Annotated in this window: 101 protein-coding genes (2 of these 101 only partly in view); 56 read left to right on the forward strand and 45 right to left on the reverse strand. The window is 61.8% G+C overall.

The genetic code is table 11. From position 1 onward, the window contains the following. The 3 genes in view from TK06_RS19355 to TK06_RS19365 are tightly spaced (at most 13 nt apart) and all read right to left on the reverse strand, a layout consistent with a single transcriptional unit that may run on beyond the window. Nucleotides 1-524, reverse strand: partial view of an AzlC family ABC transporter permease gene (locus TK06_RS19355; protein WP_003196767.1) — the 5' portion only. 190 nt of this gene lie to the left of the window's left edge; only the first 524 of its 714 coding nucleotides appear in the window; it begins with the start codon at nucleotides 522-524; the stop codon falls past the left edge of the window. Beyond that, nucleotides 521-958 (reverse strand): GNAT family N-acetyltransferase, encoded by a 438-nt coding sequence (locus tag TK06_RS19360; RefSeq protein WP_170845933.1) that lies wholly within the window; start codon nucleotides 956-958, stop codon nucleotides 521-523. Before TK06_RS19360 ends, TK06_RS19355 begins: the two co-directional genes overlap by 4 nt. Nucleotides 959-971: 13 nt before the next feature. Beyond that, nucleotides 972-1,718, reverse strand: a complete 747-nt coding sequence (locus TK06_RS19365) for a 2OG-Fe dioxygenase family protein (RefSeq protein WP_003196764.1) — start codon at nucleotides 1,716-1,718, stop codon at nucleotides 972-974. Between the two features lie 59 nt (nucleotides 1,719-1,777). Here TK06_RS19365 and TK06_RS33230 point away from each other — a divergent pair, with 59 nt between their 5' ends. Continuing rightward, nucleotides 1,778-1,912 (forward strand): hypothetical protein, encoded by a 135-nt coding sequence (locus TK06_RS33230; RefSeq protein WP_256575074.1) that lies wholly within the window; start codon nucleotides 1,778-1,780, stop codon nucleotides 1,910-1,912. A gap of 159 nt (nucleotides 1,913-2,071) precedes the next feature. Here TK06_RS33230 and TK06_RS19370 read toward each other — a convergent pair whose 3' ends face one another. The 5 genes from TK06_RS19370 to TK06_RS19390 form a co-directional block, all read right to left on the reverse strand. After that, nucleotides 2,072-3,358 (reverse strand): OprD family porin, encoded by a 1,287-nt coding sequence (locus TK06_RS19370; RefSeq protein WP_063323391.1) that lies wholly within the window; start codon nucleotides 3,356-3,358, stop codon nucleotides 2,072-2,074. 251 nt (nucleotides 3,359-3,609) lie between these two features. Beyond that, the gene (locus TK06_RS19375; RefSeq protein WP_063323392.1) at nucleotides 3,610-4,281 is read right to left on the reverse strand and encodes a DsbA family protein; all 672 of its coding nucleotides are present in this window, start codon (nucleotides 4,279-4,281) and stop codon (nucleotides 3,610-3,612) included. A gap of 242 nt (nucleotides 4,282-4,523) precedes the next feature. After that, nucleotides 4,524-4,724, reverse strand: coding sequence for a hypothetical protein (locus TK06_RS19380; protein ID WP_053177657.1), 201 nt, complete (start codon nucleotides 4,722-4,724; stop codon nucleotides 4,524-4,526). 242 nt (nucleotides 4,725-4,966) lie between these two features. Then, nucleotides 4,967-6,073 (reverse strand): agmatine deiminase, encoded by a 1,107-nt coding sequence (gene aguA / locus TK06_RS19385; RefSeq protein WP_063323393.1) that lies wholly within the window; start codon nucleotides 6,071-6,073, stop codon nucleotides 4,967-4,969. Nucleotides 6,074-6,326: 253 nt separating this feature from the next. Beyond that, complete coding sequence (locus TK06_RS19390) at nucleotides 6,327-9,239, reverse strand: aminotransferase (protein WP_063323394.1); 2,913 nt, start codon at nucleotides 9,237-9,239, stop codon at nucleotides 6,327-6,329. Nucleotides 9,240-9,449: 210 nt separating this feature from the next. On the opposite strand from TK06_RS19390, the gene rfbB reads away from it, so the two are divergent. The 7 genes from rfbB to TK06_RS19425 all read left to right on the forward strand — a co-directional run bounded on the left by rfbB (nucleotide 9,450) and on the right by TK06_RS19425 (nucleotide 16,585). Further along, entirely contained in the window at nucleotides 9,450-10,532 is a 1,083-nt protein-coding gene (rfbB, locus tag TK06_RS19395) for a dTDP-glucose 4,6-dehydratase (protein ID WP_063323395.1), read from the forward strand. Next, nucleotides 10,529-11,404 (forward strand): glucose-1-phosphate thymidylyltransferase RfbA, encoded by an 876-nt coding sequence (rfbA, locus tag TK06_RS19400; RefSeq protein WP_063323396.1) that lies wholly within the window; start codon nucleotides 10,529-10,531, stop codon nucleotides 11,402-11,404. The genes rfbB and rfbA overlap by 4 nt, the downstream gene beginning before the upstream one ends. Beyond that, on the forward strand, nucleotides 11,401-11,946 hold the full coding sequence (gene rfbC, locus TK06_RS19405) for a dTDP-4-dehydrorhamnose 3,5-epimerase (protein ID WP_063323397.1): 546 nt from the start codon (nucleotides 11,401-11,403) through the stop codon (nucleotides 11,944-11,946). Before rfbA ends, rfbC begins: the two co-directional genes overlap by 4 nt. Further along, on the forward strand, nucleotides 11,943-12,824 hold the full coding sequence (gene rfbD, locus TK06_RS19410; protein WP_063323398.1) for a dTDP-4-dehydrorhamnose reductase: 882 nt from the start codon (nucleotides 11,943-11,945) through the stop codon (nucleotides 12,822-12,824). The genes rfbC and rfbD overlap by 4 nt, the downstream gene beginning before the upstream one ends. A 71-nt stretch (nucleotides 12,825-12,895) precedes the next feature. Continuing rightward, on the forward strand, nucleotides 12,896-14,704 hold the full coding sequence (locus TK06_RS19415) for a sensor histidine kinase (protein ID WP_063323399.1): 1,809 nt from the start codon (nucleotides 12,896-12,898) through the stop codon (nucleotides 14,702-14,704). Then, nucleotides 14,701-16,092, forward strand: coding sequence for a sigma-54-dependent transcriptional regulator (locus TK06_RS19420; RefSeq protein WP_063323400.1), 1,392 nt, complete (start codon nucleotides 14,701-14,703; stop codon nucleotides 16,090-16,092). The genes TK06_RS19415 and TK06_RS19420 overlap by 4 nt, the downstream gene beginning before the upstream one ends. Before the next feature lie 37 nt (nucleotides 16,093-16,129). Then, entirely contained in the window at nucleotides 16,130-16,585 is a 456-nt protein-coding gene (locus tag TK06_RS19425) for a YiiD C-terminal domain-containing protein (RefSeq protein WP_063323401.1), read from the forward strand. Nucleotides 16,586-16,711: 126 nt separating this feature from the next. Here the strand turns inward: TK06_RS19425 and cysQ are convergent, their stop codons facing one another. Together cysQ and nudE are read right to left on the reverse strand one after the other, a co-directional pair. Continuing rightward, entirely contained in the window at nucleotides 16,712-17,539 is an 828-nt protein-coding gene (gene cysQ, locus TK06_RS19430; RefSeq protein WP_063323402.1) for a 3'(2'),5'-bisphosphate nucleotidase CysQ, read from the reverse strand. Continuing rightward, nucleotides 17,536-18,102 (reverse strand): ADP compounds hydrolase NudE, encoded by a 567-nt coding sequence (gene nudE, locus TK06_RS19435; protein WP_063323403.1) that lies wholly within the window; start codon nucleotides 18,100-18,102, stop codon nucleotides 17,536-17,538. Before nudE ends, cysQ begins: the two co-directional genes overlap by 4 nt. Nucleotides 18,103-18,190: 88 nt before the next feature. Here nudE and yrfG point away from each other — a divergent pair, with 88 nt between their 5' ends. Beyond that, nucleotides 18,191-18,853 (forward strand): GMP/IMP nucleotidase, encoded by a 663-nt coding sequence (gene yrfG / locus TK06_RS19440; RefSeq protein ID WP_063323404.1) that lies wholly within the window; start codon nucleotides 18,191-18,193, stop codon nucleotides 18,851-18,853. A 116-nt stretch (nucleotides 18,854-18,969) separates the two neighbouring features. On the opposite strand, the gene lysM is transcribed toward yrfG, so the two are convergent. Then, a complete protein-coding gene (lysM, locus tag TK06_RS19445; RefSeq protein WP_063323405.1) occupies nucleotides 18,970-19,410 on the reverse strand; it encodes a peptidoglycan-binding protein LysM in 441 nt (146 codons plus the stop codon). A 133-nt stretch (nucleotides 19,411-19,543) separates the two neighbouring features. On the opposite strand from lysM, the gene TK06_RS19450 reads away from it, so the two are divergent. The 4 genes from TK06_RS19450 to TK06_RS19465 all read left to right on the forward strand — a co-directional run bounded on the left by TK06_RS19450 (nucleotide 19,544) and on the right by TK06_RS19465 (nucleotide 24,486). Continuing rightward, nucleotides 19,544-20,431: a LysR family transcriptional regulator gene (locus tag TK06_RS19450; RefSeq protein ID WP_063323406.1), complete on the forward strand. Its 888-nt coding sequence runs from the start codon at nucleotides 19,544-19,546 to the stop codon at nucleotides 20,429-20,431. A gap of 93 nt (nucleotides 20,432-20,524) precedes the next feature. Continuing rightward, on the forward strand, nucleotides 20,525-21,364 hold the full coding sequence (gene fdhD / locus TK06_RS19455; protein ID WP_063323407.1) for a formate dehydrogenase accessory sulfurtransferase FdhD: 840 nt from the start codon (nucleotides 20,525-20,527) through the stop codon (nucleotides 21,362-21,364). Next, nucleotides 21,361-23,709, forward strand: coding sequence for an FdhF/YdeP family oxidoreductase (locus tag TK06_RS19460; protein WP_063323408.1), 2,349 nt, complete (start codon nucleotides 21,361-21,363; stop codon nucleotides 23,707-23,709). The genes fdhD and TK06_RS19460 overlap by 4 nt, the downstream gene beginning before the upstream one ends. Nucleotides 23,710-24,006: 297 nt before the next feature. Continuing rightward, on the forward strand, nucleotides 24,007-24,486 hold the full coding sequence (locus TK06_RS19465; protein ID WP_063323409.1) for a glycine zipper domain-containing protein: 480 nt from the start codon (nucleotides 24,007-24,009) through the stop codon (nucleotides 24,484-24,486). Nucleotides 24,487-24,564: 78 nt separating this feature from the next. On the opposite strand, the gene TK06_RS19470 is transcribed toward TK06_RS19465, so the two are convergent. From TK06_RS19470 to TK06_RS19480, 3 genes are all read right to left on the reverse strand, one after another. Continuing rightward, nucleotides 24,565-24,984 carry an acyl-CoA thioesterase gene (locus TK06_RS19470; protein ID WP_063323410.1) on the reverse strand — a complete coding sequence of 140 codons (420 nt, stop codon included), beginning with the start codon at nucleotides 24,982-24,984 and terminating at the stop codon, nucleotides 24,565-24,567. A gap of 45 nt (nucleotides 24,985-25,029) precedes the next feature. Then, nucleotides 25,030-26,256 carry a 3-hydroxyacyl-CoA dehydrogenase gene (locus tag TK06_RS19475; RefSeq protein WP_063323411.1) on the reverse strand — a complete coding sequence of 409 codons (1,227 nt, stop codon included), beginning with the start codon at nucleotides 26,254-26,256 and terminating at the stop codon, nucleotides 25,030-25,032. Nucleotides 26,257-26,363: 107 nt separating this feature from the next. Further along, nucleotides 26,364-28,292, reverse strand: coding sequence for a RecQ family ATP-dependent DNA helicase (locus tag TK06_RS19480; protein WP_063323412.1), 1,929 nt, complete (start codon nucleotides 28,290-28,292; stop codon nucleotides 26,364-26,366). 250 nt (nucleotides 28,293-28,542) lie between these two features. On the opposite strand from TK06_RS19480, the gene TK06_RS19485 reads away from it, so the two are divergent. The 3 genes from TK06_RS19485 to TK06_RS19495 all read left to right on the forward strand — a co-directional run bounded on the left by TK06_RS19485 (nucleotide 28,543) and on the right by TK06_RS19495 (nucleotide 30,931). Then, a complete protein-coding gene (locus TK06_RS19485) occupies nucleotides 28,543-29,607 on the forward strand; it encodes a S8 family peptidase (protein ID WP_063323413.1) in 1,065 nt (354 codons plus the stop codon). A 312-nt stretch (nucleotides 29,608-29,919) separates the two neighbouring features. Continuing rightward, nucleotides 29,920-30,186 (forward strand): hypothetical protein, encoded by a 267-nt coding sequence (locus tag TK06_RS19490; protein WP_063323414.1) that lies wholly within the window; start codon nucleotides 29,920-29,922, stop codon nucleotides 30,184-30,186. Nucleotides 30,187-30,577: 391 nt separating this feature from the next. Next, nucleotides 30,578-30,931, forward strand: coding sequence for a DUF1493 family protein (locus tag TK06_RS19495; RefSeq protein ID WP_063323415.1), 354 nt, complete (start codon nucleotides 30,578-30,580; stop codon nucleotides 30,929-30,931). Between the two features lie 67 nt (nucleotides 30,932-30,998). On the opposite strand, the gene TK06_RS19500 is transcribed toward TK06_RS19495, so the two are convergent. The 3 genes from TK06_RS19500 to TK06_RS19510 all read right to left on the reverse strand — a co-directional run bounded on the left by TK06_RS19500 (nucleotide 30,999) and on the right by TK06_RS19510 (nucleotide 34,265). Then, entirely contained in the window at nucleotides 30,999-32,543 is a 1,545-nt protein-coding gene (locus tag TK06_RS19500) for a phosphoenolpyruvate carboxykinase (RefSeq protein ID WP_060739668.1), read from the reverse strand. A 178-nt stretch (nucleotides 32,544-32,721) separates the two neighbouring features. Continuing rightward, nucleotides 32,722-33,624, reverse strand: a complete 903-nt coding sequence (hslO, locus tag TK06_RS19505) for an Hsp33 family molecular chaperone HslO (protein WP_063323416.1) — start codon at nucleotides 33,622-33,624, stop codon at nucleotides 32,722-32,724. A 236-nt stretch (nucleotides 33,625-33,860) separates the two neighbouring features. After that, nucleotides 33,861-34,265 carry an RNA-binding S4 domain-containing protein gene (locus tag TK06_RS19510; protein WP_063325185.1) on the reverse strand — a complete coding sequence of 135 codons (405 nt, stop codon included), beginning with the start codon at nucleotides 34,263-34,265 and terminating at the stop codon, nucleotides 33,861-33,863. 254 nt (nucleotides 34,266-34,519) lie between these two features. Here TK06_RS19510 and TK06_RS19515 point away from each other — a divergent pair, with 254 nt between their 5' ends. Both TK06_RS19515 and rimK read left to right on the forward strand, forming a co-directional pair. After that, nucleotides 34,520-34,984, forward strand: a complete 465-nt coding sequence (locus TK06_RS19515) for an ATP-dependent zinc protease family protein (protein ID WP_170845936.1) — start codon at nucleotides 34,520-34,522, stop codon at nucleotides 34,982-34,984. Next, nucleotides 34,981-35,886, forward strand: coding sequence for a 30S ribosomal protein S6--L-glutamate ligase (gene rimK / locus TK06_RS19520; protein WP_003196697.1), 906 nt, complete (start codon nucleotides 34,981-34,983; stop codon nucleotides 35,884-35,886). Before TK06_RS19515 ends, rimK begins: the two co-directional genes overlap by 4 nt. A gap of 77 nt (nucleotides 35,887-35,963) precedes the next feature. On the opposite strand, the gene TK06_RS19525 is transcribed toward rimK, so the two are convergent. Together TK06_RS19525 and ompR are read right to left on the reverse strand one after the other, a co-directional pair. After that, on the reverse strand, nucleotides 35,964-37,277 hold the full coding sequence (locus tag TK06_RS19525; protein ID WP_063323417.1) for an ATP-binding protein: 1,314 nt from the start codon (nucleotides 37,275-37,277) through the stop codon (nucleotides 35,964-35,966). Between the two features lie 114 nt (nucleotides 37,278-37,391). Beyond that, nucleotides 37,392-38,132, reverse strand: coding sequence for a two-component system response regulator OmpR (ompR, locus tag TK06_RS19530; protein ID WP_003196691.1), 741 nt, complete (start codon nucleotides 38,130-38,132; stop codon nucleotides 37,392-37,394). Between the two features lie 355 nt (nucleotides 38,133-38,487). On the opposite strand from ompR, the gene TK06_RS19535 reads away from it, so the two are divergent. The 7 genes from TK06_RS19535 (at nucleotide 38,488) to tauD (ending at nucleotide 46,821) form a co-directional block, all read left to right on the forward strand. Beyond that, entirely contained in the window at nucleotides 38,488-40,812 is a 2,325-nt protein-coding gene (locus TK06_RS19535) for a Tex family protein (protein WP_063323418.1), read from the forward strand. Continuing rightward, nucleotides 40,812-41,195 carry a PaaI family thioesterase gene (locus tag TK06_RS19540; protein ID WP_014336033.1) on the forward strand — a complete coding sequence of 128 codons (384 nt, stop codon included), beginning with the start codon at nucleotides 40,812-40,814 and terminating at the stop codon, nucleotides 41,193-41,195. The genes TK06_RS19535 and TK06_RS19540 overlap by 1 nt, the downstream gene beginning before the upstream one ends. A gap of 270 nt (nucleotides 41,196-41,465) precedes the next feature. Beyond that, complete coding sequence (gene gshA, locus TK06_RS19545) at nucleotides 41,466-43,049, forward strand: glutamate--cysteine ligase (protein ID WP_063323419.1); 1,584 nt, start codon at nucleotides 41,466-41,468, stop codon at nucleotides 43,047-43,049. 250 nt (nucleotides 43,050-43,299) lie between these two features. Beyond that, nucleotides 43,300-44,277: a taurine ABC transporter substrate-binding protein gene (tauA, locus tag TK06_RS19550; protein ID WP_063323420.1), complete on the forward strand. Its 978-nt coding sequence runs from the start codon at nucleotides 43,300-43,302 to the stop codon at nucleotides 44,275-44,277. Between the two features lie 21 nt (nucleotides 44,278-44,298). After that, the gene (gene tauB, locus TK06_RS19555; protein ID WP_063323421.1) at nucleotides 44,299-45,093 is read left to right on the forward strand and encodes a taurine ABC transporter ATP-binding subunit; all 795 of its coding nucleotides are present in this window, start codon (nucleotides 44,299-44,301) and stop codon (nucleotides 45,091-45,093) included. After that, on the forward strand, nucleotides 45,090-45,929 hold the full coding sequence (gene tauC, locus TK06_RS19560) for a taurine ABC transporter permease TauC (protein ID WP_063323422.1): 840 nt from the start codon (nucleotides 45,090-45,092) through the stop codon (nucleotides 45,927-45,929). Before tauB ends, tauC begins: the two co-directional genes overlap by 4 nt. Nucleotides 45,930-45,978: 49 nt before the next feature. Next, a complete protein-coding gene (tauD, locus tag TK06_RS19565) occupies nucleotides 45,979-46,821 on the forward strand; it encodes a taurine dioxygenase (protein ID WP_063323423.1) in 843 nt (280 codons plus the stop codon). 158 nt (nucleotides 46,822-46,979) lie between these two features. Here tauD and mgrA read toward each other — a convergent pair whose 3' ends face one another. The 4 genes from mgrA to TK06_RS19585 all read right to left on the reverse strand — a co-directional run bounded on the left by mgrA (nucleotide 46,980) and on the right by TK06_RS19585 (nucleotide 49,773). After that, nucleotides 46,980-48,017, reverse strand: coding sequence for an L-glyceraldehyde 3-phosphate reductase (gene mgrA, locus TK06_RS19570; RefSeq protein ID WP_063323424.1), 1,038 nt, complete (start codon nucleotides 48,015-48,017; stop codon nucleotides 46,980-46,982). A gap of 60 nt (nucleotides 48,018-48,077) precedes the next feature. Beyond that, entirely contained in the window at nucleotides 48,078-48,479 is a 402-nt protein-coding gene (locus TK06_RS19575) for a type II toxin-antitoxin system HicB family antitoxin (RefSeq protein ID WP_063325186.1), read from the reverse strand. 92 nt (nucleotides 48,480-48,571) lie between these two features. Continuing rightward, nucleotides 48,572-48,754 carry a type II toxin-antitoxin system HicA family toxin gene (locus tag TK06_RS19580; RefSeq protein WP_063323425.1) on the reverse strand — a complete coding sequence of 61 codons (183 nt, stop codon included), beginning with the start codon at nucleotides 48,752-48,754 and terminating at the stop codon, nucleotides 48,572-48,574. Nucleotides 48,755-48,882: 128 nt separating this feature from the next. Continuing rightward, nucleotides 48,883-49,773 carry a LysR family transcriptional regulator gene (locus tag TK06_RS19585; protein WP_063323426.1) on the reverse strand — a complete coding sequence of 297 codons (891 nt, stop codon included), beginning with the start codon at nucleotides 49,771-49,773 and terminating at the stop codon, nucleotides 48,883-48,885. A gap of 132 nt (nucleotides 49,774-49,905) precedes the next feature. Between TK06_RS19585 and TK06_RS19590 the strand changes: the two genes are divergently transcribed. Further along, nucleotides 49,906-50,646 carry an SDR family oxidoreductase gene (locus TK06_RS19590; protein WP_063323427.1) on the forward strand — a complete coding sequence of 247 codons (741 nt, stop codon included), beginning with the start codon at nucleotides 49,906-49,908 and terminating at the stop codon, nucleotides 50,644-50,646. 12 nt (nucleotides 50,647-50,658) lie between these two features. Here the strand turns inward: TK06_RS19590 and betT are convergent, their stop codons facing one another. Then, entirely contained in the window at nucleotides 50,659-52,623 is a 1,965-nt protein-coding gene (gene betT / locus TK06_RS19595; protein ID WP_203417443.1) for a choline BCCT transporter BetT, read from the reverse strand. Between the two features lie 443 nt (nucleotides 52,624-53,066). Here betT and TK06_RS19600 point away from each other — a divergent pair, with 443 nt between their 5' ends. The 12 genes from TK06_RS19600 (at nucleotide 53,067) to TK06_RS19655 (ending at nucleotide 65,470) form a co-directional block, all read left to right on the forward strand. Continuing rightward, nucleotides 53,067-54,059, forward strand: coding sequence for a D-cysteine desulfhydrase (locus tag TK06_RS19600; protein ID WP_063323429.1), 993 nt, complete (start codon nucleotides 53,067-53,069; stop codon nucleotides 54,057-54,059). A 307-nt stretch (nucleotides 54,060-54,366) separates the two neighbouring features. Then, the gene (tcyJ, locus tag TK06_RS19605; RefSeq protein WP_003196665.1) at nucleotides 54,367-55,167 is read left to right on the forward strand and encodes a cystine ABC transporter substrate-binding protein; all 801 of its coding nucleotides are present in this window, start codon (nucleotides 54,367-54,369) and stop codon (nucleotides 55,165-55,167) included. Further along, entirely contained in the window at nucleotides 55,167-55,832 is a 666-nt protein-coding gene (tcyL, locus tag TK06_RS19610; protein WP_063323430.1) for a cystine ABC transporter permease, read from the forward strand. Before tcyJ ends, tcyL begins: the two co-directional genes overlap by 1 nt. 3 nt (nucleotides 55,833-55,835) lie before the next feature. After that, on the forward strand, nucleotides 55,836-56,597 hold the full coding sequence (tcyN, locus tag TK06_RS19615; protein ID WP_063323431.1) for an L-cystine ABC transporter ATP-binding protein TcyN: 762 nt from the start codon (nucleotides 55,836-55,838) through the stop codon (nucleotides 56,595-56,597). Between the two features lie 515 nt (nucleotides 56,598-57,112). Continuing rightward, nucleotides 57,113-57,883: a hypothetical protein gene (locus tag TK06_RS19620; RefSeq protein ID WP_063323432.1), complete on the forward strand. Its 771-nt coding sequence runs from the start codon at nucleotides 57,113-57,115 to the stop codon at nucleotides 57,881-57,883. Nucleotides 57,884-58,220: 337 nt separating this feature from the next. Beyond that, nucleotides 58,221-59,462 (forward strand): SfnB family sulfur acquisition oxidoreductase, encoded by a 1,242-nt coding sequence (locus TK06_RS19625; RefSeq protein WP_063323433.1) that lies wholly within the window; start codon nucleotides 58,221-58,223, stop codon nucleotides 59,460-59,462. Between the two features lie 23 nt (nucleotides 59,463-59,485). Then, nucleotides 59,486-60,679, forward strand: a complete 1,194-nt coding sequence (locus TK06_RS19630) for an SfnB family sulfur acquisition oxidoreductase (protein WP_063323434.1) — start codon at nucleotides 59,486-59,488, stop codon at nucleotides 60,677-60,679. Further along, nucleotides 60,679-62,037 carry an LLM class flavin-dependent oxidoreductase gene (locus tag TK06_RS19635; RefSeq protein ID WP_063323435.1) on the forward strand — a complete coding sequence of 453 codons (1,359 nt, stop codon included), beginning with the start codon at nucleotides 60,679-60,681 and terminating at the stop codon, nucleotides 62,035-62,037. The genes TK06_RS19630 and TK06_RS19635 overlap by 1 nt, the downstream gene beginning before the upstream one ends. Before the next feature lie 173 nt (nucleotides 62,038-62,210). Next, entirely contained in the window at nucleotides 62,211-63,020 is an 810-nt protein-coding gene (locus TK06_RS19640; protein ID WP_063323436.1) for a MetQ/NlpA family ABC transporter substrate-binding protein, read from the forward strand. A gap of 1 nt (nucleotide 63,021) precedes the next feature. Beyond that, nucleotides 63,022-64,146, forward strand: a complete 1,125-nt coding sequence (locus TK06_RS19645) for a methionine ABC transporter ATP-binding protein (protein ID WP_063323437.1) — start codon at nucleotides 63,022-63,024, stop codon at nucleotides 64,144-64,146. Then, nucleotides 64,136-64,780: a methionine ABC transporter permease gene (locus TK06_RS19650; RefSeq protein ID WP_025211262.1), complete on the forward strand. Its 645-nt coding sequence runs from the start codon at nucleotides 64,136-64,138 to the stop codon at nucleotides 64,778-64,780. Before TK06_RS19645 ends, TK06_RS19650 begins: the two co-directional genes overlap by 11 nt. A gap of 63 nt (nucleotides 64,781-64,843) precedes the next feature. Then, a complete protein-coding gene (locus tag TK06_RS19655) occupies nucleotides 64,844-65,470 on the forward strand; it encodes a class I SAM-dependent methyltransferase (protein ID WP_063323438.1) in 627 nt (208 codons plus the stop codon). A 215-nt stretch (nucleotides 65,471-65,685) separates the two neighbouring features. Here TK06_RS19655 and TK06_RS19660 read toward each other — a convergent pair whose 3' ends face one another. Further along, a complete protein-coding gene (locus TK06_RS19660; protein WP_063323439.1) occupies nucleotides 65,686-66,264 on the reverse strand; it encodes a transporter substrate-binding domain-containing protein in 579 nt (192 codons plus the stop codon). A 133-nt stretch (nucleotides 66,265-66,397) separates the two neighbouring features. On the opposite strand from TK06_RS19660, the gene TK06_RS19665 reads away from it, so the two are divergent. Beyond that, on the forward strand, nucleotides 66,398-66,823 hold the full coding sequence (locus TK06_RS19665) for a DUF4399 domain-containing protein (RefSeq protein WP_063325187.1): 426 nt from the start codon (nucleotides 66,398-66,400) through the stop codon (nucleotides 66,821-66,823). Between the two features lie 80 nt (nucleotides 66,824-66,903). On the opposite strand, the gene serA is transcribed toward TK06_RS19665, so the two are convergent. Continuing rightward, nucleotides 66,904-68,133 carry a phosphoglycerate dehydrogenase gene (gene serA, locus TK06_RS19670; RefSeq protein WP_003186856.1) on the reverse strand — a complete coding sequence of 410 codons (1,230 nt, stop codon included), beginning with the start codon at nucleotides 68,131-68,133 and terminating at the stop codon, nucleotides 66,904-66,906. A gap of 206 nt (nucleotides 68,134-68,339) precedes the next feature. Here serA and TK06_RS19675 point away from each other — a divergent pair, with 206 nt between their 5' ends. The 4 genes from TK06_RS19675 to TK06_RS19690 all read left to right on the forward strand — a co-directional run bounded on the left by TK06_RS19675 (nucleotide 68,340) and on the right by TK06_RS19690 (nucleotide 72,645). After that, nucleotides 68,340-69,734, forward strand: coding sequence for an FAD-binding oxidoreductase (locus tag TK06_RS19675; RefSeq protein ID WP_063323440.1), 1,395 nt, complete (start codon nucleotides 68,340-68,342; stop codon nucleotides 69,732-69,734). Between the two features lie 42 nt (nucleotides 69,735-69,776). Further along, nucleotides 69,777-70,442 (forward strand): fumarylacetoacetate hydrolase family protein, encoded by a 666-nt coding sequence (locus TK06_RS19680; RefSeq protein WP_063323441.1) that lies wholly within the window; start codon nucleotides 69,777-69,779, stop codon nucleotides 70,440-70,442. Between the two features lie 231 nt (nucleotides 70,443-70,673). Further along, a complete protein-coding gene (locus tag TK06_RS19685) occupies nucleotides 70,674-71,606 on the forward strand; it encodes an SdiA-regulated domain-containing protein (RefSeq protein WP_063323442.1) in 933 nt (310 codons plus the stop codon). A 121-nt stretch (nucleotides 71,607-71,727) separates the two neighbouring features. Beyond that, nucleotides 71,728-72,645: an SdiA-regulated domain-containing protein gene (locus TK06_RS19690; protein WP_063323443.1), complete on the forward strand. Its 918-nt coding sequence runs from the start codon at nucleotides 71,728-71,730 to the stop codon at nucleotides 72,643-72,645. Nucleotides 72,646-72,810: 165 nt separating this feature from the next. Here the strand turns inward: TK06_RS19690 and rpiA are convergent, their stop codons facing one another. Continuing rightward, nucleotides 72,811-73,482: a ribose-5-phosphate isomerase RpiA gene (rpiA, locus tag TK06_RS19695; protein ID WP_063323444.1), complete on the reverse strand. Its 672-nt coding sequence runs from the start codon at nucleotides 73,480-73,482 to the stop codon at nucleotides 72,811-72,813. 137 nt (nucleotides 73,483-73,619) lie between these two features. On the opposite strand from rpiA, the gene ilvA reads away from it, so the two are divergent. After that, entirely contained in the window at nucleotides 73,620-75,134 is a 1,515-nt protein-coding gene (gene ilvA, locus TK06_RS19700; protein ID WP_063323445.1) for a threonine ammonia-lyase, biosynthetic, read from the forward strand. A gap of 144 nt (nucleotides 75,135-75,278) precedes the next feature. Continuing rightward, nucleotides 75,279-75,704 (forward strand): DUF2269 family protein, encoded by a 426-nt coding sequence (locus TK06_RS19705; RefSeq protein WP_063323446.1) that lies wholly within the window; start codon nucleotides 75,279-75,281, stop codon nucleotides 75,702-75,704. Between the two features lie 37 nt (nucleotides 75,705-75,741). Here the strand turns inward: TK06_RS19705 and TK06_RS19710 are convergent, their stop codons facing one another. After that, nucleotides 75,742-76,398 carry an HAD family hydrolase gene (locus TK06_RS19710; RefSeq protein WP_063323447.1) on the reverse strand — a complete coding sequence of 219 codons (657 nt, stop codon included), beginning with the start codon at nucleotides 76,396-76,398 and terminating at the stop codon, nucleotides 75,742-75,744. A gap of 143 nt (nucleotides 76,399-76,541) precedes the next feature. On the opposite strand from TK06_RS19710, the gene TK06_RS19715 reads away from it, so the two are divergent. Together TK06_RS19715 and ptsP are read left to right on the forward strand one after the other, a co-directional pair. After that, nucleotides 76,542-77,021: an RNA pyrophosphohydrolase gene (locus TK06_RS19715; protein ID WP_003186867.1), complete on the forward strand. Its 480-nt coding sequence runs from the start codon at nucleotides 76,542-76,544 to the stop codon at nucleotides 77,019-77,021. Between the two features lie 22 nt (nucleotides 77,022-77,043). Next, complete coding sequence (gene ptsP / locus TK06_RS19720) at nucleotides 77,044-79,323, forward strand: phosphoenolpyruvate--protein phosphotransferase (RefSeq protein ID WP_063323448.1); 2,280 nt, start codon at nucleotides 77,044-77,046, stop codon at nucleotides 79,321-79,323. A gap of 144 nt (nucleotides 79,324-79,467) precedes the next feature. Here the strand turns inward: ptsP and TK06_RS19725 are convergent, their stop codons facing one another. Next, nucleotides 79,468-80,223 (reverse strand): NRDE family protein, encoded by a 756-nt coding sequence (locus tag TK06_RS19725; RefSeq protein WP_063323449.1) that lies wholly within the window; start codon nucleotides 80,221-80,223, stop codon nucleotides 79,468-79,470. Nucleotides 80,224-80,554: 331 nt separating this feature from the next. On the opposite strand from TK06_RS19725, the gene TK06_RS19730 reads away from it, so the two are divergent. The 3 genes from TK06_RS19730 (at nucleotide 80,555) to TK06_RS19740 (ending at nucleotide 83,236) form a co-directional block, all read left to right on the forward strand. Beyond that, nucleotides 80,555-81,337 carry a sulfite exporter TauE/SafE family protein gene (locus TK06_RS19730; RefSeq protein ID WP_057450605.1) on the forward strand — a complete coding sequence of 261 codons (783 nt, stop codon included), beginning with the start codon at nucleotides 80,555-80,557 and terminating at the stop codon, nucleotides 81,335-81,337. A gap of 68 nt (nucleotides 81,338-81,405) precedes the next feature. Then, a complete protein-coding gene (gene lgt / locus TK06_RS19735) occupies nucleotides 81,406-82,215 on the forward strand; it encodes a prolipoprotein diacylglyceryl transferase (RefSeq protein ID WP_053117240.1) in 810 nt (269 codons plus the stop codon). 49 nt (nucleotides 82,216-82,264) lie between these two features. Beyond that, nucleotides 82,265-83,236, forward strand: a complete 972-nt coding sequence (locus TK06_RS19740) for a thymidylate synthase (protein WP_063323450.1) — start codon at nucleotides 82,265-82,267, stop codon at nucleotides 83,234-83,236. 115 nt (nucleotides 83,237-83,351) lie between these two features. Here the strand turns inward: TK06_RS19740 and cadR are convergent, their stop codons facing one another. Further along, entirely contained in the window at nucleotides 83,352-83,798 is a 447-nt protein-coding gene (gene cadR / locus TK06_RS19745; protein ID WP_003196623.1) for a Cd(II)/Pb(II)-responsive transcriptional regulator, read from the reverse strand. A gap of 86 nt (nucleotides 83,799-83,884) precedes the next feature. Between cadR and TK06_RS19750 the strand changes: the two genes are divergently transcribed. Further along, complete coding sequence (locus TK06_RS19750) at nucleotides 83,885-86,104, forward strand: heavy metal translocating P-type ATPase (protein WP_063323451.1); 2,220 nt, start codon at nucleotides 83,885-83,887, stop codon at nucleotides 86,102-86,104. 204 nt (nucleotides 86,105-86,308) lie between these two features. On the opposite strand, the gene TK06_RS19755 is transcribed toward TK06_RS19750, so the two are convergent. Genes TK06_RS19755 through TK06_RS19765 form a run of 3 tightly spaced genes read right to left on the reverse strand, consistent with a single transcriptional unit; the run spans nucleotide 86,309 to nucleotide 91,517 of the window. Next, nucleotides 86,309-89,356, reverse strand: a complete 3,048-nt coding sequence (locus TK06_RS19755) for an efflux RND transporter permease subunit (RefSeq protein WP_063323452.1) — start codon at nucleotides 89,354-89,356, stop codon at nucleotides 86,309-86,311. Next, a complete protein-coding gene (locus TK06_RS19760) occupies nucleotides 89,353-90,417 on the reverse strand; it encodes an efflux RND transporter periplasmic adaptor subunit (protein WP_063323453.1) in 1,065 nt (354 codons plus the stop codon). The genes TK06_RS19755 and TK06_RS19760 overlap by 4 nt, the downstream gene beginning before the upstream one ends. Beyond that, on the reverse strand, nucleotides 90,414-91,517 hold the full coding sequence (locus tag TK06_RS19765; protein WP_063323454.1) for an efflux RND transporter periplasmic adaptor subunit: 1,104 nt from the start codon (nucleotides 91,515-91,517) through the stop codon (nucleotides 90,414-90,416). Before TK06_RS19765 ends, TK06_RS19760 begins: the two co-directional genes overlap by 4 nt. Before the next feature lie 140 nt (nucleotides 91,518-91,657). On the opposite strand from TK06_RS19765, the gene TK06_RS19770 reads away from it, so the two are divergent. Beyond that, nucleotides 91,658-92,818: an AAA family ATPase gene (locus TK06_RS19770; protein WP_063323455.1), complete on the forward strand. Its 1,161-nt coding sequence runs from the start codon at nucleotides 91,658-91,660 to the stop codon at nucleotides 92,816-92,818. A 122-nt stretch (nucleotides 92,819-92,940) separates the two neighbouring features. Here the strand turns inward: TK06_RS19770 and TK06_RS19775 are convergent, their stop codons facing one another. From TK06_RS19775 to TK06_RS19790, 4 genes are all read right to left on the reverse strand, one after another. Next, nucleotides 92,941-93,723 carry a MetQ/NlpA family ABC transporter substrate-binding protein gene (locus tag TK06_RS19775; RefSeq protein ID WP_003196610.1) on the reverse strand — a complete coding sequence of 261 codons (783 nt, stop codon included), beginning with the start codon at nucleotides 93,721-93,723 and terminating at the stop codon, nucleotides 92,941-92,943. A gap of 280 nt (nucleotides 93,724-94,003) precedes the next feature. After that, nucleotides 94,004-94,939: a sigma 54-interacting transcriptional regulator gene (locus TK06_RS19780; protein ID WP_063323456.1), complete on the reverse strand. Its 936-nt coding sequence runs from the start codon at nucleotides 94,937-94,939 to the stop codon at nucleotides 94,004-94,006. A 46-nt stretch (nucleotides 94,940-94,985) separates the two neighbouring features. Beyond that, the gene (locus tag TK06_RS19785; protein ID WP_063323457.1) at nucleotides 94,986-95,567 is read right to left on the reverse strand and encodes an alpha/beta hydrolase; all 582 of its coding nucleotides are present in this window, start codon (nucleotides 95,565-95,567) and stop codon (nucleotides 94,986-94,988) included. A gap of 209 nt (nucleotides 95,568-95,776) precedes the next feature. After that, a complete protein-coding gene (locus tag TK06_RS19790; RefSeq protein ID WP_063323458.1) occupies nucleotides 95,777-96,022 on the reverse strand; it encodes a DUF2789 domain-containing protein in 246 nt (81 codons plus the stop codon). Nucleotides 96,023-96,170: 148 nt separating this feature from the next. On the opposite strand from TK06_RS19790, the gene TK06_RS19795 reads away from it, so the two are divergent. Both TK06_RS19795 and TK06_RS19800 read left to right on the forward strand, forming a co-directional pair. Next, a complete protein-coding gene (locus TK06_RS19795; protein ID WP_063323459.1) occupies nucleotides 96,171-96,695 on the forward strand; it encodes an NfeD family protein in 525 nt (174 codons plus the stop codon). Between the two features lies 1 nt (nucleotide 96,696). After that, on the forward strand, nucleotides 96,697-97,458 hold the full coding sequence (locus TK06_RS19800; RefSeq protein ID WP_063323460.1) for a slipin family protein: 762 nt from the start codon (nucleotides 96,697-96,699) through the stop codon (nucleotides 97,456-97,458). A gap of 136 nt (nucleotides 97,459-97,594) precedes the next feature. Here TK06_RS19800 and TK06_RS19805 read toward each other — a convergent pair whose 3' ends face one another. From TK06_RS19805 to TK06_RS19825, 5 genes are read right to left on the reverse strand one after another with little or no spacing between them, the layout of a single operon-like run. After that, a complete protein-coding gene (locus TK06_RS19805) occupies nucleotides 97,595-98,539 on the reverse strand; it encodes a sulfotransferase family protein (RefSeq protein WP_063323461.1) in 945 nt (314 codons plus the stop codon). Beyond that, on the reverse strand, nucleotides 98,527-99,312 hold the full coding sequence (locus tag TK06_RS19810) for an aspartyl/asparaginyl beta-hydroxylase domain-containing protein (RefSeq protein ID WP_063323462.1): 786 nt from the start codon (nucleotides 99,310-99,312) through the stop codon (nucleotides 98,527-98,529). The genes TK06_RS19805 and TK06_RS19810 overlap by 13 nt, the downstream gene beginning before the upstream one ends. Before the next feature lie 12 nt (nucleotides 99,313-99,324). Beyond that, a complete protein-coding gene (locus tag TK06_RS19815; RefSeq protein WP_063323463.1) occupies nucleotides 99,325-100,839 on the reverse strand; it encodes a TolC family protein in 1,515 nt (504 codons plus the stop codon). A 40-nt stretch (nucleotides 100,840-100,879) separates the two neighbouring features. Beyond that, the gene (locus TK06_RS19820) at nucleotides 100,880-108,115 is read right to left on the reverse strand and encodes an Ig-like domain-containing protein (RefSeq protein WP_063323464.1); all 7,236 of its coding nucleotides are present in this window, start codon (nucleotides 108,113-108,115) and stop codon (nucleotides 100,880-100,882) included. 50 nt (nucleotides 108,116-108,165) lie between these two features. After that, nucleotides 108,166-109,011: a sulfotransferase family protein gene (locus TK06_RS19825; protein WP_063323465.1), complete on the reverse strand. Its 846-nt coding sequence runs from the start codon at nucleotides 109,009-109,011 to the stop codon at nucleotides 108,166-108,168. 306 nt (nucleotides 109,012-109,317) lie between these two features. Between TK06_RS19825 and TK06_RS19830 the strand changes: the two genes are divergently transcribed. After that, nucleotides 109,318-109,905 (forward strand): phage tail protein, encoded by a 588-nt coding sequence (locus TK06_RS19830; protein ID WP_063323466.1) that lies wholly within the window; start codon nucleotides 109,318-109,320, stop codon nucleotides 109,903-109,905. A 46-nt stretch (nucleotides 109,906-109,951) separates the two neighbouring features. Then, nucleotides 109,952-110,263 carry a DUF6916 family protein gene (locus tag TK06_RS19835; protein ID WP_063323467.1) on the forward strand — a complete coding sequence of 104 codons (312 nt, stop codon included), beginning with the start codon at nucleotides 109,952-109,954 and terminating at the stop codon, nucleotides 110,261-110,263. 319 nt (nucleotides 110,264-110,582) lie between these two features. On the opposite strand, the gene TK06_RS19840 is transcribed toward TK06_RS19835, so the two are convergent. The 3 genes in view from TK06_RS19840 to TK06_RS19850 are tightly spaced (at most 9 nt apart) and all read right to left on the reverse strand, a layout consistent with a single transcriptional unit that may run on beyond the window. Further along, nucleotides 110,583-111,074 (reverse strand): GNAT family N-acetyltransferase, encoded by a 492-nt coding sequence (locus tag TK06_RS19840; protein WP_063323468.1) that lies wholly within the window; start codon nucleotides 111,072-111,074, stop codon nucleotides 110,583-110,585. A 9-nt stretch (nucleotides 111,075-111,083) separates the two neighbouring features. Beyond that, nucleotides 111,084-113,180, reverse strand: coding sequence for a biotin/lipoyl-binding protein (locus tag TK06_RS19845; RefSeq protein WP_063323469.1), 2,097 nt, complete (start codon nucleotides 113,178-113,180; stop codon nucleotides 111,084-111,086). A 1-nt stretch (nucleotide 113,181) separates the two neighbouring features. Continuing rightward, nucleotides 113,182-114,415 carry the 3' portion of an efflux RND transporter periplasmic adaptor subunit gene (locus TK06_RS19850; protein ID WP_063323470.1) on the reverse strand. Its footprint extends 86 nt past the window's final position, so only the last 1,234 of its 1,320 coding nucleotides appear in the window; the start codon falls outside the window, past its right edge — the gene reads right to left on this strand; it ends in the stop codon at nucleotides 113,182-113,184.

A 114,415-nucleotide genomic window follows, 5' to 3' on the forward strand; every position in this document is an offset into this window, starting at 1 on the left:
TCGAGCTGGTACTTGATGAGGTGCGCCGCGTATTGCGCACATACGGCACCCAGCAAGCCACCGAGCACCCAGGATGTGTGGCAGAACAGGTTGAAGCCGACCAGGTAGCGCACACTCACCGGCGCCCCGCTGCCGAGCTTGACGCTGTGGAACGCGAACGACTCGTCCGTCAGCCCCGCCGCGTAGCACCAGCGCTCGAAACGGCTGAGCCCCAGCGCACGCAGGGCCTTGGCCATGTAGACCGACATCAGCATGTGGCGGGCATTGATCAGGAACGTGGTAAGCACGATGGTGGTCAGCGACGCGCCGCTGGAAATCAGCGCCAGCGCCGCGAATTGCGAAGCGCCCGCGTAGACGAACAGGCACATCGCCACCGGCAACCACAGGGGCAACCCGGCGTTGACCGCCATCAGACCGAACACAAACGAAACCGTGAAATAACCCGCTACCACCGGACTGGCTTCAGCAAAGGTACGCGAGGCTTGTGGTTCGACCGCCAGCGGCTGGCTGGAAGTCTTGTTCATAAATCCCTCTCGAAGGTGATTTCGCCCCGGGGCTCACAGAAGCCCTGGGCCGCCCAGAAGCGCTTGCCGGCCAGATTAGCATCGTCGACAAAAAGGAACATGCGCAGCACGCCGACCCGTTTCATGTCAGCCGACGCGGCTTCAACCAGGCGCTGGCCCAGGCCTTTGGCGCGATGCTGCATGCTGACCGCCAGGTGATTGATCGTGCCACGGGTACCGAGCATACCGCCGATCACGGCGCCCACCACGTCACCGCTCGCATCGATAGCCAGGTACGCGGTGGTGGTTTCCTGCAACAACACACCGCGCAAGAATCGGGCGTCCTGCCATTCGCAGAACGACACTTCGTCGAAACCGCGAAAAAACCGCTCCAGTCGCTCGGCGTCCCGGACCATGGCCCGGCGCAACAGGACCTGCTGCGTCGGGTCGTCCATGGGTTCGAGCCGTTCAGCGAACAATGTCGAAAGCGGTCCCGGGCCGCGAGAAGGAAATGGCCAGGATCTGCCGGTACGCCATGTCATGGCTATGGGTGTTGCGCGCCGGGGTCACGTAATGGCGCATGTCGCGATCCAGGAAGAACGTCGTGTCGAGGATGTCCTCGTAGGTCGTCGCCGCCAGCTGTTCTTCCTGGGCGCTGTACAAACGGCTTTCCGCACCCGCCACATTCTGACGGCCCCAGAAGTGCACGCCGCTGAACGGATAGCCATCACAGTGAATCCCTTCGGGGGTGATTTCCAGTTGTTTGCCCGGCTTGATCTCGATGCGGATCTGATGGATCTGGCACTGCCAGATTTCATCGTGCAGCTCCTGCGGCAGGACGTTCTTGTAGACCTCGAAGTCCGTGTCGATCAGGCTGCGCATCACCGGCGAATTGATCACTTCGTTGGAGAAGTCCTGAAAGTGCCGTTCCAGTCCACCGACATAGCTGTTGTTGGCCTTGGACTGAATGTAGGCCCGGTGTTCGAGCTGCGTGAGCTCGCGGGTCGTAGGGTTGTATTCGAAGTCGCTGTAGCGGCGAAAACGCATGCCTGACTCGGCCTGGCCGTAGTAGCTGTCGGGCTCCATGTTTTCCCAGCTTTTGGTCAGCCGGACAAAATCGCCGAAATGACCGTAGAGGTTGAAGTCTCCACCGCGAACATTGACGTATTTGTCACGTCTTAGCGCTTCGCCCACTTCCCTGTTCAGAACGATCATTTTTCATAGGTCTCCGCTGCATTGAGCGGCCTAATCTAGTAGGTGCAGGATTTACGTCCATGAGAAAGTATTTGAGGCATTTCAAGCGGCGCTTGAAACGCTGGCAAAAATTGCATGAGTACGACTTTTGTTCGGGAAAACAGGCGGTTCCAGCGGTGTTTTTTGTGCTGAAAGCCAAAAAGACCCGAGTTTGAGGTCGCAACGCTATTTATTGCAGGCAGGCGTGATCAATTGTGGCGAGGGAGCTTGCTCCCGCTTGAGTGCGCAGCGCTCACACCAGAAGGGCTGCTGCGCAGCCCAGCGGGAGCAAGCTCCCTCGCCACGGTTTTATAGACTTACAACCTGATCAGGCATCAGAAGACGTTGATCGGGTAATCCACGAACACCCGCAGCTCATTGCCGCTGACGTTGTACTCGCTGGACTTCTGCGACACCCGCAGCACGGAACTGCGCAACCTGACGCTCAAGTCCTTGGCCGGACCGCTCTGGACCACGTACTTGAACTGGTTGAAGATCTCGCGCTCGGTGCCGCCTTCGCTGGTCGAGGTGGTGATGTTATCGCCACGCACATAAGCAACGTTATAAGTCAGGCCCGGTACGCCGAAGGTGGTGAAATCCAGGCCATAGCCCAACTGCCAGCTGCGTTCGTCTTCAGCGTTGAAGTCGGACCAGTAGGAGTTGGCCAGGTAGATCGTATTGCCGCCATCACCCACCCGATTCTGCTCGCGCTGATAGCCCCCGTAGGCATAACCCAGGTTGCTGTCGCCGGTACTGCGCTGGTGGGCGAGCGTGAAGCTGTGCGGCCCCGTGGCGAAGGTGGCTGCCAGGCTCCAGATCTTGTTGTCATCGCCGGTGACGTTGTTTTCACGAACGTAGCTGTTGTCCAGCTTGGTGCGATAACCGTTGAAATCCAGGGTCAGGGACTGATCCTTGGCCAGCGGGAACACATAGTTGGCGTTCACGTATTGCTTCTTCAATACGTCTTCGACATCCGAAGCGTAGAGCGAAGCCTTGAACTGCTCGGTGAACTGATAGCTGCCGCCCAAGACGTTGATCGACTTCAGGCCACCGCTGTCGCGGCCTTCAGCACTCTTGCGCGATTCGGCGGTGAAACGGCCGGCATTGAGTTCCAGGCCCTTGATCTCCTTGGAGGTGATCAATGTGCCGGTGTAGCTTTCCGGCAACAGGCGCGAGTTGTCATAGCTGAGCACCGGCAGGGCCGGCATCTGGTCGCCGTAGGCCAGCACGGTGTTGGAGACGCGGAACTTGACCGCTGCCCCGAACTTGGACAGGTCATCGGCCGCGTTGCCGCTGTCGCCTTGCTTGAAGAAGTCGATGCCACCCGCACCGCTGCGGCCTTTACCGCCGTCCAGACGCAGCGCGTACAGGCCGAACGCATCCACACCGACACCCACGGTGCCCTGGGTGAAACCGGACGAGAAGGTACCTATGGCCGCCTGGCCCCACTCGGCCTTGTCTTGGTTGCCATCTTTGTAGTCGCGATTGATATAAGCGTTGCGCAACAGCACTTTCAAGCTGCTGTCTTCAACGAACCCCTTGGACTCAGCCTGGTCATTGGCCATGGCGTGTGTCGTGCTCAAGATCCCCAGTGCGATCATACTAATGCGCTTGTTCAACATGTTTATTTTCCTTGTACGGGTTGATACGCACTGTGGCGGGCAACCGAAATGGCGCTTTTTGCGCTCTTTTTCGGACTCTTGCTCCTGGAAATAATGAAAAGGCCCGCCCACGAGTGATCGTGTCGGGCCTTTTTATTATTTAAGAGTCATGGCTGTTAGCCACAGGCGTAGGACGAATCCTAGTCGCGCCCTCAACGGTGTGTCAATTTCGTGAAACGTCTGTAATCAGGCAAAAAATGTCTAAGAACTGCTCACCGCGAACAAGCGTCCAGACCGCAGGCCGCTGTTGGCGTGGAGGCCTGAACCGGCGTGGCTTGCGTCAGCCATTGGGCGAATGCCTCGGGCTTGCCGAGCCAGGGGCCGATGTCGATCAGCGTGAACTGGCCGTCCTGCTCCAGGGCCAAGGTCGGGAAACCCTGGCCGCCGACCTGAGCCAGCAAGGTACGACTGGCCTTGATATGCCCCTGCACGTCAACCGCGCGCAACGCCGCCAGGAACGCTTGGGCCGGCAGGCCCATGGATTGAGCGAACTCCAGCAGGACGGTTTCGTCAGCGATGCGCCGACCCTCGACGTAGTGCGCGGTTTGCAGGCGCCCGAGCAATTCCAGACCGTGGCCGCCGAGCTGTTCGGCAGCGAGGATGGCGGCGGTCGGCGGCGCCGAATCGAAGACGGCGCTGTGGTCACGCAGCAAACCTTCAAAGTAGGCCTCGCCAAACGGCTGCCCGGAATATTCGGCGATGCGCCGGTCGTGGGGCATCACGTAATCGCGCAATTGCGGCGAAACCTGCTGGCGATTGGCACCGGTCATCATGCCGCCGCCATGAGCAATCACCGGCAATACACTTCGGGCAGCCTGCACCAGCGGCTTGGCGCCGTAACACCAGCCGCACAGCGGGTCGTAGATATAATGAAGAGTGGCCATGAGGACTCCGCTAACCATGGGAATTGGATGGCAGCAGGGTAGTCTTGAAAGCGCTGCGGAAAAACGCTGAAACGGTTTTCAGTGTGTTTCGTGGATCGGTCGAATATCCCACTGAATTTGAACACCACCCTGTATGGGAGTTGGCTAGCTCCCATAGGATTTGTGCGAATCAATGTGAAAGCCAGCGGATACAAAAAAAGCGCTGCCATCCCGGCCAGCGCTTTTTATCAATCCGTCGAACTCTATCCTTGCATCACATCCCACAACGCTTCCAGCTCCGCCTCGCTGAACAGGCCAACGGGGTAACGCTCAACGATTACCTGGCGCGGATCAGGTTCTCTGATCTGACGCGTTCCGTTGGATTTCAACCACTGCGCCAAGGCTTGAAGCGACTCACCATTAACGGCCAAGGGATGGCATGTGCGCTCGCTTATCATATTCATTCCAGCGCCCTCTCCTGGTTGATGAGCGGCCAATTTATCCAAGGTTTATGACAAAACAACTCAGTTCTCTCCCCAGAACTGCCGAAGTACAGATACAAGAGCTATGCCAATGTATCCGCCACGCCAATAAACAGGCACAAAAAAACCCGCGCGCCAATCGGGCCGCGGGCTTGCCGGCATGGATCCAAAACCGCCGACCTAGAGCCGGCGCGGTCGATATCACCCAGCTGTTACATCGCCACTCATTTTGCGCGCGGTGCAGGTTGCTGTTGAGTAAGGCAATGGATATTGCCGCCCCCCAGTAACAGTTCGCGCCCTGGCACCATGACCACTTCGTGCTGCGGGAACAGGTTCTGCAGGATGTCCCTGGCCGGTGCGTCCAGCGGATCGTCAAAACTTGGGGCGATGATGCCGCCGTTGACGATCAGGAAGTTCACATAGGAACCGGCTAGCCGCACGGTTGGGTTGCGCTCTTGGGACCCTTGCACCGCGTCGACACCGGCACACTCCTCCTCGGTGGCGTACAACGGCCCCGGAATCGGCATTTTGTGCACTGTGAACGGGCGTCCCTTGGCGTCAGTGCTGTTTTGCAGCACGTTCATCGCCGCGTGACAGCGGGTGTAGTTCGGGTCTTGCGGGTCGTCAGTCCAGGCAAGCAGGACTTCACCTGGCCGCACGTAGCAGCAGAAGTTATCCACATGACCGTCGGTTTCGTCATTGAACAGACCGTCCGGCAGCCAGATGATCTTGTCCACAGCCAACTGCGCGCTGAGCACTGCCTCGATCTCTTCACGGCTCAAGTGTGGGTTGCGATTGCGGTTGAGCAGGCACTCTTCGGTGGTGATCAGGGTGCCTTCACCATCCACATGGATCGAGCCGCCCTCGAGCACAAAACCTTCGGTGCGATAACGCGGGCTGCGCTCGATCTCAAGAATCTTGCCGGCCACTTGCGCATCACGGTTCCACGGTGCGTACAGGCCGCCGTCGAAACCGCCCCAGGCGTTGAAATCCCAATCGACACCGCGCACTTCGCCGTTGTCATTGATGACGAACGTCGGCCCTGTGTCGCGAACCCAGGCGTCGTCGCTGGACATTTCCACCAGGCGGATATTCGGCACATCGAGACGCGCCCGGGCATTTTCGTATTGGGCCGCAGACACCGCCACGGTCACCGGTTCAAAACGGGCGATGGCCTTGGCGACCGCTATGTGGGCGGCCTGGGCGGGCTTGCCGCCCAGGCGCCAATTGTCCGGGCGCTCGGGCCAGATCATCCAGACCTGGGTCTGGGTCGCCCACTCGGCAGGCATGTGGAAACCATCCGCGCGGGGAGTGCTGTGCAACGTTGTCATGGGTCATCTCCTGGGCGATGGGCAGTGGCAACCTTATAAACGATAAATATCGACTAATAAAGCCAAAAAAACCAACACCCATCAAAAAATAGCGCCAAACATCGACAAAAATCGATTTTATAAATTAATGCAACCCCTGTGGAAGCGAGCGTGCTCGCGATAACGGTTGGTCAGCCAAATCAATATAGGCTTGGACACCGTCATCGCGAGCACGCTCGCTCCTACAGGGGAACAGCTTGGCGTTCCAGATTGGTTACAACCCCTCGTCCAAGACTTTCACCAACATATCTACGAAGAAATCCACGCTCTGGCGCGTAGTGACCATCGGCGGTTTGATCTTGAGGATGTTCAGGTAATCGCCGGTCGGTTGCATGAAAATCCCCAACGCTCGCAGGCGGTTGCACAGCGCCGTGGTTTCTTCAGTGGCCGGCTCCAACGTGTCGCGGTCGCGGATCAGTTCCACGCCCAGGTAGAACCCGGAACCATGCACCGCACCGACCAATGGGTAGCGGTCGATCAAGGCCTCCAGCCGCGCCTTGAAGTGCCCACCCACCACCCGGGCGTTTTCCCAGAGATGTTCTTCTTCCATGACATCCAGTACCGCCATGCCGATCTGGCAACTGACCGGGCTGCCTCCGGCCGACGAAAAGAAATACCCCTCGGCTTCCAGCGCCTCGGCGATCTCCCGGCGGGTAATGACCGCACCCAGTGGCTGGCCGTTGCCCATGCCCTTGGCCATGGTGATGATATCCGGCACTACGCCTTGCTCTTCGAAGCCCCAGAAAAACTCGCCCATGCGCCCATAACCGACCTGGACTTCGTCGGCGATGCAGACCCCACCGCGCTCGCGCACCATCGCGTAGACCTGCTTCAGGTAACCGGGCGGCAGCGCGATCCCACCGGCGTTGCCGTATACCGGTTCGCAAATGAAACCGGCGAGCTGGCGGTTGTTTTCGGCGATTTTCGCCAGGTTGTGTTCAACGCTGCGCACGTAGTCCGGCGCAGTGTCGGGACCACGGAATTCGCCGCGATAGATGTTCGGTGCGGTCACCGGATGCACCCAGTCCGGGCGGCTGCTCAAGGCCTGGGGATTGTCGGCGATAGACGTCGAGACCGCATCGGCGGCCACCGACCAGCCGTGATAGGCCTCCAATACGCTGAGCATGTCCCGCCCGCCGCTGTAGGCCCAGGCCAGGCGGATCGCCAAGTCGTTGGCCTCGGTGCCGCTGTTGACCAGGAACACCCGGTCCATGTTGGACGGCGCCAACGCCAGCAGGCGTTCGGAAAATTCGGCGATCGCCGCATAGTGGAAACGCGAGTTGGTATTGAGCAGCGACCACTGCCGGGCAGCCACTGCCGCCATGCGTGGATGTCCATGGCCCAGCACCGCGACATTGTTGAGCATATCCAGGTACGAGCGGCCCTGCATGTCGATCAGGTGATTGCGCCAGCCGCGCTCGATGCGCGGCGGATCGACGTAATAGTGCTTCTGCGAACGGGCAAAGCTCGCATCGCGACGGGCCAGCAGCACCTGGGGATCGATCTCCGGTTCGGCATCGCAAGCCAGTCCCAGCAGCACCGCCGGCGAAGGACATAGCGCCTGCCAGGCCGCTGCCCTGGAGGGCGTGCAGAACAGCGGTGGATTCACCTGGGCGCCACGGCACAACTGGACCCGCAACGGCCCCGTCACTTCACCGAGCACCTGCCCCTTGACCAGTGCCGCGCCGGAATGCAGCGGCGACGTCACGCCCCACAGCCGCACGCTCAACTGCGCGCTGTCCAGCTGCAACAGGCCGTCGGCAGCCTTGTGCACGACCCCAGCGAACGGGGATTCGAGCGGCGTCCCCCGAGGAACGCTCAACTCCACGTGCAGTGGATAAGTATCGGGTTCGACGGCGCTGTCCGGCCGAGTGCGGGATAACCGGTATTGCCCATAGCGGCTGGCGGCCAGGCCATGAACGCCCGCGGCCTCGCTCAGCAGGCGCTGGTCGATCCCCGGCTGCTCCCAATTGCCGGCCTCGAAATGCGGGCTCAGTACACCCAGGTCAATCAGCGCGAACTCACGCCCCACCAGGGTCGGCAACAGCGGCGCAAAGCCTTCGCTGGCGATGGGCGGCAGGCTGTGGCCGACGGCGGTGAAAATCGCCGCCTCCATCAATTCGAAGGGCACCGAGTGGGCGACCCGGAAAATCTCCCACTCATGGGCCAGGTTGTCACGGCTGTATTGGTTGTCCGGGTCGATGGAAACCTGCTGTTCACCGCTGAGCACCAGCACCGCGGCGCGCGCCACGATCAATGGCCACAGCGCCAACAGTTCTTCGCGTTGCAAGGGGTTGACCGCCTGGTAGGCCTTGATCGCCGGCAAGATGAAGAATGGATCGCCGTCGGCGTGGTGCAGCAGGGCCGCACACGTTACCGACAGGTCCGTGATGCGCCAGGTGCGGATCAGGTCGCCGAAATCGATGACGCCCTGCAATTGCCATTGGCGCTGGGCATCGCGCTGCCAGACCACGTTGTCATCGGTGATGTCCATGTGGATCGCCTGCACCGGCAGGCTGGCCTTGAGCGACTGCAAGCGCCGCTCGGCCTGTTGCGCGACCTCGGCGATCAGTTGCCGCCGCTGATCGTCGTCGATGACAGGCAGCAGATGATCGACCAGGGCGGGAGCGTGGCGCGCGTCCCATTGCAGGGTGCGCTCCAGGCCTGGGTGGTCGAATGTTGCCAAGGCTAGGTCCATTTCCGCGCACAGGCGGCCCAGGCCGGTCACCAACTCAAGCGGCAGGTGTTTGAGCTGCGTGAGGGACTGGCCGTCGATGTACTCAAGCAGGCGCATATGGATCGCTTGGCCGTCGACGTCCAAAGTCAGCAGGTCCTGGCCGTTGCTGGCGGTAATCACCCGCGGCACCTTCACCGCGCCGTGCCCGGCCAACTGCTTGAGGGCCGCGTGTTGGGCCTGAAGTTCCTGGACAGCGTAGTCGCCGTGGCAAATTTTCAACACAAAGCGCCCACGTTCGCTGTCGACGCGGTAATTGAGGTCCTGGTTGCTGCCAAGGGGTCGCAGGTCGCCGCTGAGTCCGTAATTCGAGCGCAGCAGCACCAGCGCTTGCTCGGCGCTGATCTGTGGGCTTGGCAAACTGGCACGGTGAACCAACGTAGCGAGTGGCATACAACGACCCCTGAGGTGGTTTTGTTCGGATGCCTATCACGCCACTGAGCCGGAGGATAAGCAACCCCTCCTGTTCAAAAATATGCACAGCTCTCCTGAGAGGCTATATGGGAGGGCATGTCCATGGGATATTCGCTTGCACCGCCCCTCGCCATGCCTACAAGCTATGCTCCTAAAGCTCTGTCGTCTCACGGAAAAAGGCTTACCCGGATGCGCATTCTCGTCACTGGCGGTGCCGGTTTCATCGGCTCGGCTCTCATACGGCACTTGATTCTTGATACCGGACACCAGGTTCTGAACCTCGATAAGCTGACCTATGCCGGCAATCTCGAATCACTGAGCAGCATCGATCACGACAGCCGCTACGAATTCGTCCAGGCCGATATCGTCGACCAACCAACCGTCAGTGCGGTGCTGGCGCGATTCAAACCTGACGCCATCATGCATTTGGCGGCCGAGTCCCATGTAGACCGCTCCATCGATGGCCCGGCGGACTTCATCCAGACCAACATCGTGGGCACCTACAGCCTGCTGGAGGCCACTCGAGCCTACTGGCAGGCCCTGCCCGAGCCGCAGAGGCGTGCGTTTCGCTTCCACCACATTTCCACCGACGAAGTGTATGGCGACCTGCACGGTGTGGATGACCTGTTCACCGAGACCACCGCCTATGCCCCAAGCTCACCGTACTCGGCGAGCAAGGCAGCGTCCGACCACCTGGTCCGTGCCTGGCAACGCACCTACGGCTTGCCCGTGCTGTTGACCAACTGCTCCAATAACTACGGGCCGTTTCACTTCCCCGAGAAGCTCATTCCACTGGTGATTCTCAACGCGCTGGCCGGCAAGCCGTTGCCGGTCTATGGCGACGGCCAGCAAGTGCGCGACTGGCTGTTTGTCGAGGATCATGCCCGTGCACTGCTCAAGGTCGTCACCGAAGGCATGGTCGGCGAGACTTACAACATTGGCGGTCACAACGAGCAGAAAAACATCGACGTGGTGCGCAGCATCTGCGCCTTGCTCGAAGAACTGGCGCCACGCAAGCCCGAAGGGATCGAGCACTATGCCGACCTGATCAGCTTCGTCCAGGATCGCCCCGGCCACGACCTGCGCTACGCCATCGACGCCAGCAAGATCGAACGGGAACTGGGCTGGACACCACGGGAAACCTTCGAGACCGGGCTGCGCAAGACCGTGCAGTGGTACCTCGAAAACCTGCTGTGGTGCCAACGTGTCCAGGACGGCAGCTATCAAGGCGAGCGCCTGGGCTCGCTCGACAACAAGGATGCAATGGCATGATGAAAGGCATTGTCCTGGCCGGCGGTTCCGGCACACGCTTGCACCCGATCACCCTCGGGGTTTCCAAGCAACTTTTACCGATTTATGACAAGCCGATGATTTATTACCCGATCTCGGTGCTGATGCTCGCCGGCATCAAGGACATCCTGGTGATTTCCACGCCGCATGATCTGCCGCAGTACCGCAACCTGTTGGGCGATGGCCATCAGTTTGGCGTACGGTTCAGCTATGCCGAGCAGCCGTCGCCCGATGGCTTGGCCCAAGCGTTCCTGATTGGCGAACAGTTCATTGGCAGCGACTCGGTGTGCCTGATCCTGGGCGACAACATTTTCCACGGCCAGCATTTTGGTGAACAATTGCAGACCGCCGTCAACCGGCAGAGTGGCGCGACCGTGTTCGGCTACTGGGTCAAGGACCCTGAGCGTTTTGGCGTGATCGACTTCGATACAGAAGGACGGGCGATGTCCATCGAAGAAAAACCCACCGCACCCAAATCCAGCTACGCGGTCACCGGCCTGTATTTCTACGATAACGACGTGATCAAGATCGCCAAGGCCATCAAGCCGTCCAAGCGCGGCGAACTGGAAATCACCGACGTCAACAATACCTACCTGCAACGCGGCGACCTGCACGTCGAGCGCTTCGGTCGTGGTTTCGCCTGGCTGGACACCGGCACCCACGACAGCCTGCTGGAAGCCTCGCAATACGTGCAGACCATCGAACATCGCCAAGGCCTGAAAGTGGCGTGCCTGGAAGAAATTGCCTACCAGCAAGGTTGGGTCAGCCGCGAGCACGTTCTGGAGCGCGCCCAGTATTTTGGCAAGACCGGCTACGGCCAGTACTTGTTCAAGATCGCCGGAGAAACACGATGAATGTCATCGCCACCCGTTTGCCAGACGTCCTGGTCATCGAACCGAAAGTCTTTGGCGACGACCGGGGGTTTTTCTACGAAAGCTTCAATGCCCGGGCGTTTGCCGAAGCGACTGGCTGCACCCTGCAGTTCGTCCAGGACAACCATTCACGCTCCACCCGGGGCGTGCTGCGGGGCCTGCACTATCAGATCGAACAAACCCAGGGCAAACTCGTGCGCGTCACGGCGGGGGAAGTGCTGGATGTCGCGGTGGACATCCGCCGCAGCTCGCCGACCTTCGGCCAATGGGCCAGCGTACGCCTGTCGGCGCAGAACCACCGGCAGATGTGGGTCCCGCCAGGTTTTGCCCACGGTTTCGTCGTACTGAGCGAATCAGCGGACTTCCTCTACAAGACCACTGATTACTACGCCCCCTCGGCCGAACGCTGCATTCGCTGGGACGATCCGCAGTTGGCCATCGATTGGGAGTTCGAAGGCACGCCGATCCTCTCGGCCAAGGACCTGAATGGCAAAGCCCTGCACGAGGCCGACCTGTTCCCATGAGTGCCCCCTTGCGTATCCTGATCATCGGCCAGAATGGCCAGGTTTCCCGGGCGCTCCAATCGCGCCTGAGCGGCCTGGGCGAGTTGACCGTACGCGGCAGCGACCAGCTCGACCTGGCACAACCGGATTGCCTGCGTGCCCCCATCGAAGCCCTCAAGCCCGGCCTGATCATCAATGCCGCCGCCCACACGGCCGTCGATCAGGCCGAAAGTGAACCGGAGCGGGCGTTCGCCATCAATGCCACGGCACCGGGCATCCTGGCCCAGGCAGCGGTTGCGCTGGGCGTCCCGCTGATTCATTACTCCACCGACTACGTCTTCGATGGCCTCAAATCCGCCCCCTACACCGAGGACGACACGCCCAACCCGCTGAGTGTCTACGGACGCAGCAAGCTGGCCGGCGAGAATGCCATCCGCCAAGCTGGCGGCCAGCACCTGATTCTGCGCACCAGTTGGGTGTACTCCACCGAGGGCCGCAACTTCCTGTTGACCATGCAGCGCCTGTTGCAGGAAAAACCGCAGTTGCGGGTGGTCGCCGACCAGGTCGGCGCACCGACCTGGGCCGGCACCATTGCCGACAGCACCGCGCAATTGATCGAGCGCTGGCAGGCCGGCCAACCCGGCGCCTGGGGCACCTATCACCTGACAGCCCGGGGCGAGACGTCCTGGTTCGGCTTCGCCCAGGCCATCGGCGAAAACCTGCTTGAGCGACACAAGCCGTGTGCACTGCTTGAGCCGATTGAATCCAGCGCCTATCCGACTCCAGCCCCGCGGCCACTCAACTCGCGCCTGGATTGCACGCGCCTGCTCAAGGAGTGGGCAGTGAGCCAACCGGACTGGCGAGACGCGTTGCAGCAGTGCCTCGCCGGACAAGCCTAGTACTGCCTTACAAATAGTATTTGCAAGGCAACTAGGCATAATACGCCTGTCACCACAGGCGTCCGAGGCTCATGAATTCCACCCTTCCCCGCAGACCCCGTTGGCGCAGCCTGGCCTTGCTCGCGCTGTGCCTGGCGCCGTTGCTGTGGCCGTTGGAGCACTTGGCCGAACGTTACTACCGCAGCGAACTGGCCGGGCAAAATCGCCAGACCCTGGACCTCTACGTCGCCAACCTGTTGGGCACACTGCACCGTTATGAGGTACTGCCACAGATTCTCGGCGACCTGCCGGCCTTGCGCGCCGCTTTGTCGGCACCCGACGATGGCGTGACCCAAGGCAATGCCAACCGGCTGCTGAAAAACATCAGCGCCCAGACCGGCGCCGAAGTCATGTACCTGATGGACCCTTCCGGCAAAACCCTGGCCGCGTCGAACTGGGACAAACACGACAGTTTCGTCGGACGCAATTTCGCCTTCCGGCCGTACTTCATCGAAGCCATGGCCGGACGCCTGGGTCGCTTCTTCGGCTTGGGCACCACGTCGGCCAAGCGCGGTTATTTCTTCGCCGCCGCCGTGCACGACCGCGAAAAAGTCATTGGCGTGCTGGTGGTCAAAGTCGATCTCGACCACACCGAAAGCCTGTGGGGCAAGACTCCCGAACAATTACTGGTGACCGACCACAATGGCGTGGTCATCCTCACGTCGCGACAAGAGTGGCGATTTCGCGCGACCCGACCCTTGAATGACGCCGAGCGCGAGGCCATCAGTGCGGTGCAACCGTATCCGACCCGCGAGCCCAAGCCGCTGAACCTGAACGACAACGCCTGGCTGACCCAGACCCAGTCCATCGAGGAAACCGGCTGGAGCGTCAGCATCCTCGCCCCGCGCACGCTGATTGATCGTCCGGTGCGCACCGTTGTCGCCATCGGTGGCGCGGCCTTGCTGGTCTTGATGCTGTTGCTCGGGTTGATGATGCAGCGCAGGCGCCATTACCTGGATCGAATCGCCTTCGAAGCCAAGGCCCGTCAAGAATTGGAAGGCCGGGTGGCCGAGCGCACCAGCGACCTGGAAGGACTGAACCGACGGTTGAAGCAGGAAGTGCTGGAGCGCGAACAGGCTCAGCAAGAGTTGGTCCGTGCCCAGGATGACCTGGTGCAGGCCGGCAAGTTGTCTGCCCTGGGCACCATGTCGGCGAGCATCAGCCACGAACTCAACCAACCGCTGGCAGCGATTCGCAGCTACGCGGAAAACGCCGAGATTTTGCTCGATCACCAACGTACCGAAGATGCCCGGGGCAACCTCAAGCTGATCAGCGAACTGACCGGGCGCATGGCCTCGATCATCGCCCACCTGCGCGCCTTCGCCCGCCGCGACCGACATGCGCCGGAAAGCGTCGCCCTGCAACCGGCGCTGGACGACGCCCTGGCGCTGCTCGCCAAACGCCGGCGCAGCATGGAAGTGGAACTGATCCGCGACTTGCCGGCCGCCACGCTGTGGGTCGAGGCTGGCGAAACCCGCTTGCGCCAGGTACTCGGCAACCTGCTGGCCAACGCCCTTGATGCGCTCACCGAGAAAGGCCCACCGCGCAAACTCTGGCTCAGTGCCCAGGCCACCGAAACCGGCGTCAACCTGTACATCCGCGATAACGGCCCGGGGTTTTGCATGGAAGCCCTGGGCCGCGCCGGCGAGCCCTTCTACACCACCAAGACGCGCACCCAAGGCCTTGGCCTGGGACTGGCGATCTGCGACACCCTGATGCGCGCCTTCGGCGGCGAACTGTCGTTCGCCAACCACAAGGAAGGTGGCGCCCTGATTACCCTGAAACTGCGCGCCGGAGCCCCCGGGGTGAGCTTGCAACCGTCCGAGGACCGAAGTGTATGACCATCGACAACCGGATTGAGGTGGTGCTGATCGACGACGATCCCCATCTACGTCAGGCCTTGAGCCAGACCCTCGACCTGGCCGGCCTGAAAATCCTGCCCCTGGCCGAAGCCAAGGGCGTGGCCGGGCAACTGCCCCGTGACTGGCCGGGTGTCGTGGTCAGCGACATTCGCATGCCCGGCATGGACGGCCTCGAGTTGCTGAACGAACTCCACGCCCAAGACGCGGAGCTGCCCGTGCTGCTGATCACCGGCCATGGCGACGTGCCACTGGCGGTGCAGGCAATGCGCGCCGGGGCCTACGACTTCCTGGAAAAGCCTTTCGCCAGCGATCATCTGCTCGACAGCGTGCGCCGGGCCCTGGCCTTGCGCCGCCTGGTGCTGGACAACCGCAGCCTGCGCCTGGCCCTCAGCGACCGGCATGAACTCAGCGCCCGCCTGGTCGGCCAATCGACGCCGATGCTGCGCCTGCGCGAGCAGATCGGCGCACTGGCCGCCACCCGCGCCGACGTGCTGATCCTCGGTGAAACCGGTGCCGGCAAGGAAGTGGTCGCTCGGGCGCTGCACGACCTTTCGAGCCGGCGTAACGGGCCGTTCGTGGCCATCAACGCCGGCGCCCTGGCCGAGTCGGTGGTGGAAAGCGAGCTGTTCGGCCACGAACCCGGCGCTTTTACCGGCGCGCAGAAGCGCCGCATCGGCAAGTTCGAATTCGCCAACGGCGGTACGCTGTTCCTGGATGAAATCGAAAGCATGAGCCTGGATGTCCAGGTCAAGCTGCTGCGCCTGCTGCAGGAGCGCGTGGTGGAGCGGCTGGGGGGCAATCACCAGATCCCGCTGGATATCCGCGTAATCGCCGCCACCAAGGAAGACCTGCGCCAGGCCGCCGACCAAGGGCGTTTTCGCGCCGACCTGTATTACCGCCTGAACGTCGCGCCGCTGCGCATACCGCCCTTGCGTGAACGGGGTGAAGATACGCTGATGCTGTTCCAGCATTTCGCCGACGAAGCCAGTGCTCGCCACGGGCTGCCGCCCCATGAATTGCAACCGGCACAACGGGCGCTGCTGCTGCGCCACAGTTGGCCGGGCAATGTGCGGGAATTGCAGAACGCCGCCGAACGCTTTGCCCTGGGACTGGAACTGGCCCTGGATAACAGCGCGCCAGACGGCAACCCCGGCGCACCGGTGGAACTGGTCAGTGGAGGCTTGAGCGAGCAGGTGGAAAACTTCGAGAAAACCCTGATCGCCGCCGAACTGGCACGCCCCCACAGCTCGGTGCGCAGCCTGGCCGAAGCCTTGGGCATTCCACGCAAGACATTGCACGACAAGTTACGCAAACATGGGCTGCACTTCGGCGACAGCAGCCATGGTTCGGCCGATGAGTCCGATTGAGTTATCGTCATTTCCCGTTCAAGCAAAAGGCCCCGCAATGAACCGCGACAGTCGTTACCTGGAATCGATCCTGCACCACGACATCCCCTTGACCCGGGACATGGGCCTCAAGGTGCTCGATTGGCAGGCCCGGCAACTACGCCTGTCCTTGCCGCTTGCAGCCAACGTCAACCACAAGAGCACCATGTTCGGTGGCAGCCTGTATTGCGGCGCGGTGCTCGGCGGCTGGGGCTGGCTGCACCTGGCCCTGCGCGAGGAAGGCATCGAAGACGGGCATATCGTGATTCAGGAAGGGCAGATCAGTTATCCGCTGCCGGTGACCCGCGATGCGACCGTCGTCTGCGATGCGCCCGAGGAAAAGGTCTGGAAACGCTTCCTGGCCACCTATCGGCGCTATGGCCGGGCGCGACTGGCCTTGCAGACGCAAGTGTTGAATACCGGAAGTGAGGAAGTGGCAGTGCAGTTCGAGGGGCAGTACGTGTTGCACCGCTGAAGCAACGCAGCCCCCCTGTGGCGAGGGAGCTTGCTCCCGCTGGGCTGCGAAGCGGCCCCAAGATTTTGCGGTTGCTGCGCAACCGAGCGGGAGCAAGCTCCCTCGCCACAGGAAAGCAGGTACGGTTCAGGAACGGGCCAACTCCAATAGCTTGCCCCGCCATGCCGCTTTCGCCGGCAACGCCAGGAACGATGTATTCAACAGCGACTCCCGCGGTGGATAACAGAACGGTTCACCGTTCAAATCCAACACCTCGCCACCCGCACCTTCCAATACACCCTGGGCGGCAGCGGTGTCCCACTGGGAGGTCGGCGCCAGCCGTGGATAGCAATCCGCCGCGCCTTCGGCCACCAGGCAAAACTTCAACGAACTGCCAATACTGGTCAGTTGCAGCTCACCCAGGCTCCCGCTCAAACCATCCAGCAGGCGTTCCTGCTCCGGGCTGGTGTGCCGACGACTGGCGACCACGGTAAAAGCTTCACCCGGGGCCAGGACGTCACGAACCGCAATAGGCAAAGGCACGCCGCCCTTATCACCACGCCAGGCGCCCAGCCCTGCACCGCCGACGTAAAAGCGCCCATTGGTGGGCATCGACACCACACCGAACACCACACGGCCCTGCTCCACCAACGCGATGTTGACGGTGAACTCCTCGCTGCCGGAAATGAACTCCTTGGTGCCATCCAGCGGGTCTACCAGCCACCAGCGATGCCAGCCGGCGCGCACGCTTTGGGCAATATCGGCGTCTTCTTCGGAGAGGATCGGAATATCCGGGGCCAGCGCCATCAGCCCGGCCACGATCACATCATGAGCGGCCATGTCTGCAGCGGTCACCGGCGACTCGTCGGCCTTGTGGTTGACCTGCACGTTGGCGCGCCAGAACGGCAGGATCGCATCACCGGCCTGGAGCGCCAGCTCGACTACAGGGGCCATCAACGGATGAGGGAAAGTCATGACAGGAACGCTCCACGCTGGGTCAGCAGGTCACGGGCCAGGTACAGCGCTGCCAAGGCCCGGCCCTCCGTGAACAGCGGGTTCTGTGCCAGGGCCGACAGCTCACGCAGGTTGACCTTGTCCACGCGCATCGGCTCGGGCTCGTCACCCTCCAGCCGTTCTTCATACAGATCGGTCGCCAGCACCACCTGGATCTTCTGGCTCATGTAGCCGGGGGACAGCGACAGTTCGGTCAGGTGTTCCAATTGACGCGCTCCGAAACCGGCCTCTTCCTTGAGTTCCCGTTCGGCCGCCGCCAGCACATCTTCACCTGGCTCGATCAAGCCCTTGGGCAGGGACAGTTCGTAGGCGTCGGTGCCCCCGCAATACTCTTCCACCAACACAGCGTGGTCGGCATCGAGCATCGCCACGATCATCACCGCGCCATAGCCCGCCCCCTTGCTCGCCAGACGTTCATAGGTGCGCTCCACACCGTTGGAAAACCGCAATTTCAGTTCTTCCACACAAAACAGGCGGCTGGTAGCGACGATCTGGCGATCGAGTATGGTGGGTTTCTGGCGCATAAACGGCTCCCTGGGCGATAGCGGGCTACTATACCCGGCCTATTCTGATTGTTTGTGTCGGATATCCGATTACCGCTGGAGAAGTTTTATGGCTTTGCTGCCCTGGCATGAGATCGATACGGTTCTGCTGGACATGGACGGCACCCTGCTGGACCTGCATTACGACAACCATTTCTGGCTCGAACACCTGCCACAGCGCTACGCCGAACTGCATGGCGTGAGCCGGGCGATGGCCGAGATGGAGCTGCAACCGCTGTTCGAGCGCAACGCCGGCCAGTTGCAATGGTATTGCCTGGATTTCTGGAGCGCCGAGCTGAAACTGCCGGTACGCGAACTGAAGTTGGAAACCGCGCACCTGATCGCCTTGCGCCCGGACGCCGATACCTTCCTGGCGGCGATCCAGCGGGCCGGCAAGCGCGTGGTGATGATCACCAACGCCCACCGCGACTCATTGTCCCTGAAGCTGGAGCGCATCGAGCTGGCCCCTTACTTCGACCGCCTGATCAGCTCCCACGACTACGGCTTTCCCAAGGAAAACCCGCAGTTCTGGGACGCACTGCAAGCCGACTTGAATTTCGACCCGGCCCGCAGCCTGTTCATCGACGACACCCTGCCGGTGTTGCGCAGCGCCCGGGACTTCGGCGTGGCGCACTTGCTGGCCGTGAGCGAGCCGGATAGCCGCAAGGGACCGAAGGACACGGCGGAGTTTGAAGCGTTGATAGATTACCGGACGCTGATCGAAGGGCTCTGAAAAAACCCTTTGTGGCGAGGGAGCTTGCTCCCGCTGGGCCGCGAAGCGGCCCCTTTTTTTCCAGACAAGTGCTGCGCACTTGAGCGGGAGCAAGCTCCCTCGCCACAGGAAACCGGCTACTCGGGAATACGTAGCACCTGCCCCGGATAGATCTTGTCCGGGTGCGACAGCATCGGCTTGTTGGCCTCGAAGATCTTGTTGTACTTGTTCGCGTCGCCGTACTCGGCCTTGGAGATGGCGCTGAGTGTGTCGCCCTTCTTCACGGTCACGAAACGCGCCGCCTGTGCTACCGGGCCAGTCACCGTAATCTGGTCGTCGACACTGCCGACACCTTCGATATTGCCCACCGCCAACAGGATCTTTTCCTTTTCTTCCTGGCTCGCTACTTCACCGGTGACGATGACTTTGTCGCCGTCGAGGGTCGCCTGAACATTCGGATTACCCAGGCCGACCTTTTCAATATGCGCTTTCAGTTGTTCGCTGGCATTGGCATTGCCGGGGGTCAGCAGGTCGATCAGCTTCTCTCCTGCTTCCTTCACAAAGCTAAAAATACTCATGGCACACGCTCCTTGATTTAAGTGTCCAGACGCAAAGACTAGACCAGGCGAGACGAACCCGGTTCCCAACCGACCAATGACCCCGCCACGCGCAAGCGCTAGAATCCGAACCTTCCTGCGCCCTGGAGCGAAGATGGACATCAAGCAGCTGAAATTTCTCATCGCGCTCGACGAAACCCGCCACTTCGGCCAAGCCGCCGCACGTTGCCACATCACCCAGCCGACCCTGTCGATGCGCCTGCGCAGTCTTGAAGAAGAACTTGACCTGCCGCTGGTCAATCGCGGCCAGCGCTTTGAAGGTTTCACCGCGCCGGGGGAACGGGTACTGGCCTGGGCGCGTACGGTGCTGGCGGCCTATGACGGGCTGCAGGCCGAAGCGGCGGCCTGTCGTGGCAACCTGGTGGGTACGCTGCGCCTGGGCGTGGTGCCGTTGTCGGACTTCGACCCCCTGGCGATGATGCAGCGCTTGCACGCCGAGCACCCCAACCTGCGATTCGAATTGTCGTCCCTGAGCTCCGAACGCATCCTCGAACAGCTGGCGAACAACCGTATCGACCTGGGTATTTCCTACCTGGAACGCCTGGACAACGAGCGCTTCGAAGCCCTGCCCTTCAGCCACACCCGCATGGGCCTGCTCTACGACCAGCGCTATTTCTTTTTCGGCGAACAACCGCTGAGTTGGGAAGCGCTGATCGAGCTGCCCCTGGGCATGCTCACCAGCGGCATGCATTTTCGCCAATCCATCGACCACAACTTCCACAGCCGGGGCCTCACACCTCAACCGCTGTTGCAAACCGACGCAGTGCATCAATTGTTACAAGCGGTGCACGGTGGACTGTGTTGCGCGGTGATGCCCTTGGACAGCGGCCTGAATGTGCTGACCGAAGATTTGCGCATCCAGCCCATCGAAAGCGCGCAGACCTTAGTCCCGCTGGGCCTGATCATGCGGCGCGGCGCCCCACGTTCGGCCTTGGCAGAGGCCTGTTTTGCCCTTTACCAGAAATCATCGACAACATCTTGATCGACGTCATCTATTGAGAGATCAGTAATAGCGATTAGACGTGGCAGATTGCCGCATTTAGTCTTAACACTATTCCTACTTTCAGTGATGCCTATGAACGACAAGCCTCCGGTCAGTCCAGCGCCAGCGATGGAAACATCCGCGCCGGCCGCCAGCCAGAGCTATCGCTACTGCAATCTGGACCACTCCCAATCGGACAGCACCGCGCTGGCCGAGGAAGTGGCGCTGGCGATTGCCTATAACGGCATCAGCCAGGCAGTCATGCTGGTCACCCCCACCGACCTTGAAGACTTCATCGTCGGCTTCAGCCTCGGCAGCGGCATCATTGAAGACACATCGGACATCTATGACCTGCAACTGAGCGGCACGGGTGCTGCGCACCATGCCGAGGTGACCATCGCCAACCGCGCCTTCTGGAACCTCAAGCAGCAACGCCGGCAATTGACGGGCACCAGTGGCTGCGGCTTGTGCGGCGTAGAGGCAGTGGAACAGGCATTGCCAAACCTCAATGTGCTGCCCGGCGCGCCGCTGCCACCCGCCCAATGGCTCGATGGCCTGCGTGACCGCATCAGCCAGTTCCAGCCCCTGGGTCAATACTGCGGCGCAGTCCACGCCGCGTTGTTCATGAACGCCCAAGGCGAATTGCTGTTGGGTCGCGAAGACATCGGCCGGCACAACGCCCTCGACAAACTGATCGGCGCGTTGGTCCGGCAGCAGATCCCGGTAGCCGGCGGCGTAGCGATCGTCACCAGCCGTTGCAGCCTCGAACTGATCCAGAAAGTCCTGCGGGCCGGTATCCAGACCCTGGTCAGCCTGTCGTCACCCACGGGCCTTGCGGTGCAGTGGGCCCGCCAACACAACCTCAACCTCATCCACCTGCCACAAAAAAGTGCGCCACGGGTCTACAGCCCTGCGATGGAGAAACAAGCGTGAGCAATCATCAACAAGCCGACCAGAAACCCGTACCGCGCTACAAGCCCTACAAGGGCCCGGCCGGTGGCTGGGGAGCGCTGATCAGCGTCGCTCAGGCCTGGTTGACCAGCGACAACGCGCTGAAAAACATCCGCATGATGCTCAAGACCAACCAGAATGGCGGTTTTGACTGCCCAGGCTGTGCCTGGGGTGATTCACCGGAAAGCGGCATGGTCAAGTTCTGCGAGAACGGCGCCAAGGCGGTGAACTGGGAAGCGACCAAGCGCCGCGTCGATGGTGCATTTTTCGCCAAGCATAGCGTGAGCTCACTGCTGGAGCAGAGCGACTACTGGCTCGAGTACCAGGGTCGCTTGACCGAGCCAATGCGCTACGACGCCGAAACCGACCGCTACAAACCCGTCAGTTGGGAAGCGGCGTTCGACCTGATCGGCAAGCACCTGCAAGGGTTGTCCAGCCCGAACCAGGCCGAATTCTACACCTCGGGCCGAGCCAGCAACGAAGCGGCCTACTTGTATCAGCTGTTCGTGCGCGCCTACGGGACCAACAACTTCCCCGACTGCTCGAACATGTGCCACGAGGCCAGCGGCGTAGCGCTGTCCCAGAGCGTGGGCGTGGGCAAGGGCACAGTGACCTTCGACGATTTCGAACACGCCGATGCGATTTTCGTCTGGGGCCAGAACCCCGGGACCAACCATCCGCGGATGCTCGAACCACTGCGCGAGGCGGTGAAACGCGGCGCCCAAGTGGTCTGCATCAACCCGCTCAAGGAGCGTGGCCTGGAGCGCTTCCAGCATCCGCAGAACCCGATCGAAATGCTCACCAACGGCAATAAGCCGACCAACACCGCCTATTTCCGCCCGGCCCTGGGTGGCGACATGGCGATCTTGCGCGGCATGGCGAAGTTCCTGCTGCAGTGGGAGCGCGAAGCGCAGAACACTGGCGCTGCGGCGGTGTTCGACCACGCGTTCCTCAATGAGCACAGCACCAACGTGCTGGATTACCTGGCGGCGGTCGACGACACGCCGTGGGAACAGATTGTCGAGCAATCGGGCATGACCCTGGTCGACATCGAGCAAGCGGCGCGCATGTACGCCAAGAGCCAGAACGTGATCATGTGCTGGGCGATGGGTATCACCCAGCACCGTCATTCGGTGGCGACCATCCAGGAAATCGCCAACGTGATGATGCTTCGCGGCAACATCGGCCGGCCAGGCGCAGGCCTGTGCCCGGTACGTGGCCACAGCAACGTCCAGGGTGACCGGACCATGGGCATCAACGAGCGTCCGCCAACGGCGTTCCTCGATTCGCTGGAGCGGCGCTTCCAATTCAAGGTGCCGCGTGAAAACGGCCACAACGTGGTCGAGGCGATCCACGCCATGGCCAGCGGTGAGGCGAAAGTGTTCATCGCCCTGGGCGGCAACTTCGCCCAAGCCACGCCGGACAGCCATCGAACGTTCCAGGCCTTGTCCAATTGCGACCTGACGGTGCAGATCAGCACCAAGCTCAACCGCAGCCATCTGGCTCACGGCAAGGAAGCGCTGATCCTGCCGTGCCTGGGCCGCACCGACATTGATCTGCAAACCGAAGGTGCGCAAGCGGTGACCGTGGAAGACTCCTTCAGCATGGTGCATGCCTCCATGGGCCAGCTGCAGCCGCTGTCGAACCAGATGCGCTCCGAACCGTGGATCATCGCCGGCATCGCCGCCGCCACACTGGGTAGCCGTCCGGTGGACTGGAACTGGCTGGTGGCCGACTACAGTCGCATCCGCGACCTGATCGCCGACACCGTACCAGGCTTCAAGGACTTCAACGAAAAGCTGAAGAACCCTGGTGGGTTCTACCTCGGCAATAGCGCCGGTTCGCGGCGCTGGAATACCCCGTCGGGCCGCGCCAACTTCAAGCCCAACCGGTTGCCGACCGATCTTGTGCATGAACGCACCCGGGCCACCGGCCAGTTGCCCGACCTGATCATGCAGTCCATGCGTTCCCACGATCAGTACAACACCACCATCTATGGCCTCGATGACCGCTATCGCGGTGTGAAGGGCCAGCGTGACGTGTTGTTTGCCAACGAAGCGGACATCATTCGACTGGGCTTCAAGCCGGGGCAGAAAGCCGACATCGTCTCGCTCTGGGATGACGGGCGCGAACGGCGGGTCAAGGGCTTTACCCTGCTGGCATTCGACATTCCTGCCGGGCAGGCTGCTGCTTATTACCCAGAAGTGAACCCGCTGGTGCCACTGGAAAGCACGGGCGACGGAAGCCACACCCCAACGTCGAAATTCGTCGCGATCCGTCTGGAAGCGGCGAGCGAGAATGGACTGATCCTGGCCAAGTCGGCCTGACACAGTATTGTGGCGAGGGAGCTTGCTCCCGCTTGGTTGCGCAGCAACCAGAAAAGGGAGTCGCAGCCCAGCGATACCCCCTCGCTACAGAGTACTTTCCAGCGCCCACAAAAAAGGCCGTTTTCCATAGAAAACGGCCTGTCCGAAGTAGCTAAAGACCGACCAAATTGTCTAAAGTTCCCACCAAAAAACAATAACTTAGAGAATTGTGCACAAGTCGTGTTACTCGTCGGATTTCTATTGTAACCAAGCGAAGCCAGCCTCAGGATCGCGCCGTCATCCCTTTGAGGCTCCTCTATGAAGTTCTCCTCCATTCTCTTGTTGTCCCTTAGCCTGGCCAGTGGCATCGCTTCCGCCGGTGGTACTGCCGAAGCAGGTGTGGGCGGCGCATTGGGCGGGGTTTTGGGTTCGGTCGTCGGCCAGTCCCTGGGCGGCAACACCGGCTCCACTATCGGCGCGGCGCTGGGCGGCGCGGGCGGCAGTGCAGTCGGTGCAGACAAACACAGCCGCGGCGAAGCAGCGATCGGCGGCGCGCTGGGCGCAGCCGGCGGTAACGTGGTCGGTCGCAGCGTCGGCGGCACCACTGGCAGCCTGATCGGTGCGGCAGCGGGCGGCGGCGCTGGTGGTGCCCTGGGTAACTACATGGGCCAGGACGATGACGATGATCGTCACTATGACGGTCGCCGTGGTGATCGCCGCTACTACCGTGACGGCCACCCAGGTCGTGGCCATGCCTACGGGCATCGCAAAAAACATCATCGCTACTACCGCGACTAACGGCTGACTGATAACCGCCGTTGAAGATCGCAGCCTCCGGCAGCTCCCAGAGCTGACAGGAGGCTGCGATTTTTTGTTTCAGACCACCAACAGTTCCAAAGCCCCACGTAGTCGGTCCGGAATCGCCACCGGCCGATTCGACGCCCGGTCCACAAATACGTGAACAAAACGCCCCGCCGCACAGGCCTCCTCCTCGCCGACCTTGAACACCGCCAGCTCGTACTGCACCGAACTGCTGCCCAGCTTCCCGACCCGCAGGCCGATTTCAATCCGGTCTGGAAAGGCGATTGAGGCAAAGTAGTCACAGGCCGAACTCACCACGAACCCCACCACCTCTCCGTCATGGATATCCAGACCACCGACTTCGATCAGGTAGGTATTCACAGCGCTATCGAAAAAGCTGTAATAGGTGACGTTATTGACGTGACCGTACACATCGTTGTCGTGCCAGCGCGTGGTAATGGCTTGCAAGTGTCGGTATTCGTTGCGTTGGGGCATCAGGTGTCCTTTACGGTTGTTCAATGATCTTGACGTGGCCCGGTCTCAGGCCTGCGCGAAACCCTTGCCCTGCGCTGCCAGATCGCCAATCAGACGCGCGGGCTTCCACTGGTCGCCCTGCTTCGTTTCGAGCGCCAGCAGGCGTGCGTGGATATCCTCCAGCCCCTGCCCGTCGGCCCAGGCCATCGGCCCGCCCTTGTCCGCAGGGAAACCGTAGCCGTTGAGGTAGACCCGATCGATGTCCTGGGCCGACTCGGCAATGCCCTCCTCCAGGATTTTCGCGCCCTCGTTGACCAACGCCAGCAAGCACCGTTCGAGGATTTCCTGCGGGCCAATCTCGCGCCGCTGGAAACCTAGCGCTTCACTGACCCGTAGCACCAGCGCATCGACCTCGACATCATGCTCGGCCTGTCGACTGCCCGGCTCGTAGTGATAGTACCCATTGCCGCTTTTCTGGCCGAACCGTCCCAGCTCGCACAGCCGGTTGTCTACCTGGACCTCTGGCGCATCCTGGCCTGTTCCTGCCAATTCTCGTGCGCGCCACTCCAGGTCGATCCCGACGACGTCGTACATGCGAAACGGCCCCATGGCGAAACCGAAGCCTTGCAATGCCGCATCGACCTGATGGGGGAATGCCCCCTCGAGCAACATCTTGCGAGCCTCCAACACATAAGGATGAAGCATCCGGTTGCCGATGAACCCATGGCAATTGCCCGATACCACGCTGACCTTGCCCATGCGCTTGCCTAACACCAGGGCCGCGTCCAGCACCGCCTTGGAAGTCTGCGCACCACGAACGACTTCCAACAGTTTCATGATGTGCGCCGGGCTGAAGAAATGCAGGCCCAGCACCTGGGTTGGCCGGCGGGTGACCGCGGCGATCGCATCGATGTCCAGCGCCGAGGTGTTGCTCGCCAGGATCGCCGCGGGTTTGAGCAAACCGTCCAGTTCACGAAAAATCCTCCGCTTGAGCTCGAGATTCTCGTAGACCGCTTCGATCACCAGATCCACATTGCGGATCGCCGCGTAATCATCCGCCCGTGTCACCCGGGCAATCCGCGCGTCAGCCTCACCCTGATCGATACGCCCCTGACGCACGCCATGGGCATAGGTCTCGGCCACGGCGACCAGTGCCTGCTCGAGCATCTGCGGATTGTTGTCGACCCACTGCACCGCCACGCCGGCGTTGGCCAGGCACATCACGATGCCCCGCCCCATGGTGCCTGCACCGACCACCGCGGCACGCTGAATATCGAAAGGTGTCTGGCTCATGTTTGCTCTCTTGTTGGCGATCCAAAGACAGCCTTCACCTTAGTCAGCCGCCGAATGTTTTTGAAATTTATTCGTGTGATGCAAGGCATTCAGCGGATGGATGCAGTTCACAGGTGCGCTTGAGCCCAATGGCGAACCTCTGCGTACGGATACTCCTCCAGTGCGGCATATCCATGGATCTTTCGCGCCTTCAACCGGGTGAACAACGGCACGCTGATCGCGCACAGAAACCGGGTCAAGCGCTCGGCGGAAGGTGGGTTGCCGGTGTGCTCCTCATGCCTGTGGATAAAGTCACCGCACAGCGTCTCGAAGTTTTTATCCACAAGTGCCGGCAACGACGGCGGTTCCGGCAATTGAGCGACCTGTCCGTGGCACACCGAGCAATGACCGCACTGCTGCGGCGCGTTGTCATCGCCGAAATACTGCGCCAATCGATAACCGAGGCAACGTTCGGTGGCGAACAACTCGAGCATGGCATGGATCCGCGCGATTTCACCGCGTTCATGCCGGGTGAAATAAGCATGCAGTTCGGCGCCCAGGACCTGCGTATCCACATTCGTCTCCAGCACGCTGTACACCTCGGTCATCTGCTTGCTTTCCAGCTCGATCCAGCCCTTCTCCTGGAAGTAATCCAGTGCCTTGACCACGCGACTGCGTTCAGCGTGATACTGCTGGTACATCCCGTCGAAATTCACCGTGGCCCAGGTCCGGGCGCGACTGGAGGTCTGGATGATGGCCGAGACGAAATCCCTTCGCTCGCCTTCGAAGCGCTCCAGCAGTTCTTGTGGCTCAGTCAGGAGCTTGAAGCGGTACTCCGCGAAATAGGCATAACGCGGCGCGATCAGCCGACGCAGTTCCAGCTGGACCAGCAGCGTCTTGAGCGGCAACTGCCGGATGTTGCTCTGGTCCGCCAGGGGGCCCAGCAAAAACTCCCATTGCCCATCGGGCGCGGCGGCCTTCAGCTCATCGAGCACACGACGAATGCCCTCCAACTCAGGAGTATCGCCATAGACAAAGTTCTCCAGCACGTTGAGGCTGTCGCGATTGGCCAGTACCAGGCAATCGGACGGTTGCCCGTCCCGCCCGGCCCGGCCAATCTCCTGACTGTAGTTTTCGATGGATTTGGGCAAGTCGAAATGCACCACGTTGCGAATATCGCTCTTGTCGATGCCCATGCCGAACGCAATGGTCGCGACAATGCAATTGGACTGCCCGCCCATGAACCGCCGCTGGATGGCTTCGCGTTGTTCGTGGGGCAAACCGGCGTGATAGGCCTCGGCCCCGATGCCGTGCTGGGTCAGGTGTTCGGCTATCTGCTCGGCGGTTCGCTGCAAGGTGACGTAGACGATGCTCGGTTGTCCGGGACGTTCGCCCAGCCATTGCACCAGCCGTGCACGCTTGTGCGCACCGCGCACGGGTTCGACCAGCAGGTTGAGATTGGGCCGATAGAAACCAGTCGTCACCACATCCTCGGCGGCGATGGCGAACTTCGCCTGCATGTCGGCGATGACCTTGGGTGTCGCGGTGGCCGTCAACAGCAACACCTGGGGAATATTGAACTGGCGCTGATAATCGGGAAGCTTGAGGTAGTCCGGACGAAAGTTATGCCCCCACTCTGAAATACAGTGGGCCTCGTCCACCACCAGCAACGAGATCGGCACCTGCTGCAGAAAGTTGCGAAAACGCTCGTTCTTCAGCCGCTCCACGGAAATCATCAGGATCTTCAACTCCCCCGAACGGGCCCGCGCCATGGCGTCGTTGGCTTCGTCACGGCTCTGGGCCGAATCGATACTGGCCGACGCGATGCCGTGACGTTGCAGGAACGCCAACTGATCCTGCATAAGCGCCAGCAATGGCGAGACTACCAGGGTGAGATGCGGCAATAGCAGGGCTGGCAATTGATAACACAGGGACTTGCCGGAACCGGTGGGAAAAATGGCCGCTGCCGACCGACCGGCCAGGACTGCTCCGATGGCAGACTCCTGACCGGGGCGAAACTGTGGATAACCGAAAACCTGTTCCAGGGTGCTGTGCATGAGCGGTCGCTCCTCTGACTGCTGCGAGACCCAAAGACTAGCGGGACAGCGCAGCGCGTCGAGAAAAGGTCGGGGTAAAAAACGATACCGGATGATACAGCCTCAACGTCCGATTGCTTTGCCACGAGGAGATACAAATCCGGGCACTTTGATGCCTCGTTCCCCCTCCGTTTGCGGGTTAAGGTGCGCCGTCTATCCATGAGCCAGGCCAGGAAGCCTGACGCTCAAGACTCTCTTCAAGGATCGAACCATGCCACACCTGTTTCCCGTGCTACGCGCCCTGGCGATAGCATCCGCCTCACTGCTGGTCGGCTGCCTGACCATTGCTGAACCCTCCGGGGTGGAACCGGCCGTGTTCGAAACACCGGAGTATCACGCTCAGCAGGGCTTGGCCGTCGTCAAGGCCTCGGCGTTATATGCCCGTGGCGGCACTGGACAGGGTGTGCTGGTCGCACTGATCGATTCGGGGCTCGACACCCGCCTGAAGGAGTTCGAAGGGCGACTGAGCGATCCCGGATTCGATTACGTCGAAAACCGTCCAGGCACGATTGACCGCATCGGCCACGGCACGCAAATGGCCGGCATACTCGCCGCCAACAAGGACGACCAGGGTATGCATGGCATCGCGTTCAACGCTCGGTTGATCCCCTTTCGTTTTGGCGACGACAACGAGCCGTTTTTCTTTGACAGCGAAATCGCACAATCCTGGCAAAGCGGCTTCGACAAGGGCGCCCGCCTGTTCAACAACTCGTGGGCCAACTCCATCCCCGCCACCGAAATCAATGAGGCGCGTTACAACCAGGTCATGCCCGACTCTCTGGCCGTTGCTCGAGAACTGGTCGCGGACGGCGCCGTGTTCGTCTTCCCGACAGGTAACGAACTCAAGCGTGAGCCTTTGGCCGAACCAGGGTTGCCGGTGGCCTTGCCTGAACTGGAAAAAGGGTGGCTCGCGGTGGTTGCGCTGAAAAACGACGGCAGCGCGATCAATGGCAAATCCAACTATTGCGGCGTTGCAGCCGCCTGGTGCATCGCCGTACCTGGCGGCGACTCCGGGGCGCAGGCAGGCTTGCTCACGGTGGGCAAGGAGGGTCGTTACGTGCAAACCGCCGGCACGTCTCCAGCCGCAGCCTTGGTCAGTGGCGCACTGGCTGCGCTGCAAAGCCTTTACCCGCAACTCAACCCGCAACAGGTCCGCGAACATCTGCTGGCGACAGCCAACCGCACGGGCATCTATGCCAACAGTGAGGCCTATGGCAGGGGGTTGATGGATCTGGAGACGGCCTCACGACGAGTCCCCGCCCCCATAGCGGATTAAAGTACTGCACCATCGACGTGGAGCTCGCTTCCACCGCTGGTTTTTCATCAATTCTTGTAACGGCGAGATGACTAGCCTGTCGGAAATGGCCTGCCGCATCCTAAGCCGTCCCTACAGCGAGTTTGTAGGATTGGTCAGACAGTGAATGGGAAATGAAGACGGGTCAGCTAGCCCTGGAGCAAGCATTTCATCCAAGCGTCAGACGCTGGTAAACGTCCTACACAAGCTGTCCTTTCAGGTCCTATTGCGGTGCCTGGAAGGAGCCCTCTATAGTTTTCAGCGCGATTGAAAATCGTACTGAAGAGGGCTCAAATGCACACGGATAATCCGCCCATCGATCGATACCAGCGACTCAACAACACGCCGATTCTGGCCATCGACACCGAGGCCAACCTCCACGACCTCTGCGACGCCGCCGCCCAACGAATCCGCGCGTCCAGCGACCTGCTCGAAACCCTTCACTGCCTATGCTTCAAACATGCCGATGTGAAAGACATTCCCAACATCATTCATGCGCTTTATCTGCTGACTCAAGATGGCAGCGAGTTGCTGGAGGTTGTGCGGCAGCGGTTGCGTTAATTAGCCGTCCATAAAAAAACCGCCCTCGAAGGGTAATGCTGTTCACTTAAGAAAATGATGGACCTGTGGCGAGGGAGCTTGCTCCCGCTCGGCTGCGAAGCAGTCGTAAACCGGCGGGTGCGGTGTGTCTGATGCTGCGCGTTTGGCAGGTTTAGGGGCCGCTTCGCAGCCCAGCGGGAGCAAGCTCCCTCGCCACGGGTTTGTCGATGGCCTTAAGTGAACAGCATTACCCCCATTGAAGGGCGCGGCAAACCATACCGAGCGACCAAAAGAGCCCTTACCAGACGGTTCCGAGACTGTTGTGAGACTTTTCTTCTTTTTCCAATGGGCAACGATTTCGCCCTAGACTTTCACCCCGATAGACACGCCCCTTCAGCCCGGACATTTCACCATGCGCCTCAGCCCAGACTTCCCCGACGACCCAGCCATGCGCCAACTCATGGGACTGCTCCACGAAGAAATCGGCCTGCCCGAGCGCAAGACCATTCGCCTGGGCACGGCAATCAATTTCGATCTGGGCTGCGATGGCGCGGATGCTCGGCATCTGATGGAGGCATTGGAGGAGCGGTTCGCCATCGATCTCGTCGACTATGACGCTTACCGCTACTTCCAGCCGGAAGGCTTTGACGTGTTTCAAAAGCGCAGGGCCAAGGGCCGTGGCAATAAGATGCCGTTGACCATCGGCATGCTCTACAAGGCCATCAAGGCACAACGATGGGATACGCAGGAAGTGGAAAACGCCTAGCTGGTAAGACAGCGCCCACAAAAAAGCCGCCCTGAAGAGGGCGGCTTTTTCATCTGCTAACCGAGCCTTACAGCTGCGGACCAGCAGCCTTGATCGCGTCGCTGACGTCGAACTTCTTGAAGTTCTCGGTGAACAACCCGGCCAAGGCCTTGGCCGCTTCGTCGTAGGCAGCTTTGTCGGCCCAGGTGTTGCGTGGGTTCAACAGGCCAGTCTCGACGCCCGGAACAGCCAGCGGCACGTCCAGGTTGATGATGTCCAGGTGTTCGGTTTCAGCACCGATCAGCGCGCCGCTCTGGATCGCCGCGATCACCGCACGGGTGGTCGGGATGTTGAAGCGCTTGCCGACGCCATAGCCGCCACCGGTCCAGCCGGTGTTGACCAGGTAGACCTTGGAGCCGAAACCACGGATGCGCTTGATCAGCAGCTCAGCGTACTCGCCGGCCGGACGCGGGAAGAACGGGGCGCCGAAGCAGGTGGAGAAGGTCGATTTGATGCCACTGCCCGAACCCATTTCGGTCGAGCCCACCAGCGCGGTGTAGCCGGACAGGAAGTGGTAGGCGGCTTGCTCTTCGCTGAGGATCGACACAGGCGGCAGTACGCCGGTCAGGTCGCAGGTCAGGAAGATGACGGCGTTTGGCTCACCACCGAGGTTTTTCGGTGCGCGTTTTTCGATCAGCTCACGCGGGTAGGCGGCACGGCTGTTCTGGGTCAGGCTGTCGTCGGCGTAGTCGGCTTTCTTGGTGACTGGGTCCAGGACGACGTTTTCCAGCACGGCGCCGTGCTGGATGGCTTTCCAGATAACCGGCTCGTTCTTCTCGGACAGGTCGATGCACTTGGCGTAGCAACCGCCTTCGATGTTGAAGACCACGCCCACGCCCCAGCCGTGCTCGTCGTCGCCGATCAGGTAACGGCTTTCATCGGCAGACAGGGTGGTCTTGCCAGTGCCCGACAGACCGAAGAACAGGGTAACGTCGCCCTCTTCGCCCATGTTGGCAGCGCAGTGCATCGGCAGCACGTCGACCGCTGGCAGCAGGAAGTTCTGCACGGAGAACAGGGCTTTTTTCATCTCACCGGCGTAACGCATGCCGGCGATCAGCACTTTCTTGGCCGCGAAATTGATGATCACGGTACCGTCGGAGTTGGTGCCGTCGCGCTCAGGCTCGCAGACGAAGTTCGGCGCGTTGAGGATCTGCCACTCATCCTTGCCACCGGCGTTGTACTGCTCGGGGTTGATGAACAGGCAGCGACCGAACAGGTTGTGCCAGGCCGTCTCGGTGGTCATCTTGACCGGCAGGTAGTGCGCAGGATCGGAACCTACATGCACATGGGAGACAAAACGCTCGCGCTCGCCCAGGTAGGCTTCAACGCGGTTCCACAAGGCATCGAACTTGTCGGCCGGGAACTTGCGGTTGATCGGGCCCCAGGCGATGGCGTCCTGGGTGGTTGGCTCTTCCACGATGAAACGGTCGACTGGTGAGCGACCGGTACGATGACCGGTACGAACAACCAGCGCGCCAGTATCGGCAAGCTCGCCTTCACCGCGATTCAGGGCTTCTTTGACCAGATCATCGACACTCAGATCGGTGTACACGGCGTTATTGGCTTGCGTCATGAGATTCCCCGTCGGCCCATGGCCGAGTGCTCCAAACGTTTTGTAGTAGGAAGTCGCGCACTACTACCCGAAAAAAGTGGGCCGGATTATGCCAGAAAACCCCAAAAAGAGTAGGGCCCTCCCGTCAGTACGGCGTAAATCCGGCGTTTGCCAGGAGATTTACCTGCGCTGAACCGTTTTAGTGACGAGTATCTGACGGTGTGTCGACACCCGCACCGGCGAACAATTGCGCAATGTCCGCCGCGTCGAACAGGTAGCGCTCGTTGCAAAACTGGCAATCGATCTCGATGGCACCGCCATGCTCGATCACCAGTTGCTGCGCATCTTCCAGACCCAGACTGACCAGCGCATTGGCAGAACGTTCACGAGAGCAGCTGCATTGGAAGCGCAACGGTTGTCCGTCGAACAAGCGTACCTGCTCCTCGTGATAGAGGCGATGCAGCACGGTTTCGTTGTCCAGGCTCAACAGCTCATCGGCGCTCAGGGTGCTGGCCAGAGCGGTGACGTGCTGCCAACTGGCGTCGCGTTCTTCCGGGTCGCGCAGGCGATCGGCAGGCAGTTGTTGCAACAGCAAACCGCGGGCACGCCGTCCGTCTGCGTAGAGCCAGAAGCGGGTATTGGTCTGCTGGGACATGACGAAGTAGTTGGTGAAGCATTCAGCCAGGGTCACGCCATCGAGATCGACGATGCCCTGGTAGCGCTTGCCATGGGTAGGGTCCACCGTCAGGGCCAGCACGCCGTTGGGCATCATGTCGGCCAGGGTCGCGTCGGGCGCGATCTGCTCGGCGTGATAACGGGCCAGGCCGCGGATCTCGCGCTCGCTGGAGCACTCGATCATCAGCAGCGGGACCGGACCTTCGGAACGCGCCTGGAGAATCAGCAAGCCATCGAACTTCAAGGTGCCCACCAGCAACGCCGCAGCCGCCATCAGCTCGCCGAGCAGTTGTGCGACCGGCTCCGGATAGGGGTGCTTGGCGAGGACTTCGGCGTAGCTACGCTCCAACGCCACCAGCTCGCCACGGGCGTCGCTGTCATCGAAGATGAAACGTTGGGTGTAGTCGGTATCCGGTAAATCAGTCATAGGGTCTGGTATCTGAGGTGATGACAAATGATGGCGGGCATTTTATGGGCATTGCCGGTGGGTTCCAAGCAAGGCTTGGGTTTGCCTGACGGGAAGAGACCGATGACTCAATCCGAATTGTCATTGTGGCGAGGGAGCTTGCTCCCGCTCGGTTGCGCAGCGACCGTCAGATTTTGGGGCCGCTACGCAGCCCAGCGGGAGCAAGCTCCCTCGCCACGGGCCTTGCGCCAGCCTTTTTATTCGTTATTGCTGCCGTGAAACTTGAACAGGTCCCGGCGCTGCTTCTTGCTCGGCTTGCCATCGGTGCTGACCCCCAGGGCGCCGGCCTTGCGTTGCGCGGCGGCGGCTTCGCGCTTGGCGATGCTGGCTTCGGTCTCACGATACAGCGCCTGCGCTTCAGGTGCGCCGCGACGCACGATCGACAAAGCTTCGACCACCACGGTCTTTTTATCGAAGCCGGTGCGAATGACAAATTCATCGCCAACGCGTGGCTCCTTGCCCGGCTTGCAACGTTCTCCGCGGTGATGAACCTTGCCGCTCTCGATGGCGGTCTTGGCCAGGGCCCGCGTCTTGTAGAATCGCGCCGCCCACAACCATTTATCGAGACGGACCTTGTCGTCCTCTTCCTTTTTTTGTGCCACTGCCATTCCTCTTTTCTGCCAATAGTCGGAACTGTACTACCGTTTTTGTCGAGCGCACGAATCCGGGCCGACGGATAGAATGTCCGCCAAATCGCCTCCACATGCATGGCTTGGCTAGAAATCGGTTACAAGCACAAACAAGCGCGTAGATAACTGTCGCCATTTTGTGATTATTCTGCGTGAATACCGCGATTCGCGGAGTCCACGATCCGATGTACTGATCGCAGGTTTTTTTATTGAAGACTTTTGACCATTTGACCGTTGTCGGTCTGCGCGAGTGGGTGGCGCTCCCGGATCTGGGAGTCGTGGGCCTGCGGGCAAAAATCGACACCGGCGCCAGCACCTCCAGCCTGCATGCCACAGACATCGAGCCATTCGAGCGCGATGGCGAAAAGTGGGTGCGCTTCACTGCCCACCTCGGTACGGTCGTGCAATTGCGCCATCGCCGCTGCGAAGCCCCACTGGTGGCCCGCAAGACAATAAAAAGCTCCAACGGCCACGCTCAGGTCCGCTACGTGATCAGCACCACGTTGGCACTGGGTGATCGGATCTGGCGGGTCGAGTTCACCCTTGCCTGCCGCAAGTCCATGCGATACCGCCTGTTACTGGGTTCCAAAGCCTTGATCGACGGCCAATTGGTGGTCAATCCGGGTATCAAATACGTTCAAGACAAGCCGGCATTCCCGGTGTCCACTACCTCTGCCACAGGTGTTGCATGAAGATCGCTGTGCTGTCGCGTAATCCGCGTCTGTATTCCACTCGTCGTCTGGTTGAAGCCGGGACCGAACGAGGCCATGAAATGGTGGTGATCGACACCCTGCGCGCCTACATGAACATCGCCAGTCACAAGCCTCAGATCCACTACCGTGGCAAGCCGCTGGAAGGGTTCGACGCGGTGATCCCGCGCATCGGCGCATCGGTGACGTTCTATGGCTGCGCCGTGTTGCGCCAGTTCGAAATGATGGGGGTGTTTCCCCTCAACGAGTCGGTGGCCATCGCCCGCTCCCGGGACAAGCTGCGCTCGCTGCAACTGCTGTCACGGCGCGGGATCGGCCTGCCGGTCACCGGTTTTGCCCACTCCCCCGACGACATTCCCGACCTGATTGCGATGGTCAACGGCGCACCGCTGGTGATCAAGGTGCTGGAAGGCACCCAGGGCATCGGCGTGGTCTTGTGTGAAACCGCGACCGCGGCGGAGTCGGTGATCGAGGCGTTCATGGGCCTGAAGCAGAACATCATGGTCCAGGAATACATCAAGGAAGCCGGTGGCGCAGACATTCGCTGCTTCGTCGTCGGCGATAAAGTGATTGCCTCGATGAAACGCCAGGCCAAACCCGGAGAGTTCCGCTCCAACCTGCATCGCGGCGGCAGTGCCAGCCTGATCAAGATTACCCCGGAAGAACGCATGACCGCCCTGCGGGCCGCGAAAGTCATGGGCCTGGCCGTGGCCGGCGTGGATATCCTGCGCTCCAATCACGGGCCGCTGGTGATGGAGGTCAACTCCTCGCCAGGCCTGGAAGGAATCGAGACCACTACAAGCAAGAACGTGGCTGGGATCATCATCGAACACCTGGAAAAGAATGGCGGGCCGAACATGACCCGGACCAAAGGAAAGGGTTAGAAGAGCAGCTTCAAGCTTCAAGCTTTAAGCCAAGCCGGTTCAACTTGCAGCTTGAAGCTCGCGGCTTGCAGCTGCCCCTATACCGCATCCCTTGGCAGCATCAGCCCCAACGGCAACCGCACCCGCGCTTCCAGCCCACCACCGGCGCGATTGCGCAGTTCGACGTTGCCGCCGTGCATCGAGGCGATGCGCTTGACGATGGCCAAGCCCAGCCCAGTACCCTTCCCGCCCCGGGCGCGATCGCCGCGAGTGAACGGGTTGAAAATGGCTTCCAGCTCAGAGGGATCGATGCCGGCGCCTCGGTCCATGACGCTCAGCACCACGTAAGGCGCGCTGGTGTCACCGGAGACATAGGCCGCGACTTCGACGCCGGTGCCAGCGTGGTTCAGCGCATTGCCAATCAGGTTGTTCAACAAGCGCTTCATCGACACCCGGCGCAGGGGGAAGGGCTGGATCGGCTCCAGGCGCAGGTGCACTTTTTCGTCATTCTGGTTATAGGGCGCAGCCACCTCCCGCACCAATTCACTGAGGTCCACCTCTTCCACAGACTCGTCACGACCGTCGCGAATGAACGCCAGGAACTGGTCGAGAATCGCGTCCATGTCCTCGATGTCGCGGACCATCTCGTCAGTCAAGTCGGTGTGCTCGCCCATCAACTCCAGCGACAACCGCAGCCGGGTCAGCGGCGTACGCAAGTCATGGGAGACACCCGCGAGCATCAACTCACGCTCGCGCCCGGCCTGTTCGACATCCTCGGCCATCTGGTTGAAGGCACGGTAGACCTCGGTCATCTCGCTGGGCGTATCGCTGATGGGCAGCCGCACGCTACGCCCCTGGCCTAGTTGGCGGGCGGCGTAGACCAGGCGTTTCAAGGGTTGGTTGAGCTGGCTGACGAAGATCCACGCCGATGCCGTGGACAGCAGGCCGATGGCCAGGAACCAGCCGAGCACGTTCCAGATTTTCTGACCGCGCAGCGGATGCGGGTACAACGGCACTTTCAGCCAGCCATCCCCCAGGCTCGGGGCCCGCACCCATAGCGCTGGCGGCGAATGCATGCGCAAGCGCACCTCGGTATCGGCGCCCAGTTCGGCCTGCATCTGGCGTTGATAGATCTCGCTGTAGGGCCAGTGCTGCTCGCCCTCCGGCACGCCGGCACCGACGACGCGGATCAGGGTCGCGGCTTCGGCGATTTTCGCTCGATTGGTTTCGTCGGCAGCCCAATAGGCCCGCAAGGTCAAGGCAACGCCGTGGCTGTACTGCCGGTCCACGAGCACGTCTTCGTTCATCAGCAGGTACACCAGCGTCAGTGCCTTGGAGAAGAGCACGACGATCAGCACCAGCCAGAGGGTGCGGGAGAAGAAACTCTGGGGGAACCAAACGGGGGTTTTCATGAATAACCGCTACACACTTGCAGGAGCGAGCGATGCTCGCACAATGACAGACCGCGAGTCGCCTGGAAGAAGACATTTCAACCGGCCAGGCCACCCGCTCCTACAAATCGCCGATCACTTGCTGGCGGCGCCATCCGGTACGAACACGTAACCCACGCCCCAGACGGTCTGGATGTACCGCGGCTTGGAAGGATCGGGTTCGATCATCCGGCGCAGACGGGAAATCTGCACGTCAATGGAGCGCTCCAGCGCATCCCATTCACGACCACGGGCCAGGTTCATCAGCTTGTCGCGGGTCAGCGGCTGGCGGGCGTTCATCACCAGGGCCTTGAGCACGGCGAACTCGCCCGTGGTGAGCATGTGGACCTCATCGCCGCGCTTGAGCTCACGGGTGGCCAGGGACAGTTCGTAGTCGCCGAAGGTCACGCTTTCGTCTTCGCTGCCCGGCGCGCCAGGCACCGGCGCCGACTGGCGACGCAGCACCGCCTTGACGCGGGCCATCAGCTCGTCGGGGTTGAACGGCTTGGCCAGGTAATCGTCGGCGCCCAGTTCAAGGCCCTTGATACGACTAAGCTCGTCGCCCTTGGCGGTGAGCATGATGATCGGGATCTGGTTGTTGGCGCCGCGCAAGCGGCGGCAGGCGGTCAGGCCGTCTTCACCGGGCAGCATCAGGTCGAGCACCACCAGGTTGAACACTTCACGGGCCAGCAACCGATCCATTTGCTCGGTATTCGGTACGGTGCGGGCGCGGTAGCCCTTGCTGACGAAAAAGCGTTCCAGCAAGCTGCTCAGCCCCGGATCGTCGTCAACAATAAGAATTTTTTCGCCTTCAGCAGTTTGTGCAGTGCTGCTCATAGGAAGCTCCTTTGATCTCGGCGCGCATTATGGCCTAGCTGCCGTTATACGCACCGTGTGCATTGTTAGCAGATTTTTCCTCTATCACCACAAATCCGGGTATCAAGCCTACAGACCATGTCCCCCCCTCAGGACAGAACGCTGGTTATAATGCGCGGCCTTTTGTGCCAGGGAATGTCGGATCGTGACCCGGCGTGCCATTTTTTCAGCCTTGGCAAGGCAACTTTTTGAATTTCGCGGGTCAACAGGCAGCCTTTTGACCCAGGCAGCGGCGCATGCCAGGCCGCTCAACCAGTCTCGCCGAGCCCTGCTTCTGCGGTGGCGAGCCTGATTTCACAATTTGTCAGGTGGTTTTATGGACAGCATCAACAGCCGCATCGCCGAGGAACTCGGTGTACGCCCACAACAGGTCGAAGCGGCCGTCGCGCTACTCGATGAAGGCTCCACGGTGCCTTTCATCGCCCGTTACCGGAAAGAAGTGACCGGCAGCCTCGATGACACCCAATTGCGGCATCTGGAAGAACGCCTGCGCTACCTGCGAGAACTCGACGAACGGCGCATCAGTATCCTGGCCAGCATCCAGGAGCAGGGCAAGCTGACCCCGCAACTCGAGCGCGACATCAAGCTGGCCGACACCAAGACTCGTCTCGAAGACTTGTACCTGCCCTACAAGCAAAAGCGCCGCACCAAGGGCCAGATCGCCCTGGAAGCCGGCCTCGGCGAGCTGGCCGACGGCCTGTTCAACGACCCGACCCTGGCCCCGGAAACCGAAGCCGCGCGCTTCGTCGATGCCGAAAAAGGCGTGGCGGACGTGAAAGCGGCGCTGGAAGGCGCCAAGTACATTCTCATGGAGCGTTTCGCCGAAGACGCCAACCTGTTGGAAAAACTACGTAACTACCTCAAGCAGGAAGCCACCCTCAGCGCCCGGGTGATCGCCGGCAAGGAAGAGGAAGGCGCGAAGTTCCGCGACTACTTCGAACACGACGAACCGCTCAAGAGCATGCCGTCCCACCGCGCCCTGGCGATTTTCCGGGGTCGCAACGAAGGCATCCTCAGCTCCGCACTGAAGGTCGGCGATGAACTGCCAGGCACCATGCACCCGTGCGAAGGCATGATCGGCCAGCAATTCGGCATCCAGAACCAGAACCGCGCCGCCGACAAATGGCTGGCCGAAGTGGTGCGCTGGACTTGGAAGGTCAAGCTCTACACCCACCTGGAAACCGACCTGCTGGGCGAGTTGCGCGATAACGCCGAGACCGAGGCGATCAACGTGTTCGCCCACAACCTGCATGACCTGCTGCTGGCCGCACCGGCCGGCCCCCGCGCCACCCTGGGCCTGGACCCGGGCCTGCGCACCGGCTGCAAGGTCGCAGTGGTGGACTCCACCGGCAAGCTGCTGGACCACGCCACGGTCTACCCGCACGTGCCGCACAACAAATGGGACCAGACCCTCGCCGTGCTCGCCGCCCTGTGTGCCAAGCATTCGGTGGACCTGATCGCCATCGGCAACGGCACCGCCAGCCGCGAGACCGACAAGCTGGCCGCCGAGCTGATCAAGAAATACCCGGCCATGAAAATGACCAAGGTGATGGTTTCCGAAGCAGGCGCTTCGGTTTATTCGGCGTCGGAACTGGCCTCCAAGGAGTTCCCGGACCTGGACGTATCGATCCGTGGCGCGGTGTCCATCGCCCGTCGCCTGCAAGACCCATTGGCGGAGTTGGTGAAGATCGACCCGAAATCCATCGGTGTCGGCCAGTACCAACACGACGTTTCCCAACTGAAACTGGCGCGCGGCCTGGACGCCGTGGTGGAAGATTGCGTGAACGCCGTGGGCGTGGACGTGAACACCGCTTCGGTGGCGCTGCTGGCGCGGATCTCCGGCCTGAACGCCACGCTGGCGCAGAACATCGTCACCCACCGTGACGAACACGGCGCGTTCAAGACCCGCGCCGCGTTGAAGAAAGTGCCGCGCCTGGGTGAAAAGACCTTCGAACAGGCCGCCGGCTTCCTGCGGGTGATGAACGGCGATAACCCGCTGGACTCCTCCGCTGTCCACCCTGAAGCCTACCCGCTGGTACAACGCATCGCCGCCCAGACCGACCGCGACATCCGTTCGCTGATCGGCGACGCCGCGTTCCTCAAGCGCCTGGACCCGAAGAAATTCACCGACGAAACCTTCGGCCTGCCCACTGTCACCGACATCCTCCAGGAACTGGAAAAACCGGGCCGCGACCCGCGCCCCGAGTTCAAGACCGCCGAGTTCCAGGACGGCGTCGAAGACCTCAAGGACCTGCAACCGGGCATGATCCTCGAAGGCGTGGTAACCAACGTCACCAACTTCGGCGCCTTCGTCGACATCGGCGTGCACCAGGACGGCCTGGTACACATCTCGGCGTTGTCCGAGAAGTTCATCAAGGACCCGCGCGAAGCGGTCAAGGCCGGTGATGTGGTGAAAGTGAAGGTCATGGAAGTCGACATCCCGCGCAAACGCGTTGGCCTGTCGATGCGCATGAGCGACACGCCGGGCGAGAAAGTCGACGGTGCCCGTGGTGCGCGTCCTGGCTCGACACCACGCCAGACGCAAAACACCGCGCCGCGCAAGGAAAGCGCCACCGCAGCACCGACGAACAACGCCATGGCTTCGTTGTTCGCCAACGCCAAGCAGTTGAAGAAACGCTGATGGACGTGCCAGCCGGGTTGGTGGAGAGCGCTTTTTTCAAGCTGCTCGGCTGCCGTCTGCACAGCCTTGGGGACGGGGTGGCGCAAGTCGCCCTGAGCCTTGAGCCGCCGCTGCGCAATCGCGGCGGCAAGCTGCACGGCGGCGCGCTGTTCAGCCTGGTGGACATCGCCATGGGGCTGGCCTGCTCCAGTGTCCACGGCTTTGACCAGCAGAGCGCGACCATCGAATGCAAGATCAACTACATCCGCGCCGTGTCCGACGGCGACGTGTTGTGCACCGCCCGGGTCATCCACCCCGGCCGGCGCACGCTGGTGGTCGAAGCCGAGGTGATGCAAGGCGACAAACTGGTCGCAAAAGCGCAAGGCACGTTCGCTGTCCTATAGCTCCCGGTCATCGATTTGAGTTAATTTCGACGCCACGAAATGCGGTGTCGGGCTTTCCTGTGGGAGCGAGCTTGCTCGCGATAGCACAGGGTCAGTCAAGATCAACGTTGCTGATCCACCGCCATCGCGAGCAAGCTCGCTCCCACAGTGGGGTTGCGGTGGCTAGCTTTTGGCACGAAAACCAGGCGAAAACGCCAGTTTCAACTTCCCCCTTGTAGACCGTCTTGCCCACCCCCATATTGGGGCGACTGACGCGTGAAGGAATTCAACTTGAGCGACCTTTTAAACCGCCGCCTGGCCCTGCTCGGCGAGCGCGCCAACCTCTCCCTGCTCGAACAGTGCCTGCACGGAATCGAGCGCGAATGCCTGCGCGTCACTGGCGATGGGCATTTGGCGCAGACCCCGCATCCCAAGGCCCTGGGCTCGGCGTTGACCAACGAACAGATCACTACCGACTATTCCGAGTCGCTGCTGGAGTTCATCACGCCAGCCCTGACCAAACCCGCCGATACCCTGCGCAGCCTCGACAAGATCCATCGGTTTGCCTACAGCAAACTCGACGACGAGTACCTATGGAGCCCTTCGATGCCGTGCCCACTGCCGGCGGAAGAGGACATCCCGATCGCGTATTACGGCACCTCGAACATCGGTCGTCTCAAGTACGTCTATCGCAAGGGCCTGGCCCTGCGCTACGGCAAGACCATGCAATGCATTGCCGGGATCCACTACAACTTTTCTCTGCCTGAGAAGCTCTGGCCCCTGCTCCGGCAGGCCGAAGGCGTCGAGGCCAGCGACCGTGATTTCCAGTCGTCGGCCTACATCGCGCTGATCCGCAATTTCCGCCGCTACAGCTGGTTGCTGATGTACCTGTTCGGTGCCTCGCCGGCCCTGGACGCCGGTTTCCTGCGGGGTCGCCCGCACCAGTTGGAGCAACTGGACCCGGACACCCTGTACCTGCCCTACGCTACCAGCCTGCGCATGAGCGACCTGGGTTACCAGAGCAACGCCCAGGCCGGCCTCACGCCTTGCTACAACGACCTGGCCAGCTACACCGACAGCCTGCGCAAAGCGGTGGCGACGCCTTATGCGCCGTACGTCGAAGTCGGCACTCACCAGAACGGCGAGTGGGTGCAGCTCAATACCAACATCCTGCAGATCGAAAACGAGTACTACTCCAACATCCGCCCCAAACGCGTGACCTACACCGGCGAGCGGCCGATCCAGGCCTTGATGGCCCGGGGTATCCAGTACGTCGAAGTGCGTTGCCTGGACATCAACCCGTTCCTGCCGATGGGCATCGACCTCACCGAGTCGCGATTCCTCGATGCGTTCCTGCTGTATTGCGGCCTCAATGACAGCCCGCAGTTGGAAAACAACGAATGCGGCAACGCCACGAGCAACTTCCTGACCGTGGTCAAGGAAGGCCGCAAGCCTGGCCTGCAATTGCAGCGTCAGGGTCAAGCGGTGGACATGCAGGCCTGGGCCGTCGAATTGCTGGAAAAAATCGCACCGTTGGCCGCGCTGCTCGACCAGAGCCAAGGTGGCGATGCCCACCGCCAGGCGCTGGACGCACAACTGGCGAAAGTCCGCGACCCGTCCCTGACGCCCTCCGCCCAGGTGCTGGCCGCCATGGCCGAACATCAGGAAAGCTTTGCCCAGTTCTCGCTGCGCCAAAGCAAGGCCCACGCCGAGTTCTTCCGCGCCGAGCCGTTGCCCGCCCAGGAGCAGGCGGCCTTCGAAGACGCCGCGCGCGAGTCGCTGGTCCAGCAAGCTGAGCTGGAACAGAACGAGGTCGGCGATTTCGATGTGTTCGTGGGTTCGTATCAGGCGAGCATTTTGGCGATCAGTAACTGATCATCCTTCTTTGACGGGGATGCTCTTGTGGCGAGGGAGCTTGCTCCCGCTCGGCTGCGCAGCAGTCGTAAAAATGGGGCCTGCTGCGCAGCCCAGCGGGAGCAAGCTCCCTCGCCACGGGGGGCTTAGCCATCTTCAATAGATTTTTTCGAAAATAAGCTCATTCGAAAAAGTTATTTATTTTACAATTCTTAGATCATTTAGTCTCCTTCAACGCCGAACATCCGGCGGCCTGTTGAGGAGCTTTCCCATGTCTTTGCGTTTCCCCCTTCGCCTTCTCGCGGCCGCCTCCCTGGCCGTCACCAGCTTTTTTGTCCAGGCAGCCGACCTGACCGTCGCCTACCAGACCACCGTCGACCCGGCCAAGGTCGCCCAGGCCGATGGCGCCTATGAAAAAGCCACCCAAGCCAAGATCGACTGGCGCAAGTTCGATAACGGCGCCGATGTCATCACCGCCATCGCCTCGGGCGACGTGCAGATCGGCTACCTCGGTTCCAGCCCGTTGACGGCGGCCATCACCCGCAAGGTCCCGGTGGAAACCTTCCTCATCGCCACCCAGATCGGTGCCGCCGAAGCCTTGGTGGTTCGTGACGGTTCGGGCATCAATTCCCCACAAGACCTGATCGGCAAGAAAATCGCCGTGCCATTCGTGTCCACCGGGCACTACAGCCTGCTCGCCGCGTTGAAGCACTGGAACATCGACCCGTCGAAAGTCACCGTACTCAACCTGGCGCCACCGGCCATCATCGCCGCCTGGAAGCGCGGTGACATCGACGCCACCTACGTCTGGGACCCGGCCCTGGGCGTAGCCAAGGAAAACGGCAAGGTCCTGATCACCTCGGCGGAGCTGGCCAAGTTCGGCGCCCCGACCTTCGACGCCTGGATTGTGCGCAAGGACTTCGCCCAGAAGCACCCTGAAATTGTCACAGCCTTCGCCAAAGTGACCCTGGATGCCTACGCCCAATACCGCAAGGACCCACAAGCCTGGCTGGCCGATGCATCCAATGTCGACAAACTGGTGAAGCTCTCCGGCGCCAAGGCCAGCGATATCCCGCTGTTGCTGCAAGGCAACGTCTTTCCCCTGGCGGCCGATCAGGTCGTGAGCCTCGGCGCACCGACCACCCAAGCCATCACCGACACCGCAGCGTTCCTCAAGGAGCAAGGCAAGGTCGACGCCGTGCTGCCGGACTACGCGCCTTACGTCAGTGCCAAATACATTGCTCGTTGAGCGAAAAAAAGGAGACACGCAATGGCCTTGCTCCAGCTGGAGCGCATCAGCGCACAGTACCCCGGCGCGGCGGAACCTGTGCTGGCGGATATTTCACTGACCCTGGGGCCCCAGCAATTGCTGGTTGCCCTCGGTCCGTCGGGCAGTGGCAAGACATCGCTGTTGAACCTGATTGCCGGGTTCGTCGAGCCCAGCGCCGGGCAGATCACTCTCGACGGCAGGCCGGTCAAGGGCCCGGGCGCCGAACGCGGCGTGGTGTTCCAGGACGATGCGCTGCTGCCGTGGCAGGACGTGCTGGCAAACGTTGGGTTCGGCCTGGAACTGGCCGGCATCCCCAAGGAAAAACGCGAGGCTCGCGCCCGGGAAATGCTTGCCCTGGTGGACCTGGCCGGTTTCGAGCACCGCCGTATCTGGCAGCTCTCCGGCGGCCAGAAGCAACGCGTCGGCCTGGCCCGGGCATTGGCGGCCGACCCTCGCGTGCTGCTGATGGACGAACCGTTCGGCGCGCTGGACGCCTTCACCCGCGAGCAGATGCAGGAACTATTGCTGCAAGTCTGGCAGCGCACCGCCAAACCGGTATTCCTGATTACCCATGACATTGAAGAAGCGGTCTTCCTCGCCACCGACTTGATTTTGCTGGCGCCCAATCCGGGGCAGATCGTCGAGCGTCTAAGCCTGGATTTCGGCCAGCGCTACGGCGCCGGGGAATCGGCGCGGTCGATCAAGTCCGACCCGCGCTTTATCGAAACCCGCGAGCATGTGCTTGCCAAGGTGTTCTCCCAACGCAGCGCCACTCGGCCACAGGAGCGCGCATGAGCAGCTACGAAATCCCCGCCGTCGTCAGTGAAACGACGAGCAAGCGCCCGGCCGAGGGCTTAAGGCCCAGCCTGAGTACGCGCTGGATCAGCGGCTTGACCCTGATCGCACTGCTGGCGGTCTGGTGGGCCGTCACCGCCAGCGGCCTGATTGAACCGCTGTTCCTGCCCTCGCCGTCTGCCGTGCTGCAAAAAGGTTGGCTGCTGGCGACCAGCGGCTACATGGACTCGACCCTCTGGCAGCACCTGGCCGCCAGCCTTGAACGCATCGGCCTGGGCCTGTTGTTCGCCGTGCTGACGGCAGTGCCGGTGGGCATCGCCATTGGCGCCAACCGCATCGCTCGCGGCGTGCTCGACCCGTTGATCGAGTTCTACCGGCCAATTCCGCCGTTGGCGTACTTGCCGTTGATCGTGATCTGGTGCGGCATCGGCGAGTTGTCGAAGGTCCTGCTGATCTACCTGGCGATCTTCGCCCCGATTGCCATCGCCACCGCCACCGGTGTGCGCACTGTCGACCGGGCCAAGCTACGCGCTGCGCAATCGTTGGGCGCCACCCGGGCCCAGTTGATTCGCCACGTGATCGTGCCCAGTGCCTTGCCGGACATCCTCACCGGCATTCGCATTGGCCTGGGCGTGGGTTGGTCGACGCTGGTGGCCGCCGAACTGATCGCCGCCACCAGCGGCCTGGGGTTCATGGTGCAGTCAGCGGCGCAGTTCCTGGTTACCGACGTGGTGGTGCTGGGAATCCTGGTGATCGCACTGATCGCTTTCGCCATGGAAATGGGCCTGCGCGCCCTGCAACGCAAACTGGTGCCGTGGCACGGCCAGGCCCATTGATACCCAATGACCACGCCGACCCTTCGGCGCCCAGACCGAGAACATTGCGATGAACCGCCCAACCATTACGCCATTGAGCACTGCCCTCGGCGCTCAGATCAGTGGGATCGATATCAGCCAGCCGCTGAGCCAGGAACATCGCACGACCATTGAGCAGGTCCTGCTCACGCATCAGGTGTTGTTCTTTCGCGACCAACCGATCGACCCAACGCAACAAGCGCGTTTCGCCGCGTATTTTGGCGACCTGCACATTCACCCGATCTACCCCAACGTACCGGAGCAGCCCGAAGTATTGGTGCTCGACACCGCCGTCACCGATGTGCGCGACAACGCCGTGTGGCACACCGACGTGACCTTTCTCCCGACGCCGGCCATGGGCGCGGTGCTCAGCGCCAAACTGCTGCCGGCATTTGGCGGCGATACGTTGTGGGCCAGTGGCATCGCGGCTTACGAAGCCTTGTCGGCGCCATTGAAGCGCTTGCTGGAAGGCCTGACAGCGACCCACGATTTCACCCGGTCCTTTCCATTGGAACGGTTTGGCAACACCGCCGAAGACCTGGCGCGCTGGGAAGAGGCACGGCGAAAAAACCCACCGCTGTCCCATCCGGTGATCCGCACTCATCCGGTGAGCGGGCGACGGTCGCTGTTCGTCAATGAAGGCTTCACGACACGGATCAACGAGCTGTCGGAAACCGAAAGCGAGGTGATCCTGAAACTGCTCTTCGCCCACGCCACCCGCCCGGAGTTCACCCTGCGCTGGCGCTGGCAGGTCAACGACGTGGCGTTCTGGGACAACCGCGTCACCCAACACTTTGCCGTGGATGACTACCGCCCCGCCCGCCGAGTGATGCACCGGGCGACGGTGTTGGGGGATGTGCCGTTTTTTCGCTGAACGCACCACTTACCTGTGGCGAGGGAGCTTGCTCCCGCTGGGCTGCGTAGCAGCCCCAATCCATTCAACACGGCGCATCAGGAAAAAACAGTGGGCGAGGTTTTTGCGACTGCTGCGCAGTCGAGCGGGAGCAAGCTCCCTCGCCACAGGGGTTTGTGTTATTCCGCCGACGAAGGCTTTTCCCAAAGATTGATTCCGCCTTCCTGGGCAAACCGATCGATCTCGGCCAGTTCTTCAGCGCTGAAGTTCAGGTTCTGCAAGGCTCCGACGTTCTCGACGATCTGCTCCGGCCGGCTGGCGCCGATCAGGGCGGAAGTGACCCGGGGATCGCGCAGGGTCCAGGCCAGGGCCATTTGTGCCAGGCTCTGGCCGCGCCGCTGGGCGATCTCATTGAGGGCGCGTACATGGGCGATGTTTTCCTCCGACAGGTGCGAAGCCTGCAAAGAGCCGCCGCCCGGACGGTTCACCCGCGCATCGGCCGGAACGCCCTTGAGGTACTTGTCGGTCAACAGGCCCTGGGCCAGTGGCGTAAAAGCGATCACACCGGTACCCAGTTCGTCGGTGGCGTCCAGCAGGTCTCTCTCCACCCAGCGGTTGAGCAGGTTGTAGGCCGGCTGGTGGATCAGCAGCGGGACTTTCCACTCTTTGAGCAACGCCGCCATTTCCCGGGTCTTCACCCCGGAATACGAGGAAATGCCAATGTACAACGCCTTGCCCTGCTGTACGGCAGTGGCCAATGCGCTGGCGGTTTCTTCCAGTGGGGTGTCGGGGTCGAAACGGTGGGAATAGAAGATGTCCACATAGTCGAGCCCCAGGCGTTGCAGGCTCTGGTCGAGGCTGGCGAGCACGTATTTGCGCGAGCCACCGCCCTGACCGTATGGGCCCGGCCACATGTCCCAACCGGCCTTGCTGGAGATGATCAACTCATCGCGGTACTGCTTGAAATCTTCGCGCAGCAACCGGCCGAAATTGATCTCGGCGCTGCCGTAGGGCGGGCCGTAGTTGTTGGCCAGGTCGAAGTGGTTGATGCCCAGGTCGAATGCCGTGCGCAGCAAGGCGCGCTGGGTATCGATGGGCGTGCTGTCGCCAAAGTTGTGCCACAACCCCAGCGACAACGCCGGCAGCACCAGCCCGCTGCGACCGACGCGGCGGTAAGGAATGGACTCGTAGCGGTTTTGCGCAGCGGTGTAGGTCATCGAAAAGGCTCTCTGTTCGGACGGCGGGTGACAGACGCTAACATTTCACAGACGCCTCGGTCAGGCTGAAAGTTCGCGCAAGGCCGCCGCCGCCAGAAAACCCGAACGCGAGCTATAACGCTGGTCCCGTCGCACGGTTTGGTCGATGCGCTCAAGCAATTGCTCGGGCAGCGTGGCGTTGAACCGCACTGACTTTCCGAAATAGGGCGTGACATCAAACTCAACCACCCCCCATATCCCCCCGGCGTATTGCGGATCGTCGAGATGATCGTCGATTTCATGGATCTGCGGCAGCGGTTCGCCGTCGGCTATCAAGCCTTCATAGTGCAACGAGAGCGCCTCTTTCACATTTTCGAATGCCTGGCTCACAGTACTTCCTGCGGAGAAACAACCCGGTACATCCGGGACCGTCACTCCGTAGTCGGAATCGGCATCCTTGTGCAGAACGACCGGAAATTTCATGTGGACGAATCCTTCCTTCAGATCCGGCAACCGCAGCAACCGGTCTGATAACAATGCATCCCCATCGGGGATTTCGTAATCGGTCATGGGCTTCATTTCAGGCCCGCCTGCTTCAATATGCTATTGATCGTGCCTCTGGGCAGATCGGCGTCAGGGGGCTTGATCGTCACCCTCCCAGCCTTGATGGAATGCTTGTACGGATGATGGCTACCCTTGACTGCCACCCGATACCAACCGTCCTCTTCGATCTTCCTGATCATTTCCCGACTTCGCATCACCTTTGCCTTATTCGACACCTCTGCCGGAAAACTCTAGCTGCGAAAAAGACCCCATATACACACAATACACACCCCAGAAAATATTAGTTCAACTCTCCAACCCATGCACCGCCCTCACCACTCGGTCATCGCGCCTGCGCAAACACCTCCGCCACCCAATCCACGAACACGCGAACCCGTGGCGACATGTGTCGGTTGTGGGGATAGAGCACCGACACCGGCATGGAGGGCGGCGGGTTGGCGGTGAGGACTTCCTGGATCAGCCCCTGCCGGATCGGTTCTTCCATTCGGTAATGCGGACATTGGATCAAGCCCATGCCGGCGATGGCCGAGGCGGCGTAGATTTCGGCACCGGACACCGACAACGTCCCCCCGATCGCTACCTCCTTGAGTTCGCCATCGACCATGAACTCAAACGGATAGAGTTTGGCGGTGGTCCGCGAGACGTAATTCACCGCCCGGTGATGTTTCAGGTCATCGAGGCTCTTCGGCTCGCCGTACTGGCGCAGGTAACCGGGGCTGGCACAGGTGATCTGCCGGAGATTGGCGACACGTCGGCCGATCAATGACGAATCCGCCAGCGTACCGGAGCGCAGCACGCAATCGACGCCCTCGGCAATCAGGTCGACGAAACGATCCGCCTCGCTGATGAACAGTTCTATTTCAGGGTAGCGAGCCATGAACTGTGGTAACGCCGGAATCACGAAGTACCGGGCCTGGGTGCCATGCAAGTCCACCCTCAGCTTGCCTTTGGGCGCCACACCGCGAAACGCCAGTTCGGCCTCTTCAAGTTCAGCCAGCAATTGCACGCAGCGCGGGTAGTAGGCTTCGCCGTCGAGGGTCGGGCGCACCTTGCGGGTGCTGCGCTCCAACAAACGAACACCCAGCCAGGCTTCGAATTGATTGAGCGTATGGGTCAGCGTGGCCCGGGGCATATTCAAGTCTTCAGCGGCCAGGGTAAAGCTGCTGCGCTCGTATATGCGGACAAACACTCTCATCGCCTTGACCTGGTCCATCTGAATCCTGCCCGCCGATTGTTGGAAGATATTGAATAGTCAAGGCAACTCTCGTGTATTTATCGCCAAGAGTAAACATGTGAATCTGGCTCCAACGAATCACAACGCCTCAACAGCAAAGGAACCCTTCACATGACTGTTCAAAATTCGAAAGTGGCCATCGTGACCGGCGCCTCTCGCGGCATCGGAGCAGAGATTGCCAAGCAACTGGCCAGCGAAGGTTTCGCCGTCGCCATCAACTACGCCAACAGCGCCACCGAAGCCTCGAAACTGGTGGTGCAATTGCGTCAGGCTGGCCATCAGGCCATAGCGATCAAGGCGGACGTGTCGTCTGCCGCCGATGTCCGGCGGATGTTCGATGAAACCGAAGCGCAGCTGGGCAAGGTCGATGTGTTGATCAACAACGCCGGCATTCTCCAGGTGATGCCCCTGGCGCAGCACAGCGACGAGCTGTTCGAGCAGACGTTCGCCATCAACACCCGTGGCACCTTCAACACCCTGCGCGAGGCCGCGACCCGTTTGAATGACGGTGGCCGGATCGTAAATTTTTCCAGCAGCACCGTGGGCCTGAACCTGCCCGGCTACTCGGTGTACATCGCCAGCAAGGCCGCAGTGGAATCCCTGACCCAGGTGTTCGCCAAGGAACTGCGCGGTCGGCAGATCACGGTCAATGCCGTGGCCCCCGGCCCGGTCGCGACCGAACTGTTCATGCACGGCAAGAGTGAGGAACAGGTGCAGCACTACGCCAAGATGCCGCCCCTGGAACGCCTCGGCCAGCCGCACGACATCGCCCGCATCATCGCCTTCCTGGTGGGCCCGGACGCCGGGTGGGTGAACGGGCAGATCCTGCGGGCCAACGGCGGGCTGGTCTGAGGCTCAGGCCGATCAGCGCACCAGGTGCAGGAACTGCAGGTGCCGCTCGTACTGGTCGAGGATGTCGTTGATGACTTGCTCCTTGGTGTAGCCCACCAGGTCGTAATCCTGGCTGCCTTCGCTCAAGTGCACTTCGGCACGGTAGTAACGACGGTTGTTGAGTTCCTTGGAGCCCATGCCGCCGCGGGCGAAGGACGGCGTGAAGTAGCCGCGCATCTGCACCTGGTAGATGAACGGATGCTGCTCGCCGTGGCCGATCTCCAGGCTGACGTTGTCATTGGCCGGATCGGGCTGGGTCACCACCGTCAGGCCCTTTTCGACGAACACTGCGGTCACTTCTTCAATGGCCGGGCGCACCGTGGTGTCGAGGAAGCGGTACACCTCATCACGGGACGGAAAATGCACCGCCTGGCTCAAGCGTTGGCGCCAGCCGCCCGTGCCCCGGCGTGAACCGGACACCGGCGCCAGGGAGTGCAATTGCGCGATCTGCTTCTGGGACTCCAGGTAGAACGCCTTGTGCAGGCCCCACATCATCAGCAGCAGAATCAACGAGAACGGCAAGGACGTCAGCACCACCGCCGATTTCAAGGCATCGATGCTGCCGGAGAACAGCAACGCGCTGGTCACCAGGGCAGTCATTGCGCCCCAGAACACCCGCAGCCACTTCGGCCCGTCCTCGTCGGGGTTGCCGCCCTTGGCCGACAACGTCGACAGCACCACGGTGCCGGAGTCAGCGGACGTGACGAAGAACACGAAGCTGATGAACACAGTGACCGCGATGACGGTCTTGCTCCAGGGATAGGTTTCCAGCAGCAGGTAAAGGCTCATCGATGGGTTTTCCAGGGCGGACATGCCCAGGGCACTCATGCCATGGTTCAGCACCTGGTCGATGGCGCTGTTGCCGAAGATCGACATCCACGCCAGGGTAAAACCCAGGGGAATCAGCAGCACACCAAACACGAACTCACGAATGGTGCGCCCACGGGAAATCCGTGCGATGAACAGCCCCACGAACGGCGACCACGCGATCCACCAGGCCCAATAGAACACCGTCCAGCCGCCCAGCCAGTCGCTGGGTTTGTCATAGGCGTACAGGTCGAAACTTTTCATCGGCAAGGCGCCGAGGTAATCGCCGATGTTCTGGATCAGCGTGTTGAGCAAATGCTGGGTGGGCCCGGCGAACAGCACGAACAACAACAAGGCGCAGGCCAGCAGCATGTTGATGTCGGACATGACCCGCACGCCTTTGTCGACACCGGCCACGGCGACGATGATCGCTGCGCCCATCATCAGCACGATCAGGCCGACCTGGATCCACTGGGTGTGGGCGATGCCGAACAGGTAATCGAGCCCGGAGTTGAGGTGCAACACACCAAAACCCATGTCCGCGCCGAGGCCAAACACGGTCGCGATGATGCCAAAGCCGTCCACCGCATAGCCGATGGGGCCGTTGATGCGCTTGCCAATCAGCGGGTACAACGCCGAGCGCAGGGCCAGCGGCAAATTGTGCCGGTAGGCGAAATACGCCAGGGCCATGCCGACGAACGCGAAAACGCCCCAGCCGTGCAGGCCCCAGTGCAAGAACAGGATCTGCATGGCCTGGCGCGCCGCCTCGGCGGTACCACCAGCCTCGCCCTGGGGCGGCTGCACCATGTGGGTCAGCGGCTCGGACACGCAGAAGAAAAACAGTGTGATGCTGATGCCGGCGGCGAACAGCATGCCGGCCCAGGACAGATAACTGAATTCGGGCTCGTCGTGGTCGGCACCGAGCTTGATCTTGCCGTAGCCGGACAAGGCGGTGACCACCACGAAGACCAGATACAGCGTCATCGCGAGCATGTAGTACCAGCCGACCGTATTGGCCGCCCAGTTCTGCGCGGCCAGCAGCCAGGCGCCGGCCTGTGCGGGCATGGCAATCACCACCAGGCCGAACAGCAGGATGAAGGTCGCGGCGAAGTAAAAGACCGGCGGGTTCATGCGGACCAGGCCGCTGGGTGGCAGGGACGAAGCACTCATGGGCGAGGGCCCCGGGCAGAGAAACAGCGAGGGTCGAAAACGGACTCGGCAAAAGCAAGCCTCCTTATTGTGAGCGGGCAGCAAACCGACGGTTTAACTTGAATGAACGTTCAAGTTAAACATGAATAGGCAGCTAAGGACTAATCGCAGGGCTCAACGGCGCGTTTCCTACGCAGGCCAGTGGGAGGATAGACGCTGCTTGGTGTGTATTCGTTCAGTGTTCAACAGACACCACACAAACCCTGTGGGAGCGAGCAGGCTCGCTCCCACAGGGTTTGGGGTGTTCATAAATCATGTGTCACTCCCTGTCCGTCGCCGGTTTACTTCCAAACAAATGATTGCCGGTTGCCCCTGAATATCCGCGTGCCTATAGTCCAGACATCTCCTACAACCAGTACGGACCCATGATCAAAGAACAGCTGTCTCGCTTTAACCGTCTCGACCTGCTCGGCCATCCGACACCGCTGGAAAAACTCGACCGCCTCTCCACCTGGCTCGGGCGGGACATCTACATCAAGCGCGACGACCTGACGCCCCTGGCTCTGGGCGGCAACAAGCTGCGCAAGCTCGAATACCTGGCCGCCGATGCCATCGCCCAAGGCGCCGATACCCTCATCACCGCCGGGGCGATCCAGTCCAACCATGTACGCCAGACCGCCGCCCTCGCCGCGAAACTGGGTCTGGGCTGCGTGGCCTTGCTGGAAAACCCCATCGGCACCGAAGACAGCAATTACCTGGGCAACGGCAACCGGCTGCTGCTGGAATTGTTCGACGCCAAGGTCGAGCTGGTGGACAACCTGGACAACGCCGATGAGCAGCTACAGGCCCTCGCCGGGCGCCTGCGCAGCAACGGGAAAAAGCCCTATCTGGTGCCGATTGGCGGTTCGAACGCCTTGGGCGCGCTGGGTTATGTGCGCGCCGGCCTGGAACTGGCCGAGCAGATCAAAGACACCGGGATTGAATTCGCCGCCGTGGTACTGGCCTCGGGCAGTGCCGGGACCCACAGCGGCCTGGCACTGGCGTTGAGCGAAAGCCTGCCGGCACTACCGGTCATTGGCGTCACCGTTTCCCGCAGCGAGGAGGATCAGTTTCCGAAGGTCCAGGGCCTGGCCGAGCGTACGGCAGCGTTGCTCGAAGTCGACCTTCCGGAAGCGTTCAAAGTGATCCTGTGGGACGAATATTTCGCCCCCCGCTACGGCGAACCCAACGCCGGGACACTGGCGGCGGTCAAGCTGCTGGCCAGCCAGGAAGGGCTGCTGCTCGATCCGGTCTACACCGGCAAGGCCATGGCCGGCCTGCTCGACGGCATGGGTCGCGACCGTTTCGACGAAGGCCCGATCATCTTCCTCCACACTGGTGGCGCACCGGCGTTGTTTGCCTATAACGCAGTCTTCTGAAGATAGAAAAGCCTTAATGTGGGAGCGAGCTTGCTCGCGATGAGGGTGTGTCAGTTGATTGGAATTGGGCTGATCCACTGCTATCGCGAGCAAGCTCGCTCCCACAGGGAAAAATTCAAAACAGGCATATAGAGTTGATTTAATATTATTTTCCAATCTATAAAAGCCATCCTATAGTCTCGCCGCAGGCGCATTTGCCGCGAGACGCCCAAACCGCTTTAAGGCAGGATGTGGCAATCTTTTCGGATCGCGGCTACGCCTTATCTCAGCCAAATAACCTCTTCATAAGAAAACACAGGGGCTTGTCATGAATTTTTCCGCATTACGTCGCAACCTGTTGGTAGGTTCGCTGGGCCTGGCATTGAGCGCCGGGCTGCTGGGGCAAGCGGTTGCCGGTGAGCAGCTGCAGAAAATCAAGGATGCCGGCGAAATCAAGATCGGCCTGGAAGGCACTTATCCACCGTTCAGTTTCGTTGATGACAGCGGCAAACTGACCGGCTTCGAAGTGGAGTTCTCCGAAGCCCTGGCCAAGGAACTGGGTGTGAAGGTCAAGCTGCAGACGACTCCATGGGCCGGCATTCTCGCGGCCCTGGAATCCAAGCGCCTGGACGCAGTGGTCAACCAGGTGACCATCTCCGAGGAACGTAAGAAAAAGTACGATTTCTCCGAGCCGTACACCGTTTCCGGGATTCAAGCGCTGGTACTGACCAAGAAAGCCGACGAGCTGAACATCAAGAAGGCCGCCGACCTGGACGGTAAAAAAGTCGGCGTGGGCCTGGGCACCAACTACGAACAGTGGGTCAAGGCAGAAGTACCGGGCGCCCAAGTCAAAACCTACGATGACGACCCCACCAAGTTCCAGGACCTGCGCGTCGGTCGTATCGACACCATCCTGATCGACCGCCTGGCCGCACTGGAATACGCCAAGAAAGCCAAGGACACCACCGTCACCAGCGAAGCCTTTTCTCGCCAGGAGTCCGGTATTGCCCTGCGCAAAGGCGAGCCTGAGCTGTTGGCAGCCGTGAACAAGGCCATCGAAAAACTTCGCGCCGACGGTACGTTGAAAAAACTTTCGGAAAAATACTTCAGCGCTGACGTTACCCAATAATGGAAGCAGCTCTTCAACTCGCACTGGACTCCGCGCCCTTCCTGCTCAAGGGCGCGTATTACACGGTCTTCCTCAGCCTGGGCGGTATGTTTTTCGGCTTGCTGCTGGGGTTCGGCCTGGCGCTGATGCGCCTGTCGCGCTTCAAGCTGGTGAACTGGATCGCCCGCATCTACGTGTCGTTCTTTCGCGGTACGCCGTTGCTGGTGCAGTTGTTCGTGATCTATTACGGGTTGCCGCAACTGGGCATCGAGCTGGATCCGCTGCCCGCGGCCCTGATCGGTTTCTCGCTGAACATGGCTGCCTATGCGTGTGAAATCCTGCGGGCCGCCATCAGTTCCATCGAGCGCGGCCAGTGGGAAGCGGCGGCGAGTATCGGCATGACCCGCGCCCAGACCCTGCGCCGGGCCATCCTGCCGCAAGCGGCACGCACGGCGCTGCCACCGTTGGGCAACAGCTTCATTTCCCTGGTCAAGGACACTGCGCTGGCGGCGACCATCCAGGTACCGGAGCTGTTCCGCCAGGCGCAGCTGATCACCGCGCGAACCTTCGAAATCTTCACCATGTACCTTGCCGCCGCGCTGATCTATTGGGTTCTTGCTACCGTGCTCTCGCACCTGCAGAACGTCCTGGAAGCACGGGTCAATCGGCATGACCAGGAGTCCTGACCCATGATTGTCGTGGAAAAACTGACAAAGCAGTTCAAGGGTCAGGTGGTGCTCAACGGCATCGACTTGAAGATCGAAGAAGGCGAAGTGGTTGCGATCATCGGCCCCAGCGGCTCGGGCAAGACCACCTTCCTGCGCTGCCTGAACTTCCTCGAAGAACCCAGCAGTGGCCGGATCAAGGTCGGCGACATCGAAATCGATGGCAGTCGCCCGCTGAACCAGCAACAGGGCCTGGTGCGCCGTTTGCGCCAGCAGGTGGGCTTCGTGTTCCAGAACTTCAACCTGTTTCCCCATCGCACCGCATTGGAAAATGTCACTGAAGGCCCGCAGGTGGTGAAGAAAATTCCTCGCACCGAAGCCGAAGCCCTGGGGCGCAAGCTGTTGGCCAAGGTCGGGCTGGCCGGCAAGGAGGACGCCTACCCACGGCGCCTTTCCGGCGGCCAGCAACAGCGCGTGGCGATTGCCCGGGCGTTGGCGATGGAGCCGGCGGTGATCCTGTTCGATGAGCCGACCTCGGCCCTGGATCCGGAACTGGTGGGCGAGGTGCTGGCAACCATTCGCGACTTGGCCGAAGAAAAACGCACCATGGTCATCGTGACCCACGAAATGGGCTTCGCCCGGGACGTGGCCAACCGCGTGGTGTTTTTCGACAAAGGCGTGATCGTCGAACAAGGCGAAGCCAAGGCCTTGTTTGCAGCCCCCAAGGAAGAACGCACGCGACAGTTCCTCAGCAAGTTCCTCTCCGCCGGTCACGGCGCTCAGTAAGTTATCGGCAGTGTCATCACTTCCAGGGATGGAAGTGAGGCAGTTGCAACACTCTTCAAGATATTAGCGCCATAACTTTGCCATAAAGAAACAACTTGCAACTTGCGCCCTACTCAACATCCTCGATCGTTTTATGCGCGGCATGGATCTACCTCTCGTAACACTTACGCTCAGCCCAAGCACTCCTCCTTTTTAGTCTCAATACGCTCTTTCGAGCATTTTCCAGAAACCTGCGAGCCTCGGAAAAGGGCTTGTGATGCCGCGCATTATTAACATGGGGGCGTAGGATATTTCTGAAGCCTTTCACAATGAATTATTAAGCAAGTGCCTCTATTGACACTGAAACTATGGAGCCTTTATCTAGTGACCAACAAGCGATGCACATTATTTATTTTCTGCACAGTGATTAGGCGCAGCCTGGCCTATATGACTGCACACATAAAATATGTCGCGATTAGTCATCGCCGTTGATCTTCCCGAAACGGACTTAGTTTTCAAGCATCAAGGAGAACACCATGACATGTAAGTCGAAGAGTCCTGAACTGGCCGCCCCCACCCTGGCCAACGCCCACCCTACCGGCATCAATATCGCCAACGCCGCTCACCTGGAGGTTGCCATTGCGCCCTACCCTGGCATGGACGCAGGTGACCTGATCGAACTGTTCTGGGACAACTGCTACGTCGGCTCGCACGTGCTGTCGCAGGCCGATGTGCAAGACAGCGTCACCCTGCGAGTCCCGGAGAGTTTCATCGTCAATGGCACCTCGCGCATTCACTATCGGGTGATGCAGGTCGGGCGTGGGCCGGCGCTATCCGCCAGACAACGGGTACACGTGAAGCTCGATTGCCCCGGCGGGCAGCCGTCGGCCCTGAGCGGCGATGAAAACCAGGGCCTGGCGCCCGTGCGCATTCCCGATACTATCCGACGCCAAGGGGTGAACCCCAACCAGATCAAGCGCGGCGTACCGCTGACCATCGAACCCTACCTGAACATGGCCGCCGGCGATGCCGTGACCCTGCGCTGGGGCGATGTGCGCATGGACCTACCTGCCGTCACCGCCAGCGAGGTCGGCCAGCCAATCAATATCTGGGTCCCGCCGCAGATCATCCTGGAGGCAGGCGAAGACCTGCGCCTGGAAGTGACCTACTGCATCATTGATCGCGTAGGCAACAATTCCCTCTGGGCACCGCCGCGAACGCTGAAGATCGGTTGCGCCAATCCCTATCTGAAGAAGCCCTCGAAAGAGGCCCTCATGGCCGCTGAACCGCGACATCGAGCGCCTTGATACAGAGCGCTTTTGGTGGCGAGGGAGCTTGCTCCCGCTTGGGTGCGCAGCGCCCACCGGTAAAAGAAGGGTTGCTGCGCAACCCAGCGGGAGCAAGCTCCCTCGCCACAGAGGATTCCTTCCAATTGAATCCAACCTATACATATTCCTAAAAGTTAGTTCAAAAATAATTTATACACGCTTAGGGTATATATACCGGACCACCGGACATTCTTGATTTTGACTCGCCGCATTTATCGCGGCGTTTTCCGAAAAGATGTGAGGTGGGTATGGAACGGAACACAATCACCCCAGTGCAATACGCCAAGGCACTGCCTGCAGCCACGGAGTGGCTGTAATGTCGGATCTGGCGCAAGCAAAAATCCAGAGCGACCTGGACATCGCACCACTGTTGTTGCCCGCACAGGTGTTGCGCAACGATGCCGAGGCCATCAAAGCCGCCCATGAACTGGCGCAGGTCGCCCGTCAGCAGGCCGCGCGTCGTGATCAGCAACGCAAGCTGCCCTGGGCAGAAATCGAGCAATTCACCCGCAGCGGACTGGGCAGCATTGCCATTCCCCGGGCATACGGCGGTCCGCAGGTTTCGTTCGTCACCCTGGCCGACGTGTTCGCGATCATTTCCGCCGCTGACCCGGCCCTTGGGCAGATCCCGCAGAACCAGTTCGGCGTGCTCCAACTGATTCTCGGCACCGGCACCGAACGGCAGAAAAAAATCCTCTTGCAGAGCGTGCTCGAAGGTTGGCGCATCGGCAACGCCGGGCCGGAGCGCGGTACTCGCAATACCCTCGAGCTCAAGGCTCGGATCACCACTGACGGTGACGGGTTTGTCATCAATGGTCAGAAGTTCTATTCCACCGGCGCGCTGTTTGCCCATTGGGTCGCGGTCAAGGCGTTGAATGACGAGGGCCGCCAGGTGCTGGCATTCGTGCGGCGCGGCACCCCGGGCCTGCGGATCGTCGACGACTGGTCAGGATTCGGCCAGCGCACCACCGCCAGCGGCACCGTGCTGCTGAACAATGTGCGGGTGGATGCCGAGTTGGTCCTGGATAACTGGCGCATCAACGAAACACCCGGCGTGCAAGGTGCGATTTCCCAACTGATCCAGGCCGCCATCGATGCGGGTATCGCCCGTGGCGCCATCGATGATGCCATCGCTTTTGTGCGTGAACGGGCCCGGCCCTGGATCGACGCCCAGGTCGACCGAGCCAGTGACGACCTCTACGTGATCGCCGACATTGGCAAACTGAAAATCGAACTGCACGCCGCCGAAGCCTTGCTGCGCAAGGCCGGACAGGTGCTGGACCAGGTCAGTGCCGCCCCCATCACGGCGCAATCTGCCGCCCGCGCCTCGATTGCCGTGGCCGAGGCCAAAGTGCTCACCACCGAAATCGCCCTGCACGCCAGCGAAAAACTCTTCGAACTGGCCGGCAGCCGCGCCACCCTCGCCGAATTCAACCTCGATCGCCACTGGCGCAACGCACGGGTCCACACCCTGCACGACCCGGTGCGCTGGAAGTATCACGCGGTAGGCGCCTACCACCTGAACGGCACCTTGCCGGCCCGCCATTCCTGGATCTGACGACCCGACCTCTGGAGCAGCACATGACGCTTTCTCAACACGTCGCGGTGATCACCAGCGATGAACAAGCCCTGATCGTGGCCAGCGACCTGGCCGATGACTTCAAGCGCGACAGCGCCCTGCGCGACCGCGAGCGCCGTTTGCCGTACCCGGAACTGGAGGCCTTCTCCCGCTCGGGCCTGTGGGGTATCAGCGTGCCCACGGCCTATGGCGGTGCCGGTGTGTCCAACGTCACCCTGGCCAAAGTCATTGCGCTGATTTCCCAGGCCGACAGCTCGCTGGGGCAGATTCCGCAAAATCATTTCTATGCCCTGGAAGTGCTACGGGTAAACGGCACTGAAGCGCAAAAACAACGCCTCTACGCCGAAGTGCTCGCCGGCCAGCGCTTTGGTAACGCCCTGGCCGAACTTGGCACCAAGACTGCCCATGATCGCATCACCCAACTGCGCCGCGACGGCGAGGGCTATCGCATCAACGGTCGCAAGTTCTACGCCACGGGCGCGATCTACGCCCAGCGCATCCCCACATCAGTGGTGGACGAAAACGGTGTGCAACAACTGGCGTTCGTCCCTCGCAGCAGCCAAGGCCTGACGGTGATCGACGACTGGAGCGGTTTTGGCCAGCGCACCACGGGCAGCGGTTCGGTGGTGTTCGAAGACGTTTATGTCGCCGCCGCCGACATCGTGCCCTTCCAGAGCGCCTTCGAACGTCCCACACCGGTAGGGCCGCTGGCGCAGATTCTTCACGCCGCTATCGACACCGGCATCGCCCGCGCCGCCTACGAAGACGCCCTGCATTTTGTCCGCAATAAAACCCGCCCCTGGATCGACGCCACCAGCGACGTCGCCACCGAAGACCCGCACACCCTCAAGAGTTTCGGCCAACTGAGCATCCGCCTGCATGCCGCCGAAGCCCTGTTGGAACGCGCCGGTGAATTCCTCGACCGGGCCCAGGCCGACACCCGGGCCGACACGGTCGCCGCCGCCTCGATTGCCGTGGCCGAAGCCCGTGCCGTCAGCACCGAAATATCCCTGGCCGCCAGCAGCACGCTGTTCGAATTGGCCGGCAGCCAGGCGACCCTGGCCGAACATGGCCTCGACCGTCACTGGCGCAACGCGCGAGTGCACACCCTGCATGACCCGGTGCGCTGGAAATACCACGCCGTGGGCAACTTCTACCTCAACGATGAAAAACCGCCGCTGCGGGGGACTATCTGATGGCTCCCGGCAAGAAAAAAATCCTGCTCAACGCGTTCAACATGAACTGCATCGGGCACATCAATCACGGCCTCTGGACCCATCCCCAGGACACGTCGACCCAGTTCAACACGATCGAATACTGGACCGCCCTGGCGCAATTGCTCGAACGCGGGTTGTTCGACGGGCTGTTCATCGCCGACATCGTCGGGGTCTATGACGTGTATCAACAGTCGGTGGACGTCACGCTCAAGGAGTCGATCCAACTGCCGGTCAACGACCCGTTGCTGCTGGTCTCGGCAATGGCCGCCGTCACGAAGAACCTCGGCTTCGGCCTCACCGCCAACCTCACCTACGAACCGCCCTACCTGTTCGCCCGACGCATGAGTACCCTCGACCACCTGAGCCGCGGCCGGGTCGGCTGGAACATCGTCACCGGCTACCTGGACAGCGCCGCCAAGGCCATGGGCCTGACCGCGCAGGTCGAGCATGATCGCCGCTACGACCAGGCCGACGAGTACCTGCAAGTGCTCTACAAACTCTGGGAAGGCAGCTGGGAAAACGACGCGGTACTCAACGATCGCCAGCGGCGGATCTATGCGCAGCCGGAGAAAGTGCACAAGGTCCGGCATCAGGGCGAGTTCTATCAGGTCGAGGGTTATCACCTGTGCGAACCCTCGCCCCAGCGCACGCCGGTGCTGTTCCAGGCCGGCAGTTCCGAGCGCGGCCTGCTGTTCGCCGGACGGCATGCCGAGTGCGTGTTCATCAGCGGCCAGAACAAACCGGCGACCAAGGCCCAGGTGGACAAGGTCCGCGCCAGCGCCGTCGAAGCCGGGCGCAACCCTGGGGACATCAAGGTGTTCATGGGCCTGAACGTGATCGTCGGCGAGACCGAAGCGGCTGCCTGGGCCAAGCATGCCGAGTACCTGAGCTATGCCAGCGCCGAGGCCGGCGTGGCGCATTTTTCCGCGTCGACGGGCATCGATTTTTCCCAGTACGAACTGGACGAACCGATCCAGTACGTCAAGAGCAACGCCATCCAGTCCGCCACCAAGACCTTGCAGAACAACGACTGGACCCGGCGCAAATTGCTCGAGCAACACGCCTTGGGCGGTCGCTACATCACGGTGGTGGGCTCGCCTGAGCAGGTGGCCGATGAGCTGGAGTCGTGGATCGCTGAAACCGGCCTCGATGGTTTCAACCTGACCCGCATCGTCACGCCGCAAAGCTACGTGGACTTCATCGACCTGGTGATTCCCGAACTGCAGCGGCGTGGCGCGTACAAGACCGAATACGACAACGGGACCTTGCGGGAAAAGCTGTTTCGCGCGGGGGCTCATCTACCTGAACAACACACCGGCTCAACCTACCGACACTGACCCTGTGGCGAGGGAGCTTGCTCCTGCCCGACTACGAAGCAGGCGCCCAGCCGGCAAGGTTTCAACCGACAGACCGAGCGGACTGGTTTGGGGCCGCGTCGCGGCCCAGCGGGAGCAAGCTCCCTCGCCACACAAGCACATGGCTCAATTAATCAATGACTGGAATAACCGACATGACCCAGCAACTCCTGACCCTGCCAGTCAAAGCACTGGCCCTGGCCCTCGGCCTGTTCAGCTCGGCACTGTTTGCCGCCGACGCACCGTTGAAAATCGGCACCACCGCCGCGTTCGCCATTCCCCTGGAGGCCGCCGTGGAAGAGGCCAGCAAGCAAGGCCTGAAGGTCGAACTGGTGGAGTTCAGCGACTGGATAGCGCCCAACGTCAGCCTGGCCTCCGGTGATATCGACGTGAATTACTTCCAGCACATCCCGTTCCTGGAAAACGCCAAGGCCGCCGCCGGGTTCGATCTGGTGCCCTTTGCGCCGGGGATCATCAACAACGTCGGCCTCTATTCGAAAAAATACAAAAGCTTCGACGAACTCCCAGAAGGCGCCAGCGTCGCCATTGCCAACGACCCGATCAACAGCGGTCGCGGCCTGCAACTGTTGGCCAAGGCCGGGCTGATCAGCCTCAAGCCGGGCGTCGGCTACAAGGCCACCGAAGACGATATCGTCGCCAACCCGAAGAAACTCAAGATCCTGCAGGTCGAAGCCGTGCAACTGGTGCGCGCCTATGAAGACGCCGACCTGGTACAGGGCTACCCGGCCTACATCCGCCTGGCCAAGACCTTCGATGCCAGCTCTGCCTTGCTGTTCGACGGCCTCGATCACAAGGAATACGTGATTCAGTTCGTGATCCAGCCCAAGAGCAAGAACGATCCACGGCTGATCAAGTTCGTCGACATCTACCAACATTCGCCAGCCGTGCGCGCCGCCCTGGACAAGGCCCACGGCAAGCTCTACCAACCTGGCTGGGAAAGCTGACATGAACGCCGTCAATGCTCGACTTCGACAAGAAGCCCCCCCGCCCAGAAGCGCCAAACACACCGAACTGCATCCAGAGCTCAACCGCGCCCACGTGCGCTTCATCGGCCTGGGTAAGACCTACAACGGCGCCCAGGGTCCGCTGGCCGCGCTGCAAGGCATCGACCTGGCGATCCAGCGCGGCGAAGTGTTCGGCATCATCGGCCGCAGCGGCGCTGGCAAATCGTCGCTGATCCGCACCATCAACCGCCTCGAACAACCCACCAGTGGCCGGGTGTTGATCGATCAGATAGACATCGGCGAGTTCGATGAAGACCGCCTGGTGGAACTGCGCCGGCGCATCGGCATGATCTTCCAGCACTTCAACCTGATGTCGGCCAAGACCGTGTGGCAGAACGTCGAGCTGCCGCTGAAAGTCGCCGGCGTGCCCAAGGAGCAACGCCAGCGCAAAGTTCACGAGCTGCTGGAACTGGTCGGCCTGCAAGGCAAGCACAAGGCCTATCCGGCGCAACTTTCGGGCGGGCAGAAACAGCGGGTGGGGATTGCCCGGGCGCTGGTGCATGACCCGCAGATTTTGTTGTGCGATGAAGCCACCTCGGCCCTGGACCCGGAAACCACTCAATCGATCCTCGGTTTGCTGCGTGAGATCAATCAGCGACTGGGCCTGACCATCGTGTTGATCACCCATGAAATGGCGGTGATTCGCGAAGTCTGCGACCGGGTGGTGGTGCTCGAACAGGGGCGGATCGTCGAACAGGGGCCGGTATGGGAAGTGTTCGGCAATCCGCAACATGAGGTCAGTCGAACAATGCTGGCCCCCCTGCAACACGCCATACCTGAAGAACTGCAAAGCCGCTTGCAGGCCCTGCCAGCATCGGCGGATGCCGCTACCGTGCTGCGCCTGCAATTCACCGGCATCGGGCGGGACGAACCGGACCTCGCGGCCTTGTTCAACGCCCTGGATGGTCGGGTTCGGCTACTGCACGGCGGCATCGAACGGATCCAAGGCCACGGGCTGGGACAATTACTGCTGGCGGTGAGTGGCTCGTCATGGAGCGCCGAAGAGCTGCGCCAACGTGCAGGCAATTGGGCGCAACAGGTGGAGGTGCTGGGCTATGTGGTTTGATCGGTTATTGCAGGGCTTCATCGACACGTTCCTGATGGTCGGCGTGTCGTCATTGATCGCTTTGCTGGCGGGCATTCCGCTGGCGGTGATCCTGGTCACCAGTGGCAAGGGTGGGATCTATGAAGCGCCGGCCTTGAACCGGGCCCTTGGCGCGTTCGTGAACCTGTTTCGCTCGATCCCGTTCCTGATCTTGATGGTGGCGTTGATTCCGTTCACGCGGCTGATCGTCGGCACCACCTATGGCGTGTGGGCCGCGGTCGTACCGCTGACCATCGCCGCCACCCCGTTCTTCGCCCGCATCGCCGAAGTCAGTTTGCGGGAGGTCGACCACGGCCTGATCGAAGCGGCCCAGGCCATGGGTTGCCGGCGCTGGCACATTGTCTGGCATGTGTTGCTGCCCGAAGCACTGCCGGGCATCGTCGGCGGTTTTACCATCACACTGGTGACCATGATCAACTCCTCGGCGATGGCCGGGGCAATCGGCGCTGGCGGCCTGGGGGACATCGCCTACCGCTATGGTTACCAGCGTTTCGACAGCCAGATCATGCTCACGGTGATCGTGTTGCTGGTGGCATTGGTGGCGGTGATTCAACTCGGTGGGGATCGGTTGGCGCGGGGCTTGAACAAGCGCTGACCTGAGCGATCAATGATCTTGCGGTATAGTCGGCTCACGCTCCCCCACTCCAAGCCAGCGACCATGAAGCACACCCCCGACGACCTGCAAACCATCACCGCCACGACCCTGGGCCATTACAACGCGGTCGCCGACAGCTTTCGCGAAGGCACCCGTGATCACGACGTCAGCCAGAATATCGACGCGTTGCTGCGGCATATTCAGGCCCAGGCACCGTTGCACATCCTGGACTTCGGCTGCGGCCCCGGACGAGACCTGCGCACGTTCACCGCCATGGGCCATGTGGCGGTGGGCCTCGATGGCTCAGCGGAATTTGCCCGGATGGCGCGCCAGGACAGCGGGTGCGAAGTGTGGCAACAGGACTTTTTGAAACTCGACCTGCCGGCTGAACGCTTCGACGGGATCTTTGCCAACGCCGTGCTGTTTCATATCCCGGTCCAGGAGCTGCCTCGGGTGCTGAAACAACTGCATGCCACGCTCAAGCCCGGCGGCGTGCTGTTCAGCTCCAACCCACGGGGCGAAAACCAGGAGGGCTGGAACGGCCAGCGCTTCGGTGCCTACCACGACCTCGCGGCCTGGCGCACGCTGCTCGGCGACGCAGGCTTCGTGGAACTGGAGCATTACTACCGACCGGCTGGGCTGCCGCGCGAGCAACAGCCTTGGTTGGCAAGTGTCTGGCGCAAGTCTTGAGGACAGGCCTGTTGGGACAGGGTGAGCGGTAACCATGTCCCCCGGTCCAAACAAGAACCCAGTGGCGAGGGAGCTTGCTCCCGCTCGGCGGCGCAGCCGTCGTAAAACCGGATGACACGGTCTGCCTGGAGTTTTGCGTTATCCCGATTGGGGCCGCTTCGCAGCCCAGCGGGAGCAAGCTCCCTCGCCACAAAGTGTCGCGTTGAATCCAAGCCTCAATTGTTTTCCGCTGGCTGTTTTTCCAACCACTTCTGGGACAACCGCTCCAGCCTTCCATCCTCCTTGATACGTGTCAGGGCGTTGTCCAGGCTGGCCTTGAACGCCGGGTTGCCCTTCTGGAACGGAATCACCAGGCTCGGCGCCGGGTCACTCTTTTTTTCGGGCTGGAACGACTGCGCCATGACCAACGGGCGTGGCGTCTCATCCTTGCTCGCCAGCAGTTGTGCATCCGGATGGCTGTAAACGGCGCTGGTGTCGAAACGTTCCACCAGTTCCGGGGTCATTGCTATGTGGTTGATGGCGACGTCGTACTTGCCGCTCTCCACCCCGCTCATCAGGTCCCCGGCATCAGTGACCACGAAGTCGGGGCGTACATCGAGCTCACTGGCAAGCATTTCGCCCAGCTCCACTTCGAAACCAGTGAGTTTGCCGTCTTCCTTGAAGTTGAAGGGCGCGGTGTTGGCCTCAAGGGCAATGCGCAGTTCGCCACGGTCATTGATGTCATCGATCAGTTCGGCATGAGCCAGGGGACTCAAAAGGGGTAGCAGGCAAATCAGGCCAGGCAGAAAGCGCATGGTCACTCCTTTGTATTTATACAAGCGACGCTCGTTTCAGGCTCGCTTTGCTATGGTTGTTGCAGGCTTCGACAACGATTGGTCATGAAGTTGTCATGGCCAGGCGGATTTCATGGAAAAATTGGAGAAAAAAATGAAAAGCTTTATGTCTCGTGCCGCGTTGGCCGGCCTGTTGCTGAGTACTTCGATGCTGGCGGCTGCCGCGACCCCCGCTCCCAAAGGCGCAGAGGTATTCATCGTTTCCCCGGAAGACGGCGCCACCGTTGCTCAGGAATTCAAGGTCAAGTTCGGCGTCAAGGACATCGCCCTGGCTCCGGCGGGTGATGTGACCAAAAACACCGGGCATCATCATCTGCTGATCGATGTCGACAAACTGCCCGCTGAAGGCGCACCGATTCCGACCGACGCCAACCACATGCACTTCGGCAAAGCGCAGACCGAAGCCACCATCAAGCTGGCCCCGGGCAAACATACCTTGCAGCTGATATTGGGTGACAGCGGCCATATGCCGTTCCATCCGACGATCGTGTCCAAGAAGATCACCGTCACCGTGAAGTAACGCGGGCAAAAAAACGGGAGCCCCTTACGAAGCTCCCGTTCTTTATTGCAAGCCAAACCTCAACTTGCCGCCCAACCTTCTTAGAACAACACCCGGCAACGAATGGTGCCGTTGATGTGCTGCAGCTTCTCTTGCGCCAGGTCCGAGTATTCGGCGTCGACGTCGATCACGACGTAGCCGACTTTCTCGTTGGTCTGCAGGAACTGACCGGAAATGTTGATGCCGTTTTCGGCGAAGACCTTGTTGATCTCGCTCATCACACCCGGGATGTTCTCGTGGATGTGCAACAGGCGATGCTTGCCAGGGTGTGCCGGCAGAGCCACTTCCGGGAAGTTCACGGACGATACCGACGTACCGTTGTCGCTGTACTTGACCAGTTTTTCCGCCACTTCCAGACCGATGTTGGCCTGGGCTTCAGCGGTGGAACCGCCGATGTGCGGGGTCAGGATCACGTTGTCCAGGCCACGCAGCGGGCTTTCGAAGATGTCGTCGTTGGAGCGCGGCTCCACCGGGAACACGTCGATGGCGGCGCCGATCAGGTGCTTGTCCTTGATCGCGTCGGCCAGGGCGTCGAGCTTGACCACGGTGCCGCGAGCGGCGTTGATCAGGATCCCGCCCTTCTTGATGGCACGGATTTCCTTCTCGCCGATCATCCACTGGGTGGCAGCGGTTTCCGGCACGTGCAGGGTCACGATGTCGGACATGCCCAGCAACTCGTGCAGGTTGTTGACCTGGGTAGCGTTGCCCAGGGGCAGTTTGGTCACGGTGTCGTAGAAGAACACCTGCATGCCAAGGCCTTCAGCCAGTACCGACAACTGGGTGCCAATCGAGCCGTAACCGACGATACCCAGCTTCTTGCCGCGGATTTCAAAGGAGTTGGCCGCGCTCTTGATCCAGCCGCCACGGTGGCAGGAAGCGTTCTTCTCAGGGATGCCGCGCAGCAGCAGGATCGCTTCGGCCAACACCAGTTCGGCAACGGAACGGGTGTTGGAGTACGGCGCGTTGAACACCGCGATGCCGCGCTCGCGCGCCGCATTGAGGTCAACCTGGTTGGTGCCGATGCAGAAGCAGCCGACCGCCACCAGTTTCTTGGCGTGGTCGAAGATCTCTTCGGTCAATTGAGTACGGGAGCGAATGCCGATGAAGTGAGCATCGGCGATCTTTTCCTTGAGCTGGGCTTCCGGCAGAGAACTGGTGATGTACTCGATGCTGGTGTAGCCCGCCGACTTGAGGACGTCGACAGCCGATTGGTGGACGCCTTCGAGAAGAAGGAACTTGATCTTGCTCTTATCGAGAGAAGTCTTGCTCATCTGCGTAAACCTGTGTCCCGGAGAAAAATGGCAGGGAATCGGACAGCGCGACGCTAGCCCGACCGGCATGACAGCCGTCGCCGCAGAACAGCCGTTGGGCACTACGCTGCGGGGTCGGTATGCTAGCATATGCACCCCGCTAAACACTCATTCCTGCGACGTGAAGCGTTCTCAGGATGACCATGAATTGTTCGAGAGTTCTGTCGATGACCAATCCTGCCCTGATAGATGAGCTGAAGACCCTGGTTGAGCCTGGCAAGGTCCTGACCGATGCCGACTCCCTGAACGCTTACGGCAAGGATTGGACCAAGCATTTCGCCCCGGCGCCCACGGCCATCGTCTTTCCGAAGACCACCGAGCAGGTCCAGGCCATCGTGCGCTGGGCCAATGAACACAAGGTCGCGCTGGTGCCGTCGGGCGGACGTACCGGGCTTTCCGCCGCCGCCGTGGCGGCCAACGGCGAAGTGGTCGTGTCGTTCGACTACATGAACCAGGTGCTCGACGTGAACCTCACCGACCGCACCGCGGTCTGCCAGCCTGGCGTGGTCACCGAACAACTGCAGAACAAGGCTGAAGAACACGGCCTGTACTACCCGGTGGATTTCGCCTCGGCCGGTTCCAGCCAGATTGGCGGCAACATCGGCACCAATGCCGGCGGGATCAAGGTCATTCGCTACGGCATGACCCGCAACTGGGTGGCGGGCATGAAGGTCGTCACCGGCAAGGGCGACTTGCTGGAACTGAACAAGGACCTGATCAAGAACGCCACCGGCTATGACTTGCGGCAGCTGTTCATCGGCGCCGAGGGCACCCTGGGCTTCGTGGTCGAGGCCACCATGCGCCTGGACCGTGCGCCGAAAAACCTCACCGCCATGGTGCTCGGCACGCCGGACTTCGATTCGATCATGCCGGTGCTGCACGCCTTCCAGGGCAAGCTGGACCTGACCGCCTTCGAATTTTTCTCCGACAAGGCCCTGGCCAAGGTCCTCGCTCGCGGCGACGTGCCAGCACCGTTCGAAACCGAGTGCCCGTTCTACGCCCTGCTGGAATTCGAAGCCACCACTGAAGAAGTCGCCAATCACGCCCTGGAAACCTTCGAGCATTGCGTGGAGCAAGGCTGGGTGCTGGACGGCGTGATGAGCCAGAGCGAAACCCAACTGCAGAACCTGTGGAAGCTGCGCGAATACATTTCCGAAACCATCTCCCACTGGACGCCGTACAAGAACGACATCTCGGTGACCGTCTCCAAGGTTCCGGGTTTCTTGCGGGAAATCGACGCGATCGTCGGCGAACACTACCCGGACTTCGAAATCGTCTGGTTTGGCCACATCGGCGACGGCAACCTGCACCTGAACATCCTCAAGCCGGAAAACCTGAGCAAGGATGAGTTCTTCGCCAAGTGCGCGACCGTGAACAAATGGGTCTTTGAGACCGTCGAGAAGTACAACGGCTCGATTTCCGCCGAACACGGCGTGGGCATGACCAAGCGCGACTACCTGACCTATAGTCGTTCACCTGTGGAAATCGAGTACATGAAAGCGGTGAAGGCGGTATTCGACCCGAACGGCATCATGAACCCGGGCAAGATTTTCGCGATTTGACGCCTAAAAACACCTGATGAATCCCAGAAGCAGGAGCCGGTAATGAGCTATCAGCACCAGTATGTCGACGGTACACGTATTCATTTTCCGGTAGGGAAAGTGGTGTGCATTGGCCGCAACTACGCCGAACATGCAAAGGAACTGGATAACCCGGTACCCACCGAACCCTTGCTGTTCATCAAGCCGGGCAGTTGCGTGGTGCCGCTGGAAGGTGGTTTCAGCATTCCTGCCGACCGTGGCTCGGTGCACTACGAGGCGGAAATCGCCGTGCTGATCGGCAAGCCGCTGTCCACCAAGCCCAGCGCTGAAGAAGTACTGGACGCGATCTCCGGCTTCGCCCCGGCCCTGGACCTGACCCTGCGGGACAAGCAGGCCGAGCTCAAGGCCAAGGGCCTGCCATGGGAAGTGGCCAAGTCCTTCGACGGCGCGGCGGTGCTCGCACCGTTCGTGTCGAACGGCACCTTTGCCGACCTGACCGACATCCCCGTTCGCCTGACCATCAACGGTGAAGTGCGCCAGGACGGTAATAGCAGCCTGATGCTCAATCCCATTGTGCCGATGATCCAATACATGGCCGGCTGCTTCTCGTTGCAGGCCGGCGACGTGATCCTCACCGGCACCCCGGCAGGCGTCGGGCCGCTGAATGCAGGCGATGAGCTGGTACTGGAGTTGCCGGGGGCGAGCCGCTTCGAAAGCAGCGTTCGCTAGCGGCTAAACCCGTGTTCCCCTGTGGGAGCGAGCTTGCTCGCGATGAGGCCATCATCCAACATCGATGTCGGCTGACACACCGCTATCGCGAGCAAGCTCGCTCCCGCAGGGTAGACATGACGCATCTGCGATCATTTACCGTTTTTTTCACATGCCATCCGGATAATTCCGGGGAATGCGGCATCTGAGCCAGCCACTCCCCTAGCCGAATTTTCTGGAACGCATTCCCCGATGGCCAAAACCCAAGCACTGTTTGCCGCCAAACCCGCCCGCCGCTCCCGCTTCGCCCTGCCCTGGTATGCCTGGTCGCTGCTGGCAGTGGCCGCAGCCTATGGCCTGGCGTTTGCGATGCACTGGGACGACCGCGGCCTGCTTTGGCTATCGGAACACTTCCAGAGCCCAGCCGAGCGCCAGGCGAGCATCTGGCTGCCGGACTATCGCGCCGTGATCGACGCCAAGCCGCTACCCGGCTTGGAGAAGGACGAGGCGTCCGATGTGACCTACAACCCGCAGACCAAGACGCTGTTCGCCGTCATGGGCAAGAACCCGTTCCTGGTGGAGCTGACCCTGCAAGGCGATGTGCTGCGCAAGATGCCGTTGGTGGGCTGGAGCAACCCCGAGGGCGTGACTTATATGGAAGACGGCCTGCTGGCTATCACCGACGAACGAAGTCACACGTTGACCATCGTCCACGTTGGTGCCGACACCCGCGAATTGAACAACGCCGATTTCCCTCACTACGATCTCGGCCCATCCAAGAACAAGAACAAAGGGTTCGAAGCGATCGCCTGGGACCCGCGCAACCAGCAACTGGTACTCGGGGAGGAACGCCCGCCGGCGCTGTTCACCTGGAAAAGCGATGGTAGCCAATTGCTCAAGGGCGACAAGCAAATCCATGTCAGCAATGAACTGGACCTGCGCAACCTCTCGGCACTGGCGATCGATCCGCGCACCGGTCACATGCTGGTGCTTTCGGCCGACTCCCATCTGCTGCTGGAACTGGACGAAAAAGGCGAGCAGGTCAGCTTCATGACCTTGCTGGGCGGCTTCAACGGCCTGAAAGACACAATCCCTCGTGCCGAAGGCGTCACCGTCGATGAGGCCGGCAATCTGTACATGGTCAGCGAACCGAATCTGTTCTATCGTTTCGAAAAACAGCGCTGACAGCACTAACTCTGTAGGATAAATCCTCCTTTGTTGTAGGGTGTGGCACACAGCCATTAAGCTTCAGTTCAGGCAACCGTGGTATTTCCAGGCACCTGTTCTTATCCGAGCCCACCCCAACATGCGTCGACTCGCCCGCCCCAAACCTTTGATCCTGATACTGCTGACGCTGGCGCTGATCTTCCTGATCGCCGCCGGCCAGCATCTGCGCCTGTTCGAACGCGCCTGGTTCAACCTCAACACCCTCTGGCGAACCCCCAGCGAACAGGCCATCGCCCTGGACCAATACCGAGTCACGCTCGAGGCGCAGGCGATCGACGGCCTGGACGATGACGTTTCAGCGCTGACGTTCGATCCGATCCGCAAGAGCCTGTTCACCGTCACCAATAAAAATGCCGAGCTGGTCGAGTTATCGCTGGACGGCAAGATTTTGCGGCGCATCGCCCTGATCGGCTTTGGCGATCCGGAGGCGGTGGAGTTCATCAGCGAAGACATCTACGTCATCACCGACGAGCGTCAGCAGCGCCTGATCAAGATTCACCTGGAAGAGGACACCCAATTCATCGACGCCGCCGAAGCCGAACAGATAACCCTGGGCGTGCACATGAGCGGCAACAAGGGGTTCGAAGGGCTGGCCTACGATTCGGTAGGCAAACGCCTGTTCGTGGCGAAGGAACGCGACCCGATGCTGATTTATGAAGTGCATGGGTTTCCCCACCACAATCCGGAAAAATCCTATGCCGTCCATGTGATCAACAACCCCAAGCGCGATGCCGGGCTGTTCGTACGCGACCTCTCAAGCCTGCAATACGACGAACGCAGCGGCCACTTACTGGCGCTGTCCGAGGAGTCGCGGCTGATTATCGAATTGGATATTGACGGCCGGCCGTTGAGCACGCTGTCGTTGAGCAAGGGCCGCCAGGGCCTGCAAAAAACCGTGCCCCAGGCCGAAGGCCTCGCCATGGACGACGATGGCAACCTGTATCTGGTGAGCGAGCCGAATCTGTTCTACGTATTCAAGAAGCCGCAACCAGAATAGATAGGAAAAGATCCCGCGGTAAGCCCACCCGATCACTCAAGACCGACCTGAATCATTGTGGCGAGGGAGCTTGCTCCCGCTTGAGTGCGAAGCGCTCACCGCTTTTTTGGGGCCGCTTCGCGCCCCAGCGGGAGCAAGCTCCCTCGCCACAGTCACAACAGCGGATCAAGCCTTGAGGGTCTTCACCCCTTCAGGGGTCCCCAGCAGCAGCACATCAGCAGGACGCGCAGCGAACAAACCGTTGGTGACCACGCCCACGATGGCGTTGATCTGGCTTTCCAGTTCCACCGGGTTAGTGATCTGCAGGTTGTGCACGTCGAGGATGATGTTGCCGTTATCGGTCAGTACGCCTTCGCGATACACCGGGTCACCACCCAGTTTCACCAGTTCGCGGGCCACATGACTGCGGGCCATCGGGATGACTTCCACGGGCAACGGGAACGCGCCCAGCACCGGCACCAGCTTGCTGGCGTCGGCAATGCAGATGAAGGTCTTGGCCACGGCCGCGACGATCTTCTCGCGAGTCAGGGCCGCGCCGCCGCCCTTGATCAGGTTCAGGTGCGCGTCGCTTTCGTCGGCGCCGTCGATGTAGAACTCCAGGTCGCTCACGGTGTTGAGCTCGTACACCGGAATCCCGTGGCCCTTGAGGCGCGCGGCGGTGGCTTCGGAGCTGGCGACCGCGCCGTCGAACGCACCCTTGTGTTGCGCCAGCGCGTCGATGAAGCAATTGGCCGTAGAGCCGGTGCCAACCCCGACAATGCTCTTGTCATCCAGCTTCGGGAGGATGAGGTCGACGGCGGCCTGGGCCACGGCCTGTTTGAGTTGATCCTGGGTCATGCGGGCTCCGAAAGCGGGCAGGAAGTAAAGAGGGGCGCGAGTATAACCCAACAAAACCTTGGGATTCGTGTGGTCGCCCAGCTAAAAGCCGGGTTAGACTCCTTGGCCCTGCCCAACCCGCTCAGTGATGCTTTCCGATGCTTGAACAGTACGTCAAAAAGATCCTCACCTCGCGCGTTTACGACGTTGCCGTAGAAACCCCGCTGCAGTCCGCTCGCCAGCTCTCCGAGCGGCTGGGCAACAGCATCTTGCTCAAGCGCGAAGACTTGCAGCCGGTGTTCTCGTTCAAGATTCGCGGAGCCTACAACAAGCTGACCCAGCTCAGCGACGAAGAGCGCGCACGCGGCGTGGTCACCGCTTCGGCAGGCAACCATGCCCAGGGCCTGGCCCTGGCGGCCAAGGTACTGGGGGTCAAGGCCACCATCGTGATGCCCAAGACCACCCCGGAAATCAAGGTCGAAGGCGTGCGCTCACGTGGCGGCAAGGTGGTGCTGCACGGTGACTCGTTCCCCGAAGCCCTGGCCTACTCGCTGAAACTGGTCGACGAAAAAGGCTACGTCTACATCCACCCGTATGACGATCCCCACACCATTGCCGGGCAGGGCACCGTGGCGATGGAAATCCTGCGCCAGCACCCGGGGCGCCTGGATGCGATCTTCGTCCCGGTGGGCGGTGGCGGGCTGATTGCCGGGATCGCGGCCTACGTGAAATACCTGCGCCCGGACATCAAGATCATCGGCGTCGAGCCGGACGACTCCAATTGCCTGCAAGCGGCCATGGCCGCTGGCGAGCGCGTAGTCCTGCCGACCGTGGGGCTGTTCGCCGACGGCGTCGCCGTGGCACAGATCGGCCAGCACACCTTCGACATCTGCAAGCATTACGTGGACGAAGTGATCACCGTCAGCACCGACGAGATCTGCGCGGCGATCAAGGATATCTACGACGATACCCGCTCGATCACCGAACCTGCCGGCGCGTTGGGTGTGGCCGGGATCAAGAAGTACGTCGAGTCGCGCGGCATCAGCGGCCAGACCCTGGTGGCCATCGACTCCGGCGCCAACGTCAACTTCGACCGCTTGCGCCACGTTGCCGAACGCGCCGAACTGGGCGAGGGCCGCGAAGCGATCATCGCCGTGACCATCCCCGAGCAGCCGGGCAGCTTCAAGGCGTTCTGCGAAGCCGTCGGCAAGCGCCAGATCACCGAATTCAACTATCGCTACAACACCGGCAGTGAGGCGCACATCTTCGTTGGCGTGCAGACCCACCCGGAAAACGACCCGCGCAGCGCGCTGATCGCCAGCCTGACCGAACAAGGCTTCCCGGTGCTGGACCTGACCGACAATGAACTGGCCAAATTGCACATTCGCCACATGGTCGGCGGGCATGCGGCCCATGTCATCGACGAAGTGGTGCTGCGCTTCGAATTCCCGGAACGCCCGGGCGCGCTGTTCAACTTCCTCAACAAGCTGGGCGGACGCTGGAACATCTCGATGTTCCACTACCGCAACCATGGCGCGGCGGATGGCCGTGTGGTCGCCGGGCTACAGGTGCCGCACGATGAGCGCCACCTGGTGCCGGCCGCCCTGGAAGAAATCGGCTACCCGTATTGGGATGAAAGCGATAATCCGGCGTATCAGCTGTTCTTGGGGTGAACCTTGTGGCGAGGGAGCTTGCTCCCGCTTGAGTGCGAAGCGCTCACTGCTTTTTTTGGGGCCGCTTCGCGACCCAGCGGGAGCAAGCTCCCTCGCCACAGGGGGGTCTAAGCTGTGCTGGACAAGTCATAAGGAAATCGAACCATGGAAACGTTGACCCTCCTGAAAATCGCCCACGTCGTAGCCACGGTTCTGCTGTTGGCGGGCGCCCTCGGGCTGGCCCTCTGGGTCTGGCGCACGCGCCGCAACGGCGATGCCACGTCGGCGGCACGCACGCTGCAACGTCCGCGACTGTTCGTCTGGCTGGTGATGATCCTGGCATTGGCAAGCCTGCCGTTCACGGGCTGGTGGATGGTGCATCAGGTTGGCTGGTCGCTGGGGCAGACCTGGTTGCTGGCTTCCAGCGTGCTCTATACCTTGGCGGCGTTGGCGGGGTTCTGGTTGGTGGTGCGACTGAACAAATTGCGCAAGACGCCGGGAGGTAGCGGGAAGTTTACCTTTGCCTTGGCGCTGTTCAGTGTTGCCTGCTTTATCGCCATTGCGGGGTTGATGGGAGCCAAGCCGGTTTGAGGCGTTAGACCGCGCCGGCTTGCTCGCGATAGCTGTTTCAGCCACGCAGACTGATCACCGGCCAACCCCGCTTGTGGGCCTCCGCCCGAAGATTCGGATCCGGATCCACCGCCACCGGATGCGTCACCACCTCCAGCAGCGCCAGGTCGTTCATCGAATCGCTGTAGAAATAGCTGCCGTCGAGCGAATGCCCGGTCTCTTCCAGCCAACGGTTCAGCCGGGTCACCTTGCCCTCGCGAAAGCACGGGACATCCGTGCTGCGCCCGCTGTAGCGCCCGTCGATCATCTCGCACTCGGTGGCGATCAGGGTTTCGACGCCCAGGCGCTCGGCAATCGGCCCGGTGACAAAGCGGTTGGTGGCGGTGATGATCACCAGCTTGTCGCCAGCGTCACGGTGCTTTTCGAGCAATTCGATGGCCTGGGGCAACACGATCGGCTCGATGCAGTCGCGCATGTAGTCCAGGTGCCATTGGGCCAGCACGTCCATTTCGGTACGACCGAGGATTTCCAGGCAAAAATTCAGGTACTCGGCGTTGTCGAGCTTGCCGGCCAGGTAATCCTGGTAGAACGCGTCGTTGCGTGCCTTGTATGTGACAGCGTCCAGGAAACCGCGCTCGCACAGGTAATCGCCCCACGCGTGGTCGCTGTCGCCGCCCAGCAATGTGTTATCCAAGTCGAATAAAGCCAGCCGCATTGCAGTTACTCGCTGAAAAATCTGAAGAAAGGCGTCCAGAATACGGACTTTTCACAAGAGTGCACATAAGCTAGGCGGGCTCGTTGCTGCTTTCACAACCTTTGTGGAACAATGCGGCGACATGCGTTTGCGAGGTTGTTGCCGTGATCGACCCCGATGGTTTCCGCCCCAATGTGGGGATCATTCTTACGAATGATGCAGGGCAGGTGCTATGGGCTCGCCGTATCAATCAAGACGCCTGGCAGTTTCCTCAGGGCGGGATCAACCCCCAGGAGACGCCGGAAGAGGCCTTGTACCGCGAGTTGAACGAAGAAGTGGGGCTTGAGCGAGAAGATGTCGAAATACTCGCCTGCACCCGCGGCTGGTTGCGCTATCGTTTGCCGCAACGCCTGGTCAGGACGCACAGCCAACCGCTGTGCATCGGCCAGAAGCAGAAATGGTTTCTCCTGCGCCTGATCTCCAACGAGCAGCGGGTGCGGATGGATTTGACCGGTAAACCGGAGTTCGATGGCTGGCGCTGGGTCAGCTATTGGTATCCGTTGGGCCAGGTGGTGACATTCAAGCGCGAAGTGTACCGACGCGCTCTCAAAGAGCTTGCCCCGCGCCTGCTGACGCGCGACTGACGACGGAGTTCGACCCCGAGCCATGCTCAATACGCTGCGCAAGATCGTCCAGGAAGTTAACTCCGCCAAGGATCTCAAGGCGGCGTTGGGGATTATTGTATTGCGTGTCAAAGAGGCCATGGGCAGCCAGGTCTGCTCGGTCTACCTGCTGGATCCCGAGACCAATCGTTTCGTGTTGATGGCCACCGAGGGCTTGAACAAGCGCTCCATCGGCAAAGTCAGCATGGCCCCCAATGAAGGCCTGGTCGGTCTGGTCGGCACACGCGAAGAACCCCTGAACCTCGAAAACGCCGCGGATCACCCGCGCTACCGCTACTTCGCCGAAACTGGCGAAGAACGCTACGCCTCGTTCCTCGGGGCACCGATCATCCACCACCGCCGCGTTGTCGGCGTGTTGGTCATCCAGCAAAAAGAACGCCGCCAGTTCGATGAGGGTGAAGAAGCCTTCCTCGTGACCATGAGCGCGCAACTGGCCGGGGTTATCGCCCACGCCGAGGCCACCGGCTCGATCAGCGGCCTGGGGCGCCAGGGCAAGGGCATCCAGGAAGCCAAGTTCGTCGGCGTGCCGGGTTCACCGGGCGCGGCGGTGGGTACGGCGGTGGTCATGTTGCCACCCGCCGACCTGGACGTGGTGCCGGACAAGGCCATCACCGATATCGACGCCGAGCTGGGCTTGTTCAAGACCGCCATCGAAGGCGTACGCGCCGACATGCGCGCCCTGTCGGCCAAGCTGGCAACGCAGCTGCGCCCTGAAGAGCGCGCGTTGTTCGACGTTTACTTGATGATGCTCGACGATGCCTCCCTGGGCAGCGAAGTGACCACCGTCATCAAGACCGGCCAGTGGGCCCAGGGCGCACTGCGCCAGGTGGTGACCGACCACGTCAACCGTTTCGAACTGATGGACGACGCCTACCTGCGCGAGCGGGCCTCGGACGTCAAGGACCTTGGCCGCCGGTTGCTGGCCTACTTGCAGCAAGAGCGCCAGCAGACCCTGGTCTACCCCGACAACACCATCCTGGTCAGTGAAGAACTCACGCCGGCCATGCTCGGCGAAGTGCCCGAAGGCAAGCTGGCGGGGCTGGTCTCGGTATTGGGTTCGGGCAACTCCCACGTGGCGATCCTGGCCCGGGCCATGGGCATCCCGACGGTGATGGGCCTGGTGGACCTGCCATACTCCAAGGTCGACGGCATCCAGATGATCGTCGATGGCTACCACGGCGAGGTCTACACCAACCCCAGCGACGTGCTGCGCAAGCAGTTTGCCGACGTGGTGGAGGAAGAAAAGCAACTGTCCCTGGGACTGGACGCGCTGCGGGACCTGCCGTGCGTGACGCTCGACGGCCATCGCATGCCACTGTGGGTCAACACCGGCCTGCTGGCCGACGTGGCCCGGGCGCAGAAACGTGGCGCCGAGGGCGTGGGCCTGTACCGCACTGAAGTGCCGTTCATGATCAACCAGCGCTTCCCCAGCGAAAAGGAACAGCTGGCGATCTACCGCGAACAACTGGCCGCGTTCCACCCGCAACCGGTGACCATGCGCAGCCTGGACATTGGCGGCGACAAGTCCCTGTCCTACTTCCCGATCAAGGAAGACAACCCGTTCCTCGGCTGGCGCGGTATTCGCGTGACCCTCGACCACCCGGAAATCTTCCTGGTCCAGGCCCGTGCCATGCTCAAGGCCAGCGAAGGCCTGAACAACCTGCGCATCCTGTTGCCGATGATCTCCGGCACCCATGAACTGGAAGAAGCCTTGCACCTGATCCACCGGGCCTGGGGCGAAGTGCGCGACGAAGGCACCGACGTGCCGATGCCACCGATTGGCGTGATGATCGAGATCCCGGCGGCGGTGTACCAGACCAAGGAACTGGCGCGGCAGGTGGACTTCCTGTCGGTGGGCTCCAACGACCTGACCCAGTACCTGCTGGCCGTGGACCGCAACAACCCACGGGTCGCCGACCTGTACGACTACCTGCACCCGGCGGTGCTGCAAGCCTTGCAGAACGTGGTACGTGACGCCCATGCCGAAGGCAAGCCAGTGAGCATCTGCGGTGAGATGGCCGGCGACCCGGCCGCCGCAGTGCTGCTGATGGCGATGGGCTTCGACAGCTTGTCGATGAACGCCACCAACCTGCCGAAAGTGAAGTGGATGCTGCGCCAGATCAACCTCAGCAAGGCCCAGGAATTGCTCGCGGAGGTGATGACCATCGACAACCCGCAAGTGATCCACAGCTCCTTGCAACTGGCGCTGAAGAACCTTGGGTTGGCGCGGATGATCAATCCGGCTTCGAACAAGACGCTCTGACGAGCATTGGTGTGTGTGGCGAGGGAGCTTGCTCCCGCTGGAGTGCGAAGCACTCCCGATTGCGGTGATAGCGATAAGGGCAGTGTCAGCCAACTTGCGACTGCTTCGCAGCCGAGCGGGAGCAAGCTCCCTCGCCACGGGTTATCACAGGCATTCAATGTGCAGCTCCACCTCCCCCAAATGCCCCCCATGGGGCCCGAAACTGCGCTCGACCATCTGCCGCGTCCCATCGGCATGGACAATCAGCGCCGTACTCGCCCGCGTCCCGTAAGCCGGGCTGGCGATGAACACACTCGATAGCAGCATCTCGGTCGCCACTCCCACCCCGGTATCAGGCAGCTCAGCCACCGGAGCAGGCCGCGGGTCGTTCAGCAGCGTAAGCAGTGCCTCGGGCTGCGGATCGTCCAGCACCTCGCCCAGCGCCGCGCGGGCTTTGAGCAACTTGGGCCATGGCGTGTTCAACCCAGCGTTCGACAAGCCATAGAGCCCCTCGTCCAACCGCTGCGGCTGGGTATCGCGGGCGTTGTGGTGCCACAGCTCGACGCCATCGCCGAGCAGCAGGTTGAACCCACCATACTCGCTGGCGCGGGGCACGATTTCGCTCAAATACTCAGTAATCGAAAGATTTCCGGTCAGGAACCGCGCCACCAGTTCGCCGCGCGACTTGAATGCCGGCAACTGGCCCGGGTCTCGGATGTTGGTCAGCGCCGCAAAGCGCCCTTCGGCGCCAATGCCAAGCCAGGTGCCGCCAGCCTCCAGGTCGCGACCAGCATGCACATGGGGCGCATCAGGCCACTGGGCAAGGGGCAAGGTCGGCCGGGCGTAGAACTCGTCGCGGTTGGCCGCCACGATCAGCGGCTGGGCATGGCCGGGGCGCCAGGCAAATACGATCAGGCACATCAGGTCGTCCTGTTTAAAATACCCATCCATTGAAGATAGAGCCGAACACAGCCTCTGTGGCGAGGGAGCTTGCTCCCCCTGGGCTACGAAGAAGACCCAAAAACCAGAGGCCAGTTTTTCAGACCAGTAAGCGGGATTTTATTGGGAGGGCTTCGCCCTCCAGAGGGAGCAAGCCCCCTCGCCACAACAGCAGTTCGCCACCCAATATCTCCAGGGCTCTCAGCCCACTCTACCCAGACATGGCCCCCACATCCATCACCTTCAGTGGAGCCGGGGCCCCTGGATCCGTTACCATGCCGCTCTTATTTCGAGGATGGCCGGGGAGACGCTGGTGGAATTTGTGCTCTATCTGCTGCTCGGCGCCTGCGCCGGCGTGTTGGCCGGGTTGTTCGGCGTGGGGGGCGGGATCATCATCGTCCCGGTGCTGGTGTTCAGTTTCACCCTGCAGGGCTTCGACCCGCAGGTGCTGACGCACCTGGCCGTCGGCACCTCGCTGGCATCGATCATCTTCACCTCGGTCAATGCCGTACGCGAGCATCAACGCAAAGGCGCAGTGCGCTGGCCGGTGTTCGCCTGGATGACCGTCGGCATCCTGATCGGTGCCGGATTCGGCGCGATCACCGCCGAAGCGATTTCCGGCCCGCACCTGCAAAAGATCATCGGCGTGTTCGCCCTGATCGTTGCTCTGCAATTGGCCCTGGATTTCAAGCCCAACGCCAGTCGCAGCGTACCGGGCAAGGCCGGACTGACCCTGGCCGGCACGGTGATCGGCTGGGCCTCGGCGATTTTCGGCATCGGCGGCGGTTCGCTGACCGTGCCGTTCCTGACCTGGCGCAGCGTGCCGATGCAGCAAGCGGTCGCGACCTCATCGGCCTGCGGACTGCCCATCGCCGTGGTCAGTGCACTAAGTTTCATGATTCTGGGCTGGCACGATCCGCTGCTGCCGGCCCATAGTCTCGGTTTTGTGTATTTGCCGGCGTTGCTGGGCATCGCCCTGACCAGCATGGTCTTCGCCCGCTTCGGTGCGCGACTGGCCCATCGCCTGTCGCCGCGCTTGCTCAAGCGGCTGTTCGCCGCCTTGCTATTCTGCGTGGGCTTGAGTTTTCTGTTCTGACGCAATCCTGGCTTAATCCCGAGGTGGCAGCGTCGCCCGGGTATTTTTGACGTTTACGAGGAATATCAATGCTGCCTTACCCGCAGATCGATCCGGTGGCCTTGGCCATCGGCCCGCTGAAAATCCACTGGTACGGCCTGATGTACCTGATCGGCATCGGCGGCGCCTGGTGGCTGGCGTCGCGTCGGCTCAACCGTTTCGACCCGACCTGGAACAAGGAAAAGCTCTCGGACCTGGTGTTCTGGCTGTCCATGGGCGTGATCGTCGGCGGGCGCCTGGGCTACGTGCTGTTCTACGACCTGAGTGCGTACCTGGCCAACCCGACGCTGATCTTTGAAGTCTGGAAGGGTGGCATGTCGTTCCACGGCGGGTTCATCGGCGTAATGCTGGCGGCGTTGTGGTTCGGCAAGCGCAACAACAAATCGTTTTTCGAGCTGATGGACTTCGTCGCGCCGATGGTGCCGATCGGCCTGGGCGCCGGGCGCATCGGCAACTTCATCAATGCCGAATTGTGGGGCAAGCCGACCGACGTGCCGTGGGCGATGATCTTCCCGCCGTTCAGCGACCCGGCGCAGTTGCCGCGCCACCCGTCGCAGCTTTACCAGTTTGCCCTCGAAGGCGTGGCATTGTTCCTGATCCTCTGGCTGTTCTCGCGCAAGCCGCGGCCGACCATGGCGGTGTCGGGCATGTTCGCGCTGTTCTACGGGATCTTCCGTTTCATCGTTGAATTCGTCCGCGTACCGGACGCCCAGCTCGGCTATCTGGCGTGGAACTGGCTGACCATGGGCCAGGTGTTGTGCTTGCCGATGATCATCGGCGGCCTGGCGCTGATCTGGCTGGCTTATCATCGCGCGCCGGCTGCGGCGGCCAAGGTTTAAAATTCGAACCCCGGGGCGTTGGCCCCGGGTTCAAGGACACAGGTAACCCATGAAGCAATATCTCGAACTGGTGGCCCACGTCATCAAGAACGGCACCAAGCAGGCCAACCGCACCGGCGTGAACACCATCAGCTTCCCCGGCGCCATGCTGCGCTATGACTTGAAGGACGGCTTCCCGGCCATCACCACCCGCAAGATGGCTTTCAAGTCGGCCATTGGCGAAATGTGCGGTTTTCTCCGTGGCGTGAACAATGCCGCCGAATTCCGCGCCCTGGGCTGCAAGGTCTGGGACCAGAACGCCAACGAAAACGCCCAGTGGCTGGCCAACCCGTTCCGCCAGGGCGACGACGACCTGGGCGAGATCTACGGCGTGCAGTGGCGCAAATGGCCGGCCTACAAACAGATCCCCCTGAGCAACCCGGCGGCCATCGAGCAGACGCTGGCCCAGGGTTATCGGCAGATCGCCGAAGGCGAAGAAAATGGCCAGGCCTACGTGGTGCTGTACAAGGCCATCGACCAGGTTCGCCAATGCGTCGACACCATCATCAAGGACCCGGGCAGCCGGCGCATCCTGTTCCATGGCTGGAACTGTGCCCAGCTCGATGAAATGGCTCTGCCGCCGTGCCACCTGCTCTACCAGTTCCACCCGAATGTCGAGACCAAGGAAATCTCCCTGACCCTCTACATCCGCTCCAACGACCTGGGCCTGGGCACGCCATTCAACCTCACCGAAGGCGCCGCGCTGCTGAGCCTGATCGGCCGCCTGACCGGCTACACGCCGCGCTGGTTCACCTATTTCATCGGCGATGCCCATGTCTACGAAAACCACTTGGACATGCTCAACGAACAGCTCAAGCGCGAGCCGTTCCCGATGCCGAAACTGGTGATTTCCGAGCGCGTGCCGGCGTTTGCCGAAACTGGTGAGTACCAGCCTGAGTGGCTGGAGTTGGTGGAACCGGGCGACTTCTCCCTCGAAGGCTACCAGCACCATGCGCCGATGACCGCGCCGATGGCGGTCTGAGCCACACCACCTCTCTTGATCGCTCCCACGCTCTGCGTGGACGCTCTGCGTCACAGGGACGCGGAGCGTCCCGGGCTGCATTCCCGCGCAGAGCGCGGGAGCGATCAATGGGCTTTCAATGCCCGTGACTACGCCCCACATGCGAATGCTCCACCTCCGGCGCCACCGCACCACTGACCTCCAGCCGCTGCAAAATCCCGCATTGATCCAGGTCCGGCCCTTCACCACAGCGATGGCGCAGGTCGATCAGTTGCGTCTGCAAGGCCAGCAGGCCGTCGATGCGGGCCTTGACGTGTTGGATGTGCTCGTCGATCAGCGCGTTGACGCTTTCGCACTGGTCCTGGGGGCTGTCGCGCAGGGCCAGGAGGCTGCGGATTTCTTCCAGGGTCATGTCCAGGGTGCGGCAATTGCGGATGAACGTCAGCCGCTCGGCATGGGCCTGGGTGTAGACGCGGTAATTGCCGTCGCTACGGGCCGGTTCCGGCAGCAAGCCTTCGCGCTCGTAGTAGCGGATGGTTTCGACCTGGCAGTCGGTGATTTTCGCCAGTTCTCCGATCTTCATGATGCGGCCTCCCAAATAGGTGCTTGACCCTATAGTGACTACAGGGTCTTTACTGCGCAACAGGCACTTTTCACGGACGTCACCCGATGAGCGATTCCCTTCACACCCACAAACCCGACCACGGCCATGACCACGGGCATTCCTGCTGCGCCTCGAAAGCGGCGCCAGCGGTGGTCATCCTCGGCAAAACGCCGACGGACGGTGCGCGGCTGAGCAGTTTCCGCATCGAAGCCATGGACTGCCCCACCGAACAGACGCTGATCCAGAACAAGCTCGGCAAGCTTGAAGGCGTGCAGCGACTGGACTTCAACCTGATCAACCGCGTGCTGGGCGTAACCCACGATTTGCCCAGCGACGCGCCGATCATCAAGGCTATCGAATCCTTAGGGATGCAGGCCGAGCCGATGACTCCAGGCAAAGAGAAAGCCTCCCCTGACCTGCCCGCCCCGGCCAAGCCCTGGTGGCCGCTGGCGCTGTCCGGCGTGACGGCCTTGGGCGCCGAGTTGATCCACTTCACCAATGCCGCGCCAAACTGGGTGGTCGCACTGGTGGCGTTGGTGTCGATCCTCAGTGGCGGCCTGGGTACCTACAAGAAGGGCTGGATAGCCCTGAAAAACCGCAACTTGAACATCAACGCGCTGATGAGCATCGCCGTGACCGGCGCGGTGCTGATCGGCCAATGGCCGGAAGCGGCGATGGTGATGTTCCTGTTCACCGTGGCCGAGCTGATCGAAGCCAAATCCCTCGACCGTGCGCGCAACGCCATCAGCGGCTTGATGCAGATGGCCCCGCAACAGGCCACCGTGCAACAGGCCGATGGCAGCTGGCAGGTGCAGGACGTAAAAGTCATTGCCCTCGGTGCGCGGATACGGCTTCGCCCGGGCGAAAGGGTTGGTCTGGACGGCGACGTGGTCGCCGGTCGTTCGACCATTGACCAGGCACCGATCACGGGCGAGAGCCTGCCCGTGGAAAAAACCGTCGGCGACAAGGTGTTCGCCGGCACCATCAACCAGGCCGGCGAGCTGGAATACACCGTGACCGCAGCGGCCGATCACTCCACCCTGGCGCGGATCATCCACGCCGTGGAACAGGCCCAGGGCTCCCGCGCGCCGACCCAGCGCTTCGTCGACCAGTTCTCGAAAATCTACACCCCGGCGGTGTTTGTCCTGGCCCTGGCTGTCGCCATCATCCCACCGCTGTTCATGGGCGCCGCGTGGTTCGACTGGATCTACCGGGCGCTGGTGCTGCTGGTGGTCGCTTGCCCGTGCGCCCTGGTGATATCCACCCCCGTGACCATCGTCAGCGGCCTTGCCGCAGCGGCGCGCAAAGGCATCCTGGTCAAGGGCGGCGTGTACCTGGAAGGTGGCTACAAGCTCGACTACCTGGCCTTGGACAAGACCGGCACGCTCACCCACGGCAAGCCAGTGCAAACCGACTATGTGGCGCTGGACCCAAGCGTGGAAACCACCGCTCCAGCCCTGGCCGCCAGCCTCGCCGCCCGCTCCGACCACCCGGTTTCCCGGGCGATTGCCAACGCGGCTGTGGATAAGCAGCTGGCACAGCAGGTTGTGGATAACTTCGAGGCGCTTGCCGGGCGCGGCGTGCGCGGCGACATCGGCGGGCAGACTTATCACCTGGGCAATCACCGCCTCGTGGAAGACCTCGGCCTGTGTTCCCCCGAACTGGAAGAGAAACTCTTCGCCCTGGAAAAACAAGGCAAGTCCGTCGTGCTGCTGCTCGACGCTACAGGTCCCTTGGCGCTGTTTGCCGTGGCCGACACCGTGAAGGACTCCAGCCGCGAAGCCATCCGGCAACTGCATGACCTGGGCATCAAGACCTTGATGCTCACCGGCGACAACGCCCACACCGCCGACGCGATTGCCGCGCAGGTGGGCATGGATCAGGCTCGGGGCGACCTGTTGCCCGAAGACAAGCTGCAAGCCATTGAAGCGTTGTACGCCCAGGGTCACCGCGTCGGCATGGTCGGCGACGGCATTAACGACGCCCCGGCCCTGGCCCGTTCGGAAATCGGTTTCGCCATGGCAGCGGCCGGCACCGACACGGCCATCGAAACCGCCGATGTCGCCTTGATGGACGATGATCTGCGCAAGATCCCGGCTTTCATTCGTCTGTCGCGGCAGACTTCAAGCATCCTGAAACAGAACATTGCCTTGGCGTTGGTGATCAAGGCGATCTTTCTCGGGTTCACCTTCGCCGGGTTCGCCACCATGTGGATGGCGGTGTTCGCCGACATGGGGGTGAGTTTGCTGGTGGTGTTCAATGGGTTGCGGTTGTTGCGCAAGTAAAAGGCCTGGGTGACTGGGCTGGCCTCATCGCGAGCAAGCTCGCTCCCGCAGGATTTCGCTGAAGATCAAGCCCCGCAGAAACCCGTGGCGAGGGAGCTTGCTCCCGCTTGAGTGCGAAGCGCTCATCGCTTATAGGGCTGCTTCGCAGCCCAGCGGGAGCAAGCTCCCTCGCCACAGAAGCAGTGCAAAGCCAGCTCCCGTCGATCAATCGCGCTTCGGCTCGCGGATCTTGTACCAGGCCACATACAGCGCCGGCAGGAACAGCAGCGTCAGTAGGGTGGCGATGATGATCCCTCCGATCATCGCGTAGGCCATCGGCCCCCAGAACACTTCCCGGGCAATCGGGATCATCCCCAGGCTCGCCGCGGCGGCTGTGAGCAGGATCGGCCGGCGCCGGTGTTCGGTGGCCTCCACCACCGCATCCCAGGGCTCGTAGCCGTCACGTTCGTATTCATCGATCTGGGTCACCAGGATCACCGAGTTACGGATGATGATGCCGATCAACGCGAGGATCCCGAGGATCGCCACAAAGCCCATGGGCGTGCCCGTCGGCACCAGCGCCAGCACCACGCCGATCAACCCGAGGGGCGCGACGCTCGCCACGAGGAACAGCTTCTGCACGCTGTGCAACTGAATCATCAGGAAGGTCGCCATCAAGAACAGCATCAACGGCACGACACTGGCGATCGGCCCTTGGGCCTTGCTGCTCTCTTCCACCGTACCGCCCGTGGCGACCTTGTAGCCCACAGGCAGGCCGGCGGCGAACTTGTCGATGGCCGGTTGCAGTTGCTTGACCAGGTCGGTGGGCTGGATCTCGTCGCGCACGGCAGCCTTGATGGTGATGGTGGGCTTGCGGTCACGACGCCACACCAAGGGCTGTTCCAGTTCATAGCGCACCGTGGCGAACGCCAGCAACGGAATCGAGGTGCCGCCCGGGGTGACGATTTGCAGGTTCTGCAGGGTTTCCGGCGAACCACGCTCGGCATCTTCGGCACGGCCGACTACGTCGATCAGGTAAATATCGTCGTTGACCTGGGTTACGGGCGAACCGCTGACGATGCTGTTCATCAGCCTGGCCACATCATCGGAAGACAAGCCCAACTGCCGCGCCTTGTCCTGGGCGATGTCGATGCGCAGCACCTTGCCCGGTTCGTTCCAGTCGTAAATGATTTCGCCAATATGCGAGTTCTTGTCCAGCTCGGTGGCCAGCTCGATCGCATGCTTGCGCACCTGGTCGATGTCCTTGCCGCTGACCCGGTACTGAATCGGCCGGCCCACCGGCGGGCCCATTTCCAGGGCTTGCACGTAGCTGCCAATCCCGACGAAATCCTCACGCAGACGCTTTTGCAGGCGCTCGGTGAGGGCCGTGCGCGACTCCAGGCCTTTGCTGACAATCACCAGTTGCGCGTAGTACGGGTTCTGCAGTTGCTGGTCCAGCGGCAGGTAAAAGCGAATCGCGCCTTCGCCGATGTAGGTGCTCCAGCGCTCGATATCCGGGTCGCCCTTGAGGGTCGCTTCCAGGCGATCGACCGCCCGGCGGGTCTCGTCCATCGAAGCGTTTTGCGGCAGGTTGAGGTCCACCAGGATTTCCGGCCGGTCCGAGGAAGGGAAGAACTGGTTCTGCACGAAACGCATGCAAAACACCGACAGCACGAACAGCAACACGGTGATGCCGATGGCCCACCAGCGATTGCGCATCGCCCACAACAGGCCACCGTTGAACGCCCGGCCGATTCGCCCCGGCTCGGCGCTGTGGGGTTTCACGTTGGTACTGAGGATGTGCACGCCGATCACCGGGGCAAATAACACCGCGACGATCCATGACACCAGCATCGCCACCGCGATGACCGCGAACAGGGTGAAGGTGTACTCACCCGCAGAACTGGCGTTCAGGCCGATGGGCACGAAACCGGCCACGGTCACCAGGGTCCCGGTGAGCATCGGGAATGCCGTCGAGGTATAGGCGAACGTCGCGGCCTGGTCCTTGCTGTCGCCTTTTTCCAGGCGCGTGACCATCATTTCCACGGTGATCATCGCGTCGTCCACCAGCAGGCCGAGGGCGATGATCAACGCACCGAGGGAAATCCGCTGCATGGTTATGCCGCTATATTCCATGAACAGGAAGACCATCGCCAGTACCAGCGGAATCGAGCAGGCCACCACCAGTCCGGCCCTGACGCCGAGGCTGACGAAGCTGACGACCAGGACGATAATCACCGCCTCGAACAAGGCACTGGTGAAGCCGCCGACCGCCTCTTCCACCACTTCGGCCTGGTCCGACACGGTATGCACGCCAACGCCCACCGGCAGGTCAGCGGTCAGCTCGCTCATGCGCGCATGCAGCGCCTTGCCGAAATCCTGGATGTTGCCGCCCTTCTTCATTGCGATGGCGAGGCCGATGGCCGGTGTACCGTTGAAACGGAACATCGGCGTGGCAGGGTCAACGTAACCGCGGCTGATGTCGGCGATGTCGGCCAGCCGATAGAAGCGGTCATTGAGCCGCAAGTTGACGTTGGCCAGGTCTTTTTCGGATTGGAACTGCCCGGACGTGCGCACGGAAATCCGCTCGGGCCCGGCATCGATCACCCCGGCCGGGGTCACGGCGTTCTGGGTTTGCAGGCTCTGCACGACCTCGCGCTGGTCGATCCCCAGCGCGGCAAGTTTGCGCGTGGAGAAGTTCAGGTAGAGCACTTCGTCCTGCTCGCCCACCATCTCGACCTTGCCCAGGCCCGGGACGTCATGGATCTCGGCGCGCACCTGTTCCACGTAGTCGCGCAACTGGCGCATCGACAGGCCGTCGCCAGTGAAGGCGTACACCGAACCGTAGACATCGCCGAACTCGTCGTTGAACCCGGGCCCTTGCAGGCCGTCAGGAAAATCGCCGCGAATGTCGTTGATCTTCTTGCGCACCTGGTACCAGATCTCGGGAATTTCCTTGGCTGCGGTGGTGTCGAGCAGGTACACGAACACCGTCGATTCTCCCGGTCGGGTGTAGCTTTTGACATAGTCGAGGGAATCGAGCTCTTCGAGCTTCTTCTCGATGCGGTCGGTGACCTGCCTGAGGGTTTCTTCCTGGGTCGCGCCAGGCCAACGGGTCTGGATGACCATGGTCTTGATCGTGAACGATGGGTCTTCTTCGCGCCCCAGGTTCATGTACGAAAACACGCCCATCAACAACGCCACGAACATCAGGTACCAGACGAACGACTGATGCCGCAGGGCCCATTCGGACAGATTGAAAGGCCCTTTCATCGTACATCCTCGTCGAGTTTCACTTTCTGCCCCGGCTGGAGACTGTTCACCCCGGCGCTCACCACGCGATCGCCGGCCTTGATGCCGTTGGCCACCAGCACCGAGCTGGCCGAACGTTCGAGAATCCGCACGTCACGGGGTGAGACGGTCTGGCTGTGCGGGTCGACCAGCCAGATCCGCGCCTTGCCGTCGATCTCTTGCAACGCGCTGAGTGGCAGCTCGATGCGCGGTTCGATGGTCGAGCTCAGGGTCACGCTGATGGCCGTGCCCAGGCGAAAACCTGGTGGTGTATCGGCCAATGTCAGGCGCGCGCGGCGGGTACGGGTGGCGCTCTGGGCCTGGGGTTCGATCTCGCGCACGGTGGCGGTGGTGTGGATGCTCGGGTCCATTTGCGCGGTGACTTCGAACACCACATCGGCGGGCAGCCGGTCGACGAGATCGGCCGGCAGGTCGATCACTGCCTCCTTGATGTCCGGGCGGGCCAGGGTCACCACTTGCTGGCCGGCGGTGACCACCTGCCCGGCTTCGGCATTCCAGGCCGTGACGACAGCGTCGTGGTCGGTGTGCAGTTCGCTGTAGTTGAGCTGGTCGCGGGCCTGCTCCACCGAAGCCCGGGCCTGTTCAAGGGACGCGCCGGTAGTTTTCAAGTCGGTCTGGGCAATGTCCAGTTGCGCCTGGGCACCGACGCCACGGTCGAACAATTGCTGCTGGCGGCGGGCATTGGCCTGGGCATTGATGTACTGCGCCTCGATCCGCGCCAGATCGCCCTGGGCGGCGCGCAATTGGTTCTGCTGGTCGGTAGGGTCGAGCGTGGCAAGCAGGTCGCCCTTCTTCACTTCAGCGCCGACGTCGACATTGCGGCTGGCGATCCGTCCTGGCACGCGGAAACCCACGTTGCTCTCGTAGCGGGCCTGGATATTCCCGGCGAACCGCCCAAGCGCCTGCTGGTCGAGGGCCCTGACTTCAATTGACAACACTGGGCGCACCGGTTCGGGTGGCGCTTCTTCCTGGGAGCAGGCGGCCAGCAAGAGGCCGACCGAGACCATCCATAAACCCTTCATGGCTGGACTCCCGGCGTGGTTTTTCCAGAGGTGTTTTCAGCGATCTCGACGCGTACGCCGGGGTGTAGCAATTGCCCGCCCGCGATGATGATTTTCTCACCGCCCTTGAGGCCATCGCTGACGATGACTTTGCCGGTCAGGTAGCGGCCGACGGTCACCGTTTGCAACTGCGCCTTGCCCTCGCTGTCCACCAGCCACACGGCCGGCTCACTGAGGTTCTTGGTCAGGGCCGACCAGGGCAGCTCGAAGGCGGTCTTGCCGGCGGCTTTAGCCGTGGCACTGACCACCGAGCCCAGGCGCATGCCTTCGGGCAGATCATCGAGGGTGACCTTGACCTGCACGGTGCCGGTCTGGGCAGACACCGCCGGGGTGATCTCGCGCACCGTGCCGGTGGTCTTGATGGCGGGGTTATCCAGCAGACTGATGATGATCGCAGGGTCCGATGGCGGTTCGCTCAGCAGCGACTCGTAGATGTTGAACACTGCGTCGCGTTCGCCATCCCGGGCCAGGCTGAAGATCGGCTCCGTCGCCTGCACCACTTGGCCGACTTCCGCCTGGCGCGCGGTGATGATGCCCGGGGCCTCGGCAATCAGTGCGGTGTAGCTCAGTTGTTCGCGGGCGTTGGCCAGTTGGGCCTGGGCAGCGGTCAGCGCACTCTGGCTGCTGCGCAGTTGAGCCTGGGCGGCGTCGTATTCGCTCTGGCTGGTGTAGCCCTTGGGCAAGAGTTTCTGCTGGCGCACGAACGCCGCCGCACTCTGCTTGACCCGCGCCTGCTCGGCGGCCACCTGGGCCGCTGCGGAGTCGACGTTGGTCTGCAGGTCCCGAGGATCGAGCCGGGCCAGCACTTGCCGGGCCGAAACCCGGGCGCCGACATCGACCTTGCGCTCGATGATCTTGCCACCCACGCGAAACGACAGATCAGCCTGCACCCGCGCCTGGACATCGCCGGTCAAGGTCACCGAAGCGGCGTATTCGCTGGGCACGGCTTGCTGCACGAAAACCCGCGGCAGGGCTTTTTCCACAGGTTTTTCATCGCCGCATCCGGCCAGCAGTACACAGAGGCCCAGGCCGACTACGAGTTTGATTCGGGGACCAGCCATGCAGACTCCTTTGCGCTGTACGGACGTACCAGTGACGATACGACTGTGAGCTTAGAACAGGGTTCAACGAATACAATGGACGCAACAAATCGGGCAAACTGATCGCCTCCCTATGGACCCCCAGCAGCAGGAGTCTGCTCATGCTCAAGACCCTGGCGGTGGCCAATTACCGATCCATCAACAAGCTGGTAATCCCCCTGGGCCGGCTGAACCTGATCACCGGTCCCAACGGCAGCGGCAAGTCCAATCTGTACCGCGCCCTGCGCCTGTTGGCAGAGACAGCCCAGGGCGGGGTGGTCAACGCCCTGGCCCGCGAAGGCGGACTGGACTCGACCTTCTGGGCCGGGCCGGAAGAAATCAGCCGGCGCATGCGTAACGGCGAGGTGCCGGTCCAGGCGATTGTGCGCCAGGGCACCAAGCGCCTGCGCCTGGGCTTCGCTGGGGAGGACTTCAGCTATTCGATCGCCCTGGGCTTGCCAGAGCCCAGTCGTTCAGCATTTTCACTGGACCCTGAAATCAAGCGCGAATGCATCTGGGCCGGCCCGGTGTTTCGGCCGGCCAGCCTGCTGGTGGACCGCAACGGGCCGATGATCCGTGCCCGCGAAGGCCGCTCCTGGGATGTGCTGGCCCAGCACACGCCGACCTTCGACAGCCTGTTCGACCAGGTCGGCAGCCTGCGCACTTCGCCAGAGGTCTTGCAGATGCGCGAGTTCATTCGGCGCTGGCGCTTCTACGATCATTTTCGCAGCGATGCCGACGCCCCGGTGCGCCAACCACAACTGGGCACCCGCACGCCGGTGCTGCACCACGACGGGCGCGACCTCGCCGCCGCGCTGCAGACGATCCTGGAAATCGGTGACATCGAGGCCTTGCATGCCGCCATCGGCGACGCGTTCCCCGGTGCCCACCTGCACATCGAGAAACTGCAAGGCGGACGTTTCGCTATCGCGTTTCAACAGCATGGCCTGCTGCGCCCGCTGTCCGCCGCCGAACTGTCGGACGGGACCCTGCGCTATCTGCTACTGGTGGCCGCCCTGCTCACACCACGACCACCCTCGCTGATGGTGCTCAACGAACCGGAAACCAGCCTGCACCCCGATCTGTTGCCGGCCTTGGCGCGGCTGATCATCCGGGCTTCAGTCAATTGCCAGGTCTGGGTGGTGTCCCACGCCACGCGCCTGATCGCCGCCCTGGAGCAGGATGAAGACTGCAATTGCATCGTGCTGGAAAAGGAGCTTGGGCAGACCGGGATTGTCGGGCAACGGATGTTGGATGAGCCGGCGTGGCATTGGCCGGATTGACTGGCGCCCGATCAACCGAGTCGCGAGCAAGCTCGCTCCCACAATTAAAACGCGAGCACAAAAAACGCCGACGCTGTATCAGCCGTCGGCGCTTGAAACCGTGACAAGGTTCAGCCCGCGAATCAGAACGCCGGCAGTACCGCGCCGCTGTATTTCTTCTCGATGAACGCCTTCACTTCAGGGCTGGTCAGGGCCTTGGCCAGCTTCTGGATGGCCGGGCTGTCCTTGTTGTCCGGACGGGCCACCAGGAAGTTGACGTAAGGCGAATCCGCGCCTTCGATTACCAGTGCGTCCTTGGCTGGGTTAAGACCCGCTTCCAGGGCATAGTTGGTGTTGATCAGGTCCAGGTCGACCTGGTCCAGCACGCGCGGCAGCATGGCCGACTCCAGTTCCTTGAACTTGAAGTTGTGCGGGTTCTTGGCGATATCTTTCGGGGTCGCCAGAGCGTTTTTCGGGTCTTTCAACTCGATCAGCCCAGCCTTCTGCAGCAGGATCAGGGCACGGCCGCTGTTGCTGCCTTCGTTTGGCAATGCGATGGTCGCGCCATTCGGCAGATCAGCCAGTTTTTTGTACTTCTTCGAGTAGCCGCCGAACGGTTCGACGTGAACGCCGATCACGGTCACCAGATGGGTGCCTTTGCCTTCGTTGAAGTTCGTCAGGTACGGCAGGGTCTGGAAGTAGTTGGCGTCCAGGCGCTTCTGATCAACCTGTACGTTGGGTTGGACGTAGTCGGTGAAGACCTTGATTTCCAGGTCCACACCTTCTTTGGCCAGGGCCGGCTTGATCAGCTCGAGGATTTCAGCGTGGGGTACCGGGGTGGCGGCCACGACCAGTTTTTCCGCGGCCTGGGCCAGGCCAGAGGCCAGGGCTGCCGCCAATGCGGTGAACAACAGAACCTTTTTCATGCGGTGTCCTTATCGAAAATCACTGTCGTCATGGACGACGGCCAAAAGTGGAGTGCCAGTGAAGTGCTATCGCTGGCGTGATGCGGACAATACCGACATTTTTTATTCCTTAACAATATCTTTTGTTCAAGTTCATATTCATTTTCCTCATATAGCTAACACCGTTTTTGTGGCGAGGGAGCTTGCTCCCGCTCGGTTGCGCAGCAACCGCAAGATCTTGGGGCCGCTACGCAGCCCAGCGGGAGCAAGCTCCCTCGCCACAAGAGCGGGTCAGCCACACTTACAGCGTCGAGCCCAATCGACTGAGCAGCACCTTGAGTGCGGCACGCTCACCTTCCGATCCCCCTGCGATGACCTGCGCCACTTGCTGCTCGATCAGTTCAGGCACTGAAGGCTGGGGCGGCAAATTCAGGTGCTCGGGTAAAATCTCGTCACCGGTGCTGACCAGCAACGCGAAGTGAATGACATTTTCCAGCTCGCGGGTGTTGCCCGGCCAACTGTGCCGCTCGAGGGCGTACTGCGCCGCTTCACTGATCAGTGGCACGCTGAGACCGAGTCGCTGGCTGTAGATGCCCAGGAAATATTCGGCCAGGGACAGGATATCGCCCACCCGCTCACGCAGGGCCGGCAGTTCCAGTTGGCCTTCGCCAAGGTAATGGTAGAGCCGCTCGTGGAATTTCCCGGCCGCCACCGCTTGCGCCAGGTCGATGCTGGTCGCTGCCACCAGGCGGACATCTACCGGGCTGGGCTGATGCGCCCCCACACGGGTGACTTCATGGTTTTCCAGGGCCGCCAGCAATTTGATCTGGATCGGCAGCGGCAAATCACCGATTTCATCCAGGTAAAGGGTGCCGCCGTTGGCCGAACCAAACCAACCGGCCCGGCTGCTGGCCGAACCGCTGTAGCTGCCGGCGGCATAGCCGAACAGTTCGGCGTCGGCGTAGGTCGGGCTGATGGCGCCACAGTTGACCGACACAAACAACCCACCGCGATCACTTTCGCGATGGATATGTCGAGCCAGCAGTTCCTTGCCGCTACCGGTTTCACCCCGTATCAGCACCGAGACCGCACGTGGCGCCAGTTGCTCCAACGCCTGGCGCAACTGCCGCGAACGTGGATCGACGAACACCAGCGCCTTGGCGCGAATGCTCAGGGGGCTTTTTTCCGCATCGGGAAAGGTCAGCAAGGGCTGACCGAAGGTTTCATGCAAACTCATGGCAGGCTCCCGCCCCAGACCGCCGGGAGACGGGGGGCGCTAAAATTCAGGCGCGACGCAGGGCGTGATGCTCCATGCGGTTTTGCAGGCGATAGAGGTAAGCGAAACCCTGCTCCCAACGCTGGTGACCGGACTTCACGTTGATATGCCCCGCCCCGGACAGAATCCCGGCCTCGGCGCCCCAGTTGCGGGCCAGTTCCAGGGCGCGCGGAGCGCTCACGGCGGCGTCGTTGTCGGAGCTGACCACTTGGCTTGGGAACGGCAACAGATCAGTGGGAATCGGCGCAAAATTACGCAATGCCGGAGCGCAGGCTGGCCGCTCCACATCCGCTGGCGCCACCAGCAACGCCCCGCGCACTTGGCGCAGAAACTGCACCGGCGCGGTGGCGGCCCAATGGGCCACCGTGATGCAACCCAAGCTATGGGCAATCAGGATCACTGGCGTGCTGTCGGCGGCCACGGCCTCGGCCAACGCCGCGACCCAGTCTTCACGCCGGGGCGTCAACCAGTCGGCCTGCTCGACCCGCGCGCTGTTGGGCAGGCTGTTCTGCCAGTGGGTTTGCCAATGATTTTCCGGCGATCCTTGCCAGCCCGGCACAATCAGGTAGCGAATCGATTCGTTGCGCATGGGTGCTCTCCTGCGTGTCTGTTCCCGGACGAGTATAGGGAGGAGAGCTATATTATTTAAGGAATAAGAAGCTATTTATTAAGACAAAAAAGAAATATCAACTCAAGTCTGTGAGAGCGAGCTTGCTCACGGTAGCGTCAGGTCCGTTACATCAATGTTGACTGACAGTCCGCCATCGCGAGCAAGCTCGCACAGGAATTGCGTCGGTCTCACTCGCTACGGCCCTTGCGCAACAACACATCCAACTGGTCTATCACCTCCGCCCAGTCCGCATCTTCGAGGATCTCGTCGCGCAGCATTTGCCGCTGGCCCTCGCTCCAGAAAAACGCATCGGCCAGGTGCAGCCCAGGCTTGAGGGGTGAATGGCTGGTGATAAATTTATCAATGCCCTCAGCGTCATCGGGCAAGCCCAGTTGCTTGAATAATGAGGAAAGAGGGTGAATTGGGGTTTCCATACGGGCCTCCTGAACATAATGGAGATGGCGGGGTGTTTATCCGCAGTCTAGCCCCTCGACGACCGCCAGACTGATCAAAATTCAATCAACCCTCGACTCGACTAGACTTTGAATAACATCCCGACGAATACACGTTGCGGAGGGTCCTGTGAACATTCACTGGTTGACGGTTGCGCTGCTGGCGATCAGCGGACCTGTGCTCGGCGCCGATGGCCTCGTGCTGCCAGGCACCGATTCCCTGGGTTTCTGGCTGGTTGCCGTTGGCGTGGCCTTGCTGGTCTTCGAGGCGGCCCTGCCCAATTACGGTGTCGCGGGGCTGGGTGGCATTGTCCTGTGTGTGATTGGCGCGGTCATCCTGACCAACGCCGATATACCGGCTCCCCTGATGCTCGGCCTGGGCCTGGCCAGCGCCTTGCTGCTGATCGTCCTGTTGGTCCGTGCGTTGAAAACACGACCGCGCCAGCCGGTCAGCGGCGATGCGGCGCTATTGGGCAGCGTCACGATGGTGACCGCGTTGCAGGCCGGCAATCATCATCATGGCTGGGTCCAGTTGGAAGGCGAACGCTGGCAGGTGGCAAGCGCAACGCCGCTGCGGCCTGGGCAAGCGGTGCGAGTCATCACCCGCAAGGGTTTGCTGTTGGAAGTGGCCCCCGCTGATTCACAAGGAGTCTGAGATGGGCATGCAAATCGGTTTTGTGCTGCTGTTGTTACTGTTGATTGCACTGGCGGGTGCGACGTTCCGGATCCTGCGCGAATACGAACGAGCGGTGGTGTTCCAGCTCGGTCGGTTCTGGCAGGTCAAGGGGCCAGGATTGATCCTGCTGATTCCGGTGGTGCAGCAGATGATCCGCGTCGACCTGCGCACCATTGTCCTCGACGTGCCGCCCCAGGACGTGATCACCCGCGACAACGTTTCGGTGAAGGTCAACGCGGTGCTGTATTTCCGCGTGCTCGATCCGCAGAAAGCCATCATCCAGGTCGAAAACTTCCTCATGGCCACCAGCCAACTGGCCCAGACCACCTTGCGCGCGGTCCTCGGCAAGCATGACCTGGACCAACTGCTGGCCGAGCGCGAGCAATTGAACGGCGACATCCAGCAAGTGCTCGACGCCCAGACCGATGCCTGGGGCATCAAGGTGGCAAATGTCGAGATCAAGCACGTGGACCTCAACGAATCGATGATCCGCGCCATCGCCCGCCAAGCCGAAGCCGAGCGCGAACGCCGGGCCAAGGTGATCCACGCCGAAGGCGAGCTGCAGGCCTCGGAAAAACTCATGCAGGCCGCCGAAATGCTCGGCCGCCAGCCAGGGGCCATGCAGTTGCGCTACATGCAGACGCTGGGCTCGATTGCCGGGGATAAAAGCTCCACCATCGTCTTCCCCTTGCCGATCGAGTTGCTCAAGGGAATGGCGGAGTTGTCACCCAACAAGCCGTGATGGATTAGGCAAGGCACAAGCAAGCCCCTGTGGCGAGGGAGCTTGCTCCCGCTCGGTTGCGCAGCAACCGCAAGATCTTGGGGCCGCTACGCAGCCCAGCGGGAGCAAGCTCCCTCGCCACAGGACACTCCTGAATTCAAGACCTTCTCAAACACTCGAGCGCCTCGTAAGGCCCCTGCGCCCAGCGCATGACCCGCTCCCGCAACAACACCGAAGCCTCGCGGCGCTTGTCCTCGCTATCGCCAACAAACGCCTGCGCCGGCTGCTTGGCATGCTGCCCCACTGCGGCGAACACTTGCCTGCCTTGCTCCTCATCAAGCCGGAAAAACGCCGCCAGTTTGCCCGTCATCACCTCGGGCAGTTCCGTGTAGTTGACCGCCATTGCACCCAATACCTGACAGTGGTCCAAACCCGTCGCCAACAACTGCCCCACCCGGCGCGAGATGAAATCTTCCGGGCTACTGAACGGCAACCCATCGTCCAGCACACTCGTCCCGATCATCCCCGGCACCATGTGCAGGCCAGGACGACGCAGATGGGAGACGGCGATTTCCAAAGGGTCGCGGTACAGGAACAGCCAGGGGGTGTCGGGAAAACATTCTCGCAACAGCGCCAACTCACCGATGTTCCAGGCGTCGAGCTTGACCACCAGCCGTTGCTCCACGCCTCGTCGGCGCTGCCCATAGGCCGACATCAAGCCCTTGAGCGCCACGCACCGCTCGGGCGATGGCAAATCACTGCGCAGCAATGTATCCAGGGGCGGTGGTTCCGAAATGACGATGTGATCGTCCAATTGGGCAAGCATCTGGCTGATCAATGTCGAGCCGCAACGGGAGGCATGGAAAATGAATGCGCTGGGCTCCAGTCCCGGGGTTTGTCGTTGCCACTGACCGAGGGCGTCCAAGGGAGTCCGGCGACGGAACACCTGGTTGAAAGGCAGGCGCAGGGCGTCTTCCACCGCATCGCCAAAGAACGGCTGTGACAGTCGCGCGTCGCCGAACCAGCACCAATCGACCCACCACTGCCCAGCCTCTTGCCACACGCGGATCGGCAGCCAGCCGTCCAGGTTCAGGCTTTCCACTGGTCTCTCCACTGCCGGCGACCGTTGCGCATGGCCGCCCGGAGTTCTTGCGCAGTGAAGTGCAGGCCTTGTCCGGCACCCAGCGCAATTGCGCACTCAATGAAAGCGTCTACGTCATGCACGCTCTGCAAGGTTCGGGCGAATTGGATATCAGTTTCTACGTGCTGCTGAAAACGGGCGAAGTCGCTACGCCCGCCGCCAGCTGCCGGTGTAGTGGGCACCCCAGCGGCAATTTGCCGCTCCAACCAGGGCCCCGGGCGGCAATCGAGCACCAGATGAACTCTGGGCTCGGCACTGCGGTTATCGACGCGATGAGGTCGCGACAAGTCGAGAAACCAGCACTCGCCCGCAGCCATAGGCACACGCTGGTCATCCAGCCAGAAGTCCACTTGCGGCGGGCTGAGCAGCGGAATGTGCAAGCGCAGATCGGCGTCCGGCCCGCCCAGGTCATAGTCACGATGCTCGTGGATGCACCCTCCCGGCCCGAGCCGCAATAGCCGGGCCGAGACGATCTCCAGGGAGCAATCACGCAACGCTTCGCGCCAACGACGATCCTCTGACCAAGGCGCGCGCGTCACAGGCAGACCGCGCCCGGGAGACAACTCGGTCAAGGCATCGACCGCCGAAATCAGCGCCACCCCGCTCCAGTCGCCGCTGTAATAGGCACTGTTGAAATGCCCCTGCCAGCGCTCGTCTTCAATGGCGGCCAGTGCCTGCAACAGTAACGGCAGGTTCACCACCACCGGCAGCCGGGAAAACGCCGGGCGCGTCATGCCAGCGCCCGGTTACTGAGTCACCGCAGCCGTCGTCGACACCGTGATGTCGCCCTGGGCCCAGGCCGCTTCACGATTAGCCAGTGCCGTGGCGATCGACTGGACTGCGGTCGATTGCACTTCGTTTGGCAGTGGGTCGAGACCGGCACTGGCAAAGATCTGCCCGTAGGCGTTGCGCAGGTCGGCGTAGGCCAGGTCCCGGCGCAGATCGGCCTGCAAGGTATTCAGTTCACCCTGGATCAGATCCAGCTCGCCAATGCCCGCGGCCTGGTGACGGCTGCGCAACTGGCCAACGATCTGCCCGTCGATATCCGACAACTGCTGGCTGGTCTTGAACTGGCGCAGCGCTTCGCGATAGTTGGCGTTGGCGACGTACAACTGCGCCAGCACGGCAATCGACATCGCCTGGCGCCGCGCCGAGGCCACTTCTTCACCGGCCTTGGCCACGTCGATGGCCGCCGGGGCGGAGATCACGTTGAACAGGTTCCAGGTGACTTTCACACCGTAGTCAGCCCAGCCCTGTTCCACCAGGAACGAGTTGCTGTCGTAATGCCCGCCGGCGGAAAACTCCAGCCCCGGCAGCAGGCGCAGCATGGCCTTGCGGGTTTCGGCGGCGGTGATGCGGGTCTGGTAATCCTGCTCGCGCAGTTCCGGGCGGCTGGCCAGGGCTTCCTGTTCGAGACGGGCCAGGTCGACCTTGAGTTCCGGGATGGCGTATTCATCCTGGGTGGCCAGGGTCAGCTCGGTACCCAAGGGCAAGTTGATCAGGGTCGCCAGTTCGGTCTTGGCCAGGGACAGCGCCCGACGCTGCTCTTCCAGTTGACGGGTCGCCTGGATCAGCGAGCGCTGGTAACCCAGGGCCTGCACCGGGTCACCAATGCGCTGTTCGCTCATGCTCTGGCTGTTGTCGCGCGCAGCCTCGACCCGGGCCATCAGGCTGTCGATCTGCTTGAGCAAACGCTCGGCGGCCATGGCGCGCCAGTAGGCCGAACGCACGTCCTGGACGATGGTGTTGATCACCTTGCGCCGGCGCTCTTGCACGATCAGGCGCTGGTCCCCGGCCTGCTTGGCGCTGATGTAGCTGACGCCGAAATCGAGCACGTTCCAGACCATGGTCAGGTCCGCCACCTCGCGGTCGCGGTCCTGGGAGGTCGACGGCTCCAGGGACTGGGTGCCGGTTTCCACGCTCTGGCTGCTGGAGGCGTTGACGTTGTTGCGACCCACATAGCCGGCGTCCAGGGCCATGCGCGGCAGCATGTCGAAACTGGCCAGGTCCAACTGACGCTTGGCCAGGGCTTCCTCCATGATCTTCAAGCGGCCTTCGAGGTTGTACTTCACTGCCCGGGCCATGGCCTGGTGCAGGGTCAGCGGGCCACTGAGCGGCTCCTGATCCTTGTACATATTCTGCAGGTCGGTTCGAGCGCGCTGCTCGCTGACGCTACGCTCGATCGGATCGCTGGTGACCGCACATCCACTCACCACCAGCGCCAGCAAACTCATACCGAATAACTTCTGACTTCTATTCATTCCCTGGATTGCCCCTGGCTGCCCCAATATTTTTTAGAATTCAGGCCTGCGCCTCGCTGATGCCGACCTGTCGTAACGCCGTTGCCAAGCTGTCGACCTGACGCTGTTCAGTATCCTTGAGCTGTTGCAGCTGCTGGCCCAAGGTCGGTGCGCCGAACATCCCGCGCAGCCCTTGGGATACATCGCCGCCCTGCATCGACTGACTGCCGAAGGCACCCATCGATTCGCTCTCGGAAGCGGAGTCCTGGGTGAACAGGGTCGAAAGCGTGCTGCTGCCGAACACCCCACCATCGCCCCCACCAAAGCCCAGGAAGCCCTGGCCCGAACCATCGCCAGCGGCATCGCTGCTGAACACCTGAGCGATATAGCTAGGCGCCAATTGGCCCCGGTTGATGAAAATATCTCCAATCGGCTTGAGGCCCCCGCCCACGTCCCGTTGCTCGAACAGCGGCGGGAACCCCAGCGGCGAACCGAGATTGCCGGTCGGCGGGGTAAAGACGATCGGTTGCAGCGGCACCTCGGACGGCGGGATAACCGTGACCGGGTCGGAGGTCAGGAACTCCGGCGGCGGCTTCACATCGTTGGGCACCACGGTGTCGATCGCATAGTTGTTGGACACCGCCACGCTGCCCCCGGCGTTGCCCGACAGGTCGCTGACGTTGCTGGTGTCCAGGGCGATGAAGTTGCTCGGGTCGGTGAGGTTCACCGTCGGTGTGAACGTCGCGGTCCAGGTCCTGCCGCCGTCGCTGCTGGTCAGGTTGGTCAGCTCGCCGTTGGTGACGCTGAGGTCCGACAGATCGAAATTGCTCACCGCCTCGCTGAAGGTGATGGTGACCTGGGTCGTCTCGCCCACGGTCAGGTTCGGATCGGCCACCACGATGGTCGCTGTCGGCCGGGTGGCATCGAGCGCGTAGTTGGCGGAGATCGCGATGCCCACGCCGGCGTTGCCGGCCAGGTCCTGCACATTGCTGGCGTCGAGCAGGATCAGGTTGGTGGGATCGTTGACGCCTGCAGTAGGCGTCAGGGTCGCCGTCCAGGTCAGGCCACCGTCACTGCTGGCGAGGTTGGACAGCACGCCATTGGCCACACTCAGGTCGGACAGGTCGAAACCGGACACCGCCTCGGTGAAGGAGATAGTCACGGTGGTGCTCTGGCCGATGCCCAGGGTGGTGTCGCCCACGGTGATGGTGGCGCCTGGGCGAACCGTGTCGATTGCGTAGTTGTTGGAGTCCACCACACCGACACCGCTGTTGCCCGAGGCGTTGACCACGCCGCTGGTGTCCAGGCTGATCAGGTTGCTGGTATCGGTGATGCTGGCGCTCGGCGTGAACGTGGCCGTCCAGGTGACACCGCCGTCGGTGGACGACACATTGCTGAGCGTGCCGTTGCTGATGGTCAGGTCACTGTTGTCGAAACCGCTCACAGCCTCCGAGAACGTAATGGTGACCTGCGAGGTTTCTCCTACGCGCAGCGCACTGTCGGCCACCACGATCGTGGCGGTCGGTACCTGCGTCTCGACCGCATAGTTGGCTGAGTCGGTGGTACCTGCCCCGCTGTTGCCAGCCGCGTCGCTCACGCCGGTATTGTCCAGGCTGATCAGGTTGCTGGCGTCGGTCACGCCCAGGGTTGGCGTGAACGTCGCGGTCCAGGTCAGGCCGCCATCGCTGCTGCTGACAGCGCTCAGGGTGCCGTTGTCGACGCTCAGGTCTGCGTTGCTGAAGCCGGTAACGGCCTCGCTGAAGGTGATGGTCACTTGGGCGGTTTCACCCGGTTTCAACACCGAATCGCTCAGCACGATGGTGGCGGTCGGACGCTGGCTGTCGACGCTGTAGTTGTTCGAATCGGTGGTGCCGCTGCCCGCGTTGCCCGCCAGGTCGGCGACGCCGCTGTTGGCAAGGGTGATGACGTTGCTGGTGTCCGTGATGCCAGCGACAGGCGTGAAGGTCGCGGTCCAGGTAATGCCACCGTCATTGCTGCTCAGCCCGCTGAGGGTCCCGTTGGCAACGCTCAGGTCGGCAGTGGTGAAGCCGGTCACGGCCTCGCTGAAGGTGATGGTCACCAGCGAGGTCTCGCCCGCGGCGATGGCGGTGTCGGCGACGACAATGGTCGCGGTCGGGCGCACGGTGTCGATGGCGTAGTTATTGGAATCGGTGGTGCCGACGCCAGCGTTGCCCGAGACGTTGACGACACCGGTATTGTCCAGGGTGATCAGGTTGCTGGTATCGGCAATGCTCGCACTCGGTGTGAACGTAGCCGTCCAGGTAACGCCGCCGTCGGAAGACGACACGTTGCTCAGCGTGCCATTGCTGATGGTCAGGTCGCTGTTGTCGAAACCGCTCACCGCTTCGTTGAAGGTGATGGTCACCTGGCTGGTTTCACCGATGCTCAGGGACGTATCGGCCACCACGATGGTCGCGGTCGGCACCTGGGTATCGACGGTGTAGTTGGCGGAGTTGCTGGTGCCGGTACCGGCGTTGCCGGCCGCGTCGCTCACGCCGCTGTTGTCCAGGACGATCAGGTTGGTGGCGTCCCGCGTACCGGTGGCCGGGGTGAAGGTCGCCGTCCAGGTAATGCCGCCATCGCTGCTGCTCACGGCGCTCAGCGTGCCATTGGCCACGCTCAGGTCCGAATTGTCGAAACCGCTGACTGCCTCGCTGAAGGTGATGGTCACCAGTGAGGTTTCGCCGACGCTGAGGTTGCTATCGGCCATCACGATGGTCGCGGTCGGGCGCAGGGTATCGACAGCGTAGTTGTTCGAATCCGCAGTGCCGGTGTTGATGTTGCCCGCCACATCGGCGATCGAGCCACTGTTGAGGCTGATCAGGTTGGTACTGTCGCTGATTCCCGCACTCGGGGTGAAGGTCGCGGTGAAGGTAATGTTGTCGCTGGTACTCAGCCCGCTCAGGGAACCATTGGCCACGGTCAGGTCCGCCAGGGTGAAGCTCGTCACGGCCTCGCTGAAGGTAATGGTCACCAGCGAGGTTTCGCCAATGGCAACGGTTGGGTCGGCCATGACGATGGTCGCGGTGGGGCGCACGGTGTCGACCACGTAGTTATTGGAATCGGTGGTGCCGACGCCCGCGTTGCCCGCGCCGTTGATCAAGCCGGTATTGTCCAGCGTGATCACGTTGCTGGTATCGGAAATGCTCGCGCTCGGCGTGAACGTGGCCGTCCAGGTGACGCCGCCGTCGGTGGACGACACATTGCTGAGCGTGCCGTTGCTGACTGTCAGGTCCGCGTTATCGAAACCGCTCACCGCCGAATTGAAGGTGATGGTCACCTGGGTCGTTTCACCGATTCCCAGCGTACTGTCGGCGACCACGATGGTCGCGGTCGGCACATTGGTGTCGACCTGGTAGTTGTTGGAGTTGGTCGTGCCGGTGCCGGTATTGCCCGCGGCATCGCTGATGCCGGTGTTGTTCAGGGTGATGACGTTGGAAGTGTCGCTGACACCGAGCGCAGGCGTGAACGTCGCCGTCCAAGTGATGCCACCGTCGCTGCTGCTGACCGCACTCAGCGTGCCATTGGCCACGCTCAGGTCCGAGTTGTCGAAACCGCTGACCGCTTCGGAGAACGTAATGGTCACCAGTGAGGTTTCGCCGACGCTCAGCGCGGTATCGGCCACCACGATGGTCGCGGTGGGACGCAGCGTGTCGACGGCGTAGTTGTTGGAGTCGGTGGTGCCGCTGCCGGCGTTGCCCGCCCCATCTACGACGCCCGTGTTATTCAGCGTAATCAGGTTGGTGGCATCGCTGGTGCCGACGCTCGGGGTGAAGGTGGCGGTGTAGGTGATGTTGTCGCTGGTGCTCAGCCCGCTCAGGCTACCATTGGCGACCGTCAGGTCAGCCAGGGTGAAGCCGGTCACCGCCTCGCTGAAAGTGATGGTCACCACCGAGGTTTCGCCCAGGGCGACGGCCGTATCGGCGACGACGATGGTGGCGGTGGGGCGCGCCGTGTCGATGGCGTAGTTGTTGGAGTCGGTGGTACCGCTGCCGGCGTTGCCGGCGGCGTCCGCCACGCCGGTGTTATCCAGGGTGATCAGGTTGGTGGCGTCGCTGGTGCTGACGCTCGGGGTCAGTGTCGCGGTCCAGGTGATACCGCCGTCGCTGGTGCTCAGCCCGGTCAGGGTGCCGTTGGCGACCGTCAGGTCGGCAGTGGTGAAGCCGGTCACTGCCTCGTTGAAGGTGATGGTCACCAGGGACGTTTCGCCGACCCTCAAGGCGTTATCGGCGACGACGATAGTCGCGGTCGGGCGCGCGGTGTCGACAGCATAGTTGTTGGAGCTGGTGGTGCCAGTACCGGCGTTACCGGCCAGGTCCAGCACGCCGGTATTGGCCAGGACAATCAGGTTGGTGGCATCCGTGGTGCTGGCGCTTGGGGTGAGCGTCGCGGTCCAGGTGATGCCACCGTCGCTGCTGCTTAGTCCGCTAAGAGAGCCGTTGGCAACGGTCAAGTCGGCCAGGGTGAACCCCGTCACCGCCTCGCTGAAGGTAATCGTCACCAGGGAGGTTTCACCGATGTTCAGCGCGTTGTCGGCCACCACGATCGTGGCGGTCGGGCGCAGGGTGTCGATCGCGTAGTTGTTCGAGTCGGTGGTGCCGGTACCGACGTTGCCGGACAGGTCGGCAACGCCGCTGTTGCTCAACGTGATCAGGTTGCTGGTATCGCTCACGCTGGCGGTCGGGGTCAGCGTTGCGGTCCAGGTGATACCTCCGTCGCTGGTGCTCAGCCCGGTGACCGTGCCGTTGGCCACCGTCAGGTCAGCGGTGGTGAAACCACTGACCGCCTCGTTGAACGTGATCGTCACCAAGGATGTTTCACCGGCGCTCAGCGCCGTGTCAGTCACCACGATCGTGGCGGTCGGCAGCACGGTGTCGATCGCGTAGTTGTTGGAGTTGGTGGTGCCAACGCCGTCGTTGCCACTCAGGTCCGCGACACCGGTATTGTTCAGCACCACCAGATTGGTGGTGTCGGTGACAGCGGCGTCGGGTGTCAGGGTTGCTGTCCAGGTGATACCGCCGTCACTGCTGCTCAGGCCGCTGAGGGTGCCATTGGCCACCGTCAGGTCGGCCGTGGTCAATCCGCTGACCGCCTCGGAGAAGGTGATGGTCACCAGCGAGGTTTCACCGTTCCTGAGGGCCGTGTCAGATACCACGATGGACGCCGTCGGCGCCACGGTGTCATTGACCACGTAATTGTTCGAATCGGTGGTGCCCACCCCGGCGTTACCGGCGAGGTCCGCCACACCAGTGTTGTTCAAGGTGATGATGTTGGTGGTATCGGCGATGTTGCTTGCCGCCGTCAGCGTGCCGGTCCAGGTGACGCCGCCGTCGCCGCTGGTCAGCGTGCCGACGGTGCCGTTCTGTACGGTCAGGTCCGCCGCGGTCAACCCCGTCACCGCCTCGGAGAAGGTGATGGTCACCTGCGACGTGCCGCCGGAGTTCAGGTTGGTGTTGGCTACGACGACGGTCGCGGTGGGCGGCGTTTCGTCCGGCACGTAGTTGGTGTTGATGGTGCCGCCATCGCCATAGACGTTGGCCACCGACGCCGGCGTAACACCTGCGGTGCCGGCACTCGTCCCACCGACGCCACTGCCGCCAACGTTGCCGGCCAGGGCCGCGAAGTTGGCCGCGGTAATCAGGATCGACCCCTTGTTCCAGATAGCACCGACACCCACGCCACCGGCGCCGCCCGCCTGGGTGTAGCCACCACCGGCACCGCCGCCACCGCCACCACCGCCCGCGCCGATGTTGTTGGAGATGACCGAGTTGCCGATGATCCGCAGGGTTGCGCCCGTGTCGTTGTAGATACCGCCAACCGCGCCACCGCCGGCACCGCCGATGTCGTTATAGCCATCGCCACCACCGCCGCCGCCGATGGACAACCCGCCGCTGCTGGCCGTGCCACCGGAGGAGCCGGTGCTGTAGCCGGCATAGACAGCGCCGCCGGCACCGCCGGTCGCGGAGCCGCCACGCCCGCCGATGTTGAAGAAACCGCCACCGGCACCGCCCTGGTTGGTAGAGCCCAAGGAACCCGAGGAGTTGAGCGTATCGCCGCCACGCCCGCCGATCCCGCCGCCGAGCGCACCACCGCCACCGCCACCACCACCTGCATATTCCGGCGTCACACCACCGCCGCCGCCACCGCCCGCCGCCACGTTAGCCGTGACCGTGACGTTACGCAGGGTCAAGGTACCCGCGTTGTTGATCCCGCCGCCCTTGGCCACCAGCGCATCGTCACCACCGTTACCGCCGTTGCCCGACACAACGCCGCGGGTAATCACCAAACCATCGAGGGTGGCCGTGGTGCCGGCCGTCACGCTGATCACCTGGGTGCGGAACTGCCCGTCCAGGGTGACATCGGCGACGTTGTCGTTGTTGAGATCGCCGTCGATCGTGATGTTCTGGTTCACCACCAGCACCTGGGTCAAGGCAACGGTCATGCTGCTGTTGAAGGTGACGATGTCGCCGTTCTGCGCAGAACCCAAGGCCGCGCGCAAGGAGCCCACGCCGGAATTGGCATTGTTGGTGGCGGTCCAGGTGGCCAGGCCCCACTGGTATTCACTCATGGCATTGGCCGACAGCACGTTGGCGCTTTCGATGTTGCCGGTGGCGATCTCCAGGTCCCAGTCACCGCCGACGCCAGTGCGATCGTCGGAAGCCGCCACGTCACGCCCGGTCAACTGCGCCAATGAATCCACCAGGCTCAGGCCACGCTCGCCTTCGGCGGTGTAGCAGCCGTAGATCAGGATATCGCCGCCGGCGTTCATGTCCTGGCCGATCTGCGCCAGCACTTCGCTGCGGGCCTGGACGTTGTCCGCCGACAGGTAGCTGTTGCCCAGCCACAAATCACCGGCATTACCGTGGGCGATGATCTGCACCGAGCTGACGCCCTGGTGGGTGTCCAGGTAATCGGCGATCTGTTGCAGGCCGTCCTTGGTGGCATCCAGTTGTACCACCTGGGTCCCGGGCGCCACGCCTTCGAGCAGGTTGGCGGAATCCTTGACCCGGGAATCGACGAACACCACGCTCTTGCCGGGAACGGCAGCCTGGGTGGCATCGACCTGGCCTTGGGGTGCATGACTATCGGCAGGCTGGTCCGCTGTGGGCGTCTTGGCCGCCTCGGCAGTGGGTTGCGCGTCAGCTTGCGCGGCATCGGCCACGGTCGCCGCCACCGCGCCGTCGAACAGCATTCGCGGCTCCAGGGACATGATCATTGGCGATGCCAGGGCCTGTGCGCCCTCGGTTACCCGCGATTTGCCTTTGCTCCACCACATGACGATCACCTGGACTCGAACTTCTTGAACACAAATGAAAAAAACCGCAGTCAGCTGACGGCGGCGTCGGTTTTCATACGAATGACATTGGCGGCGCTTGCGGACCCATCGCGCCAGAACGACAACTCGGCATACTTTTCAAACAGATCCGGCGGCAGCAGGGTGCGTCGAGCTTGCGGCGCGACCTTGGGCTTGACCTTGTGCAGGCCGGCAACGCCCAGGGCCTGGTCGAAGACCGGCGCGTCGTAGGTCAAGTGATTGAAATCGTGCTCGAACCAAGGCTCGCCGATGAACTCGTACACCAGTCGCATGACCCGCTCCGGTGCCTGGCTCAGCAGGTCGTAGTCAACGACCAGCAACGACTCGGCGTTCTCGCCGTAATAGGCCTCTTTGAGCGCCGTCCAGGCAAGCCCCACCAGACGATTGCGCTGGGCCAGGGTTTCGCAGCGGCTGTAGACGGTGTTGCGCTCGTCATCGTCGTTGAACAGCTTGGTGTTCTCGAACGGATTGGCGCGATAAAGGCGCTCCAGGCTGTCGAGGATCCAGGCAACGTTGCGCACGCAAGCGATGGTCTTGGCCTGGGGAAACAGGTCCTGCAGGGCAGGCAAACGGGCACACCATTGGCGATTGGTGTCGAAGATGACCGGTTTATCGGCTTTGTCGGCGTAGTAGGAATCGAAGAGGCCACGCAACAGGCGGCGGCGCAAGTCGGTATCGATCACCGAACCGAACTCGCTGCCGGCGCTGCATTGTTGCAGGACGCTGCTGAACAGCGAACCGACGGGACTGGTCATGCCGGCATGAAAGCGCGGGTTCTGCAGCAAAATGGCAGAAAGCAGGGTCGAGCCTGAGCGCGGCAAACCGGAAATAAAGTGAAACTGCGGCAATCCCTTCACCTGTTTGTAGTCCTTTTGTATCGCGAAGCGTAGCCGAGGAAACAATCTTCGCCTAGTGGTACTTTGACATCAATATCAGCCAATTCTGTAAAAAAGATGGACGGTATAGCGGCGATGTGGACCTGAATCGATTAAGCCGGTCGACAACATTTTTCCTCTATTGCTGCCCTGCAGAATGAGACATCCCCGTCTACGCTCAGCCGTGCGTGACCAGGCCAGGGAATGAAGGCGTCGGGCTGACCGCACTACCCTCCCTTGGATCCTGGCGGCATTGCCATACCAATAATCTGAAGGGATGAGGAATCTATGGAAGTATTTATGGGCACTATCCAGTCATTCGCCTTTAACTTCGCCCCCAATGGGTGGGCGCTGTGCTACGGGCAGACGCTCGGCATCGCCCAATACCAGGCGCTGTTCTCCCTGCTGGGCACGTATTACGGAGGCAATGGCACCACCAACTTCATGCTCCCCAATCTGCAGGGTCGCCTGCCCCTGGGACAGGGTAACGGCCTGAACCTGACTCCGCGTGTCATCGGCGAAGTCTCCGGCACCGAAAACATCACCGCGACGATCAATAACCTGCCTATTCACACCCACACCCTCGCCGGCATCAGCGCCTCGACCACCCTGCAACTGGCCAACCCAGCCAGCAACCCGGTGAATACCCCAACAGCCACCAACTCGTTCATCGGCACCTCAGGCACCGGGCCGGGTTCGGCTGCGATCTATTCCGACCAGATAGGTGCCTCGCCAGTGCCGTTGCAGGGCGTGACCACCACCGTCAGCGGTACGATCTCTCCAGCGGGCAACGGCTTGCCGATGGCAGTCATGAACCCGTTCCTGGCGATCAACTTCAGCGTTGCGTTGAACGGCCTTTTCCCTTCCCGAAACTGATGAACCGCCGGGGGGTCATGGCCCTCCGGCCTTTTGGAGTGTCGATATGCTGCAACAGGTTCATAGCCGCCATTTCCAACCGTTGCTGGGCCAGACCAGCCACCTGACCCTGCCCGACGGCAGCTCTTTGCCGGTGCGGATCGAGAGCCTCGAAGAAACACCACGGTCGAAGATGCCAAACGCCGAGCGCATGCCGTTCTGCGTGGAATTCAATAGCCTGGAAAGCACCGATTTCGTGGATGGGTTGTGCGCACTGCAAGTGCCTGAACTGGGGAGGCTCGAAGGGGTGTTCGTGTCGCGGATACCGCCCATGGGACGGGATCCGGCGCTGGGATACTTCTACATCGCGTTTAACTAAAAACTGATGATCCCTTGTGGGAGCAAACCCGCTCCCACAAGGGACTGGCGGTTCGATCGTTCCCACGCTCCTGCGTGGGAATGCCGCCAGGGACGCTCCGCGTTCCGCTTCTGGAAGGTGACGCAGAGCGTCACGGGATGCATCCCCACGCAGAGCGAGGGGACGATCAGCGTCAAGCCAATCCACGGGTTGTCTGGGCTGACGCTTTCGCGAGCTTGCTCGCGATGGCGGAGGGTCAGCTTGCATCCATGTTGGATTTACCGCCCTCATCGCGAGCAAGCTCGCTCCCACATTGAACAGGTGGCCAGTCAGGCACTGTTCAGTTGCCTTTCGGATACCAGACCAACCGCTCCGCCGCCGGGTTGCTTTCCTGCACTTCGAAACCCAACGCCAGGTAGTGCCGACGCGCGTGGGGGTTGCTGGTCCAGACCACGGTCGCCACCGGGCAGCGGACCTGTTGCGCGGCTTTTTGCACCCCTTGCAGCACCGCCCGGCCATAGCCTTGCCCACGGGCCTGAGGAATAAAGGCCAGGTACAGCACGCGAATTTCATTGGGACCAAAATCAGTGCTCAAGGCGCCGATAGCGGTGCCGAGTTTTTCCACCACGTAATGCATGGCATTGGGGAAGCTCTCTCCCAACCCTTGCTCCTGCACTTGAAACTGCTGGGCAATCACCTGCCGCACCTGCTCATGCTCGCCGTCGATCCATTGCAGATCCGGTCGTGCCGCCTGGTAAAGGCTCTGCAAGAACGGACCATCGCTGACCCGCGATGGCCGCACCACCAATCCCTCCGCCGCCACTGAATCCATACTCGCTCCTTAAAAACCGCTTTCCCTGACACCCAACGCCGCCAACCGACGCCAGGCCGCTCCCAACACCGACTCGCCCTGCCCCTGCAACACCACCACGCCACGCAGCGGTTGCACCGGCGCGGCCGAATCGTCAATGGCACTCAGGCGCACGCCATACTGCGCCTGCACCGGCTCGGCCCGTTGCTGCGAATCGCGGCGCACGGCAATCGGCCCATGGTGGTCGGAGGTCAATGCCTGTTGTTCGACCCAGGCCGCACCGTTGGTGTCGATTTCATTCAACCGCACGGCAATCGATGGGTGCATCGGATCGTCGGCAATGAACCGTCCCGTCGCGCCAGGCCCGACCCGCCAGAGCTCGGCTTCGGTGAGGTAACCGCGCAACCGCGAATCGGGCTGCACCACCCGCGCCAGCACCTGCGTCGGTGACAGCCAGCGCCCTACCGACAGTTGCGGCAACAAGTCGCGCACTTGGCCGGCATGGGGAGCACGCAACAACAGACGTTCGCGCTGGGCCACCAGGCCTCGATACTCGGCCACCGCTTCGGCCAGTTGCTGTTCGATGATGCCGGCATCGGCGGCGGTTTCGCTGCGCCCGGCCTGACGGCGCATCTGCAACTGCTGGATCTGGATTTCCCGGCGCACGATAGCCAGGCGCGAGGCCATGTCCGGCGATTCCAGCTCAATCAACACATCACCCTGGGCCACGGTCTGGCCATCGTGCACATTCACTTGCTTGACCCGTGCCGCCACTGGCGCATGCAGGGCACTGGCGCGACCGGCCTCAAGCATGACCGGCACCTCCACGGCGCTGCGCCAGGGCAGCACCAGCGCCAACAGCAACCCCAGCAATACCAGGCCTGCAAACAGCACTCGCGGGCCATGGGCCTGCTCGCGGCGGCTCCACCATTGCCGCCACTCATTCACGATGGGCATAAAAATGAACCACACCAATTCCACCATCATCAGAAAAATGCCCAGCACCTTGAAAAACAGGTGATAGACCGCCAGGGCAATCCCGAAAAACAACAATGCCCGCCACAGCCAGGAGCCGTATCCCCAGACCAGCAAACGCCGACGCATCTTCGGCGACCAGGGCTCCGGTGCCGCCGCGCCATAACCGAACAAGGCTTCGCGCAGGCGCCAGCGGCACAGGGCGAACGCACGCCCCTGAAGGTTATCCACCGCCCAGAAGTCGCTGAGCAGGAAGTAACCGTCGAAACGCATGAACGGGTTCAGGTTGATGACCAGCGTGGTGATCCAGGTGGCGCTGGCCAGCATGAACGCCGCGGTGCGCGCCGGCCCGTCGGGCAGCAGCGACCAGGTCAGCAGCGCGATGCACGCCAGCAGCAGCTCGGCCAGGACCCCACCGGCGCCAATCAGCAACCGCGCGCGGCGATCATTGATCCGCCAGGCGTCGCTGACGTCGGTATAGAACATCGGCAACAGCACCATGAACGCCACGCCCATGCTTTGCACACGACAGCCAGCGCGCTTGGCCATGAAGGCATGGCCGAACTCATGGCACAGCTTGGCGAAGAGCAACGCCGTCCCGAAGGCCAGCGCACCGCCCAGGCTGAACAGGTGCGGAAACGTCGCGATGAAGCGCTGCCAGTCCCGCGACACCAGGAAGATGCCGAGGCCCAGGGTCAGCGGCAGGCCATAGCGCAGGATCCCGGGGCCGAACCGCGCCAACCAGGGCCAGGCCCGGTTGAGAAAGGCGTCCGGGCGCCACAGCGGGATGCGAAAAAACAGGTATTGATGCAGCAGGATCTGCCACAGGCTCTGGCGCTGCGCGGCGGTCTTGAAGAGGTAACTGTCGCGCTGTTGTGGGTCCATCGCGCTGATCAGGTCATGGCCGCGCAAGAAACCCAGCAGTTGCTCCAGCGACTCGCCATTGAGCGGCAGGCCCGGCTCGCGGTTTGCGGCTTGCAGCACCTGTTCCGGATCGCCCAGGGACCAGTGCCGCAACATGCGCATGGCCGCCGCGCCAAGCTTGAAATAGCGCCCGCGCACCGGATCGGCCAAGGTCCACTGCGGCGAACCGTCCGGATCCGGCGCCGCCGGGGACAATTGCAGGTCCGGCCGCAGGCTCGGCAGGCTCATGCTACAGGCCTACGCTCTGGCGCAGGCCGGCCAATGGCCGACGCAGCAGGTACAACGCCAGCGGCGCGCGGTCGCCAAAGACCTTCGCCGTGCCCCGCAGGCCGATGCGCGGCGCCGTGGCATCGAAACGCGCGTCCAACCGGTACGCCAACTGCCCGGCGGCGGTAGGCTGCGCTTCATAGGCCGAGCGCTCGAGCCAGGCCAGGTGCCGCTGCAACGGGTCGCTGTCGAGAAACAACGCCACTTGCGCACCGGGTTCCAGGGCAATCGCGTCGCCCACGGCCAATTCAATACGCAACTCGGCCTGGTTCGGGTCGGCGATTTCCATCAGTCGCTCGCCGGTCTGCACGGGCTTGCCGAGCCAACGCTCGGAGTCGGCAAATACTGCAATGCCGTCACGCTCGGCGCGGACTTCGCTGCGCTTGAGCAGCTCAAGCGCGTAGTTGCGCTCGGCCCGCTTCTGTTCGACGCGGGCGGCCAGCAAGTCAATCTTCGAACTGGATTCGGCGTCGACAAACGAGCGTTGGGAATTGGCCTTGAGTTCGGCCTCAGCCACGCCCAACGCACGCTCGGCCACATCGGCCTGGGCCTTGAGGCTGGTGCTTTCGAAACGCAGCAACAGGTCGCCGTTCTTGACCGTCTGGTTGGGCTTGACCAGGAACTCGGCGATCACCCCATCCAACGGTGCCGCCACCACCTGCCCGCCCAACGGTACCACTTCGGCCGGGGCCAACACGGACTGGCGCACCGGGATCAGCAAGCCCAGCAGCAACACCGCCACCAGGGCGACCTGGCGCTTGCGCGTCCAACGCAGACGCCACGGCTTGCGCGGTTGCAGCGCCAGCCACGCATGGCTGTAGGTGTCGCCCAGTTGCGATAACAGCACTTGCTCGGCCGGGGTCCACGGCAGGTCACGGGCCAGCCATAAGCCGCCGAACACCTGGCCTTGATGATCGATCAACGGCAGCCAGAACACCTGCCCGGCGGACAGGCTTTGCCAGTCAGCCCGGATGGATTCGCCCACCCCCTCGGCGGCAATCACCCGGGCCTGATTCAGTACCCCCTGTTTGAACAGCTGCGCCACCGCCTGCTCGACGAACGCCACGAATGGCGCGTTCGGCTCCACGGCACTGACGCCGGTCACCGCCTGGACCTTACCGGCGATCAACAACGCGGCGTGACGAAAGCCGAACAGGGCCTGGCCGTCGTTGACCAGGCTGTAGCTCAATTGCGCC

It is taken from the genome of Pseudomonas fluorescens, from assembly GCF_001623525.1.
Classification (GTDB): Bacteria; Pseudomonadota; Gammaproteobacteria; order Pseudomonadales; family Pseudomonadaceae; genus Aquipseudomonas; species Aquipseudomonas fluorescens_Q.

Excerpts from the sequence above, each read along its gene's own strand:
- TK06_RS19360 (WP_170845933.1), bottom strand. The coding sequence starts at position 958 with ATGGACGACCCGACGCAGCAGGTCCTGTTGCGCCGGGCCATGGTCCGG.
- cadR (WP_003196623.1), bottom strand. The coding sequence starts at position 83,798 with ATGAAGATCGGAGAACTGGCGAAAATCACCGACTGCCAGGTCGAAACC.
- rfbA (WP_063323396.1), top strand. The coding sequence starts at position 10,529 with ATGATGAAAGGCATTGTCCTGGCCGGCGGTTCCGGCACACGCTTGCAC.
- TK06_RS19485 (WP_063323413.1), top strand. The coding sequence starts at position 28,543 with ATGCCACACCTGTTTCCCGTGCTACGCGCCCTGGCGATAGCATCCGCC.
- TK06_RS19625 (WP_063323433.1), top strand. The coding sequence starts at position 58,221 with ATGTCGGATCTGGCGCAAGCAAAAATCCAGAGCGACCTGGACATCGCA.
- TK06_RS19820 (WP_063323464.1), bottom strand. The coding sequence starts at position 108,115 with ATGTGGTGGAGCAAAGGCAAATCGCGGGTAACCGAGGGCGCACAGGCC.
- TK06_RS19590 (WP_063323427.1), top strand. The coding sequence starts at position 49,906 with ATGACTGTTCAAAATTCGAAAGTGGCCATCGTGACCGGCGCCTCTCGC.
- TK06_RS19535 (WP_063323418.1), top strand. The coding sequence starts at position 38,488 with ATGGACAGCATCAACAGCCGCATCGCCGAGGAACTCGGTGTACGCCCA.
- TK06_RS19540 (WP_014336033.1), top strand. The coding sequence starts at position 40,812 with ATGGACGTGCCAGCCGGGTTGGTGGAGAGCGCTTTTTTCAAGCTGCTC.
- rfbB (WP_063323395.1), top strand. The coding sequence starts at position 9,450 with ATGCGCATTCTCGTCACTGGCGGTGCCGGTTTCATCGGCTCGGCTCTC.
- rfbC (WP_063323397.1), top strand. The coding sequence starts at position 11,401 with ATGAATGTCATCGCCACCCGTTTGCCAGACGTCCTGGTCATCGAACCG.
- TK06_RS19390 (WP_063323394.1), bottom strand. The coding sequence starts at position 9,239 with ATGCCACTCGCTACGTTGGTTCACCGTGCCAGTTTGCCAAGCCCACAG.
- TK06_RS19580 (WP_063323425.1), bottom strand. The coding sequence starts at position 48,754 with ATGCGAAGTCGGGAAATGATCAGGAAGATCGAAGAGGACGGTTGGTAT.
- TK06_RS19365 (WP_003196764.1), bottom strand. The coding sequence starts at position 1,718 with ATGATCGTTCTGAACAGGGAAGTGGGCGAAGCGCTAAGACGTGACAAA.
- tauA (WP_063323420.1), top strand. The coding sequence starts at position 43,300 with ATGTCTTTGCGTTTCCCCCTTCGCCTTCTCGCGGCCGCCTCCCTGGCC.
- tauD (WP_063323423.1), top strand. The coding sequence starts at position 45,979 with ATGAACCGCCCAACCATTACGCCATTGAGCACTGCCCTCGGCGCTCAG.
- fdhD (WP_063323407.1), top strand. The coding sequence starts at position 20,525 with ATGAACGACAAGCCTCCGGTCAGTCCAGCGCCAGCGATGGAAACATCC.
- tauC (WP_063323422.1), top strand. The coding sequence starts at position 45,090 with ATGAGCAGCTACGAAATCCCCGCCGTCGTCAGTGAAACGACGAGCAAG.
- lgt (WP_053117240.1), top strand. The coding sequence starts at position 81,406 with ATGCTGCCTTACCCGCAGATCGATCCGGTGGCCTTGGCCATCGGCCCG.
- hslO (WP_063323416.1), bottom strand. The coding sequence starts at position 33,624 with ATGACTGATTTACCGGATACCGACTACACCCAACGTTTCATCTTCGAT.
- ptsP (WP_063323448.1), top strand. The coding sequence starts at position 77,044 with ATGCTCAATACGCTGCGCAAGATCGTCCAGGAAGTTAACTCCGCCAAG.
- TK06_RS19425 (WP_063323401.1), top strand. The coding sequence starts at position 16,130 with ATGAACCGCGACAGTCGTTACCTGGAATCGATCCTGCACCACGACATC.
- TK06_RS19660 (WP_063323439.1), bottom strand. The coding sequence starts at position 66,264 with ATGCGCTTTCTGCCTGGCCTGATTTGCCTGCTACCCCTTTTGAGTCCC.
- tcyJ (WP_003196665.1), top strand. The coding sequence starts at position 54,367 with ATGAATTTTTCCGCATTACGTCGCAACCTGTTGGTAGGTTCGCTGGGC.
- TK06_RS19760 (WP_063323453.1), bottom strand. The coding sequence starts at position 90,417 with ATGAAGGGTTTATGGATGGTCTCGGTCGGCCTCTTGCTGGCCGCCTGC.
- TK06_RS19800 (WP_063323460.1), top strand. The coding sequence starts at position 96,697 with ATGGGCATGCAAATCGGTTTTGTGCTGCTGTTGTTACTGTTGATTGCA.
- TK06_RS19585 (WP_063323426.1), bottom strand. The coding sequence starts at position 49,773 with ATGGACCAGGTCAAGGCGATGAGAGTGTTTGTCCGCATATACGAGCGC.
- TK06_RS19650 (WP_025211262.1), top strand. The coding sequence starts at position 64,136 with ATGTGGTTTGATCGGTTATTGCAGGGCTTCATCGACACGTTCCTGATG.
- tcyN (WP_063323431.1), top strand. The coding sequence starts at position 55,836 with ATGATTGTCGTGGAAAAACTGACAAAGCAGTTCAAGGGTCAGGTGGTG.
- TK06_RS19620 (WP_063323432.1), top strand. The coding sequence starts at position 57,113 with ATGACATGTAAGTCGAAGAGTCCTGAACTGGCCGCCCCCACCCTGGCC.
- ompR (WP_003196691.1), bottom strand. The coding sequence starts at position 38,132 with ATGAGCAGCACTGCACAAACTGCTGAAGGCGAAAAAATTCTTATTGTT.
- tcyL (WP_063323430.1), top strand. The coding sequence starts at position 55,167 with ATGGAAGCAGCTCTTCAACTCGCACTGGACTCCGCGCCCTTCCTGCTC.
- TK06_RS19495 (WP_063323415.1), top strand. The coding sequence starts at position 30,578 with ATGCGCCTCAGCCCAGACTTCCCCGACGACCCAGCCATGCGCCAACTC.
- TK06_RS19680 (WP_063323441.1), top strand. The coding sequence starts at position 69,777 with ATGAGCTATCAGCACCAGTATGTCGACGGTACACGTATTCATTTTCCG.
- TK06_RS19480 (WP_063323412.1), bottom strand. The coding sequence starts at position 28,292 with ATGCACAGCACCCTGGAACAGGTTTTCGGTTATCCACAGTTTCGCCCC.
- TK06_RS19415 (WP_063323399.1), top strand. The coding sequence starts at position 12,896 with ATGAATTCCACCCTTCCCCGCAGACCCCGTTGGCGCAGCCTGGCCTTG.
- TK06_RS19815 (WP_063323463.1), bottom strand. The coding sequence starts at position 100,839 with ATGAATAGAAGTCAGAAGTTATTCGGTATGAGTTTGCTGGCGCTGGTG.
- TK06_RS19600 (WP_063323429.1), top strand. The coding sequence starts at position 53,067 with ATGATCAAAGAACAGCTGTCTCGCTTTAACCGTCTCGACCTGCTCGGC.
- TK06_RS19375 (WP_063323392.1), bottom strand. The coding sequence starts at position 4,281 with ATGGCCACTCTTCATTATATCTACGACCCGCTGTGCGGCTGGTGTTAC.
- TK06_RS19475 (WP_063323411.1), bottom strand. The coding sequence starts at position 26,256 with ATGAGCCAGACACCTTTCGATATTCAGCGTGCCGCGGTGGTCGGTGCA.
- serA (WP_003186856.1), bottom strand. The coding sequence starts at position 68,133 with ATGAGCAAGACTTCTCTCGATAAGAGCAAGATCAAGTTCCTTCTTCTC.
- TK06_RS19810 (WP_063323462.1), bottom strand. The coding sequence starts at position 99,312 with ATGACGCGCCCGGCGTTTTCCCGGCTGCCGGTGGTGGTGAACCTGCCG.
- rfbD (WP_063323398.1), top strand. The coding sequence starts at position 11,943 with ATGAGTGCCCCCTTGCGTATCCTGATCATCGGCCAGAATGGCCAGGTT.
- TK06_RS19750 (WP_063323451.1), top strand. The coding sequence starts at position 83,885 with ATGAGCGATTCCCTTCACACCCACAAACCCGACCACGGCCATGACCAC.
- TK06_RS19500 (WP_060739668.1), bottom strand. The coding sequence starts at position 32,543 with ATGACGCAAGCCAATAACGCCGTGTACACCGATCTGAGTGTCGATGAT.
- TK06_RS19830 (WP_063323466.1), top strand. The coding sequence starts at position 109,318 with ATGGAAGTATTTATGGGCACTATCCAGTCATTCGCCTTTAACTTCGCC.
- nudE (WP_063323403.1), bottom strand. The coding sequence starts at position 18,102 with ATGCGCCAGAAACCCACCATACTCGATCGCCAGATCGTCGCTACCAGC.
- aguA (WP_063323393.1), bottom strand. The coding sequence starts at position 6,073 with ATGACAACGTTGCACAGCACTCCCCGCGCGGATGGTTTCCACATGCCT.
- yrfG (WP_063323404.1), top strand. The coding sequence starts at position 18,191 with ATGGCTTTGCTGCCCTGGCATGAGATCGATACGGTTCTGCTGGACATG.
- betT (WP_203417443.1), bottom strand. The coding sequence starts at position 52,623 with ATGAACCCGCCGGTCTTTTACTTCGCCGCGACCTTCATCCTGCTGTTC.
- TK06_RS19635 (WP_063323435.1), top strand. The coding sequence starts at position 60,679 with ATGGCTCCCGGCAAGAAAAAAATCCTGCTCAACGCGTTCAACATGAAC.
- TK06_RS19380 (WP_053177657.1), bottom strand. The coding sequence starts at position 4,724 with ATGAATATGATAAGCGAGCGCACATGCCATCCCTTGGCCGTTAATGGT.
- TK06_RS19490 (WP_063323414.1), top strand. The coding sequence starts at position 29,920 with ATGCACACGGATAATCCGCCCATCGATCGATACCAGCGACTCAACAAC.
- TK06_RS19765 (WP_063323454.1), bottom strand. The coding sequence starts at position 91,517 with ATGGCTGGTCCCCGAATCAAACTCGTAGTCGGCCTGGGCCTCTGTGTA.
- TK06_RS19675 (WP_063323440.1), top strand. The coding sequence starts at position 68,340 with ATGACCAATCCTGCCCTGATAGATGAGCTGAAGACCCTGGTTGAGCCT.
- TK06_RS19725 (WP_063323449.1), bottom strand. The coding sequence starts at position 80,223 with ATGTGCCTGATCGTATTTGCCTGGCGCCCCGGCCATGCCCAGCCGCTG.
- TK06_RS19790 (WP_063323458.1), bottom strand. The coding sequence starts at position 96,022 with ATGGAAACCCCAATTCACCCTCTTTCCTCATTATTCAAGCAACTGGGC.
- tauB (WP_063323421.1), top strand. The coding sequence starts at position 44,299 with ATGGCCTTGCTCCAGCTGGAGCGCATCAGCGCACAGTACCCCGGCGCG.
- TK06_RS19630 (WP_063323434.1), top strand. The coding sequence starts at position 59,486 with ATGACGCTTTCTCAACACGTCGCGGTGATCACCAGCGATGAACAAGCC.
- TK06_RS19770 (WP_063323455.1), top strand. The coding sequence starts at position 91,658 with ATGCTCAAGACCCTGGCGGTGGCCAATTACCGATCCATCAACAAGCTG.
- TK06_RS19710 (WP_063323447.1), bottom strand. The coding sequence starts at position 76,398 with ATGCGGCTGGCTTTATTCGACTTGGATAACACATTGCTGGGCGGCGAC.
- lysM (WP_063323405.1), bottom strand. The coding sequence starts at position 19,410 with ATGAGTATTTTTAGCTTTGTGAAGGAAGCAGGAGAGAAGCTGATCGAC.
- TK06_RS19705 (WP_063323446.1), top strand. The coding sequence starts at position 75,279 with ATGGAAACGTTGACCCTCCTGAAAATCGCCCACGTCGTAGCCACGGTT.
- TK06_RS19465 (WP_063323409.1), top strand. The coding sequence starts at position 24,007 with ATGAAGTTCTCCTCCATTCTCTTGTTGTCCCTTAGCCTGGCCAGTGGC.
- TK06_RS19780 (WP_063323456.1), bottom strand. The coding sequence starts at position 94,939 with ATGAGTTTGCATGAAACCTTCGGTCAGCCCTTGCTGACCTTTCCCGAT.
- TK06_RS19685 (WP_063323442.1), top strand. The coding sequence starts at position 70,674 with ATGGCCAAAACCCAAGCACTGTTTGCCGCCAAACCCGCCCGCCGCTCC.
- TK06_RS19665 (WP_063325187.1), top strand. The coding sequence starts at position 66,398 with ATGAAAAGCTTTATGTCTCGTGCCGCGTTGGCCGGCCTGTTGCTGAGT.
- ilvA (WP_063323445.1), top strand. The coding sequence starts at position 73,620 with ATGCTTGAACAGTACGTCAAAAAGATCCTCACCTCGCGCGTTTACGAC.
- TK06_RS19370 (WP_063323391.1), bottom strand. The coding sequence starts at position 3,358 with ATGTTGAACAAGCGCATTAGTATGATCGCACTGGGGATCTTGAGCACG.
- TK06_RS33230 (WP_256575074.1), top strand. The coding sequence starts at position 1,778 with ATGAGAAAGTATTTGAGGCATTTCAAGCGGCGCTTGAAACGCTGGCAA.
- TK06_RS19525 (WP_063323417.1), bottom strand. The coding sequence starts at position 37,277 with ATGAAAACCCCCGTTTGGTTCCCCCAGAGTTTCTTCTCCCGCACCCTC.
- TK06_RS19740 (WP_063323450.1), top strand. The coding sequence starts at position 82,265 with ATGAAGCAATATCTCGAACTGGTGGCCCACGTCATCAAGAACGGCACC.
- TK06_RS19775 (WP_003196610.1), bottom strand. The coding sequence starts at position 93,723 with ATGAAAAAGGTTCTGTTGTTCACCGCATTGGCGGCAGCCCTGGCCTCT.
- TK06_RS19835 (WP_063323467.1), top strand. The coding sequence starts at position 109,952 with ATGCTGCAACAGGTTCATAGCCGCCATTTCCAACCGTTGCTGGGCCAG.
- TK06_RS19470 (WP_063323410.1), bottom strand. The coding sequence starts at position 24,984 with ATGCCCCAACGCAACGAATACCGACACTTGCAAGCCATTACCACGCGC.
- TK06_RS19575 (WP_063325186.1), bottom strand. The coding sequence starts at position 48,479 with ATGAAATTTCCGGTCGTTCTGCACAAGGATGCCGATTCCGACTACGGA.
- TK06_RS19785 (WP_063323457.1), bottom strand. The coding sequence starts at position 95,567 with ATGCGCAACGAATCGATTCGCTACCTGATTGTGCCGGGCTGGCAAGGA.
- TK06_RS19645 (WP_063323437.1), top strand. The coding sequence starts at position 63,022 with ATGAACGCCGTCAATGCTCGACTTCGACAAGAAGCCCCCCCGCCCAGA.
- rpiA (WP_063323444.1), bottom strand. The coding sequence starts at position 73,482 with ATGACCCAGGATCAACTCAAACAGGCCGTGGCCCAGGCCGCCGTCGAC.
- TK06_RS19840 (WP_063323468.1), bottom strand. The coding sequence starts at position 111,074 with ATGGATTCAGTGGCGGCGGAGGGATTGGTGGTGCGGCCATCGCGGGTC.
- rimK (WP_003196697.1), top strand. The coding sequence starts at position 34,981 with ATGAAGATCGCTGTGCTGTCGCGTAATCCGCGTCTGTATTCCACTCGT.
- TK06_RS19450 (WP_063323406.1), top strand. The coding sequence starts at position 19,544 with ATGGACATCAAGCAGCTGAAATTTCTCATCGCGCTCGACGAAACCCGC.
- cysQ (WP_063323402.1), bottom strand. The coding sequence starts at position 17,539 with ATGACTTTCCCTCATCCGTTGATGGCCCCTGTAGTCGAGCTGGCGCTC.
- TK06_RS19845 (WP_063323469.1), bottom strand. The coding sequence starts at position 113,180 with ATGAGCCTGCCGAGCCTGCGGCCGGACCTGCAATTGTCCCCGGCGGCG.
- TK06_RS19755 (WP_063323452.1), bottom strand. The coding sequence starts at position 89,356 with ATGAAAGGGCCTTTCAATCTGTCCGAATGGGCCCTGCGGCATCAGTCG.
- TK06_RS19420 (WP_063323400.1), top strand. The coding sequence starts at position 14,701 with ATGACCATCGACAACCGGATTGAGGTGGTGCTGATCGACGACGATCCC.
- TK06_RS19690 (WP_063323443.1), top strand. The coding sequence starts at position 71,728 with ATGCGTCGACTCGCCCGCCCCAAACCTTTGATCCTGATACTGCTGACG.
- mgrA (WP_063323424.1), bottom strand. The coding sequence starts at position 48,017 with ATGACCTACACCGCTGCGCAAAACCGCTACGAGTCCATTCCTTACCGC.
- TK06_RS19640 (WP_063323436.1), top strand. The coding sequence starts at position 62,211 with ATGACCCAGCAACTCCTGACCCTGCCAGTCAAAGCACTGGCCCTGGCC.
- TK06_RS19655 (WP_063323438.1), top strand. The coding sequence starts at position 64,844 with ATGAAGCACACCCCCGACGACCTGCAAACCATCACCGCCACGACCCTG.